This is a genomic window from Streptomyces sp. NPDC028910, from assembly GCF_055564955.1.
This window is the reverse complement of the sequence record NZ_JBVHVF010000023.1, coordinates 1-110,293: the sequence shown is the minus strand read 5'-3', so window position 1 is coordinate 110,293 and position 110,293 is coordinate 1. Positions and strand designations below refer to the sequence as shown.

Sequence of the window (110,293 nt, the reverse complement as noted above, 5' to 3'; positions counted from 1 at the left end):
CTCCTCGGTGAGCCGCAGATGCGCCATCCGTACGTGCCGCTCGCCGTCCACCGGCGCTGCCTCCAGGTCCGCCAGCGCATGCCGCATCAGCGCATCCGGCCTCCCTCGCCGGATCCGGCAGCACGATCGCGCGCGCGGCCATTGCGTAGTACCGCTCGGTGACCCCCCGGACCTTCCGCGTTCGTACCGCCCGAGCCCTTGACTCGCGTCGACCCGGAGCGGATCGCCGTCGGCGGCCACAGCGCCGGCGTCGGGACTACGTCGCCGACCTCGCCGTACGCCGCCCCCGCTCGGGCCGCCGATCTGTCCGGCCCGCCTTGCCCGTTGGAGTGCGGGCGATCGACCTTGAAGACGAGGCCCTCGCCGAGCTGGAGACGATCGTGGGCTTCGACGACGACCTGACCGGCGAGGCCACCCGGGGCGCCAACACACCACACCCAAACGGTCCCGGCCCGGCAGCGCTGACGCGTCGCCCCGGACCGCGCCGCCGTCAAGCTCGGGTCGGCCTCACCGACGGACACCTGCCGGATCAGCCACTTCTCCGTCTACCCGGGACGCGGCGCCTGAGCCGGGCCCGAACCCCCTGACGATCAGCCACCCGGCCAGCCCCAGCTCCCAGGCGAACACCGGGAGCGCGGCGGCCGCCCCCGCCACGGAGAGCTGCGTGTAGGCCCCGAACATCACGGCGACGGCCGAGGCACAGATCAGCGGCCCGCCGACCAGCCCGAGCACGGCGATGAAGCGCGGCACGAGCCGCGCGCGGTACGCCAGGTACGCAAGCAGAACGGTGTTCAGGCCGAGGGCGATGTTGGGCCCGAGCAGGAACGTCCAGTCGTGCACGGCCGCCAGCGCGACGTCGGCGCCGTCCGCCGCCCCGGCGTCCCGCCGCAGGGTGACGAGCGCCAGGACGGCGACGATCCCGAGGGCGATGACGGCCGCCTCCAGTAACCGCCCGAAGGCGTACCCGAGCGCGAGCCCCTCGCCGTGGCGCCGCAGGACGGGGAACAGCGCCGCCCCGGTACCGGCCACCGCCACCACCAGCACCACCTCGCAGAGCACCCCGATCAGCGCCCGCGTGTCGGCGCCCTGCGCGAGCCGGCCGTCCGCCGCGCCCAGCAGGGGGCGGTACAGGACCGCCCCGGCTATCGCGGCGGCCTCGGTCAGCAGGAACAGCGACCCGGCGGCCACCGCGGTTCTCCGGTCCGGACTCATCTTCTCGGCACCCCTCGCTCGTGGTGTACACCGTACACCTGGCAGGGAGCATAGGTGTACGGCGTACACTCGTCAAGGAGAGGGCGCTGTCGAGGAGGGAAGGGGCCCAACCGGAATGACCCGGCAGGAAGCCACGCACACGCAACGGATCCCCCTGAACAGGGACCGCGTCCTGCGCACGGCCGTCGCGCTCGCCGACGCCACCGGCATCGACGCGCTCAGCATGCGCAGGCTCGCGCAGGAGCTGGACGTCGTACCGATGGCCCTCTACAAGCACGTGGCCAACAAGGAGGAGCTGCTCGATGGCATGGCCGATGCCGTCGTCGGCGAGATCGACCCGCCGGCCGCGGGCCCCGACTGGCAGCGCGTGGTCCGCGGGCGGATCCTCTCGGCCCGACGTGTCCTGCTGCGCCACCCCTGGGCGGCCCGGGTCATCGAGTCGCGGACCGGACCCACCCCGGCCGTGCTGGCGTACCTGGACTCGATGGCCGGGAGCTTCCGGGACGGCGGCCTCTCCGCCGACCTCACGCACCACGTCATGCACGCGATGGGCAGCCGCCTGCTCGGCTTCAGCCAGGAACTGTTCGACACCTCGGGCCCCTCCGGCCCGCCGGACCCCGGGCTGGCGGCGCGCTACCCGCACATCGCGGAACTGGCCGCGACGGCCGCGCACGACGGGGGCTCCACGGTCGGTGGCGGCTGCGACGACCAGTTCGAATTCGAATTCGCCCTGGACCTCCTCCTGGACGGCTTCGAAAGCCTCCGCCGCCGGGGCTGGACGTCCGCGCGGAAGGCGTAGGCGCGGGCGGGGAGGGATCCAGCCGAGCCGGGTCAGTGGTTGCGCGCGGGCCCGCGTGCGCTCGGCGCCGTTCCCACGCGAATCCGGCAACACTCAGCTCCGGGGCCGCCCGACGATCCCGCAGAGCAGGTACGTCCCATGCGCGCGGCCACCCGTAACGCAGGTGTCCTCACCGGCCTGACCCTTGCGCTGGGTGGCGTGGCCCCGGCGAACCTTCCCGGTCACAGCACTAGGTACTCGGAAGGGGCGGTCTGAGTACGTGCGCCCATGCGGACGCTGCGGGTCGGGCGGTGCAATGGGGTCATGAACGCGACTCCACCCCTGACACCTCCGGCCGCGCGGCCCCTGGCCCCGCCGTGGTGGCTGGCCCCGGCCCTGTGCACCGTGGTGGCGGTACTGGGCGGTGCGTGGGGCTACCGCTCCTCCCCGATCGTCCACGGCACAGCGTGGCTCACCCTGCCGTACGCCGTTCCGCTGGCCCTGGTGGCGGCCTCCTGGCGATCGTCCCTCCGCCCGCACACCCGGACCCTCGGCCTGGCCCTCGGCGGGATCGGTGCCTTCGCCTCCCTGATCTGCGCGCACGTGACCACCGTGTTGCTCTATACGGTGGCCTTCGTGCTGTGGGCCTTCCAGGGCGGCGGCTGAGGCCTCCCCGACCGGACCGGACCGCGGGATCTGTCGTACGGGGCAGCGGCAGCCCCAAACGCGGGCCCTGGTGGGCTCACACGGGTGGTGATGTCGTGCCCCTCGGGGAGGTCCTTGTTCTTGTACCGGTGCGTGTCGTAGCGGGACGCGTTCCACACTGCGCCCTGCCGCACGACTGCGCCCCTGGGGTCCGTGACCTGCCACAGGGCGACAGCCGAGTAGCCGTCGGCCTCCTGGTCGACGACCTGGAACCAGTCGCCCGTCTTATGAAGCGGGCGATGGTCCGGTGGCTGTTGTCTCCGGTGTACCTGCATCGAGGGCACCGCCTGGGTCAGCCGCGAATATTGATTGCCGCCGCTGCCGAGGTTGCAGTTCGGGCCCGGGATGACGACCGCTTCCCTTGACCTCGACTCCGGCTACCCCTCCGCCGAGCTGATCGTGGGCGTGAAGAAGAGGGCTGGGGTGATCAGGGCGACGCCGAAGCGCTCGCCCCAAGCACGCCGGCGCCGGATGCGACCGCACCGCCTTCACCATTGACTGGGACGAGCGGCAGGCCACCTGCCCGCGCGGAAACACCGGCACCTGGCGGAGCCCCGCCAGCCAGCGCGGCACCAAGACGATCGTCTCGCTGCAACCCCCGCGATCGGCAAGAAGCTCTCGACCAGGCCCGAGACCAGCAGACCGACGAGCAGTGGCGCGCCAAGTACACCGCCGCCGCGCTGGTGTCGAGGGAACCATCCACCAGGCGTCGCGGTCACCGGCATGAGACGCCCGCTACCGCGGCCTGCGAAAGACCCACCTCGAGCACCTCTTCGCCGCTGTCGCGCTCACCTGATCCGCCTCGACGCCTGGTGGAGCGGGCATCCTTGGGACCGCATCCGCGTCAGCCACCGTCACACGGCATCATGCAGGCATGATCACCATTCATCTGAAGTACGAGGTCGACGCTGACAAGCTCGAGGATTTCGAAGAATACGGTCGCCGCTGGGTCCGGCTCGTCAACCGTTTCGGTGGGACGCACCACGGCTACTTCCTGCCGAGTGAGGGCGACAGCGACATCGCCTACGCCCTCTTCTCCTTTCCCAGCCTGGCCGCGTACGAGCAGTACCGCACGGACAGCATGTCGGACCCGGAGTGTCAGGAAGCGTTCGAACTTGCTCGTGAGACCCGCTGCATCAAGCGGTACGAGCGCCGCTTCCTCCGGCCGCTCGAGGGCCTGTCCTAGGGCGCCGGAAGGTGCGTGGTGCGACCCTGCCGCGCGGCTGTGCGCAGCGCTGCGATGACGGCCGTGGTCGTCGGGTTCGCGGTCTCGGTGTGACGCGTCGCGGCGAACAGCAGGCGCAGGATCGGGCGATCCTCGATCGGCGCCGTGCGGATTCCGGGTGTGCCCGGGTCGATGGCCGTTCGGGGGACGAGCGCGGTGGCGAGGCCGGCCCGTGCGAGGCTGAGCTGGGCGGCGGTGTCGGCGGTGATGTAGCGCGTCGTGGGTGTGAAGCCGGCCTGGTGGCAGGCGTGCAGGATGGCCTGTCCGCAGTCCGTGGTCGGCGGCGGCACGGCGAGGTCGTGCGTGGCGAGTTCCCGTAGGGCGACGGGCCGCTCGTCGGCTTCGCCGGCCGCGGTGACGACGAGCAGCGGATCGTCGAGCAGCGGCGAGACCTCGATGCCCCGCGGTGCGGTGTCGGGCAGGTGGTGATACCGCTGTCCCAGCACCACATCGACGGTGCCGAGGGTGAGTTCCCGCAGTTGTGCCTGGTCGGTGAAGAGGCAGGTCACGGTGAGCTGCGGGTGCTGTGAGCCCAGTGCGGTCAGCGCGGGGGCCACGATCCTGGCGACGGTCGACGGCAGCGCGGCCAGCGTCGCGGTGGCGCCGACCGTGCCCTTGACCGCCGCGAGGGCGCTCTCGGCTTCCTCCATGGCGGCGAGGATCCGGTCGGCGTGTTCGAGGAGCACCCGGCCCGCCTCGGTCAGTGCCACGGTTCGCCCGTCGGGGCGCAGCAGATCGATTCCCATGTCGTGCCGCAGCGCGGACAACTGCTGGGACACGGCACCGGCGGACAGCGCCAGTGACTGGGCGGCCGCCGCGATGGAGCCTCGGGCGGCGACGGTCTTGAGCATGTACAGACGGCGGATATCCAGCATGACTCGATAGATTACCTAAAGCGTCGCATGAGAAATCATCCCCTTGACCTATTGAGTCATGGTGAGCGACCTTCTCCGCATGGAGATCTTCGACTGCATCACCGCGGTTGCCCGGCCCATCCACGATTTCGGTGACGAGTTCATGTCCGATGAGGCGACCGCCGCCGTCGGTCTGCGTGCCGGGTTTCCCCCGGGGCGCGGCTTCTACTGCCGTGGACGGTTCGGGGTGCTCGGCGAGGCACCGGCCTCGGTGGTCCAAGCGGTACAGGGCTTCCTCGGCCCCCACCTGGTTACCGCGGGCTGGCGGGCGGGACGGTCCGTGATGCCGGCGGAGGAAGCCGCTGCCTGCTATGCACAGGCCGTCCGGACCTGGGGGCACGCCCACATCCCCGCCGGCGTCGACGTGGAGCACTTCAACCGCTTGGCACAGCATCTGATCGACGCCGCCGACGCCGACGCACTGCCTCTGTTTGCCGGCTGGCGCGCGCAACCCGGCCCCGGCAACGACCCGGTCGGTGCGGCCATGCAGCGCATACACGTCCTGCGGGAACACCGTGGCGCCTGCCATCTGGCGGCGGTACGCCTGTGCGGGCTGAGCGCCCGAGCGGCCATGATCATCAACCTCGGCGTCGAGCAGGCAACCCGCTACGGCTGGCAAGAGCCACATCCCGTTGCCACAACCCTGATCCCTCGATGGCAGCGGGCCGAGCAGCTCACCGATGAGCTGCAGGCGCCGCTCTACGCCACACTGACCGACCGGCAACGTACCGAGTTCGCCCAGCTCGTCAACGCGTTGACCGCCTCCCCGACCCCGTGACCGGACGTCGAGAACACCAACAAGTGCACGAGTCCCAGCCGGTCGTGACCACCGGAGCAGCAGACCAAAGACAGCGATCCGCTGCTTGAACTCGCGGTTGACGTAGGGCTGTCACGAAGCGTGATCCATTCCAGATACCGCAGGACGTTCTCCTAGCGGTCCGGGTGGCGCACCGCGGATCGAGGAGACCCGAGGAGACGGCGAGGTCGTACCAGTCCTCATGGAGCCGGTCGACCAGCCGTGGGGTGTCGTACCGGTGGGAGAAGCCGCCGGCCATGTCCTCGGCACGGTATCCGGCGACGAACGGCATCGTGCCGACCGGCACGGCGTCCGGGATCACCTCAAGGCCGGCCCGCCGCAGCGGCCGGTGCACCTTACCGGTCGCGTGCCTGGGTACCCATCGGTCACTGTTGTAGCAGGGTCAAAGCGCCAAGAAGCCCCCGGCCCGTCGTCTCCCCGTTCCCCGACCTCCCGGATCAGGCCGCCAAGCACCCCTCGGAGAGGGCTGTCACTCCGCCAGGGGAGCCGATTCAGGTCACTGCCGGAATGCCTGCTGAGCGTTCCGCTCGACAGGTCGAAGGGTGGTAGCGATGGACGCACCGGTGCCAGCGCTCAGCGAGGGGCCCGAGGACCCGTTCGCACTGCACAGCGCGGCCTCGGCGGTTCTGGACGACCATGGCAGGGTCGTCGGCTGGAGCGAGCGCGCACAGGCGATGCTCGGCTACCCGCCCCGGGAGGCGCTCGGCCGAGCGGCGGTCGACTTCCTCGTCGACGCCCGCGACCGCGAGGCGGTCGAGGACGCGGTGGCCGCATGCGAGGACGACCGGGGCTGGTACGGCGTCCTGCCCGTCCTGCACCGCGGTGGCCGGCGGGTGGAGCTGGGCATCCGCGCCCGCGCCGTCACCCGCGCCGACTCCAGCCACGAGTGGTTCCACGAGTGGTTCCTCGTCGCCGCGCCGGCCGAGGAGGTGGTCCGGTGGGAGACGGACCGGTCGGTCCTGGACGGCCTGTTCCGGCGCTCCCCGATCGGTCTGTCCGTCCACGCCCCCGACCTGAGCATCCTCCGGGTCAACCGGGCGGTGGCCCGGTTCGCGCAGCTTCCCGTGGCGGAAGTCCGGGGCCGTCGCACCGGCGACTTCCTGATCGGTCCCGACGTGGAGACCATCGAGAGGCGGCTGCGACGGGTGCTGGAGACGGGCGAGCCGCTGATCTTCACGGAGCAGCCCTGTCGCCTGAGGAGCGACCCCGGCCACGAGCGGGTGGTGTCCGTCTCGGCGTTCCGGATGGAGGACCCCTCCGGCGGGATCCTCGGAGTCACCCAATTGGTGGAGGACGTCACCGACCGATACCGGGCTCGCCGGCGGCTGTCCCTGCTCAGCCAGGCGAGCTTCCGCATCGGGACCACTCTGGACCTCACCCAGACCACCCGGGAACTGGCCGACATCGCCGTCCCCGACCTCGCCGACGCCGTCTCCGTCGACCTGCTCGAGCCGGTGGCGCGTGGCGAGGAACCCGCCGAGGAGACGATCGGAATCGTCCGCAGAATGGCCGTCCACTCGGTGATGGCACAAGCGCTGGAGGTGATGTTCCCCGCCGGAGACGTCTTCGCCTTCGACCCTCGGACCCCTCAGGCCCGGTGCCTCGCCGAGCGACAGCCCATCCTCGAAGCGGTGCTGACGAGCAGCCCCGGCTGGCACTTCCAGGATCCTGAGCGCGCGGAGCGCGCCCTCGCCCTGGGCGCTCACTCACTGATCGTCGTACCTCTGACCGCCCGCGGTCGGCTCCTCGGCCTGCTCAGCCTGTGGCGGGCCATGCGGCCCGAACCGTTCGAGGAGGACGACCTCACGCTCGCCGAGGAGTTCGCCGCGCGCGCCGCCGTCTGCATCGACAATGCCCGTCGCTACACCCAGCAGCACCGGGCGGCGCTGACCTTGCAGCGCAGCCTGCTGCCGCGCGAACTACCCGAACACAGCGCGGTCGAGGTCGCCCACCGCTACCTGCCGGCCGATCCCGCCACCGGCGTCGGCGGCGACTGGTTCGACGTCATCCCGCTCTCCGGGGCCCGGGTCGCCCTCGTCGTCGGCGATGTCGTCGGCCACGGACTGCACGCCGCGGCCACCATGGGCCGCTTGCGTACGGCAGTGCACACCCTGGCCGGCCTCGACTACGCGCCGGACGAGGTCCTCTCCCACCTGGACGACCTGGTCAACCGCCTGGCGGATGAGCAGGAGCCGGCCGCCGCAGGCTCGCAGGGCCAGCAGATCGTCGGCGCGACCTGCCTCTACGCGGTCTACGATCCCATCTCCCGGCGCTGCACCCTCGCCCGCGCGGGCCACCTGCCGCCCGCAGTGGTGACCCCCGACGGCCAGGTGAGCCTGCCCGACCTCCCCATGGGGCCGCCGCTGGGCCTGGGCGGACTGCCCTTCGAGTCCGCGGAACTGGAACTAGCCGAGGGCAGCCTGCTGGCGCTCTACACAGACGGACTCGTCGAGGCCCGTGGCCGGGACTTCGACGAGGGGCTGCGGCTGCTACGGGCAGCGCTGTCCCGGCCCGGCCGACCACTGGAGGAGACCTGCACGGCCGTACAGGACGCTCTGCTGCCCGAGCGCCCACGTGACGACGTCGCGCTGCTCCTCGCCCGCACCCGCGTGCTGGCACCGGAGAGGTTCGCCTCCTGGGAACTGCCCTCGGAGCCGGCCGCCGCCGCCCAGGCACGGGAACTGACGGTGGCCACCCTGACCAAGTGGGGCTTGGAGGACATGCTCTTCACCGCCGAACTGGTCGTCAGCGAGCTGGTCACCAACGCCTACCGGTACGGCGGCGGAACGCCGGTGACCCTGCGGCTCATCCTGGACCGCGGCCTGATCTGCGAGGTCTCCGACAGCAGTAGCACCGCCCCGCACCTGCGGCGGGCGCGCACCACCGACGAGGGCGGGCGCGGTCTCTTCCTGGTGGCCCAGCTCACCGAACGCTGGGGCACTCGCTACATGCGGGACAGCAAGACCGTCTGGACAGAGCTGCCCCTGCTCACCGCTCCGAGAGACGCTCCGCGGCTGCCCTAACCGGTCTACGGCTCCGGCCGGCCCGCCCCGGCCGTGGCTGCTCCGGCCGCCCCCGCCGCCCCCGCCGCCCGCAGGATCCGGGCGATGCCCTCGAAGCCCCGGCGGGCGGCGTGCTCGTACGGGGTCACCCCGTCGTGGTCGGCCAGTACGGGGTCGGCGCCCGCCGCGAGCAGCGTCGCGACGACCTCCTCGTGGCGCGGGCCGCCGTCGCCGAGGATCACCGCCTCCAGCAGGGCGGTCCAGCCGAGCCGGTTGACGTGGTCGACGTCGATGTCCGTCTCGTCGAGCACCGCGCGTACGTACGCCGTGTGCCCGCGCTCGGCGGCCGGGATGAGGGAGGTCCCGCCGAAGCGGTTGAGCTGCTTCAGGTCGGGACCTGCGGGCAGCAGCAGGCGCATCATCCGCACGCTGCCGGTGACGCCGGTGACCAGCCAGGGGCTGTCCTGCCGGGAGTCCGGGGCGTTCGGGTCGGCTCCGGCGGCGAACAACAGCTCGGCCACGGCCACGTGGTCGCCGAGCGCGGCGAGCAGCAGCGGCGTGCGCGACTGTTCGTCGCGGGCCGAGGTGGCCGCGCCGGCGGCGAGCGCCTGGCTCACCGCCGCCGCGTCGCCGCGGCGGGCCCCGTCGAGGAGCAGTCGGTCGTGCGCGTTCATGGTGTCCCTCTCGGCTCCCGGGCGGGGAGGGCCGCGTACGCCCTCCCGCTCCCCCGGTCCATCGTCGCCGTGGCCGGACCCCGGGCCGGTCCGACCGGTGGCCGCAGCCCACGGGCGGTTCGCAGGACCCCCGGGTCGACCGATCGGCCGATGCGGGCGCCGCGCGCTGACGGCCGGTGCGGGGCAGGGCCCGGTCAGGCCGGATCAGGCCGGATCAGGCGGGGTCAGGCCGGATCAGGCGGGGTCAGGCCTCGTACTCCGTGAGGTCGATGCTGTGCAGCTGAAGGAGGTGGCCGTACCTGGGGTCGGTGGTGTCACGCTCCAGCACCATGCCCAGCTTGCGGATCACGTTCTCGGAATCGTCGTTGCCCGCCCGGTTGATGGCGATGACGCGGTCCAGGCCGCGGTCCTGGAGGGCGAACTCCAAGGTGGCCTGGGCGGCCTCGGAGGCGTAGCCCTGGCCCCAGAACTGGCGGCCGAGCCGCCAGCTGATCTCGACGTCCGGCAGCGCCTCCGGCAGGTACTCGGGGACCGAGAGGCCGACGACGCCGATCAGCTCCCCGGAGCCCAGGAGCTCGACGGCGAAGAGCCCGAAGCCCTCCTCGTCCCACTCCTCCTCCCAGCGCTCGATGTCCTCGGCGGTCTGGTCCAGGTCGCGGGTGGAGCCGTCGCCGATCCAGCGCATCACCTCCGGGTCGGCGTTGATCTCCGACAGGGGGACGAGGTCGTCGTCGGTCCAGCGGCGGAGGAGGAGTCGGGGGGTACGGATCTCGGTCATGCCCCACATCCTGCCGAAAGTCGGCGGACCAGCGGTAATCGGCCATTGCGACCGCCTTCCGCATTCGTTGCCGTCACCGTGGGAAGGTTTCCGCGGCTCGCCCCGGGCCTGCGCGGTCCGGCGGGAACCACGACCGAGGAGTGTCCCTGCCATGCCCGTCGATCTCTCGGACGAGAGCCAGTACGACCGCACGCGCCTGCGGCAGTGGGCGCGCGGCCGCGCCCGCTCCGCCGGAGTGGACCGTCGTGACCTGCTCAAGCTGTTCGCGGCCGGCGCCGCCGCCGGCTCGTTGGGTCTGGCCGCCGGCGGTACCGCCTCGGCCTCCGCGGCGACCGGCCCATCCGTCGCCGCCGACACCCCCCGCACCGTGAAGCCGCTGCCGCCCGAGCTGTTCACCGTCCGCGGCACGAACGCGGAGACCAACTTCGCGGCCCTGCGCGGCACGGGCCCGCTCACCCCGGTCGACCGGTTCTTCGTGCGCAACCACACCTCAACCCCGCGCGTCGATGCCGGCGCATGGCGGCTGAGGGTGTGGGGCGACGGGCTCGCGGGCGGGCCGGTGGAGTTCTCGTACGAGCGGCTGCGGGCCCTGCAGGCGGTCGAGCGGACGCTGTTCATCGAGTGCGCGGGCAACGGCCGGAGCTTCTACGTCACGCAGCAGGGCCAGCCGGTCGCCGGCACCGCGTGGACCCTGGGCGCGGTCGGTGTCGCGCGCTGGCGCGGCGCGCGGCTGTCGGACGTCCTGCGGCTGGCGGGCGTGACCCGAGGCGCCGTCGACGTCCTGCCGCGCGGGCTGGACGACGAGGTGGTCGCGAACGGGGTGAACCTGGGCCGGGTGCGGCGCCCGCTGCCCGTCGCCAAGGCGCTGGACGACGTCCTGCTGGCCTACGAGATGAACGGGGAGCCGCTGCCGCCCGACCACGGCGGCCCGGTCCGGCTCGTCGTACCGGAGTGGACCGGCATCTCCTCGATCAAGTGGGTCGGGGACATCGAGGTGAGCGAGGAGCCGCTGTACTCGCCGTGGAACACCGACATGTACCGGATGTTCGGGCCCCAGTACCCGGTGGAAGGCGGTCCCGCGGTGACCCGCCAGACCCTCAAGAGCGCGTTCGAGCTGGAGCTGGGGGCCACCGTTCCCGTGCACCGGACCCGGCTGCTGACCGGCCGTTCCTGGTCGGGGTCGGCCACCGTCACCGGGGTGGAGGTCAGCACCGACGGCGGCCTCCACTGGCGGCGGGCCCGGCTGCACGACGCCCCGCGTCGGGGCAGCTGGGTGCGCTGGTCGCTGCCGTGGACCCCGCGGGTGACGGGTGCGACCTCGCTGCTGGCCCGGGCGACCGACGCCACCGGGCGGACGCAGCCCGAGACGTCGGTCCACAACACGCAGGGCTATCTCTTCGACGCGGTCGTGCGCCACCCGGTCACGGTGGTCTGAACAGCGACTCATGGGGCTCACGGGGTGTGGAAGCGGACCTCCGGCGCGTCGGAGGACGGGCCGTCCAGGAGGGGCTGGGGCCTGCCCTTGAGGTGCTGGTCGAAGAAGGCTCCGGCGTAGCGCCGGGTCAGTTCGACGGAGCGGGCGCCGGGCAGCGGGGCCTCGGGGTCGCTCAGGCCCAGCTGTTCGCCGATGGCCGGGAAGTCGGAGAAGCTGAAGTGGCCGGAGCCGGCGAAGGTGATCCAGCGCTTCCAGCCGTCGAGGCGCGGCCAGTCGCGGTCCCAGGTCGGATTGCCCCCGGGGCCCCGGTGCTGCGCGCCGAGCAGCATGAAGGGGCGCCCGCCGAGCCCGGTCCCGGGGACCGGCGTCGCGAGTCCGCCGTCCATGTTGATGCCGGCACGGACCCTCGGATCGGCCGCCATCGCGGCGGCGGCCGAGGCGCCGCCGATAGAGTGGCCCGCCATGGCGATGCGGCTCTGGTCGATGAGGCCTGCGTGCCGCCAGGCCGGGTCGCGTCCGGTGAGGCGGTCCAGGAGGAAGGACACGTCGCGGGCGCGGTTGTCGCTGACCGCCCCCATGCCCCCCGCTCCGGGGGCCTTCTCGCAGGCCAGGCACTCCAGCACGCGGCCGCCGGGGAAGGCGGTCCCCACGCTCTCGTACGCGTGGTCGACGGAGGCGACGACGTAGCCGCGCGAGGCCAGGTCCTCGGCGAGCGCGGTGAGGGTGGCGCGGTGGACGGTGAAGCCCGGGGAGAGGACGATCAGCGGATACCTGCCCGCCACGGGCCGGGCGCCGGACCGGGCATGGGTCGCGGCGCCGGCCAGGGTCTCGACCGGGATCGCCTGGTCCAGCTTCCGGTCGACCAGCAGCAGCCGGGCCTCCTCACGGGTGAGGTAGGGCGCCGTGCGGCCGGTGTCGCGGCGCGCCGGATAGCGCATGGTGACCATCAACTCCCGCGGACCGGACCCGGCCCAGGGGTCGGTGCGGCTGTGGTCGACCAGGTGCAGGTCTTCACGCCCGACCGGGAAACGGCCGGTGGGGCGCGGGAGTTCCACCTCCGCGCGGCGGCTCTCGGTCACGGCGGTCACGGACGGGGACTCGGCCGCGACCGAGGTGCCGGCGGCGGCGAGCGGGAGCGGAAGGATGAGCGCGAGTAAGGCGGCTGAGGCGGCTGCTCTGCGTCGGTACATGAAGACGACGCTATGGGAAGCGCCATGGCGGATCGTCATCTCACAGGAGGAGCCGGGAATCCGACCCGAGGAGGGTCCCGCCTCCCTCTCAGGTCGCGCTCCCCTCCGGGACGCTGATCGCGTCGAGCTTGCCCCGCAGGTACGCGTGCGAGTCGACGGGGTCGTGCACCACCCGGCCGACCGGGGCGGGCAGGGACTCCACCCGGGTGTGCGGGTCGCATTCGTAGAAGTAGACGAGTGAGATCAGTTCCTCGGCCGGGGTGTCGGCGGGCGGGGGCAGCACGCGGTGCCGGCCCGCGCGCCAGCGGTCGCCCGTCCAGCGGGCCATCAGGTCGCCGATGTTCACGGTGAGCGCCGCCGGGTCGTAGGGCGCGTCCTGCCAGCCGTCCGCGTCGGTGTGGATCTGGAGCCCGCCCGCGCCCGGCTCCCGGTCGAGGACCGTGACCGTGCCGAAGTCGGTGTGCGCCCCGATGCGGAACTGGCCGGGCAGCGGCGGGCCGACGACCTCGGTGCCCGGGTACCAGTTGAGGTTGAAGCCCCAGGTGGGGTGTGAGGTGTGGCGCGTGAAGTGGTCCTCGGCGAGTCCGAGCGCGGTGGCCAGGAGTTCCAGCAGTTCGTCGGAGAGGGCTCGCATGAGCCCCAGGTACTCGGTCACCAGCGGCCGCAGCGCCGGCACCTCGGCCGGCCAGGCGTTGGGCCGGAACCACTCGGCGTCCACGGAGGGGATACCGGTGGGGTCCTCCGCCGCGCAGGACCAGGACTCCTTGAGGTCGGGCGGCGAGGCGGCCCCCTCCGCGTAACTGTTCGCCTCGGCCCCGGGGCCGAGCCAGCCCCGGCCGCCGACCTTGACGGCGTACGGCTCTTTCACGGCGGCCGGCAGCCGGAAGAACTCGCGCGCCGCCTCCCGGATCCGCGCGGGCAGCGCGGGGTCCACACCGTGCCCGCTCACGAGCAGGAATCCGGCCGCGCGCAGGGCCTCGTCCACGCGGGCGGCCGTACGGGCCCGTGCCCGCGGTTCGGCGGACCGCCACGGTCCGAGATCGATCACGGGAACCTGGAAACCGACCATGGGAGACCTGCCTTCCGAGGCTGCGAGGGGGGCGTCCCTGGTGCGCCCGTGGGGCATCCGTGGGGCATCCGTGACCGAGGCTATCGCCACCCGCCACCGGGCGGGATCGATACGGAGCGTGCGTATCGGCCACTTTGTGTACGTACTCGCCGCCGTCGATCGCGAAGATCGTCGCGAAAAGTACCAGAATGAGACGGAGGGGCTCACGAGGGACGGAGCGAGCGGTGGAGATTTCGACGAGGGAGGTCTTCGGGGCACCGTGCTGGGTGAGCCTGATGGCCCGCGACCTCGAGACGACCCAGCGTTTCTACGGCGCGGTGGCAGGCTGGACCTTCAGACCGGCCCGCCTCGGCGACGCCTTTTCGGTGGCGGAACTGGACGGTGTCCCGGTGGCGGGTATCGGAGCGCTGGCCGGGGATCTGGGCGTCGCCGTGGCCTGGACCCCATACTTCGCCGTCGACGACGCCGATGTGGCGGTGGACCGCATCCGGGAGCGGACCGGCACGATCGCGGTCGGTCCGGTCTCCTTCGAATCCGGCGGTCGCGGGGCGCTCGTCGCCGACCCCGACGGTGCGGTCTTCGGGATCTGGGAGGGCGACGTGGCCGCGGACTGGCGGGTGGGCAAGGGGCCGGCGCCGGCCTGGCTGGAACTGCGCACCAGGAACGCGCTCGACGCGGCGATGTTCTACGGCGCGGTGCTGGAGTGGGCCACCGGCCGCCCCGGCTGCTGCGAGGTCGCGTACGAGGAGGACCAGGTCGTCCTGCGGCAGGACGGCGAGCCCGTCGCCCGCCTCAACAGCGGCCCGGTCGAGATCGCGTCCTACTCACCGCACACCCGGCCCCGCTGGCACGTCCACTTCCGCGTGCCGGAGCTCCAGCCGGCGGTCGAGGCCGCGGTCGCGCTCGGCGGGCGCACCGTTTCGGACATCACCTCGAACGCCGAGGAGCGGTGGGTGACGCTCCGCGACCCGGACGGGGCCCTGTTCACCCTCACCACCGCCCTCGGAGCGGACACGGGCACGGACAGGGACAGGGACAGGGACACGGGCACGGACAGGGACTGAGCCCGGGGCGGGTCAGCCCAGCGCGGCCAGGACCCGGTCCGGCGTGAGGGGCAGTTCGCGCAGACGGTGCCCGGTGGCGTGGCAGACGGCGTTGCCGATGGCGGCGGCCACCCCCACGATGCCGATCTCGCCGATGCCCTTGCCGCCCACCGGGTTCAGGTGTTCGTCGTGCTCCTCGATCCAGTGCGCCTCGACCTCGAGCACGTCGGCGTGCGCGGGCAGGTGGTAGGCGGCCAGGTCGCTCTCCGCGAAGTCTCCGTAGGCCGGATCGACGGAGCTGTGCTCCGTCAGTGCCATGCCGAGGCCCATGATCATGCCGCCGACGAACTGTGACCGGGCCGTCTTCGGGTTCAGGATGCGCCCGGCCGCGTACACGCCGAGCAGGCGGCGTACGCGGACCTCGCCCGTGACCGTGTCGACCTGTGCCTCGGCGAAGTGCGCGCCGAAGGCGTGCCGGGCGTACGGGGACCTCTGCTGGGCCGACCGTGTGGTGTCGGCGGACGCGGACAGCCCCTCGGGCGGCAGCGGCCCCTCGTGGCCGGCCAGGACGCCGGCCAGGGCGGTGCAGGCCTCGTGGACCGCCCAGCCCCAGGAGGCGGTGCCCGAGGAGCCGCCGGCGAGGGGGGCGGCGGGCAGGCCGGTGTGGCCGATGGTCACCGTCACGGACGCGAGCGGCACGCCCAGCGCGTCGGCGGCCACCTGGGCGAGGACGGTACGGGCGCCGGTGCCGAGGTCGGTGGCGTCGAGCTCGACGAGGTGGCTGCCGTCGGGCCGGGCGTGGGCCCGGGCGGTGGAGGGCACGGTCCAGACGGGGTAGGTGGCGGCGGCCACGCCCACGCCGCGGAGCAAGGGCCCGTCACGGCGCGGCGTGCGCAGGGCGGCCCAGCCGAACCGGTCCGCGCCCTCGCGCAGGCATTCCACGAGGTGGCGGCTGCTGAAGGGGCGGCCGCTGTCCGGTTCGCTCGTGGGCTCGTTGCGGATCCGCAACTCGATGGGGTCCATGCCGAGCGCGTCGGCCAGTTCGTCCATGGCCGATTCCAGGGCGTACATGCCGGGGGTCTCCCCGGGGGCGCGCATCCAGGAGGGGGTGGGCACGTCGAGGGCGACGACGCGGTGGGTGGTGCGGCTGTCGGGCACGGCGTACATGACCCGGCCCGGTACGGCCGCCGATTCGACGAACTCCGTGACGCGGGAGGTGTGGGTGGTGACGGTGTGCGTGTAGGCGGTGAGGGTGCCGTCGCGGCGCGCGCCCAGCGCGATCCGCTGCAGGGTGGGCGCCCGGTGCCCGACCGTGCTGGGCATGTGGCGCCGGGGCAGGACCAGCTTGACGGGGCGTCCGGTGTGCCGGGCGGCCATGACCGCCAGGACGACGTGGGGGCGCGGGGTGCCCTTGCAGCCGAAGCCGCCGCCGACGTGTTCGGAGACGACGGTGACGTGGTCCTCGGGCAGGTGGAAGAGGGAGGCCAGGACCGTCCGGACGGTTCCCGCGCCTTGGCTGGAGTCGTACACGGTCAGCCGGCCCTGCGCGGAGTCCCAGACGGCGGTGGCCGCGTGCGGCTCCATGGGGTGGTTGTGCAGGGGCGGCACGGTGTAGGCGCAGTCGATCCGCACGGGGGCGGCGGCGAGCGCCGCGTCCGGGTCGCCGCGCTCCCGGTGGCCGGGGAACCCGTTGGCCTCCTCCGGTGTGTGGGCGCCGGGGTGGTCTTCGCGCAGGACCGAGTCGTGCGGTTCGGTCGCGTACTCGACCCGTACCGCTTCGGCGGCGGCGCGCGCGCCCTCCGGGGTGTCGGCGATCGCCAGGGCCACGTACCAGCCGCGGTGCGGGACGGCGGTGTCCTGGAGCACCTGGAGGGTGGCGTCGTCCGACGGACCCAGGCGCGGTGCGTCGTACGGAGTGAGGACGCCCAGTACGCCGGGCAGTTCCAGGGCGGCGGAGGTCACCACGGCGGTGACGCGGCCGCGCGGTACGGCGGCGGGGACGGGCCAGGCGTAGGCGCAGCCGGGCGGGGTGTGGTCGGCGGCGTAGCGTGCGGCGCCCGTGAGCTTGTCCGGGCCCTCCGCGCGGACGGTGGGGGTACCGAGTGCGGGGTGCGGGGGCATGGGCTGCTCCTCTACGGGGGTGCGGCGGATCTCTACGGGGTCCGGCGGGCGAGTGCGCCGAGCGCGTCGCAGGCGAGGTTGCGGGCGAGCACGACCTTGTAGGCGTTGTCGCGCAGGGGCCGGGCCTGGGCCAGCTCCGCCTCGACCGCCTGCCGGAAGGAGTCGGGCGTCGGCGCGGCCCCGGTCAGCGCACGTTCGGCCGTGGTGGCCCGCCAGGGCCGGTGGGCGAGCCCGCCGAAGGCGAGGGCGACCCGCCGTACGAGGCCCGCGTCGGCATCGACGTCGAGGACCACGGCGACCGAGGCCAGGGCGAAGGCGTACGAGGCCCGGTCGCGGGCCTTTCGGTACAGGGAGACGGCGCCGGGGGCGGCGGCGGGCACGAGCACCGCGGTGACGATCTCGCCGCCGCGGAGGACGGTGTCCTGCTCGGGCCGGTCGCCTGGCAGGCGGTGGAAGGCGGTGGCCGCGACGGTCCGGGTGCCCTCGGGGCCGTACAGCTCGACGTCGGCGTCGAGCGCCGCGAGGGCCACGGCCAGGTCCGAGGGGTGGGTGGCGATGCAGTGCGGCGAGTGCCCGAGCACGGCGTGATCGCGGTGGATGCCGTCCCGGGCGGCGCAGCCGGTGCCCGGCTCGCGCTTGTTGCAGGCCTTGGTGACGTCCTGGAAGTACGAACAGCGGGTGCGCTGGAGGAGGTTGCCGCCGGTGGTGGCGATGTTGCGCAGCTGGGCCGACGCCCCGGCGAGCAGGGCCTGGGCGAGGGCGGGGTGACGGGCGCGTACGAGGGGGTGCGCGGCCACGTCGCTGTGGCGGGCCGTGGCTCCGATGCGCAGTGCGCCGCCGGGGAGCTCCTCGATGGCGTCGAGCGGGAGCCGGGAGACGTCGACGAGCGTGCCGGGGGTCTCGACGCCGAGTTTCATGAGGTCCACGAGGTTGGTGCCGCCGCCGAGATAGCGGGAGTCGGGGTGGGCGGCGTAGGCCTCGGTCGCCTCCTGGAGGCTGGTGGGCCGGACGTAGCCGAAGGGCTTCATGCGACCACGCTCGCCGGGTCCGCCGGGTCCGCCGGGTCCGGCGGACCCGCTGCGGCCGACACGTCCACCACTGCTTGGAGGATGGACGGGTAGGCGCCGCACCGGCAGAGGTTGCCGCTGAGCCGTTCCCTGATCTCCTCCGCGGTCAGCGGTACCGGGCCGGGCTCGGCGAGGGCTTCGGCGGGGGTGACGGCCGAGGGATGACCGGCCACGGCTTCCGCGACGGCTCCGACGGCGGAGCAGAGCTGGCCGGATGTGCAGAAGCCGCACTGGAAGGCGTCCCGTTCGAGGAAGGCCCGCTGGAGCGGATGCGGGCCGCCGCCCGGCACGGTGGCGGCGAGGCCCTCCACCGTGGTGACCTCCGCGCCGTCCTGGGCGACCGCGAGCAGCAGGCAGCTGTTGGCCCGCCGCCCGTCGAGGAACACGGTGCAGGCGCCGCACTGGCCGTGGTCGCAGCCCTTCTTCGCACCGGTGAGGTCCAGGTGGTCCCGGAGGGCGTCGAGGAGGGTGACACGGTGGTCCAGCCGCAGTGCGCGGTCCGCGCCGTTGACGCGGAGCGTGATGGGGGTGCGGGTGCGGGTGTCGGCGGCGGTGTCCTGTGCGGGATCGTTTCGGCTCACCCCCACAGGTTCTCCGAACGTCCGCGCTCCGGCATCCGCGGACGGCCATTCGCGGACGGCCGTGCGCAGTGGCCATCCGCCGGGGTCATCCGCCGAGGTCATCCGCCAAGGTCATCCGCCGCGGCCATGAGCGGAGGTCATCCGCCGGGGCCATCCGCGCAAGTCATCCCCGGCGGATCACACTCGGTGACGGTTCGAGATGCGGCGGAGCGGCAGTGCTGGTTCGCTGAATCCGCCCGCTCTCCCCCAAGATCCAAGGAGTGATCATGAGCGTTTCAGGCGAGTCCCGCGGTCGGTCCCAGCAGATGCGCGCGAAGGCGCAGGAGCTGCAGGACGCGGCCGAGCGTTCCACCGATCCGGAGGAGCGCACCCGGCTGCAGGAGAAGGCCCGCCGTCTCCGGGAGCAGAGCGAGGCGGAGAGGGGCATGGACGACAAGGGCATGGACCCCATGTAGCGCTCCTCTCCCCCGTACACCGGCCGGTGGCCGCCGCGATCCCCCGTCGCCGCGGACACCGGCCGGTGCGGTCTCGGGCCGGATGAGGAACGGCTACCGCACGCGCGGGATGTGCTGCGTGACGCAGTGGACGCCGCCACCACCCCAGGCCAGGGTGCGCGCCGTCCTGCCGACCACCTCCCGGTCCGGGAAGAGCGACCGGAACTGGGCGAGGGCCGCGGCGTCCGCCGGTTCGCCGGCGAGGGGCACGACGACGCTGCCGGCGGTCAGGTAGTAGTTCGTGTAGCTGAAGGTCTCCACCGTCAGCCCCTGGTGGCGGAAGTGCGGCTGGTGCTGCAGCTCCACCACCTGGAAGGGCCGGCCGCAGGCATCGGTCGCGGCATCGAGAACCGCCTTGTTCGCGGCCATCCGGGCGTGGTTGGGGGCGGCGGGATCGGGCTGGGTGTGGAGCAGGATCCTGCCGGGGCCGAGGTAGGCGGCGACGAGGTCGACGTGTCCGTTGGTGATGTCGTCGCCGTGGAGTCCGTACGGCAGCCACACGACCTTGCTCGCTCCGTACGAGGCGAGCAGCGCGGCCTCGATCTGACCGCGGCTCATGCCGGGGTTGCGGTTGGGGTGGAGCAGGCATTCCTCGGTGGTGACGAGGGTGCCCTGTCCGTCGGTGATGACGGCGCCGCCTTCCAGGACCATGGAGACCGGCTGGCGGGTGTCGCCCAGGTGCGCGCACACGCCGACGGGGAGGAGGTCGTCCTTGTCGTACGGGTACTTCCCACCCCACCCGTTGAACCCGAAGTCGAGGCCGGCCCGCTGCGTCCTTCCGGCGTTCACCACGAAGACGGGTCCGGTGTCCCGGGTCCAGCAGTCGTTGACCGGGTACTCGATGACGGTCACCGCGCTGCCGCACTGGTCCCGCGCCTCCTGCGCGGTGCCCGGCGAGGCGACCATGATCACCGGCTCGAAACGGGCGATCTCCCGGGCGATGCCGGCCGTCTCGGCCTGGACGTCGGCGAGGAGTCCGCCCCACCCGATCGTCCTGTCCCAGGGCCAGGCCATCACGCACCCGGCGTGCGGCTCCCATTCGGCCGGGGCGTGGAGCGGGTCCGCGCCCTCGGAGGCGAAGGCCGGCCGGCCGAGCAGCGGAAGCCCGGCGGCGGAGAGGGCCACAGCCGTGAGGGCGGCCGTGCCGAAGCCGCGGCGCGTCATGCGGGGGCGGCGCATTGGTGTCAGGTCCATGCCATTACTCCTTCAGTGCGATGCGGATGCCGAATCAAAGGGGGGCGGGGTGAGCGTCGGGCTCAGAGCCGGTCGGCGGCGAGCACGCCTTCGTCCCCTCCCGCGCTCTCCTCACGCGCCTGCGGCTGCGCTTGCGCATGCGGCTGCGACTGCGACTGCGCGTGGGCTGCCCGCAGCGTGCGCTGCGGCTTCTTGACCAGCAGGTAGACCAGCCCTGCGGTGATCACCGCGCCGGTGCCCAGGAGGCCGGCCCACACCTGGTACCAGGGGGCTCCCGGCGGGGCGAGGATGGCCCGCGGCCAGCACACGTTGACGACTTCGAAGGCCGTCCAGAGCACGGCCAGCACATTGAGGAACGTGCCCTTGCGCCCCAGCCGGATATGACCGGAGGGGACCCAGGACCCGCGCAGGCGGGCGATCAGCGCGGCCAGGCTGACGAGGAAGAACGGCAGGAAGGTGGCCGCGGTGCCGAAGGCGATCAGACTGCCGATGGCCGTGGCGTTCAGACCGAGCAGCAGGCCGGTACAGCTGACGAGCGTGGAGGCGATCAGTCCGCCGATGGGGGCCTGGCGCCGGTTGACCTTGCGCACCTGCCGGGAGAAGGGGAACACGCCGTCGCGCGCCAGCGAGTACACCCCGCGGGCGGCGCCGCCCTGCGAGGCCATGGCGCAGGCCAGGAATCCGACCAGGACCACGGCCACGAACGGCTTGTCGGACCACGAGCCGAACGCGGTGATGACGGCGGTGGTCACCGGGTCGAGGTCCTCGCCCGCGACGACGGCCTGGGGTGAGGGGTGGGCGAGGGCGACCGCGATCGCGTTGAGGATGACCACCAGGCCGACGCTGAGCAGCGCCCACCACATGGCGCGTGGCACCCGGCGGCCGGCGTCCTTGGTCTCCTCGGCGGTCGAGACGCAGGCGTCGAATCCGATGAACCCCCAGCCGGCGACGGCCAGGACGGCGAGGAACGCCATCGCGGTCGATCCCCCGGACAGTTCCTCGGCGCCGAGGGTCTCGGTGAACAGCGCGAATCCGTGCTCGCGGAAGAAGAGCAGCAGCGCGAAGCCGACCAGTACGGAGGCGACGGCCTCGGCGGCGATGCCCAGCGAGACGAACCAGCTCAGCATCCGGATGCCGTAGGCGTTGACCAGCATGCAGGCCAGCAGGATCCCGGCCGCCACCGCGACCATCGAGCCCGGCGAAGGGGTGGCGCCGACGAGGGCGAAGACCCAGGGCGCCGCCAGGTACGCGACGGTGGTGTTGCCGAACATGACGGCGAACTGCCACACCCAGCCGCTCATCCAGCCGAAGGACGGGCCGAGCAGGCGCCGGCCCCACTGGTAGGGGCCGCCGGCCAGGGGCCACTGCGAGGCCAGCTCGGAGTAGACGTTCACCACCAGGCACTGGCCGAGCAGCACGATCGGCAGCGCCCATACCCATGCGGGCCCCGCGATCATCGTGCCGACCATGGAGACCGCGTACAGCGCGACGACGGGCGAGACGACGGCGAAGCCCATGGCGATGTTCCCGAGGATGCCGAGGCTGCGGTTCAGCTCCTGGGTGTAACCCAGATCGGTCAGGCGGGCCGCGTCCGCGTCCCGTACTGCGCCCGTATCGGGGACGGCGGGGGGAAGGTCTGGCATGGGCACCTCTCACGGCGGGGAACGCGCCGGGGCAGCCGACACGTCCCGGAGCTAAACCTAACGTTGTTAGGTTGCGGGGATTGCGGGGACCTTAACCCGGCTCGAACCCCTTGGGAAGCCCCTCCCTACGGGTAACCTGGCGGCCGATGACGAGGGGGATCACACCGTGGGCCGACCGAACCAGCCGCTGCTCAGCCGCGGGATCATCGCGCGCGCGGCCCTCGAACTCCTCGACGAGGAGGGGCCCCAGGCCCTGAAGATGCGCACGCTCGCCGACCGCCTCGGGGTCAAAGGGGCATCCCTCTATCACCACGTCGCGTCCAAGGAGGACGTCCTCGACGCGGTCTCGGAACTGATCAACGAGGAGATCGATCTGAGCCCGCTCGACGAGCCGGACTGGCGGGAGGGCATCGCCGCGTACGCGCGCGGCTACCGCCGCGTCTACCTGCGCCACCCCAACGCGATCGCGCCAGCGGCCCGGCGCCGGGTCGAGGCGGACCGGGCCCTGCGCGGCTACGACGCGCTGCTCGCCGCCCTGGTCCGGGCGGGCTGCACCCCGGCGCGCGCAGCCGAGGCCGCCGCCGCCATCGACTACCTGGTCCTGGGCTCCGCGCTGGAGACCTTCACCGCGGGATTCACCCGCCCCGCCGAGGACTACCGACCGGACTACCCCGCTCTCGCCGAGTCCCTCACCCGGGCCGCTGCCACCGGCGACGGCCTCGCCGCGCTCGACGACCGGGGCTTCGAGCTGGGACTCGGCCTCGTCCTCGACGGCCTCGCCGCGCAGCGGCCCGCCGGACAGCGGCCCGCCGGGCATGCGGGGGCCGCGCCCGGGTAACCGCGTGGGGGAGACGTCCGGCACGCGTTCCGGCGCGTACGAGTCCTGGAGCCGCGCCGGCCAGAGCGGAAGGGCCGATCCCCATGGGCGGCGAAGTGGCACGCGAGGGCAGCCGGGCCGCGTCCCGGGGCGGTGCGGCCCGAGAGGTGACGGCCCGGAGCGGCCTGGTGGCACGCGGGGTGCTGTACGTACTCGTCGGCGTGCTAGCGGTCCGTGTGGCGTCCGGCGGCGGTGGCCCGGAGGCGGACCGCGAGGGCGCGCTGGCGGAGCTCGCGGAGAAGCCCTTCGGTGCTTTCCTCGTGTGGGCCGTCGGGATCGGACTCGTCTGCATGATGCTGTGGCGGCTGTCGGAGGCCGTGTTCGGCGCGGCCGGCCCTGACGGCGACAAGGCCTCCAGACGGCTCGCGTCGGCGGCCCGGGCCGTGTTCTACGCGGTCGTGGCGTTCTCGGTACTGTCCTTCGCGGCCGGATCCGGTGGCGGGCGGTCCAGCGATGAGCAGTCGCGCGACGTGACGTCGAAGGTGCTGGACCTGCCCGGCGGCCCGTGGTGGGTGGGTGCGGCGGGGGCGGCGATCGCCGTCGCGGGCGTGGTGATCGCGGTACAGGCGGCCCGGCGTACGTTCCGCAAGCACCTGGCCCTGGACCGGGTGCCGGAGGGCGTCCGCAAGGCGGTCGAGTTCCTGGGCGTCACCGGCGGCGTGGCGCGCGGCGCCGTCTTCACGGCGGGCGGCGCCTTCATCGTCTACGCCGCGGTGCGCTACGACCCGGCGAAGGCGCGGGGCATCGACGACACCCTTCGGGCGTTCACCGAGACCCCGGCGGGACCCTGGCTCCTCGTGGTGGTCGCCGCCGGGCTCATACTGTTCGGGCTGTTCTGCTGGGCGATGGCCTGCTGGCGCCGGGTCTGAGCGGCGCCGGGCGTGAGGAGCGCCGCGGTACCGAACGTCAGCCCTGCTCCGCGCTGGACAGAGCGTTGGTGACCAGTCGTGTGGCGTAGTCGCGGTCGCCTGTGAGCCGGTTGATGTGCTCCGCGAGCAGGAAGGCGGTGGCTTCCAGGGGGTTCATCTCGTCCTTGGTCCAGTCCCCGTACTGCTTGCGCCACAGGTTGGGGCTCAGGCCGGTACCTGCCGCGATGACCATGCCGGCCATGGTGGGGATGGTCTCGGGGCGGACGCTTCGGGGCATCGTCCGCATCGTGGCCACGAGGTCGGGCACCACGTACTCGAAGACGTCCTTGTCGTGTTCCTCGTACGCCTTCCGCAGCCACGTCATGAACATGTAGATGAGCGTGCACGCGCCGTCGAGCAGGTCATGGGCTCCCCTGGGCCCCAGGGACGCGATGAACTGGTCCGTCAACACCCGCTGCTCGGGGTCGACCTCGGTCTTGCCGTCGTAGACCGCTTTGAGTCGAGAGTCGATCACCATGAGCGCCCCACCCACATCGCCGGCCGGAGCGTACTGGGGGTCGTAGAACGATGTCACTGGATCCTCCCGGGTACCTGCGGCATGCGGCGCCGCATGTCCGTACGGTAGGCCTGCCGATCAGGCGGGGTACGGCAAATCCCGAGGAAGGCTTCCGACGAAGACGGGCTTGAGGTGCTTCTCGGGCAGGGCGTCGGGGAGTTGCTCCCAGTCGAGGACGTGGGAGACGACCCGTTCGGGTGCGACGGCGCCGGATGCGGCGAGGTCGAGGGCGTCGGGGATGTGGCTGCGGACGTTGTCGCGGGCGATGCGGAGGGTGACGCCGGTGAGGTACATGTCGAGGAGCGGCAGTTCGCCGGGGCGGAAGTGGTTGCCGGCCGATTCGCAGATGCCTTCGGGCGCGAGGGACTTGACGGCGAGGGTGAGCTGGTCGACGCGGCCGGTGGCCTCGACGGCCAGGTCGAAGCCGTGCCGGACCGGCTCGATCGCCTCGGCGGTGCGGGCGCCGAAGCCCTCGGCGAGCTTGCGGTGCTCGGGGTCGGGGTCGACGTAGAGGACGTCGGAGGCGCCGAGGGCGCGGGCGATGTCGCAGACGTACAGGCCGATGCTGCCCCGGGCCACGACCAGCACCCGGGCGCCGGGCCGGGCCTTCAGGTGGGGCGCGACCAGGCGCCAGGACAGCGACCAGTTGTCGCTGGCCGAGGCCATCGCGACCGGGTCGAGGCCGGCCGGCAGCGGGACCAGCATGGCGTCCGCGTAGGGAACGCGTACCAGGTCGGAGAAGAGGCCGCCCCAGCTGCCGCCGATCGGCGCGCCGTACATCGCCATGTGCGGGACCGAGGTGCAGTGGGCAGTGAGCCCGGTGCGGCAGTGGTGGCAGGTGCCGCAGCTGATGGACCAGGGCACGACGACGAGGTCACCCGGAGCCACGCTGGTCACGTCGTCGCCGACGTCGGTGACGCGGGCGACGCACTCGTGCCCGAGGGCGAACGGCGGATCGATGCTGTACGGAATGTGCGGCTGCCGCCGCGTGGCATGCCCGGCCAGGATCGCGGAGTCCACGTCGCAGGAGGTCGCGGCGACCGGCGCGACGATCGCTTCCCCGGCGGACCGCACCTGGGGTTCGGGCGCCTCGCGCCACTCGACGGTGTGCCGTGCGACGTACGTCAGCTCACGCATCGGCCTGCTCCTTGTCCTGCCGCGCCAGGGAGACCAGGTCGGCATGGCGGATGACGGACCTGCCCGCGCCCCAGGTTCCGTCGGGCTGCTCGTGTACGAGCACCCACACCCGCAGCGCGTCGTCCGGAGCGAGGCCGGCGGCCGTCAGTACCGTCTTCGTCGCGTCCTGGACCAGGCCGGCCTTGCGCCGCTCGGACAGCGCCCCCTCCGGGACCGTCACCTCCACGAGAAGGCGGGGAGCGTCGTCCTCGGCCGTGGTCTGGGCGCCTTCGGGCAGCTCGACGAGGTGGGTCCACGCCTGGGCACGGAAGAAGGCGGCGTCGGGAGCCCCCTCCCAGCGCAGCAGCACGGCCGCGAGGTCGCGCTGAACGGTGGTGCGGCCCTCCTCGGTGAGGGCACCGGCAGGCACGGTCAAGCGGATCATGGGCATGGCAGCTCCTATGACGATCGTTATAATCCTCGGTCACGGTAGACTATGACGGCCGTTATAGCCAGAGGGGAGTGAACGGGTGACCAAGAGCAGTACGCCGTCGCGCGAGCGGATCGTGGCCGGCGCCGCCGACATGATCAGCCGGCGTGGCCTGAGCGCCACGAGCATCCGGGAGATGGCCAAGCACGCCAAGGCGCCGCTCGGCTCGACGTACCACTACTTCCCCGAGGGCAAGCAGCAACTGGCCACGGAGGCCGTCCGATTCACGGGTGAGTGGGTGGCCCGCAGTCTGCGCAAGGAACTGGAGGCGGGCCCGGCCGCAGGGCTGCGGGCGTTCCTCGCCCTGTGGCGGAAGATCGTCGTCGAGAGCGACTTCCACGCCGGCTGCCCCGTCCTGGCGGTGGCCATCGAGGAGCCGCCGGCCGGCGAGATCCCGCCCGCCCTGGCCGCCGCGGCCGAGGTCTTCGAGCAGTGGGAGACCCTGCTGGCCGCCTCCTTGCGGGCACACGGCGCCGAAGCCGAGCAGGCCGCGCAGCTCGCGACGCTCGTCGTCGCCGCCGTCGAGGGCACGGTGGCCATGTGCCGCGCCAAGCGCAGCACCCAGCCCCTCGATCACGCCGCCGAACAACTCCAGGCCCTCATCGCCAGCGCCACGCGGAACTGACCGGCTGCGACGCCTTCATCCGGTCCACGCCGGGGCGGCCGCCGCACCGGCAGGGTCGCGGGAGATCTTCTGGCGGGCGGCGCGGAGGGCGGTGGTCGCGCACGGGGCTCGCCGGATCCGGTATGGCGCCCGTAGGGGCGGAGTGTGCTGGTGGTGACCTGCGCGCGGACGCGGTAGTCCCGCTTGAAGCGGCGAGCCGGCCGACCCGGCCGTCATGGGCACCACGGGCGTCACGGGCACCGAGCGAGTGGGCCCTTGCAGTCGATGCCGCGCAGGCGGACGACGCAGACGTTGACGCGCGCAGACCGGCGCGACCGTGCCCACGCCGCCGGTGCGTCCACCCCTCATCGGCCGGGTGGACGCAGGCGGCTGGGATCACGCGCCGAGTGCGGCGCGCCCTTGCGCTGGAACCGTCAGGCGTGGACCTTATCCAGGCGGCCGGGCTCGCAGCCAACGACGCGACCATGGCGATCCTCGCGAGCGCCTGACCCGCCGGTGCAGGCCTCCACACATGAAAGCCGTCCCGGTGGCACGGGGAGGCCAGCGGGACGGCTTCATTCACTTGGCGAGGGACGGCCATCCCGTTGGCCATGGAGAACCGGCATCAGCTGGTGCGGTCGTCGCCGTCCGCGATGCCGTACAGCTCTCGTTCATAGCCGAGTTGGTGGAGAACCCGGGCCGCTTGGGTCCTGGTCCGAAGCGAGCTTGCGCATCTCCCGCCGACGTTCCCGCTGCTGCTGGGCGTGTTCCCGTATGCTTACGCGCCGTTCATTCGGCGACGTCGACGTGGAAGTTCTCGGCGGGCTGGTCTGCCTTGTCCTCCTTTGGCAGACCAAGGTCACCGCACTGGTTGGCGGGCGCTGACAACGGCACGGCCACCAACAGCGCCTGGACGATTCCGCCGGAACGGTCCATGCTGCCCATCGTGCGGTGGCCGGACGCGTTCGAGCAGGTGTTGTCGTGGGCGCTGTTCCCGGCGCCGATCACCGTGGTCGCCGATACCGGGCCGGCCCCGGCCCCCGCCGCGAGGACCACCCCAGACATCACGAGCGCCACACGTCGGCCTCTGGCGTCGAACAGCATCGCGCTCCAGCTCCTCGATTCGAAGGACTTCCACGCCAAGCCAACGAGAGAAACGGTGGGTGGTCACCTGATCCGCCCACGTCTGCGAGTCGGCGCTCGAAGCTCTGATGGCGCTTCTCTGCCGAGAAATCGACCGGGCCGCCGCTCGGCCCACCGCGGGGAGGTGAGGGGCTCTCGCGCAGGGGTGCGGGTGACCGCCGTTGAGCCAGCGAACGAGTAGCTCGTCCTCCCCCGCGAGGTGCGGCTCCACGTACGCCGCGACCAGCAGTGCCCGCCCACCCGCGACCACACCCTCGCCGAGCGGTCGAAGAACCACCGGTCCCCGCCGGCACCTACTGCGGGCAGATCACGCAGGCGTACAGGTCGGGCCGCGTCAGCCGACCGGCGGCAGGTCCTGCAGGGCCGGGTGCGGCGCGATGCCGTGCTGGACGTCGGTCGCGAGGGTGCGGGCCTGGGCTCCGTCGCCCTGGTAGGACGGATAGTCCGTGTAGCCGGCCTGTCCTCCGCCGTAGAACGTGGCCGGATCGGCCTCGGCCAGGGGCAGGTTCTCCCGGTAGCGGCGGACCAGATCCGGGTTGGCCAGGAACGGTGTGCCGAAGGCGACCAGGTCGGCGTGCCCGGTGTGTACCGCTGCCTGGGCGCGCGCGAGGTCGTAGCCGTTGTTGGCGATGAACGCACCGGCGAACCTGTTCCGCAGCGCGCGGTAGTCGAGGGAGGCGGTCTTCGTCATCATGTCGCCCTCCAGGACATGCGCGTACGCCAGACCGCGCGGACTCAGCTGCCCCAGGAAGTACTCGAAGTGGCCTTGCGGATCGGAGTCCGACATCGAGTTGAAGCTGTTCTCCGGCGTCAGGCGCACCCCCACCCGCTCGGCGGGCCACTGGGTGCACACGGCGTCGAGGACCTCGTTCAGCAAGCGCATGCGGTTGGCCGCGCTGCCGCCGTACGCATCGCTGCGGTGGTTGGTCCCGTCGCGCAGGAACTGGTCGATCAGGTAGCCGTTGCCGCCGTGGACCTCGATGCCGTCGAAGCCCGCCTGCCCGGCCAGCTCGGCGGCGCGGCGGAACTGGGTGACGATTCCCGGCAGCTCGCCGAGTTCGAGCGCGCGGGGAGTCACGAAGTCCTGCGGCCCGGCGTACGTGACGGCCTGGCCAGCGGGTGCGAGCGCGGAGGGGGCGACAGGCGCCTGCCCGTCCAGCAGGCTCGGATGGGAGACGCGGCCACAGTGCTGCAGCTGGACGAAGATGCGGCCGCCTCCCTCGTGGACCGCGTCGGTCAGGCGCCGCCAGCTCGCCGCGTGGGCGTCGGTGTGAAGGCCGGGGGTGAAGGGGTAGCCCACTCCCTGGGACGAGATGGTGGTGGACTCCGCGATGATCAGGCCCGCGGTGGCGCGCTGCTGGTAGTGGGCGGCCATCAGCGGGGGAACGCATCCGTCCGCCTGGGCTCGGTTGCGGGTCATCGGCGCCATCACCATCCGGTTGGCGAGTGTGAGGCCGCCCAGGTCGAACGGCGCGAACAAGTCGAGGGGCATGCGGAGCTCCAGCGTTGCGGCGAAGATCGTAGGACAGTCGTCCTAGAGCGCCGTCACGCTAGGTCGCCCGCAGCAGCGGTGTCAACGGCTTGACGACCTAGGACAGTTGACCTACGTTGTGGGCTCTAGGTCGGCTGTCCTACGACGGAAGGGGATCACCGTGACTGCAGTGGCGACCCGTGAACAGATCGTGGCGGCGGCCGACAGGCTCTTCTACCGCCACGGTTACGAGCACACCTCGTTCGCGGACATCGCCGGAGCCGTCGGACTGTCGCGGGGCAACTTCTACTACCACTTCAAGTCCAAGGACGCGATCCTGGACGCGGTGATCGACGCCCGCCTGGCCGACACCCGCCGGATGCTGGAGCAGTGGGAGGCCGAGGCACCCACCCCGGCCGGCCGCATCATGCGGTACGTCGAGATCGTGCTGACCAACCGCGCCGACATCCAGAACTACGGCTGCCCCGTGGGCACCTTGACCACGGAGCTGGCCAAGCTGGAGCACGCCATGCTCGGCCAGGCCGGCCGCCTGTTCGCCCTGTTCCGGACCTGGCTCCGCGAGCAGTTCGCGGTGCTCGGGCCAGCTGAGCAGGCCGACGAGCTGGCGATGCACGTGCTCGCCTTCAGCCAGGGCGTCGCCGTCATGGCCAGCGCCTTCCGCGACGAGGCGTTCATCCAGCGCGAAGTCGACCGGATGCGCGACTGGCTGCACACCTACGAGAAATGAGAGAGCGCATGTTCGTGGTCCTGCTTCGGTTCTCCGACAACAAGGCCGCCGCCGGCCAGCAGATGGCCGGCCATCAGGAGTGGATCAAGCGCGGCCTGGACGACGGGGTCTTCTTGCTGGTCGGCAGCATCCAGCCGGGCCTGGGCGGCGCGGTCCTCGCCCACAACACCTCGCCCGAGGAGCTGTACAAGCGCGTCGACGACGATCCGTTCGTCGCCCAGGACGTCGTCACGGCGGAAATCATCGAGATCGCGCCCGGGATGGCGGACGAGCGGCTGAGCTTCCTGCTGTGACGGCGCTCTTCCTCGGCCCCGACGGCGCGCCGCGCTGCCTGTGGAGCGGAGCCGCCGCGGAGTTCCTCGCCTACACGACACCGACCAGTCCGGGCTCAGCTGGCGCACGATCCTGGCCGAGCGCGAGAACTTCCGCACCGCCTTCGCGGGCTTCGAGATCCCGGCCGTCGCCCGATTCGACCAGCGCGACGTCGAGCGCCTCCTGGGTGACGCGGACATCGTGCGGCACCGCGGGCCGGCCGCCGGGCGTGGTCGTGTCCAGGCGCTCGTGCAGCGAGCAGAAGCCGACCTCGCGGCGCCGGAGCTCACCGACCATGTTCACCAGGTCCTTGAGCGAGTGGCCGTAGCGGTCAAGCGCGGGCACCACCAGGGTGTCGCCGGACTGCAGGAAGGCGTGGCACGCCTTGAGTTCTGGGCGCAGGTCGTCCTCACCGGACTTCTTGTCGGCGAGGATGCGCCGGCACCCCGCCGCCGTGAGGACGTCGTCGCCGGCCAAACAGCCAACCGCAGGCGGCTGGGCAGCCGTGGCGGCCGCCCAGCCGGCCTTCGATCGCGTGGCTGCGTAGGGCTGGTATGGGCAAGCGCGAGGATCCGAGCGTGCCCGAAGGGCCGCTTCGCCAGTGTGTGCTGTACCGGACCCTCCGCGGAGACGCCCACGGGCTGCACCACGTGGTGCCGCTACAGGCGCTCCCGTAACTCGCTGACCAAGCCGATCGCGCGGCCTGGTCACTCGTTACGGCAAGACCGCCACCATGTCACCTAGTGCTGTGACCCGGTGAACCTTTCCGGTCACAGCACTAGAGACGGACCGTCCAGTCGACGGTGGAGCGCAGCGTACGGATGACCTTCGGGTCGCGCACCGACGGCGTGCGGTCCTCGGCCGTGACCGACAGTCGGTGCGTGCGGAGGTCGAACAGCCACAGCTCCGCGACCGACACCTCGGTGCGCCCCTCGAAGCGCTTGAGCTCCCTGCCGTCGAGGTACCAGCGGACCACCAGTTGCCGGCCGTCCGCCCCGGCTAGCCTCGGTACGGCCGCCTTCGCCGTGTGGCGCGCCCGCAGGGTGCGGTCGGTCGGGGTGAGCGGGGTGGCGATGCGCGCGTGCTGGTAGAACCCGGCGATCATCGACTCGACGCCGGGCAGGTTGAAGGGCTTGCCCAGCACCCGCATGAGCGAGTTGTCGGTGGGCCGGTACAGCCCGGTCACGAAGTAGTTGCCGCCCTCGTACGCGCCGACCGCGCCGCCGTCGGGTGACTCCTCGCCGAGCCAGCGGTACCACTTGGCCCGCTGCGCGGCCATCCGGTCGGCGGGCAGGGCGGAGCTGTTGGATTCGGCCGGTTCGGGGCCGGTGTACTTCTCGTAGTCCGGGACGCCCGGGTAGAAGTACTCGTCGGCGAGCTTGCCCAGCGAGTGGCCGGTCTCGTGGATGGCGACCTGGCCGGACTTCGCATGGCCCGCCGAGGCCGTCGATATCCCCTCGTAACCGAGGGTGGCGCTGGGCTCGTTGTATCCCGCTCCGCCGTACTTGGCGCTGTTGGCCAGGACGATCACCAGGTCGGCCTCCGGCGCCTTCGCCACGTACGAGTCGACCTTGGGCTGGTCGATGCAGAGCAGCCGCTCGATGTCCCCGCACCAGAAGTACGAGCCGAGGGCGGTGTCGCGGACGGTGGCCCGGTCGGGGTCGCCGGAGACTCCGGAGTCGCGGGAGACCGCGTCGACCGTCCAGACGTTGAAGAGGTTCCGGTACGTGGTGTACGGCTCGACGGCCGTCACCTCGGCCCATTTCTGCTCGGCGTCGGTGTGGAACCGCGCCAGCTCCTCGGCGGTGTAGCCGTCACCGATGAAGACGACGTCGAGGCGGTCGGCGGTGGGGCCGTTGTCGATCATCTTGGTGACCTCGCCGTCGGCCGCCCGTTCGGCCTCGGAGAGCCGGCCCGCGCTCTTCGAGGGGCTGCCGGCGGCCGGCACCCGGGCATGGCCGGATCCGGCGTCGCCGCCGTGCTCCGGGCCCGGTATCTCCACCTCGACCCGGGTCCCGGCCGGCGGCGCGCCGACCGTACCGACCGCGCCGGCGGGCCCGGCCGCCGCCAGCGCGGCGGTCGCGCAGACCATCGCGATGGCCGCACGCAGCGCGGTACGGATGGCCGGACGTCTGACTAGACGTCTGACTGGACGCATGAAGTCCTCCCCCTGGAAAGGAAGTTAAGCGGCTTGATAAGCACACTGAAGCGGTTGCTTAAACTAGGTGGCGCACGAGGCGTGCGCAATGGCCTGTTCCCCCTGAATACTGGGGAGTTCGAGCAACCAGGGGGATTCCATGGACGAACCGGCCCGGATCGGCCGCAGGGTTCAGCGCATGCGCAGTGAACTCGGCCTAACGCAGAGACAGTTGGCGGATCCCGCCTACACCTCGGCCTATATCTCCACCCTGGAGTCGGGCAAGGTCCGCCCCTCCGAGACCGCCCTGCGCTTCCTCGCCGCACGCCTGGGCACCTCGTACGAGGAGCTGGCCACCGGCCGCCCCGCCCACCTGGCCACCGAGCTGCGGCTCGCCCTCACCGACGCCCAGCAGACGCTCGCCACGGGCGCGGCCGACGAGGCAGCCGTGCGCTACCGGCGACTGCTCGCCGAGGCGGAGGAACTCGGGCTCGTCCCCGAGCAGGCGGAGGCGCGGCTCGGGCTCGGCGAATGCGCGCTGGAGTCCGGCGAACTGCCGGACGCGATCGGCCACTTCGAGGCGGCCGAGCGCCTCCTGGCCGACGAGCCGCTACCCCGCCGCGCCCGGCCGATCCGCGGCCGCGCCGTCGCGCACCTGCTCGCCGGCGAGCTGCGCTACGCCTGCTATCTCCTCGAATCCACCATCGACGAGCTGGGCGCGTGCGGGCTGGCCGATCCCGATGCGCTGGTACTGCTCCACGCCGCGGTCATCGGGCCGTACATCGACATGGGCGCCCACGCCCGCGCCGCCCGCGCCGCCGAGCTCGCGCTGGCGCTGGCTCCGCAGGTCAGCGACCCGGCGTTGGTGGCGGGCATGCACCGGCAGGTGGCCCGGACCTTCCTCGCCGAGGGGCGGGTGGCGGACGCCGACGCCTCCCTCGCCAAGGCCCAGGCGATATACGGCCAGTTGCGGTTGCGGACCGACCTGGCGCACTGCCACTGGATGCGCGGGTACGTACAGGCGCAGAACGGTGAACTCACCTCGGCCGAGAAGGAGTTGCGCACGGCCCGGGACATGCTGTCGGCCCGGCGCGCCGGTCTCTACACGGCCCAGGTGGAGGTCGAGCTGGCCGACGTACTGCGGCGGCTCGGCCGGCACGAGGAAGCCGCCGGGCTGCTCTCGGCCCTGCTGGAACTGGGGGACAGCCACGGCGCCGTGCACGCGGGCGGCGCGCACCGGCTCCTCGGCCTGATGGCCGAGGAGCGCGGTGAGACCGAGGCCGCCGAGGAGCACTACGTCCAGGCGCTGGCGCTGCTGGAGCGCAGCGGGGCGACGGGCGACCTCGCCGATCTGTGCCGGCTGCTGGGTGACCTGCTGCGGCGGACGGGCCGGGTGGAGGCGGCCATGGACGCGTACCGCACGGGCCTGGGCCACCGGGCGGCGCCGGGCACCACCACCCTGGGCCCCGCGCCCGCCGCGCCCGTGTTCCCGCCCGCCCCGGTCAGTGGTTCTCGGTCGGGCGCAGGTCCCGCGGAATGAGCGCCCAGGTCGTGGCCGCCGCGGCGACCGCGAGGCCGCCGGCCATGAGGAACGCCGGGGTGATCGCCAGCGTGTAGGCGTGCGAGGCGGTGTCGAGGAGCGCCTGGCCGACGGCGCCGCCCAGCCGCTCGGCGGTGTGGGCGGCTTCGCCTACGGAGCCGCGTACCGCCTCGGCGGCCGGACCGTCCAGGTCGAGGGCGGGGAGGTTCCCGCGGTAGAGGGCCGCGGCGGTGGAGCCGAGGACGGCGACGCCCATGGCCGAGCCGAGCTCGTAGCAGGTCTCCTCGATGGCGGCGGCGCTGGAGACCTCGGCCGCGGGCGCGGCGGAGACCAGGGTCACCGAGGCCACGGTGGTCGCGATGCCGGCGCCCAGGCCCATCACGGTCAGGGCGGCCGCGAACGCCGGGTAGCCGAGGTCGGTGAACTGCTGGAAGGTCCAGGGCAGGGCCATGCCGACGGCCAGGACGACCAGTCCGGCGCCGAGCACGTGGCGGATGGCGAAGCGCTGCATCAGCGAGGGCGCCACCATCGAGGCGGCGATCAGCGCGAGCGGGGCCGGGAGGAGCCGCAGTCCGGCCTCCAGCGGGGTGTAGCCCTCGCCGTACTGGAACCACTGGGTGACCAGGAACAGGATCGCGCCCATGCCCACCATGGGCAGGAAGATCGCGGTGGCCGCGACGCTGAAGGCGGGCTCGGCGAAGAGCCGCACCTGCAGCAGCGGGTTGTCCAGGCGCAGCTGGCGGCGTACGAAGACGGTCAGCAGGACGGCGGCGACGAGGAGCAGGGCCCAGGGCAGCGGGTCGGCGATGCCGCTCTTGCCGAGCTGCTTGATGCCGCCCGCGAGGGCGAGCATGCCGACGACGGACTGGCCGACGCCCCACCAGTCCCACCTGCCGGCGCTGCGCGGGGAGCGCGATTCGGGCAGGTAGCGCAGGCCGGCCGCGACGATGACGGCGGCGACGGGGAGGTTGAGGAGGAAGGCGGAGTGCCAGCCGTAGTCCTGGACCAGGAGCCCGCCGACGACCGGTCCGAAGGCCATGCCGCCGCCGAAGACGGCCGCCCAGACCGCGAGCGCGAAGGCGCGCTCCTTGGCGTCGGTGAAGACGGTGCGCAGGATCGACACGGTGGACGGCATGATGGCCGCGCCGCCGATGCCGAGCAGGGCGCGGGCCGCGATCACGTGCCAGGCCTCGGTCGAGAACACGGCTATGAGCGAGGCCAGCGAGAAGATGCCGAAGCCCGCCATGAGCAGCCGTTTGCGCCCCCAGCGGTCACCGAGCGCACCGGCGGTGACCAGCAGGCCGGACAGGGCGAGCGCGTAGACGTCGATGATCCACAGCTGCTGCACGGCGCCCGGCTGAAGGTCGCCGACGAGGGAGGGGAAGGCCACGTTGAGGATCGTGGTGTCCATGGATATGAGCAGGAGGCTGCCGGAGAGGATCGCCAGGACGATCCACCTGCGGGGGTCCAGCGCGGGGGTGGGCATGAGGTTCCGTTCAGGGTCTGTGCGCGGTGGAGGGCGGATCAGGGTGCGGGAGTCCCGGCGGGGGGCCGCTGCGCGGGCCGCGTCCCGCCGAGGAAGGACGTCAGGACGAGGTGGCCGATCTGGCGGGGGGCGAGGTGGCCGTCGCGCACGCCTTCGGCGGCCGCGTCCAGCAGGCCCCAGAGCGAGTACCAGATCCAGTACGGCGGCAGGTCCGCGCGCAGCCGCCCCAGCCGCTGGCCCAGGGCGAGGAAGGCCAGGGCCCGCTGGTCCTGCCGGTCGACGCCGGCCCGGAACTCCGGATCCGCGAGCACGGTGGCATCCCGCGAGGTGAAGCCGTAGAGGTGCGCGGCGGGCATCAGGGCGAGGACCAGTTCCTCGAGTGCGGCGTCGAAGGCGGCCCCGTCGGCGTTCTGGGCCAGGTCGAGCGGGGCCAGGCACCCGTCGACCACCTCGATCGCCCGGACGGCGACGGCCTTCAGCAGGGCTTCCCGGGTCGCGTAACGACGGCTGAGCGTGGCGCGGCTGGTCCCGATGCCGGCGGCGATCTGCACCATCGAGGCGCTGTGGTCGCCGGCGAGGACGCGCGCGGCGCCGTCCAGCAGTTCTTCTTCCCGCACCATGGTGAGCCTCCTTCGCCTCGAACGATACAAGATTGTCTCACGCGAGGCAAAACCGACCCACTGCGGCGCCCCACCGGCCTGGGACAGGGCTCGGCTATTGGTAATGGAAACCATTGCCATATACTGCTGTCATGGCACGCAACGAAGTACGCCCGATCGTCAAGCTCCGCTCCACCGCAGGCACCGGTTACACCTACGTCACCCGCAAGAACCGGCGGAACGACCCCGACCGGATGGTGCTGCGCAAGTTCGACCCGGTGGTCCGCCGCCACGTCGACTTCCGCGAAGAGCGCTGATCCGCCCCACCGCCACGCCCCGAAGGACATCGCCATGAAGCCCGGAATCCACCCCGCCTACGGCCCCGTCGTCTTCCGCGACAAGGCCGCCGACTTCGCCTTCCTGACCCGCTCGACCGCCACCAGCGAGAAGACGGTGGAGTGGGAGGACGGCAATACCTACCCCGTCATCGACGTCGAGATCTCCTCGCAGAGCCACCCCTTCTACACCGGCACCGCCCGCGTCCTGGACACCGCCGGCCGCGTCGAGCGCTTCCAGCGCCGGTACGGGAGCAAGCCGTGACCCTGCCCGTCGTCATCGTCGGCGGGCTCCACTCCGACGCCCGCCGGAGCGCGGTGCGGGAACTGCTGGCCACCGTGCCCGGCAGTGTCGCCCTGCACCACGACCTCTCCACCGCGGCCGAGGGCACCGTACGGCGCCTGGTGCGCGACGCCTCGGGCGAGTTGTCCCGGGACGAGACCCCGCTCGTCAACGACTGCGCCTGCTGCGCGCTGCGCGAGGACCTCGTCCCGGAACTGGTCCGGCTGGCCGACAGCGGCATGACCCGGCTGGCCGTCGTCGAACTGTGGGACTCCGTCGAGCCGCGCGCGATGGCCGAGGTGGTCGACGCCCACGGCGGCGACGCGCTGGAGCTCACCAATGTGATCACCGCCGTCGACCCCGCCCTCGTCCTGCCGTACCTCGCCAACGGGGACGACCTGGCCGAGGCGGGGCTCGCCGCGGCCGCCGCCGACCAGCGGACCGTCGGTGACACCTGGGCGCGGCAGCTGGAGTACGCCCCTGTCCTCGCGCTCGTCGACAGCGCGGACGCGGACGACGAGGACCGTGCGCTGCTGGCCCAGCTCCACCCGACCGCTCGCCGGGTGGACACCGGGTCCGGTGAGCTGGCGCGGCTCGCCTTCGCCGGATTCGACACGGAGGCGGCGGCCGCCGCCCAGCATCCGGCCTGTGCGCTCCTGCCCCAGGAGGCGGACGAGGCCGGAGTGGCCACTCTCGTCTGGCACCGCCACCGCCCCTTCCACCCGGAGCGGCTCTACCAGGCGCTGGAGGACCTCGCCTGCGCGGCCGCCCGCAGCCGGGGCCGCTTCTGGCTCGCCGACCGTCCCGACACCCTGCTGGCCTGGGACGCCGCGGGCGGCGCGCTCTGCGTGGAGAACAGCGGGCCGTGGCTGGCGTCGCTCCCGGACGCCGCGTGGGAGATGGTCCCTCCCGTCCGCAGGGCGGCCGCCGCCCTGGGCTGGCATCCCGAGCACGGCGACTGCTGCCAGCACCTGGTCTTCACCTCGCCCGGCCTCGACCGCGAGGGGCTGGCGCAGCTCCTGGAGTCGTGCCTGCTGACCGACGCCGAATTCGCCGCTGGGCGGGAGGCGTGGAAGCGCCTGCCGACCGCCTTCGGCGCCCTCCTCGATCCCGTCTCGTAACCAAGGAATCCGCATGGCTCGCCGTACCGACGCCCGTAAGCCCGTCAAGGCCCGTCCCAACCCGCTGGACGCCGCCAAGATCACGCACATCGACTACAAGGACACCGATCTGCTGCGGAAGTTCATCTCCGACCGCGGCAAGATCCGCAGCCGCCGCGTCACGCGGGTCAGCGCCCAGCAGCAGCGCCGGCTCGCCGCGGCGATCAAGAACGCCCGCGAGATGGCCCTGCTGCCCTACGCGGCGCGGTGAGCGGATCCCGGCGGTGCGGCCGGGGCCGGGCCGCACCGCCGGCGTCCGTGCCTGAGCCGCCGGGCAAGCCTTATTCGCCGGCGGTACGGGCGCGGGCCCCCGAGCGGGTGCGGCCCGCGGTCTGGGCACGCTGCGGGTGGCGGCGTACGTACTCGTGCTCCAGCTCGTTCATCCGCTTCGTGTGGGTGACCAGGGCGTCGTCGGACCCGTGCAACAGGGTCTCGTGGCGCGTGCGGTGGATGGCCTCCAGCTCCTTGAGCAGCCGGCCTTCCTCCAGATCCCGCGCCGACGGGCCGCTGTCGTGCTCGGTCATGGCACCTGCACCTCCTCCGCCGGGCGGGCGGGACGCACGTGGCCTTCGTTCCCGGCCACTCCATCATCCTCCGCGCCGCGTCCTACGTCCTCGTCAGCCGCCGAGTCCCTGACGTTCGCCGTGGACGGTCGCCCCGCGGAAGGCGTCCGGGATTAGTAGACAGTGTCTACTCGCCCTGGTAGACAGGGGCCATGGACCAGGAGAGCCCGCTTCGGGAGCGGCTGATCGACATCGGCGTGGAGCTCGTCACGAGCGAGGACAGCGGCGCCCTGGGGCTGCGGGAGATCGCCCGCCGGGCGGGCGTCTCGCACGGGGCGCCCCGCCGGTACTTCCCCACCCACCACTCCCTGCTGTCGGCGATCGCCCGGCGCGGCTTCGCGGATCTCGGCGCGCGGTTCGCGGCCGCGGCGGCCGGGGCGGGGTCCCCGTCCGAGTCCCCGTCCCCGTCCCCGTCCCCGCGGGAGCAGGTACGGGCGCTGGGGCGCGCGTACGTCGGCTATGCGCTGGAGCACCGCGGGATGTTCGAGCTGATGTTCCGCCACGACCTGCTGGACAGCGCGGATCGAGGGCCCTCGGAGGGGCCGCCGTTGCGGGAGTCGACGCTCCCCCTGTTCGAACTCCTCGTCGCGCTGGTCTCCCGCTGCGGGGCCGCCGAGCCCGCCGTCACCGCCGCCGCGCTCTGGGCCAACCTGCACGGCGTGGTCCAGTTGTGGCGGTGGGGCAGTCTGCCGCTGGTCCTCGGCGACGACGGGGCCGCCCGGACCGACCGGGCCGACGGCGTCGACGCCGTCGAACGGCTCGTCGACGCCGCCGTCGACGCGCACCTCGGCCCGGTCCGCGCGTGAGGCGGCGGATCTCACTCCTCGTCAGCGTGTCCGGCGCCGTGATCGTCGCTCTGGACGGCACCGTGCTGACCGTGGCGCAGCCGAGTCTGCGGCGCGACCTCGGGGCGAGCGTGGCGCAGGTCCAGTGGACCAGCACCGCCTACCTGCTCGCGGTGGCCGCCTTCCTGGTCGTCGCCGGGCGGCTCGGCGACCGGTACGGACACCCCCGGCTGCTCTTCGTCGGGGTGCTCGGCTTCGCCGCGGCCTCGGCCGGCATCGTGTACGCCCCCGGCGTGGGCTGGGTGATCGCCCTGCGGGCCGCGCAGGGCGTGTTCGGCGCACTGCTCCAGCCCGCGACGCTGGCGCTGCTGAGGCTGGCGTACCCGCCCGACCGGCTCTCCACGCCGGTCGCCGTGCGGACCGGCGCGATCGGGGTGGCCGCGGCGGCCGGACCGCTGTTGGGGGGCGTGCTGGTCGCGCAGTGCGGCTGGCGGGCCGTCTTCGTGGTCAATGTGCCGGTCGCCCTGGTGATCGCCGCGCTGACGCTGGCCGTACGGGCGCCCGCGCCGCCGCGTACGGAGCGCGGGCGGCTGGAGCTCACCGGTGCGGCCCTGCTGGCGACGGCCCTCGCGGTGTTCGTGCACGCGCTGGTCGGCGTACCGGCCTACGGGTGGACCGCCGCGCCGACGGTGCTCGGCTTCGGCGCCGCCGCCGGGCTCGCGGCCCTGTTCGTACGCCGCGAACGGCGGGCCGCGCTGCCGCTCGTTCCGCCGGCCGTGGCCCGGACGACAGCGGTGACGGCCTCGATGGCACTGCTGCTGGTCGTCTCCGCGGGCATGTTCGGGGCGCTGTTCACGGCCACCTTCCGGCTCCAGGACGTCCAGGGGCTGGACCCGCTCGCCACCGGCCTGCGCGTGCTGCCGCTGACCGCGCTGATGGTCGCGGGGGCGCCGGTGGCGGGCCTGGCGCTGCGCCGGTACGGGCCGCGACGGACCGCGCTCACCGGTACGGGGCTGGTGGTCGCCGGGATCGCGGGGCTGGGCTCCGCGTCCGGGGTGGCCTTCGCGGTGCTGGGCGCCGGCTTCACCACCGTCATGGTCACGGCCACCGGGGCCGTGGTGGGCGAGGCCCCGGCGGGGTACGCCGGGGTGGTCGGCGGGCTCAAGCAGACGGCCATGAACGTTGGTCCGGCCCTCGGGATCGCGGTCGCCGCGGGCGCCGGGGCGCAGGGCCCGTCGCTGGTGGCCCTGGCCGCGCTGGCCGCCGTAGGGCTGGTGGCGGCGTCACTGCTGCCCGGCGGCGCGCGCCCGGCAGCTGCGGGCGACCTCCTCGGCGAAGACGAGGGCCGGCGGGGCGAGGGCGGCCCAGCGGCGGACCGCCCAGCCGACCGCGAGGGGCGGCAGGGCGGGGATGGGCACGAGGCGCAGCGGGCCGTCGGCGCCGGGGACCCGCCAGCCGGGCAGCGCGGGCACGACGGCGTGTCCCAGGCCTAGTTCGGAAAGCAACAGGGCGGTGTCCCAGTCGGCCACGCTGGTGTCGGAGCGTACGCGGATGCCGGACTCGGCGAAGGCGGCGTCGAGGTGGGCGCGGGAGGCCGAATTCTCCGGCAGCCGGATGTGGCGGATACCGGCGAGGTCGGCGGGGTCGATGCGGGGGCGGGCGGCGAGGGGGTCGTCGGCGCCGACCGCGAGCACCCAGGGCAGTTCCATGACGGGGCGCTGTTCGATGCCGCGGACCGGGCCGCCGATGGTGATCCAGGCGAGGTCGAGGTCGTCGGCGGCGAGGGCGTCGAAGCAGCTGCGGCTGGAGTTCTCGGTCTGGAACTCCAAGGTCACCTCCGGGTGGCGGCGGCGGAAGGTGACCACGGCCTCGGACATGAAGTGCCGCACGGTCGTGGCGCCGGTGGTGACGCGCACCGAGCCGCCCCCTCCCCGTACGAGGTCGTCCACACGGCGCAGGGCGCCGTCGAGACCGGCGATGCCGTCGGCCGCGGCCGCTTGGAGGACGCGGCCGGCCTCGGTGGGGACGACTCCGCGGGCGTGGCGCTCCAGGAGGCTCGCGCCGGTCTGCTTCTCCAGGCGGCGGACGTGCTGGCTGACGGCGGACTGGGTGCAGCCGAGGTCGCGGGCGACGGCGCTGAGGCTGCCGGCGCGACAGACGGCCACGAACACACGGAGATCGTCGAGGGTCATGGGGCCCAAGCTATCGCTTCGAGGCGGAGAGGAAAGCGGAGGATTGACTTGGGTGTTGGGTGGGATCAAGATCGGTGCAGGGCCCGGGCGGCAACCCGGTCCCAGCCTTCGCCACGGGGTCCGGACCCCTGGTGCGGGCGGGGACGGGTGCCGACCCACCACCACGATCAGGAGGCACGCCGGTGTCGGATCGCGCCGTCGCATGGTTGCGGGAGCTCGGTGCGGAGGATCTCGCCCATCCGGGTGGGACCCTCCTCGCGCACCTGGAACGCGTAGAGGCGCTGCTGGGGTCTTGGGGTGCGCGGCCGGCGCTCCGGCGGGCGGGTCTGTGCCACGCGTTCTACGGGACGGACGGATTCGGCACCGCCCTGCTGCCGCTCGCCCGGCGGGCCGAACTGGCGGCGGTGGTCGGCGGGGAGGCCGAGGGGATCGTGTACCTCTACGCCGCCTGCGACCGGGCGGCGTCGTATCCGACGCTCGCCCTTGAGGAGGCGGCCTTCCGGGACCGGTTCACCGGCCGTGTCCACTCCCCCGCCGTGGAGCTGCGACGGGACCTCGCCGAGCTGTCGGCGGCCAACGAGCTCGACCTCGCGCGGATCGATCCCGGCTTCCGTCGGGCGTGGGGAAGCGAACTCCTCGCCCTGTTCGGCCGGTTCCGGGGTCTGCTGAGCGAGCCGGCCTGGCGGGAGTGCCAGGCCGTGCTCGGCGACCGGCCGATCAGGGGGTGAAGGTCCAGCGCTGGGCCGGGGTGTTGTGGAGCGGGGCCGGGCGGCCGGTGAGGGTGATCTCGGCGGCGCTGGTCCAGGGGCCGCGGTCGCCGGCCTCGGTCAGGGCTTTGAGGCGGAGGTAACGGCCGGTCTTCGGGGAGAGGGCGGCGCTCTGGGCGGCCGCGGTGTCGGCGAAGGTGCCGGCGGCGACCGGTGGGCCCCAGTCGGCGGTGGTGTCGGAGACGTAGACCTCGTAGCCGCCGATCCGGCCGTTGACGCCGCCGTCCTGGCGGGGCAGGTAGCCGAGGCCGTTCACGGCGTAGCGGGCGCCGAGGTCGATCTGGATCTCGTGCGGGAGCGGGGCGGGCTTCGCGGAGGACCAGGCGGTGTGCCACAGCGTGGCCGGATTCCCGTCGAAGGCGTTGGCGGCGGCGCCGTTCTCGCGGGCGGTCTCCTGGCTGTCGGTGTGGACCAGGGACCAGGCCGCCTGGGAGATCGGGGCGGCGGAGGGCAGCGCTGCGGCTGCGGGAACGCTGGTGCCGGTGGCCGCGACGGTGAAGGCACCCGACGTGGAACCGGTCTTGACCCAGAGCACTCCGGACCGGTCCGCCGGGTCGAAGAACCAGCCTGACGTGGCGGATTCGTAGGCGGCCTTGGAGGTCAGGCGCGCCGCGGGTGCCCCGTCCACCGTGAGGGCGGTGGGGGCGGAGGCCACGTGGAGGCTGAACTCGTAGTCCCGGGAGGCCGGTTTGCCGGCGTAGCTGCCGGTGGGGGCGCCCACGGCGACGGTGACCGTGCCGGAGCCGGTCGTCGGGGCGGTGACGTCGACCTGCTGGCGGGCGTAGGCGCCGGACTGGTGGGCGCGGGTGCGGCCGTCGTCCTCGTAGAGGCTGAAGGAGGAGGTGCCGCGCGGGTGGATGTCGTAGGTGAGGGTGGAGACGGGCTTCTCCCCGGTGTAGTTCATCTGCGGCCACATCGGCACGATGCCGCCGCCCTTCACGAAGAGCGGCAGGGTGTCGAGGGGTGCCTGATATCCGCTCAGCCAGCCCGGGCCCGCGTACGTCCGGCCGGTCCAGTAGTCCGTCCAGGTCCCGGCGGGGAGGTAGATGCCGTCCCGGACCGAGGTGTCGGAGACCACGGGCGCGACGAGGAGGGAGTCGCCGGCCATGAACTGGCCGCTGGTGAGGTTTCCGCGGGCCACCGGGTCGTCGGGGTACTCCAGGACCATGGCGCGGGTGCTGGGTACGCCGGTCTCGTGGGCGACGCGGCTCATCGTGTAGAGGTAGGGCATCAGCCGCATCTTGAGCTGGAGGTACTTGCGGTTGATGGAGAGGTACGGCTCGGCGAAGCGCCAGGGCTGCTTGTCCTGGTAGCCGGCGGAGGGGTTGGTGGCGCCCCAGCCGGACATGGTCATGAAGGCCGGGGTGAAGGCCTTCCACTGGAGGTCGCGGGTGTACGTCCTGGGACTGCCGCCGAAGATCCCGTCGATGTCGCCGGCGGCGTAGTTGAGGCCGGAGAGGCCCGCGCCGGTGATGGCGGGGACGTGCCAGCGCATGTCGTCCCAGGTGCCGTGGGTGTCGCCGGTCCAGACGACGGCGTTGCGCTGGGTGCCGGCCCATCCGTCGACCGTCCAGACGAAGCGGCGGGCGTCGGAGTTCTTCTCGATGCCGTCGACGGCCTGCCGCACTCCGTCGAAGGCGTACTTGTAGCCGCTGCCGATCCACGCCACGTCGGTCTTCACTCCCCGACTGCCGGCCGTGCCCACCTCGTCGGCGATGGAGCCGAGGCCGGTGGAGGTCCAGAGGCCGGTCTGGAAGCCCTTGGCCCTCAGGGCGTCCACCGTCGACTTGAGGGGCGCGGTGTAGCCGCAGCCGTAGCCGTCGTTGGGCAGGAACCAGCCCGAGGGCATGTCGGCGGCGCGGGCGTCGGCCGCGTAGCCGACGACGTCGGGGGTGGTCTGGTGGCGCGCCCGGTTGTGGTCACCCTGGTAGTCGGGGTTGGAGGCGTTGAAACAGTCGGCGTTGCCGAGCTCGAAGCCCCACATCGGCGCCATGAACGGCTTTCCGCTCACATCGGTGTAGGCGTCGAGCACGGATTTGAGGGAGTCGCCGGTGAAGTACCAGGCGTCGAAGCGCTTCTCGTCGTGGGTGAGGGTGGTGGGGGCGTTGAAGCCGTAGGAGCCGGGGGCCCAGGTGTTGCGCATGACGCCGTAGCCGTTGGTGGACATGTAGAAGGGGGCGGGGCTGGCGTTGTCGTTCTCGCGCCACTTGTTGTCGACGGCGATCGGGACGGTCTTGCCGCGGAGCGCCCATTCGCCCAGGCGCAGGCCGGTGCCGTAGAACTGCTCGTCCGCGCCCCGGGCCAGGTACTGGGTGGTCCGGGTGCCGGTCCAGCTCGTGGGCCGGGTCTCCTGCCAGACGGGGGTGGTGTTGTCGGCGCGGTAGACGGAGAACTGGAGGGGTGACTTGTTGACCCGGATGGAGAGGGCTCCGGTGGTGATCCGGTAGTAGGCGCCGGCGTCGGAGTAGCTCGTGGCCACGGAGCCGAAGTCGGTGGTGGTGGCGAGGTCGGAGCCGGCCGGGTCGTAGGTGAAGGCCCCGTCGGGCGAGAGCCAGAGGCGGAAGATGTCGGCGCGGGCGACGACCACGCGGGCCTTGGCTCCGCCGGAGGCCGTGACGGTGAAGGTGTTCCCGGACTGGGTGAAACCCGTGACGTTGCCCGCCGTGGCCGTGGCCCCGGCGGGGGCCGCGTTGGCCGGCGCGGCGAGCGGTCCGGCGACGGCGAGCCCGGCGACGGCGATGGCGGCGGCGAGCAGGGCGGCGGCCGGGCTGCGCCGGCGCCGACGCGCGGCGCGCGCCCGCCCGCCCGATAAGCCCCGGATCCGGCCTGGTTGACCTTGCCGGCCCGGCTGACCTCGATGGCCTTGGCGCGCTTGCCGGCCCTGGCTCCTGCGGATGCTGGGCAGTCTCATGGGGCAGCTCCTCGTGCGGTCCGGATCACGAACACAGCTCCTTGGCATGCTCCCGGCAAGATAGCGCCCCGACGCCTCTCAATGAAAGATGATGCTCGAAGCCGCGTTGCACCACGCATCTTTGAACATCGCTCAGCCGCTTGGCGAGGGGGATGGTGACGTCATCGGCCGGGGCCGGGTGATGACCGCGTTCGCGGATAGCCTCAGGTGCGCAGGCATGTGTGTGCCTGTGGCGGCGGCAGGGCATCGCGGCCGCCGTGCATCGGCTCCTGATATCGGATCAGGCCGCGGAGCGGATCACGCTGACGACGCGGCCGGGGGTGGGGTGACCGCCAGGATCGGCGGGGCCGGGGAGGACCAGTGGTGGCCGCAGGGGGTGAAGAGCAGGACCACCGGGCGGCCCGGGCGCTGGCGCCAGGAGATGCGGTCCGGTGCGGCGTTGCACACCGGACAGCAGGGCAGCGGGCCGGGATCCGGCGGGCACTCGGGGGCGGCCGCGAGCGGCGTGGAGTGCGGATCGCGCATGGAGGCTCCCTGGTCGTGCGGTTGGGCTCATCGCACTGTGCCATGGACGGGACCCTGTCCGCACGGGCGAATCATCCAGTGTTTTGGCTGGTCAGAGGTGTGGTCACCAGGAGGATTCCGGTCCTCTTGCGGGCACTTGGTGATCAACCGCTCCCACAACCGGCCTCCACCAGGCCCGATTCGTAGGCCGCGATCACCGCCTGCGCGCGGTCGCGGACGCCCAGCTTGCCGAAGATGCCGGTGATGTGGTTCTTGACCGTGGAGACACTGATGTCCAGGTCCTGGGCGATCTCGGCGTTGCCCCGGCCGGTGGCCATGAGCCGCCAGATCTCCAGCTCGCGCGGGGTGAGTTCGGCCGGGGTGTCGCCCGCCCACGCGCGCGGCCGGACGGGGGTCCGTACGTAGGTGGAGATGAGCCGGGTGAGCAGCCGCGGCGCGACGGCCGCCTCGCCGGTGTGGACGGTGCGGACCGCGGCGATCAGCTCCTCCGGAGAGATGTCCTTCGGCAGGAATCCGTACGCGCCGGCGCGCAGGGCGGCGACCACGTACTCGTCCATGTCGAAGGTGCTGAGGGCCAGGACACGGGTCTCGGGGAGCGTCCGCGCGAGTTCCTCGGTGGCCTGGACCCCGTCGAGGACCGGCATCCGGATGTCCATGACGACCACGTCGGGCCGTACCTGCCGGGCGAGGGCGACGGCCCGGGCCCCGTCCTCGGCCTCGCCGACGACCTCGACCTCCGGGTCGGGGGCCAGGATCAGGGCCAGGCCCCTGCGCACCAGCGGCTGGTCGTCGGCGATGAGCACACGGATCATCGGTGCCGTTCCTCTCTCTCGCCCTCTCCCGGGACCGGGAGACGGGCCGCCACCCGGAAGCCGCCGCCGTCGAGTGCGGCGGCCTCCAGGGTTCCGCCCTGCAGGGCGACACGCTCGTGCATACCGATCAGACCGTACCCGGAGCGTTGCGGGGGCCGGGTGGCCGGTGTCCGCGCGCCCGCCCCGTCGTCGCGCACCTCCACGGTCACCTCGTCCCGTCGGTACGTGAGCCGTACGTGGGCCCGCGCGCGCCCCGCGTGCTTGCGGGTGTTGGTCAGGGCCTCCTGCACGATCCGGAAGACGGTCAGGCCGACGCTCGGCGGCAACGGGCGGACCGGCCCGTCCACGGTGAACTCGGTCTCCGTCCCGGCCAGCCGGGACTCGGTGATGATGCGGTCGAGGTCGCCGGCCCCGGGCTGCGGTGCCGGCGGGGTGTGTTCCGGCTCCTCCCCGGCCCGCAGCACGTCCAGGAGTTGGCGCATCTCGCGCAGCGCCATCCGCCCGGAGCCCTCCAGGGTGACCAGTGCCTCCCGGGCCACCTCCGGATCGTGCGCCAGGTTGGCCCGCGCTCCGCCGGCCATCAGCTGCATGGTGGTGATGTGGTGGGCGACGATGTCGTGCAGCTCGCGGGCGATCCGGCGGCGTTCCTCGGCCACCGCCCGGTCGGCGAGCAGCGTCCGGTGGGCCTCGGCCTCCCGCTGCCGGCGGTTCACCACCCCGGCCGCGCCGATGGTGATGACCATGCCGATCGCGTTCCCGGCCAGACCCCACCAGCCGAACGGCAGGGGCCAGCCGCTCTGGCCGGCGGAGATGAGCGGTACCGCCGCGACCGCCGTCACCGCGACCACGGCGGGGCGACTGAACCGGGCCACCGAGTACACGGCGACCATCAGGGTGACGGTGAAGTGCGGGGACAGCGGAGTGGTCAGGTTGAGCACCACTCCGAAGGCCAGTACGGCGGCGAGGACCGCCACCGGACGAAGGCGTCGGGCGACCAGGAGCAGTGCCGAGACCAGCAGGACGACGGCCGCGGTGACGCTGAGGGACCCGCCCTCGGTCTGGGCCCCGAGGGAGAAGCCGACGAGGTCGGTGGCGCCGGCCGCCACCGCCACGAGCGCGTCGTTGCGCGTCCACACCGACCGGTCGGCGCCCCGGTCGGAGCCTTGGCCCGCGCCCCGGTCGGAGCCCTGCTCCGCGCCGCCGTCCGCGCTCCGGCGCACGCTCCGGTCGGCCTCCGACTCCGCGCCGCTCCTTTCGACGCCCGCACCCACGCCCCCACCCACACCCACACCCACACCCACACGCATGCTGCCGGTCCTCCCCCGTCGGCCGCCCTCCCGGCAGGTGCCGGGCTCGCGCGGCCGACCTCTCCGGTGATCCATTCTGGCACCGGCCACGTCGCGTACCACCAGTCCCTGGAGGGGTCCGGTACCAGGACTCCGGTCCTGGTCCGCGCCGGCGTCCGGACCCTGGTCCCGGCGCACGGCTCCTCCCCTGCCCCGACGTCTTGCCCGCTCCTCCCTGATGGTCTGGAGTCCGGCCGGGAAACCCGGCCGGCACCGCACAGACCGGAGGAGACAAGTGATCCGCGCCCTGACCCGATTCTCGACGCGAAGTCCGTGGAAGGTCATCGCCCTGTGGGCGGTCCTGGGTATCGCGGCGGCCCTGGTGGGACAGGCGTTCCTCTTCCGCGCCACTCAGCCCGGCAACGGCGGGTTCCTGCCCGCGCACTACGACTCGGCAGCCGCGCTGGAGATCGCGGAAGAGCGGTTCGGGGTGAAGCCGGACGCCAACCTCCTGACCCTGCTGGTGGCCCGGTCGGACGACGCGCCGCTCAGCCCCGCCGACGAGCAGCGCATCGACGTGCAGGCCGCGCTGCTGTCCCAGCGGCGGATCGCCATGCCCAGGACCGAGGACACGCCGCCCTTCGCGCAGGACCACTCGCAAGTCCCCCGGGTCAGCCCGGCCATGACGGCGCCCGACCGTTCCTTCCGGCTGCTGTCCGTCGAACTGACCGGAAACGCGGCCGATCCCGGGGTGCAGGACACCTACCGGGCCTTCCGGGACTCCGCACGGGACGGGTTCGCCGCGGAAGGGCTGCGCACCGGCTTCACCGGCGGTATCGCCGACCGGGTGGACACGGCGGACGCCGAGAAGACCAGGTCGACGGTGGTCGGCGCGGTCATGCTCGGTGTGATCGTCCTGCTGCACGTGCTGGTCTTCCGCAGCTTCCTGGCGGCCCTGCTCCCGCTGCTCGCCGTCTCCGTCATCGGCGGCGCCGCGGCCGGCGTCGTGGTCGGCGCGGCGCTGCTGACCGGCACCGGCCTGGCCGATTCCACACCGGGGTTGATCAATGTCGTGCTGGTGGGCATCGGCATCGACTACTTCCTCTTCCTCCTCTTCCGCTTCCGCGAGCAGCTGCGCGAGCACCCCCACCAGTCCGGGCGCGAAGCGGCCGCCGAGGTCGCCGGGCGGGTGGGTACGGCCATCACCTCCGCCGCGCTGACCATCGTCGCCGCGTTCGCCACGCTCGGGGTCGCCTCCTTCGGCCAGTTCCGGGTGCTCGGGCCGGCCATCGCGCTGGCCGTACTGGTGATGCTGCTGGGCAGCCTGACCCTCATGCCGGCCCTGCTGGCGGTCACCGGGCGCAGGATGTTCTGGCCCTCCCGGGCCCTGAGGCGCGAGCCCCGCGCGGGCTCCGCCGTCCGGCTGGGCGACCGGGTGGCGCGGCGGCCGCTGACGCTGGTCCTGGCCTCGGTGGCGCTGCTCGGCGCGCTGGCCGCCGGGGTCGTGGGGATGCGCATGGACTACGGGCAGGGGAGCGCGGGCGGGGAGCGTACCGCGGCGATCGCCACCGCCGCCGAGATCTCCCGCGCCCTGCCGGCCGGGGTGTCGGACCCGACCAGCGTCTTCGTCGCCGCCTCGGACGGCGGCACACTCACCGCCGAACGCCTCGGCGGGCTCTCCCGGGCGCTCGCGGGGGTGGGCGGCGTGGGTCAGGTCGCGGACACCGTACTGAGCGAGGACCGGCGGGCGGCGCGGATCGACCTGTTCCTGACGGCCGACCCGCAGCGGAAGGAGGCGCGCGACCTGGTGACCGGCCCGGTCAGGGCCGCGGTCGCGGCTCACGCGCCCGCCGGTACGGAGGCGCACGTGGGCGGCACACCGGCGCTCTTCGCCGACATCTCGGCCGCCGTGGACAAGGATCTGAAGGTGGTCTTCCCGGTGGCGGCGGTGCTGATCGCGCTGATCCTGCTCGCGCTGCTGCGCAGTCTGCTGGCGCCGGTGATCCTGCTCGCCGCCGTCGGGCTCGGCTTCGCCGCCACCCTCGGTGCCTCGACCCTGGTGTTCCAGCACGCCCTGGACCGGCCGGGGGTGGACTTCACGCTGCCGCTGGTGCTGTTCCTGTTCGTGGTCGCGCTGGGCACCGACTACAACATCCTGATGAGCGACCGGATCCGGGAGGAGATGGAGCGGCCGGGTCCGGCCCGGGCGGCGGTGGGCCGCGCCGTACGGCACACGGCCCCCGCCATCGCCACGGCGGGCCTGGTGCTGGCCGCGTCCTTCGGGAGCCTGGCCGTCACGCCCGCCCCGTCCACCCAGCAGATCGGCTTCGCGACGGCCCTCGGGATCCTGCTCTCCGCCTTCGTCCTGTCGATCGTGCTGGTGCCCGCGCTGGCCGCCCTCCTGGGCCGGTCCACGTGGTGGCCGGTCCGCCCGCGCCGCTCCGGTACGGCCGCGGGCCCGGACGACGGTACGGCCGCGGGCCCGGACGACGGTACGGCCGCGGGCCCGGACGACGGTACGGCCGCGGGCCCGGACGCCGGTGCGGACGGCGGTCCGGACGCCGGTCCGGCGCAAGCCGCGGAGCGCGCCCTCGCCCGCTGAGCCGGCGCGGACACAGGAAGGCGCCGGCGCGCGAAGGACCGTACGACGTCCCGCGCGCGCCGGCGCCTCCCCCGTCAGGCCAGCTTGTCGATCTCGGGGTGGTCCTGGAGCCAGGCGCGGACCGCCTCCTGCTCCTTGCCCTTCCCGGTGTCCTGGATCTTCGCCTCCAGGCTGGTCAGCTGCTCCTCGGTGAGCTTGAACGAGCTGAGCCAGCGGGCCACTTCGGGCTCGTCGGCGGCGAAGCCCTTGCGGGACAGGGTGTGGATCCCGTCGCCCTTGCCCCAGACCCCCTTCGGGTCCTCCAGCTTGGTCAGCTCGTACGAGGAGTAGGCCCAGTGCGGCGACCACAACACGACGGCCACGGGCTCCTTGCGCTCGTAGGCCCTCTTGAGCTCGGCGAGCATGCCGGGGGTGGAGCCGTCGACCACCTGGTACTCCGTGTCCAGGCCGTACTCCTTCAGCACCTTCTCCTTGAGCGCGCCCATCACGCCCGCACTGGGCTCGATGCCGATGATCCGGCCCTTGAACTGACCGGACTTGCCCTTCAGGTCGGCGAGCGAGCGCACGTCCTTGACGTACGAGGGCACGGTCAGCTCCAGCGAGGTGGGGCCGTACCAGGAGCCGAGGTCCTCCAGGTCCTTCCCGTACTTCTCCCAGTACTGCGCCTGGGTGACGGGCAGCCACGCGTCGGTCTGGAAGTCGAGCCGCCCGCCCGCGAGGCCGGTGAAGAGGGCGCCCAGTTCCAGCTGCTTCGCGTCGACCTTGAAGCCGCGCCGCTCCAGGAGCTCCTTCCAGAGGAAGGTGGAGGCGATGCCCTCGTCCCACGGGATGTAGCCGACGGAGAGGGTGCGGCCCTTGCCCACGTTGGCGGCGCCGGCCGGCCCGTCCGGCGCGGAGGCGCCGCCGAAGGCGTTCAGGCCGCCGGCGACGAGGGCCAGTACGACGGCCCCTGTGACGGCGTGGACGGGCTGCGGGCGGTGGTTCCACACCTTGGCGGCGCCGGTTGCGGCGGAGCGCGCCGTGGCGAGGGCGCGCCGGCCCAGCGGGGAGACCTGGCGGCCCAGCGCCCCGGTCATCCGGTCGAGGTACATGGCGAGGATGACGATGGAGATGCCCGCCTCGAAGCCGAGGCCGATGTCGACACTGCCGATGGCCCGGTAGACGGCGCCACCGAGTCCGCCGCCGCCGACCATGCCGGCGATGACGACCATGGACAGGCCGAGCATGATGACCTGGTTGACGCCGGCCATGATGGTGGGCAGGGCCAGCGGCAGCTGGACGCGGACGAGCGTGTTGCGCGGGGTGGTGCCGAAGGCGTTGGCGGCCTCGACCAGTTCCGCGTCGACCTGGCGGATGCCCAGCTCGGTCATCCGGACGCCCGGCGGCAGCGAGAAGATGATCGTCGCGATGATGCCGGGGACCACTCCCACCCCGAAGAAGATGATGCCGGGAATGAGGTAGACCATGGCGGGCATGGTCTGCATGAAGTCGAGGACCGGCCGCAGGACGGCGCTCACCCGGTCGGACCGGGAGGCCCAGATGCCGAGCGGGATCGCGAACACCAGCGTGACGAGGGTGGCGACCAGGACCAGGGACAGCGTGGACATGGCGTCGGCCCACAGGCCGACGGAGTCGACGAGCGCGAGGCCGGCGAAGGCGAGCAGGCCCGCGAGCAGGCCGCGCAGCCACCAGGCGGCGACGGCGAGGATGCCCGCGAACAGCAGCGGGGCGGGCGCGGCGAGAACGGCCACGATGCCGTCGTAGAGGCCGGTGACGATCGCGCTGACGGCGTCGAACAGCCAGGACAGGTGGCGCTGGAGGAAATCGACTCCGCTGTCGACCCAGGCTCCGAGGTGCAGGCGGGGCATCAGGCGGCCACCTCCGTGCAGGCCATCGGGGGCCGGTGTTCGTCGCCGATGAAGGCGATCAGCCGGTCCTGCGGTACGGAGCCCACGACGGCGCCGTCCGCGCCGGTGACGGTGACCGGGTGCGGGACGCGGGCGCTGATGGCGCACAGGTCGGCGAGCGCGGTGTCGGCGGTGACCGTCGGGCAGGCGCAGGCGCCCGTGCCCGTGCCCGTGGCCGTGCCCGCGGGGCCCTGGTCCATGACGGCGTCGGCTGTCAGTACGCGCGAGCGGTCGACGTCATGGATGAAGGAGGCGACGTACTCGTCGGCGGGGCGGACGAGGATGTCCTCGGCCGTGCCCTGCTGGACGACGCGGCCGTCGCGCATGACGGCGATGCCGTCGCCGAGGCGCATGGCCTCGTTGAGGTCGTGGGTGATGAAGACGATGGTCTTCTTGAGGCGTCGCTGGATCTCCAGCAGCTGGTCCTGCATGTCGCGGCGGATCAACGGGTCCAGAGCGCTGAAGGACTCGTCCATCAGCAGGAGGTCGGCGTCGGTGGCCAGGGCCCGGGCGAGGCCGACGCGCTGCTGCATACCGCCGGAGAGCTCGTCGGGCCAGGACGTCTCCCAGCCTTCGAGCCCGCACAGGGCCAGAGCCTCGGCGGCGCGCCGCTCGCGCTCGGCGCGGGGCACGCCCTGCACCTCGAGACCGTAGCCGGCGTTCTCCAGGACGTTGCGGTGCGGGAAGAGCGCGAAGTGCTGGAAGACCATGGATATCCGTGTGGACCGTACGCGGCGCAGGTCCTGGGCGCTGAGCGCGGTGAGGTCCTGGCCGCCGAAGCGGATGCGTCCCGCGGTGGGCTCCAGCAGTCCGTTCAGCATGCGCAGCAGCGTGGACTTGCCGGATCCCGACAGACCCATGACGACGAAAATCTGGCCCGGCTCGACCTCGAAGGAGACGTCGATCACTGCGGCCGTGGTGCCTTCGGCGCGCAACTCGTCGCGGCCGGTGCCGCCTTCGAGCGCGCGGACGGCGTCGCCGGGTCGCCTTCCGAACACCTTGTAGACGTGCTCGGCTTGGAGCGTGGACACATATACCTCGCGGGTCGTACCGGGTACGGCGCGCGCCGGGCGGGCCGGCGGGCCGTGGAGCGGGACGGGATCTGCCCGCGTGCGCCTCGCCTCCGGCGCGATCGGCCGGAGTGCATGGTTCCGCTCCAGCACCGCCGATTCCCGGCATTCACCTGAGCAAACGCAGAGGTGATCCACCTCACGTTGTGGGCTCGGGGCGCCGGTCCGTGGATGCCGCGCCATGGGCGGGGTGACCGCGGGCGGGTACGCGCCTCCCTTGGACCGGAGTTGGAAGCGGGGGCGCGGCGCCGGGTCGGGCCGCCGGGCCCGGCGCCGCCGCCCGCAGGTGTGGCCGGGCCCACAGCAGGGATCCGGCCGCCTGGGCGGGGGCTCGACCCGGGACCCGGGCCAGGGCCCGGGCCGAGGGCACGCTTACGTGAGGCGGAAGCTAGGTGATGCGGAAGCCGGTGGCCGCGTGGTCCCGGCGGTCGCGGTGGAAGGTCAGCCGGTCCCAGGTGGGGAAGGCCAGATCGGTGACGGCGAGCAGCCGGCCGGAGGTGTCATGCAGGGTGCGGCGCACGGTCAGGCCGCAGGTCGGGGAGGCGGCCGGAGGGTGGCTGGTGCGGGTCATGGTGATGGTCTCGGCGACCCTGCCGCCCGCCGCTGCCCGGTCGAGCCAGCGGTGCAGGGGGGTCAGGTCCTCGTCGCGGACCGCCGCCGCCCGGTTGCGCAGGCCCGCCAGCTCGGGGCTCCGCGCGACGACGCCCGGGCTGAGGTACGTGACGGCGTGCCGGAGGGTCTCCCCGGCCGGGCCGCGTTCGCGGTGGTGATGGACCAGGGTGCGCTCCCCGCCCGCCATGCCGAGCAGCGCGGCGAGCGAGGGCGGGACGGTGACCAGCGTCAGCCAGCTCTGGGTGAGGGCGGGCGCGGGGGACGCGGACGTGACGACCACCGGCTCGGCCGCGGTGGGGACGGCTGCGGTGGGGGATGACTGCGGCGGGACCACCGCGGTGGGGACGACCGCGGCCGCGATGGCGGGGCGGGTCCCTCGGCGGCCGGTGACGACGAGGCCGTCCTCGCGCAGGTGCTGGAGGGCGGCCCTGATGGTCTGCCGGTTGACCTGGTAACGGGCGGCCAGGCTGCGTTCCGAGGGCAGTCTGCCGCCGGGGGTGTGCGCGGCGAGGTCGAGATCGCGGCGCAGCGCTGCGGCGATCCGCTGGTACTTGGGCATGGCGGCCGGGCCGCCGCCCCGCGAAGGGGAGGGCATGGCTTCTCCTCTGACGGGTGGTCAAGGACTGCGCGGTCTGCCCGACCAACCTAGCATTGGTCTATACCTCTGGGTGCGGGGTATCGGGGCACACGGTCCACCTTGGCCGGTTCCGTACCCACGTCTCGCACGGCCTACGCCCGGAGCGGGTTCGGCAGGGGCAGGTAGCGTGCGTCCGCGCCGTCCGCCCGCGTCCAGCGCAGCAGCAGGTTGGTCTTGGCCGGCAGGGCCGGGGCGGCGAGCAGCTCCGCGATCTCGGGGAGCCCGCGGTCGGCCTCGTAGCGCAGGAACTCCTCCCGTGCGGCCGGCCACAAGAGCGGCGAGACGTCCGGATTCCGTCCGGCCAGCGCGCCCGCGATCTCCGCCAGGTTGTTGACCACCAGGCAGTAGACCAGGCGCTGCCAGGCGGCCGCGCGCGACAGGTCCGGCAGGAGCTTGACCCCCTCCGCGTCCCGGAAGAGGGCCTGCACGGGCATGCCCAACGCGTCGACGGAGATCAGGGTGTTCTGGAGGTGGGCCTCCAGCACGATGCCGTGCCGGGCGAACAGTTCCAGCACCGGTGGCACGACCTGACGCAGGTACGCCCGCCACCAGCCGGCCGGATCGGCGGTGCCGGCGGCCGGCGGGCTCCCGTCGCAGCCCTCGGCGAGCGCGGCGGCCAGCAGCGGCGTGGCCCCGGGCACCGTGTGCGCGTGCAGGCCGTCGCGGACCAGGACGGCGAGCTCCTCGAAGGCGAAGGCGGCGGTGCGGTAGCCGCGGTCGGCGAGCCAGGCCGCGTCCGAGCCCGTCCGGCGCAGCGCGGCGAAACCGGTCCGGACGGCCGCGTCGGTGCGGCCCAGTCTGAGCAGGTCGTGCCGCCACAGCCGGCGCACGTCGTTGGTGATCCGGACGTCGAGGCTGAACTTCACGAAGAGGTCGGCCGCCGGTTGCGGTACGTACAGCGTCCGGATCGAGGCGGTGGGCCAGACCGGCCGCCGGCCCTCCCCGAGCCGCAGCAGCCGCCCGTCGGCGAAGGCCTCGCGTACCGCGGCCCGCTCGCCCACCAGGTCGAGCTGCCAGGGGTGGGCGGGCAGCAGCCGGTAACCGGCGGGAGCGCGCGGCCCGCCGAGGCGGTCGGCGAGCGAGTCGATCGCGTCGCAGGCGGCCGGGCCGCCCTCCTCGGCGGTCTGGTCCTCGCGCACCCCGAGGAAGACCAGCGGGAACCGGGCGTGGGCCTCCGGCGCGTACGGCAGCCAGCTCCCCGCCGGGGCCCCGCCCCGGGCCTTGGGGGCGGGGTGGTGCGGATGGCCCATCACCAGGGACTGCTCGGAGAGGAGGTACGGGTCCGCCGGCGGCTCGGCCGCGGCGCGCGCGGCCAGCAGCGCGGCGATCGCGTCCCGGCTGTCGGTGATCTCGACCGGCAGCTCGTCGTTGGGGACGCCGGTGAACCGGCCCAGCTCGTCGGAGACGAGTTTGACCAGTTCGGTGTGGCTGAGCGGGTGCCAGCCGTCCGCCGTGCGCAGTTCGGGGCGTACGGGCCGGCGTCCGCCGCGCACCCGGAGCAGCCGCCCGCTACCGCGCAGCCGGTGGACGGCCGCACCCGCGTCCGCGTCGTGCCGTTCGGCGGGCCCGGCGGGCGCGACGGGCGCGACGGGCGCGACGGGCGCGACGGGCTCGGCCGCCTCCCGGAGCAGGCAGTTCAGGAGCGGCGTGGCGGCGTAGACGTCGGCGGCGGCGTTGAGGTCCACTGATTCCATTCGGTCCATCCGGTCCATCCGGTGGGCCGGGGGTTCGCAGTGCGTAACCACCAGCCGTGATCGTCGGTATCCGCAATGATTACTTGATCATCCCGCACAGCGATATTCCGATGTCGGAGCCCCAGCATGCACTTTGCCTCCTCCCCGGCCGAAGAGGCCCTCGCCGCCGAACTGGCCGGTGTTCGCCCCTCGCTGGGGCCCGCCTACACCGCCGCCCTGAGCGGTGCCCGGGCGGCCGTGCTGACCCGGCTGTGGCGGGCGCTGGCCTTCGAACCGCTGGAGTGGGTCGTGGGCCGGGAGCGCGGGACCGACGGCCTGGCGCTGCGGCTGGCCGGGGGCGGCCGGCTGGAGGGCCCGCTGCCGGATCCGTACGCGACCGGGCCGTACGTGAGCGAGCTGCTGCTCGACGGCCGGCCCCACCGGCAGGCCGCGCGGCTCGTGACGGCGCTCGGCGTGCCGCACGGGGAGGACTTCGCGGCCGAGCTGGACGCCAGTACCGCCTCCCTCGCGCTCTCCCGGGCCGGTCAGCCGCCCGCCGGGGCGCAGTGCGCCGCGCGGAGCACCTGGGAGTGGGAACAGCGGGTGGTCGACGGGCATCCGTACCACCCGAACTGCCGTTCCCGTCCCGGTTTCACGGCCGCCGAGCAGCTGGCGTACGCGCCCGAGCACCGGCCGGTGGTGGAGCTCGGGCTGGTCGCCGTACGGGCCGAGGAGTGCCTGGTCACCGGCGACTGGCCGGCCGGGCTGCGGGAGCAGGGGAAGATCCTGGTCCCGGTGCATCCGTGGCAGGCGGCGCACGTACTCAAGCACGAGCGGGTGCGGCCCGGTTCCGCGGCGCACCCGCTGATGGCCCTGCGCACCCTGGCGTCCGCGGACGGCGGCGCGCACGTGAAGACCGCCCTGAGCGCCCGGCTGACCTCCTCCGTACGGGACATCTCCGTGTACTCCATCGAGACGGCCGCAGCCGTCTCCGCCTTCGCCCAGGGCCTGTCCGAGCGGCTCGACGGCCGACTGCACGTCACCCGCACCCTGGGCGCGGCGACCGCCCACAGCCCGGACCTGGCGGCGGTGCTGCGCGAACCGCCGGAGGTGTACGCGGACGCCGCCGCCGGCGAGCGGGTGCTCCCGGTGGCGGCCCTGGCCACCTTCGCGCCGGCCCGCTCGGCGGCCTGGCGCGCCGATTTCGCCCGCCTCGCGCTCTCGGTGTGCCTGCGGGTGCTGGAGCTCGGGGTGGCCCTGGAGGCCCACGGCCAGAACCTCCTCGTCGTCCTCTCCCCCACCGGCGCGCCGCTGCGGCTGGTCTACCGCGACCTCGCCGACATCCGGATCAGCCCGGCCCGGCTCGTCCGGCACGGTCTGCCGGTGCCGCCCCTGTCCGGCAGGCTGATCACCGACGACGTGACCGTCCTGCGGCGCAAGCTGTTCGGGTCCCTGCTGACGGGGGCGCTCGGCGCCACGGCGGGCTCGGCGGGGGCCTTCGCGGAGGCCCTCGCCGAGGCGGCCTCCTTGCCGGCCACCGCCGACACCGAGGCGCTGCTGACCGAGCCGCTGCCCACCAAGGCGCTGACCCTGATGCGGCTGAGCCCCGGTGTCCCGGGGGATCAGTGGGCGGAACTGCCCAATCCGCTGGCCGGAGGGTGAGCCGTAGCGCCGGGCGGGCTACTGTCCAGGGGCATGACAGATTCCTCGTACCTGAGCTCCGTACGGGCGTCCTACGACAGCGTCGCCGTCGACTACGCGCGGCTCGTCGGCTCGGAACTGGCCGGGAAGCCGCTGGACCGGGCCATGCTGGCCGCGTTCGCCGAGTACGTCCGCGGCGACGAGGGCGGCGGCGGCCGGGCGGTCGCGGACCTGGGCTGCGGTCCGGGCCGGGTGACGGCGCATCTGGACGGGCTCGGCGTACGGGCCTTCGGCGTCGACCTGTCCCCGGCGATGGTGGCGGTGGCCCGGCGGACGTATCCGGGGCTGCGGTTCGAGGTGGGGTCGATGGCCGCGCTGGACGTGGCCGACGGGGTGCTCGGCGGGGTCCTGGCCTGGTACTCCACCGTGCACGCCCCGCCCTCGGAACTGCCGCCGGTGTTCGCGGAGTTCGCCCGGGTGCTGGCCCCCGGCGGCCACGTCCTGATCGCCTTCGAGGCGGGCGACGAGCTGATCCGGCTGGATCACGCGTACGGGCATCCGGTGGCCCTCGACGTGTACTGGACACCGCCCGATCTGATCGCGGGCCTGCTGGCGGGGGCCGGACTGGCCGAGGTGGCCCGCCTGGTCCGCGAGCCGGACGTCCACGAGAGGTCTCCGCAGGGCTTCCTGCTGGCCCGCAAGGCATAGCGCTCCGCGGTGCACAGCGCTCCGCGGGGCGGTAAATACGACGAGTGGAACCGTTTCGGCAATGAGCCGTTCGGGGGTCAACCGGGTGTGCGTGGGACCCGCCTTCCCGGCGATCGGCCCGGGCGGTGGCAGGAAGGAGGTATGAGCCTCCATCGCCGCCAAGTCCTGGGCAGCGCGGCCGCGACCGTCCTGGCCACCGTCGGCGCGGCGGCCCGGGGCCCGGATGACGGTGCGCTGGCCCGCGGGATCGACGGGCGGGTGGTGCTCCCCGGGGGTCTGCGGCGGCGCGGTGAACCGGCTCGCGGCCGGCGACACCGCCTTCGTGCACCGCGACAGCGCCTTCCTCGCCCAGTACCTCGCCTATGGCCCGAGTCCGCCCCGGCCGCCGAGGTGGCCCGGCACCAGGTCTGGTTCGACGGGCTCTGGCAGGACCTGCGCCCCTGGGCGAGCGGCCGCTCCTACCAGAACTACATCGACCCGAAGCTCACCGGCTGGCGCGAGGCCTACTACGGCCCGAACCTCGCCCGCCTGCAAGAGGTACGGCGGGCCTACGACCCGGACCGCCTCTTCCGTTTCCCCCAGGCCGTTTAGGCGGTGTCCGTGTCCCCTAGGAGCTCCCGCATGCGACGTACATTGACGATGGCCGCGGTGGCGGCCGCCCTGCTGGTGCCCGGAGGGCCGCTGCCCGTGGCCGAGGCGGGGAACGCCGCCCCGGTGGCCGCCGGCCGCTGGTCCGTCCACGAGGCGGAGTCCTTCTGGACCGCCGAACGGATGGCCTCCGCCGTCCCGCTGCCCCTCGTGACACCGGCGCCCCCCGCACCGCCCGAACCGATCCCGGCCGCCTCCCCGTCCGGCCCGGCCCCCGTCCGCGCCCCCGCGCGTCCGGTCCTCCCCCGGCTGCCGGCCACCGACCCCGGCATCGGGCAGAACTTCGACGGCACCCCGGTCGTCGGCCGGATGTTCCTCGTCAAGGGCGGCGGGACCTACTTCTGCACCGCGAGCGTGGTCGCCTCCCCCGGCCGCAACCTCGTGCTCAGCGCGGCGCACTGCCTGCTCGGCGCCGACACCCGGCAGGTGGCCTTCGTACCGCGCTACACGCGCGCGAATCCGCAGCCGTACGGCATGTTCCCGGTCCTGAAGGGCGCGGACGGGCGCTCCAAGATCTGGATCGACCCGCGCTACCGGTCGCAGGGCGTCGACCGCGCGGCCACCCTCGACGTGGCCTTCGCCCAGGTGGGGCCGGACGCCCGCGGCTTCCCGGTGCAGGACGTGGTCGGCGGGAACCGGCTGGTCACCGGCGCCGGTTACGCGCACGCGCGGGTCTCGCTGATCGGCTATCCGGCATCCGCCGCCCGTCCCCGCCTGTGCGTGAACCGGACTACGAAGTTCACCAGCACCGACAAGCGGATCCCGGGATCCTTCCTGCGCATCCGCTGCACCGGCTATCCCGGCGGGACCAGCGGCGGCCCGTTCCTGGTCCGCTACGACGGGCGCAAGGGCACCGGTGACGTGGTCGGGGTCATCGGCGGCTGGAAGACGGGCGGGGACACGGCCGACACCTCGTACAGCTCTTACTTCGGCACGGCCGTCAGGAAGTTGTACGAGAAGGCGGTTGCCGGGGCAAAGGCGCGCTGAGCGCCCGCACCCAGCGGGTCCGGCGCGGGTTGCCGACCGTACGCGGGGCGGCCGGGAGACCGTCGCCGACCGACACCTCGGCGGAGGCGAGGCCGAGCCGGCGGCGCAGCTCGGCGAGGGCGGCGTGGACGGGCGCGAGGACGACCTCGGCGCCCGGGTCGATGGACGCGAGGGCGTGCGCGGTGGTCTCGATCGCCTCGGCGGCGTCCTCGGCCGCGGTCCGGCTCCACCCTCCGGGCGCGCCGATCCCCCAGGGCGCGATGGTGTCGTAGAGGTGGCAGGCGGCATCGGCCACGGCGTCGGCCCGTTCCCCGACGCCCGGCGCCGCGATGGTCGGCAGTTCCATGCCGGGTCAACGAGCCGATCGGCCCCGGGGGTACGAGCGGATGCGCGCGGGGCGAGCAGTTCCCGTACGCGTCGCCGGGCCCCGACCCGCGCGGGGACCCGGCGCTACGTAAATGAAACTCAGTGCTCGCAGAGGGAGAATTCTCGTTCGTAGAGCTGCTCGTTGTGTTCGTCGACGAAGAACTTGCGTTCCCGCATGAGTTGTTCGCGGTAGTGCTTGGCCTGTTCTAGCGTCATGGTCGAAGTGTCGGACCATGGTTGTTGCGGTGGCACATCGGATGTCGAGACGATCTTTTCGGACGGGTCGACCAGGAAGAACGCGAGAATTTTGCGATATCCCGGGCGGGTGGGGTCCGTGAGGCGGAATGAGCCGACGCGGTGTTGCAGGATGTTCGGAAACGCCAGGCAGCGGCCCGCTGGGGTCGGTGTCGATCCCAGCGTCTGGTTCAGTGCGTCTTCGTTCTCCAGGCCGTAGACCTCGCGCAGGCCGTTGTCGTCGTTCTGTTCGTAGTCCGGGTCGTCGAGTGCCGCCCGGAAACTCAGCCGACTTTCGGTGATGTTCTCGCTGTCCCAGTAGTAGATCCCGGTCGAAACAATCCGCTCGTTCAGCATCCCCTCGACATGCCAGGAACCGCCGGGGTACTCGGGCTTGTCCGGGGTGAGATGAATAGTGGCCAGCTTGACGATGACCTGGAGACGGCGGCCGCGCAGGTCGACTCGGGCGGATTCATCGGGCAACTCGGGCGGGGTGAAGGCCGGGGCATCCGGGATGACCGGACGGCGGTTTTCCCACCAGTCGTCCTGGGCCGCTTCCCATGCACGGCGGGCTTCTGCGTAAGCCTCACCATCACTATAGGAGGATTTGTCCGGATACTCCGGCTCCGAGTCGTACCACCCGTAAGGATCGGCCTCGATCCGCAGGGGCCGCGGATGGCGCAGATCGGTGAGCACGTTCTCCAGCAGCGGGCGAAAGCGCGCGAACAAGTCCGGCAAAACGGAGGCTAGTTCCCGATGAGTCTCGGGGTGGACGTTGTTGACGTACGAGCGGAAGGCGACATCGCCGTCGTCACTGACGTCGACGTCCGTGGGTAGCCACTGGAATTTCTCCGAGAACTCGTACTTCGAGTAGCGGTCCGTCGGATTCTGCCAAGCCCGCTCGGGCGCACCGCTGACGTCTCTCACCAGGCAGAACAGTGAGGGATGAACCAGATCCAGTACTTGGCCGTCGGATCCGGGATGCCAGTCGTGTTCTGTTTCGGGGACCTGTTCCAGAACCCGAACCGCCTCGCGCAGCCGGGATCTGAGCTTGTCGTCGACCAGCGTGTCCGACTGCCACACCCCGTCGACGGCGGACACCTCGACGCCGGTTCGTCCGTCCCGCAGCGCGGCGTAATGCGGGAGTTCGGCGAGCACGTAACGAATCTGCGCTTCGGTGAGGCCTTGGCCGACCGCTTCTTGCGTCCACCTGGCGACGATGTCGGCATCGTTCATCTTGTCGAACCACCCCGGCTTCGCCCGAATGTGCGCGCTGCACTGCATCATCTGGAGTTCCCGCAGCGTTCGGGGTGTCGCGAAAGATATGGAACGGGAAGCATGAAAGGGCAGCGGGAAAGCAGACAGGCCGGTCAATTCTCTTGGTCCCTACTGTCGGTGTGCAGTGGCGGGAAGGATACTTCAGCAGACTGACACCACAGCCGCGGTCCCCGTCATCGCCGGCCCGGGAGCCAGGGCGTCGGCGTAGTCGCGCGAGGTTCGCGACCGGCGGACATGGGAAACGCAGTACCAGATGGTCATGGCTCTCGGAGCCTGCGATCATCGGCCGGCGGTCCCGTTCCTGAGCGATCTGGCTCAGCGACCCCTGGATGGCACGATGGTGTACGTCGCCCTTGGCGACTCGATCGTGCGCCTGCGCGGCGCCGAAGAGGGAACCTGTCGGCGGCACCACTCGCCGGAATTCGAGGTCGTGCACGGTCAGGCGGCGAGCAGTCCGAGGGTGACGGCGCCGCGCGATAGCGATGATGCGTTCATACGGCGACAGTCTGCAGCCACAGGGGCAGCAGGAGCAGGGACACCAGGGAACTCTTGATCACTATCGACGCGGAGAGGTCGACGCCCACGGCGTAGCGCTGGGCGAAGATGAACAGGTTCTGCGGGGTCGGCATCGCGGCGATCAGGACGAGGTACGCCAGCCACTCGCCCCGCACCCCGAAGAGCATCCCGCACACCGCCCAGGTCAGCAGCGGGAACGCCAGGCACTTGAAGGCTATGAGGGCCAGCTCCTCGCGCGTGGTGCCCCGCAGGTCGAGGCCGAGGCCGCCGAGGTGGAGCCCGAGGGCGAACAGGGCCACCGGGGAGGCGCTGTCCCCGACGAAGGCGGCTCCGTCCAGGACCACGGCCGGGACTCGTACGGACAGCAGGTTGAGCAGGATCCCGGCGTTGCAGGCGAGGACCAGCGGGGTGACGAGGGAGGCGCTGACGGCGCGCGAGAGGCGCCGGCCCGGGCCGCCCGCGACGGGCCCCGCGCGGCCCAGTTCCATGAGGGAGATGACGACCAGGGACAGCACGCAGACCTGGAACAGCAGGATCGGGAAGATCGGCGCCGCCGTCCCGAACACGGTGATGAAGACGGGGACCGCGAAATAGGCGGTGTTCACCTGCACGCCCGCCACCACCCGCAACGCCACGTCGCGGGGCTCCCGCAGGCCGTGGGCGACCGCCACCGCGGCCACCGCCGCCACCGCGAGGGCCGCCGCCGCGGCATAGCCGCCGATCGCCCGCCAGTTGAACAGGACCGCGAGGTCGCTGGCGTAGATGTTGCCGAAGAGGTAGCAGGGGACGGCGAAGAGGAAGGCGTAGTCGGAGAAGACCTTGGATGCCTCGGCCGGGACGATCTTGCGGCGCGCGAGCAGCACCCCGCCGCCGAAGGCCAGCAGTACCGGCACCAGTTTCTCGAGTGCGGCTGCCCCACCCATGCGTTCGGCTCCCCCGTGATCGACCGGCGAGCAGCCTACGCGTTCCCCCTCCCGGGCCCGACTGCGCATAGGCTGGTCCGATCATGAGCGACAAAGCCCGTACCCGGCTGCGCGGCCGGACCCGTGAACGCATCCGCACCCCTTCGGCCGGTGCCCGGGTGCCGGGCGCGCTGGCGCAGCTCGCCGTGGTGCTGCGCACGCCCGCCCGGGCGGCGCAGCCCTTGTTCGCGCAGGCGCCCAAGGCCTGGCAGCGGGGCCTGCCGTACGCCGTCGTCGGCATCTTTGTCGTGACGCTGCTGCCGGTGACCATCGCGGTGCTGGCCAACGACTACGGGGCGGCAGGTGGCTGGTCGGGTGCGCTCGGGGTGGCGCAGACCGTACCGCTGCTCCTCGCGGTGACCCGGCCGCTGCCGGCCTGGGGCACCGTCCTATTCGCGGACACCTTCGGCGCGGTGTTGCTGATCCACGCCGACAAGGTGGCCGGACACGCCTGGCCGTGGCCGCCGATGACCATCGTCGGCTACCTGGTGCTGATGGGCTGCCTGGGGCTGCGCGAGTCCATCCGGACGCTGGTCGGGGTGTGGCTGGTGACCGGCGCGGTCGGTGCGGTGCTGGGCTTCTTCCAGCCGGCGGGCGCGATGAACACCGCTGCCCTGCTCTTCGTGCTGGGCGGGGTCATGCTGGTGCTGACGGGCGCGCTGCGCGGTCTGGGCGACGCGCAGCAGCGGATCGCCGAGCAGGAGAGCATCAGCGAGGCGGAGCGCACCCGGCGGACCCTGCTGGAGGAACGGGCCCGGATCGCCCGTGAGTTGCACGACGTGGTGGCCCACCACATGTCGGTGATCACCGTGCAGGCCGATTCGGCGCCGTACCGGCTGCCGGGCATGCCGGAGCCGGTACGGGAGGAGTTCGCGGCGATCGCGGCCGGCGCGCGGGAGTCGCTGGGCGAGATGCGGCGGCTGTTGACCGTGCTGCGCGGTGACGGGGCGGGCGGGGCGGACGGGGCCGGCAGGGCGGACGGCGCCGGCGGTGAGCGGACCCCGCAGCCGGGGATCGACCGGCTCCAGCAGCTGGTGGAGGCGACCGTACGGGCCGGGCAGCCGGTGGAGCTGTCCCTGGCGGCCGGGGCGGCCGGAGCGGCGCCGCCGGCGGTGGACCTGTCGGCGTACCGGATCGTGCAGGAGGCCCTGGCCAACGTGGTGCGGCACGCGCCGGGCGCGCCCACCCGGGTCTCGGTGACGGCCGGCGAGGAGGAGATCCTGGTGCTCGTGGTCAACGGTCCGGCCCGCGATGCCGTGGTGCCGCTGGAGAGTTCGGGCACGGGGCATGGTCTGGTGGGAATGCGCGAGCGCGTACGGTTGACCGGCGGGACGCTGGACACCGGTCCGCTGCCCGACGGGGGCTTCCGGGTCGCCGCCCGTCTGCCCTTGAATGACCCGGCCGAGGACGCCAGTTGACCATCCGTGTGATCATCGTCGACGACCAAGCCATGGTGCGGGCGGGGTTCGCCGCACTGCTGTCGGCGCAGGCCGACATCGATGTGGTGGGCGAGGCCCCGGACGGGCGGCAGGGGGTGCGGGTGTCCCGGTCCACGCACCCCGATGTGGTGCTGATGGACGTGCGGATGCCGGAGATGGACGGGCTCACGGCGGCCCGGGAGATCCTCGATCCCCCGCCCGGGGTGGTGCACCGGCCGAAGGTGCTGATGCTGACCACCTTCGACATCGACGACTACGTATACGAGGCGCTGCGCGCCGGTGCCTCCGGCTTCCTGCTCAAGGACGCCCCGCCGGCCGATCTGATCGCGGCGGTACGGGTCGTGGCTTCGGGCGAGGCGCTGCTGGCGCCCTCGGTGACCCGGCGGCTGATCGCGGACTTCGTCCAGCAGCGGCCGGCGCCGCGCAAGGACCCGGCGCTGCGGCGCAGCGGCCTCACCCCGCGGGAGACCGAGGTACTGGAACTCATCGCGCGCGGGCTGTCGAACCAGGAGATCGCGGGTCATCTGGTGCTGGCGGAGCAGACGGTGAAGACGCACATCGGGCGGGTGCTGGCCAAACTGGACCTGCGGGACCGGGCACAGGCGGTGATCTTCGCCTACGAGGCGGGGCTGGTGCGGCCGGGCGACTCCGGCTGAGATCCGCCCGCTCGCCCGCCCGCCCTCGCCCGCGCCCCCGTCTTCCGGGGTCGGTGGGGAACGGAGCGCGCGGCAGGGACGGGGAAGCAACCCGGGACGGGGAAGCAACCCGGGACGGGGAAGCAGCCCGTCTCCTCCACCCCCTACCCGGGTATGACATCCGACCTGGCTCCCCAGTCCGACGTAGCCGCGGGTACTTCCTTCTTACCTTCCTCCTCGTCACGAGGAGAGGAGAAGGGGCATGCGCCGCTTCGGAAGGACGCTGGTCATGGCCGCGCTGGCGGCGGCCGTCGTCGCGGGAACCGCGGGATGGGCCTCGGGCGAGGGTCAGGCGGCGGTCACCGGGCCGCCACCGGGCACGGCCGCGTGGCGGGCCGATACGGCGTACGGCCGGTCGCTGCCCGATCCCGCGACCGCGCCGCCGCACGAGGTGGCCCGGTTCTTCGCCGGGCTGGACGATGCCGCGCGCCGGGAGCTCGTACGGTCCCACCCGCTGGTGGTGGGCAACCTGGAGGGCGCGCCGCTCGCCCTGCGGTACGAGGCCAACCGGATCGCCCTGGCCGCCACCGGTGAGGCCCGGTACGCCTCCCTCGCCGCGCCGGACCGGCAGATCCTGGCCTTCGATCCGCGGGGCCGGGGCCAGGTGGCCGAGGTGTTCGGGGACTTGGCGCGGGCGCGGCACGTCTCGGTGATCGTGCCGGGATCGGACAACGACGCAGCCGGCTACGACGCCCGGCGCACACCGCACACCGGCCCGGCCGGGATGGCCCGTGCGCTGCGCGCGGCGACCGGCGGGTCCACGGCCGTCGTCGCGTGGATCGGTTACACCACCCCCGTCGGCGTCGGCATGGACGCGGCCGACGGCCGGCTGGCCACGGCGGGGGCGGCCCGGCTGGCCCGCTTCACCGCGGGACTCGACGCGGTCGGCGCGCCCGACCCGGTGCTGTTCTGCCACAGCTACGGCTCGGTGGTCTGCGGGCTGGCGGCCCGGCACACGGACGCCACCGACATCGTGGCCTTCGGCTCCCCCGGGATGCGCGCCGGCACCGCGGCCGCGCTGCGCACCGGCGCCCGCGTCTGGGCGGCCCGGGGCCCCTCCGACTGGATCGCGGACGTCCCGAACGTCGAGTTCGCCGGGATCGGCCACGGGGCCGACCCCACCTCCGCGGCCTTCGGCGCCCGCCGGGTGCCCGCCGCCGACGTGCGGGGCCACACCGGCTACTTCACACCCGGCACCCAGTCACTGGCGGCCTTCGCCGCGATCGCCGGGGGAGAGCTCCGATGAGTACGCTCACGATGCTGCGCGCCGGCGCCGAGCGGATCGACCGGCAGACCCCCGCCCACCGCGACCGGGCGATCGACGGGCTGCGCGCCCTGGCGCTGCTGGCCGTGCCGACCGGTCACTGGCTGCTCGGCGGCTTCACGCTCGATTCCGGCGGCGGCCTGCACAACGCCAGCCCGCTGTCCGCCTTCGGCGGGCTGGCACCGGCCAGCTGGGTGCTGCAGATGCTCGGCATCTTCTTCCTGGTGGGCGGGTACGCCTCGGCGCTCTCCTACCGGCGCCGCACCGGGTCGGCGGGCGCCTGGCTGAAGGGCCGGATCGTCCCCGGCCGGTCCTCGGGGTGACCGCGGTGTGGGCGCTGGCCGTGCCCGTGCTGTACGCGGCCGGGGTGCCGGAGGCCTCGCTGCGGACCGGGGCGACGCTGGTGATCCAGCCGCTGTGGTTCGTCGGGGTGTACGTGGTGGTCACCGCGCTGACCCCGTACTGTGTGCGGGCGGCGCGCCGCCTCGGGGGCTGGGCGGCGGCCCCGCTGCTCGGTTCGGTCGCCTTGGTGGACTTCCTGCGCTACGGGCCGCTCGCCGATTCCGTACCGTCCTGGCTGTCCCTGGTGAACGTCCTGCCGGGCTGGCTGTTCGCGTACCAGCTGGGGGTCTCCTGGGGCGAGCGGCGGATCGGGCGGCGGGGCGCCTGGCTGCTGCTGGCCGGCGGGACGCTGCTGTTCGCGGCGCTGCTGGCGGTCTTCCACTATCCGGCGTCGATGGTGGGCGTACCGGGTGCGGCGCGGACCAACTCGCACCCGCCGTCGCTGCTCGTGCTGGCCCTGGCCTCGGCACAGTCGGGCGCGGCGATGCTGCTGCGCGGCCGGCTGGCGGGGCTGCTGGCCCGGCCGGCCCTGTGGGCTCCGGTGGTCGTGATCAACCTGTGCGCGATGACGATCCTGTGCTGGCACCAGACGGCCATGCTGGCCGCGGCCGTGCCCGGGTCGTTCGTGGGCGAGCTGGCCGGGCTGACGACGGCGCCGGACAGCCCGGGCTGGATCGCGGCGCGGCTGGCGTGGATGCCGGTGTTCGCGGCGCTATTGGTGGGCATCGCGCGGTACGCGAGGCGGTTCGAGGGTCCGCCGGAGGAGGGCCGCGGGGCGACCGCGGTACGCCGGACCGCGGCGGGCCTGCTGGCGGCGGGCTTCGCGGTGTTCGCGCTGGGCCTCGCCTAGTGGTGCTTTGTCAGGCGGTGTCCGGCGGGCGCCGGAGTACGGCGAGAGCGCCGCTCCCTCGGAGGAGCGGCGCTCTCGTTAGGTACGGGTGCTCCGCTTCAGGCGATCGAGGCGGCGACGATCGCGGCCACGGCGAGGTTGCAGGAGGAGGAGACCCAGACCGCCGGGTGGGGCTGGGGGTCGACGACGATGGCGCCGAGCTTGCCCGGGGTCACCAGGTCGAGCACCAGGAAGGCCACCGCCATCAGGACCAGGCCGAGCACACCGAAGGCCGCGGTCGACAGCAGGCCCTTGCCGAAGTCCTCGTAGGTCGTCCAGATCGAGGTGAAGACGATGCCGCCGATGCCGAGGAGCGCGGAGCTGAGGAAGAGGGCCGCGTTGCGGTTGCGCTCCTCCCAGATCTGCTTCGGGAGCTTCCCGGGCGTCAGCACGTCCACGAGGACGATGCCGAGGATCAGCAGGACCAGGCCCAGGGCGCCGTAGGCGCTGGTGCGGCCAAGTCCGTTGATGATGTCGCTCATTGAGAAGCCTGTCTCCGCGTGGGTGGGAAAGTATGTGCCGTGGGGAGGCCGAATCTATCGCACGGCCTTGCGGCGGACCATGGGGAGGTCGGCAGATGGCAAAGGTCAGGGCGGCGCGGGCGGCCGAAGCGGAGGCCCTGACCGGGCTGGTGATGCGGTCCAAGGCGCATTGGGGGTACGACGCGGGGTTCCTGGCCGCGTGCGCGGAGGAACTGCGGATCCGGGCCGGCGACGTGACGGCACGCCGCATCGTGGTCGCCGAGGACGAGCAGGGTGCGGTGCTCGGGCTCGCCTCCCTGGAGGGCACTCCCCCGCTGGCGGCCCTGGGGCTGCTCTTCGTGGAGCCGTCGGCCATCGGGCAGGGCGTGGGGCGGCTGCTGTACCGGGACGTGCTGCGCCGGGCCGTGGAACTGGGGGTGCGCAGGCTGGTGATCGACTCCGATCCGCACGCGGCCGGGTTCTACCGGGCGATGGGGGCCGTGGCCGTGCGGGAGGCGGGCGCGGTGCCCGCCCCGGTCGGGGCCGCCGGCGGCACCGACCCGTCGGCCCTCGTACGGTTCGAGGCGGCTCCCGTCCCGCTCGCCGACTGGGCCCGGGCGTGGACCGGGGGCGGGCGGGCCGTGCACCTGGGCAATGTCGCCGAGTTCAACGCGCAGTTCGCCGACGCCTCCCTGGACCGCGAGCAGTTGGCGGCGCACCACTACGCCTGCCTGGCCGCCTTCTACAGCCCGTACCCGGCTGCTCTCGTGCTGCCCCGGGCGGTGCCGAAGGGCTGGACCGAGCTGGTCTGCCGCCAACTGGGCTGGGCCGGGGTCGAGGTGTACGACGGCCTGGTGGAACGGGACCCGGGGCTCCTCGATGCCGTACGGGCCCGGCCGGCGCTGGCCGCGCTGCTGACGGGGGCCGGGCTGCCGCTCGTACCGTGGGGGCGCACCCGGCCGTTCGCGCGGCTGGCGGGCCGGCCGTGGCGGGCCGGGGAGCTGCGCTACGAGTCGAAGTCCGCGGCGCACGCGCTGTTCGGGCGGATCCTGGCGCAGGGCGGGCATCCCGGGATCGTGCTCCCCGCGCAGTGGCGGGCCACCAGTCGGTGGGCGGCGGTGCGGCTGCTGGCGGCCCGGGCCAAGGCGGGCGAGAGCACTGTTCTGAAATCGGAGCACGGTGTCGGGGGTTCGGGCACCACGGTGGTCACCGCCGGAGAGGTCCGGGCCGCGGGCGGGGCCCGTGCCGTGCTGCGCCGGCTGCCGCGCGGGCCGCTGCTGGTGGAGGAGTACGTCAGCGGTCCGGCGCGGGACGGCGCCCCGCGGGATCTGACGTACGACGGCTTCGTGGACGACGCGGGCCGGGTGCACGAGGTGGGCGGAGCGGTCATGGACGTGACGGACGGCTGCTACCGCGGTGCCACCGTGGGGCCGGGGGTGGTGCCCGCGTGGGCGGAGGAACCCCTCGCCGCCTTCGGTGCGGCGGTGGGCCGGGAGCTGGCGGCGTCCGGCTACCGGGGCTGGTTCGACGTGGACTTCGTCGCCGACGCGGCGGGCCGGCTCGCGCCGACCGAGACGAACCTGCGGCTGACGGGACCGTCCGTCGCCTTCATGGTGGCGGCCCGGCTCGACGTGCTGCGGGGCGCGGGGCACCTCGTACGCATCGCCGACCGGGTGGAGCTGGGCGCGCGGCTGCCCGAGGCGCAGTGGGAGGAGCTGTGCGAGGGCCTGGCCCAGGGCTGCGCGGAGCTCGGGGCGGTGTTCGTCCCCGCGATCCCGACGGGGGCCTTCGAGCCCGCGCCGTGGCTGGGTGTGCTGGTGGCCGCGCACAGCAGGGAGGTGCTGGACGCGGCCGAGTCGCTGGTGCGGACGGGGGCCCTGGCGGTCGGAGCGATGTTCGGCCCACCCGAGCCGGAGCCGGGGCCGGGGCCGGGGCCGGGGCCGGGGTCCGGGCCCGGGCCGGTCAGTCGTCGAAGTCGAAGGGATCCGACGGTTTGCTGACGACGTAGGCGGCGACGATGAGGCCCGCGATCATCAGGGGGATGTTGAAGGTGTAGACGAGCGCGGCTTGACGCGGCCAGTCCTGTTTGGCGGCCAGCCGGTAGAGGTTGTCCTGCGGCCACCACGCCAACAGCAGGTAGGCCACGGCCAGATGGGCGGCCGCGGTGAGGGTGTGGCCACGGCGGTGGCGCCGCATCCAGGCGCGGCCGCCGAACAGGAAGACCACCCCGACGCCGAAGGCGAAGCACTCGACCACGTAGAGGACGAAGAACAGGAACGCCCAGGGCTGCGGGACGCCGCCGAGATCGGTCGATCCCGGCCAGAGGAACTGCGTGAGGATCAGGGCGATGAAGCCCAGGCCGATTCCCCCGCAGCCGCCCGCGCAGGAGGCCGGGAACTCGCCTCCGTCCGCGGCGGCCCCGTACTTGGCGGACTTGCTCCCGCCGGGCCGCGCCGCCATGGCGGGCAGGATGGGCAGCGGCAGGGCGGCCCGGTCCTCCTGGCCCGCCCGATTCCGGGGCAGGGTGCGCAGCCGGATCACGGTGCGCGGGTATTCCTCTCTGGGCACCTTCCCGGCCAGGTGGTCGCGCAGTTCCTCGATGTCCGGCAGGACGACGCCCCCGGGCGGCGACGCCTCGCCGCCGGCCGGCGGGGCGGCGTACGCGACGAGCCGCCGCGGGCCGCGGAGGCTGTCGACCCCCTTCACGATCACCGCGCCGACGCCCGGGTGGCTTCGGATCGCGGACTCGACGGGGTACGGGTCGACGGAGCGGCCGCCGGGCAGGGTGATCCGGTCCCGGATCCGGCCGCCGAACTCCAGCAGCCCGTCCGGGCGGAGCACGCCGAGGTCTCCGGTGGGAATCGCGTCGCCGCCTCCGGGCGGGGCGAGGCATATCTCCCCGTCGCGGACGTGGACCTGCCAGCCGGGGAAGGGGGTGCCGAGCAGGGAGGTCTGCTCCACGTCGTCGAGCGGGCCACGCAGCTGCGGGAGTTCGAAGTGGGCGCCGACTCCGGCCGTCTCGGTGAGGCCGTACGCGTTGAGCACCCGTACGCCCGGCCGCAGCCGTGCGTGCAGGGCGTCCAGCTCGTCAGCGTAGAGACGGTCTCCGGTGACCGTGACCAGCCGCAACGACCCGGTGTTCGGGGCCGGTTCACGACGCGGGCGCGGGACGGGGACGGGGGGCTCCGCGTCGCGGAGCAGCAGTGCGCCGGCACCGGCCGGATCGGTGTGCAGGACGGTGACCCGCTCGGTCCCGATCGCCGCCCGGACGTCCTCGGGCGTCCAGGGCGAGGTCGGCGCGAGGACGAGGGCGCCGCCGGAGCACAGGGCCCGGGTCCAGCCCGCGGCGAAGGCGGTCACGTCCGTCCCGGCGGTGATCAGGTGCCGGTCCCCGGGGGTCAGCCGGGCCACCTCGGCCCAGCCCTCGTACGCGGTGAGGAGCAGGGCGTGCCCGACGGTGACGGCGCGCGGCTCGGCTCCCCCTCCCCCTCCCCCGGTGAACAGGGCCGCCGCGGCGTGGCCGGGTGCCGGGGCGCCCGGCGGCCCGGCGGGCCGTCCGGCGATCGCGGCGGCCTCCGCGCCGAGCCGGATCACCCGCAGCCCGCTGCCGTTGTCGAGGGCGGCGTGGTGGGCGGCGTGGGTGACCAGGACGAAGGGCTCTGCGGTCGCGAGCTGCCGCTGCCCGTGGCGCGGGGTCTCGACGTCGATGACGGTGTAGGAGCCGCCGGCCTTGAGGGCGGCGAGCAGGGCGACGACCAGGTCGGCCTGCCGGGCGGTGCCGATGGCGACGAGGCCGCCGGGCGGCAGGCCGGAGGCGAGCAGATGGTGCGCCAGCCGGTTGGCGCGCGTGTCGAGTTCCCCGTAGGTCAGGCTCTCGGGGCCGGCGATGAGGGCGCGGGCGTCGGGAGTGTCCCGGGCCCACTGCTCGAAGCGGTGCAGGACGGTGTCGGTGGTGCTCTTGCCGAAGCGTACGGACTCGGATCCCTGCGTCATGGACCGATGATGCCACCGGGCACCGACAACGGGCGGCCGGTTCGCGCAGGCGAAAATCCGTCGTACAGCGGGCAGTTGACGACTCCTGCGGGCGGTCCGGCACCCAAACCTTGACCTCGAGTTTGGTTGAGGTCCTAGCGTTCGGGTCATGGACATGGAAGTCACCGCTTGGACCTCTCTGCACAGTGCGTTGAACGCCCAGCAGGACCGTCGCCCCCTTTCCCGGGCCGGCCTGCGCCGCGTCGCCGCCTTCGCCCGCCCGCACCGCCGCGGGCTCACCCTCTTCCTCCTGCTGAGCGTGGTGACCGCGCTGCTGGCGGTGGCCACCCCGGTGCTCGCCAGCCGGGTCGTCACCGCCATCGTGGACGGCGGCGACAGCGGTGCGGTCACCCGGCTCGCCCTGCTCATCGCGCTGATCGCGGTCGCCGAGGCCGGGTTGGGGCTGCTGACCCGCCGGCTCTCCGCCACGCTCGGCGAAGGGCTGATCCTGGATCTGCGGGCGGCGGTCTTCGACCACGTGCAGCGGATGCCGGTCGCCTTCTTCACCCGGACCAGGACGGGGGCCCTGGTCAGCCGCCTGAACAACGACGTGATCGGCGCCCAGCGGGCCTTCAGCAACACCCTGTCGGGGGTGGTCGCCAACACCGTGACCCTGCTTCTGACCCTCACCGTAATGCTCAGCATCTCCTGGCAGATCACCCTGCTGGCGCTGGTGCTGCTGCCCGTGTTCGTGCTGCCGGCCCGCCGGATGGGAGCGCGGATGGCGGCGATGCAGCGGGAGGCCTCGGCGCTGAACGCCGCGATGGGCACCCAGATGACCGAGCGGTTCTCCGCGCCCGGCGCGACGCTGGTCAAGCTGTTCGGGCGGCCCGCCGACGAGTCCGCGGAGTTCGCGGCCCGGGCGGCGCGGGTGCGGGACATCGGGATCCGGACGGCGATGGCCCAGTCGGCCTTCATCACGGCGCTCACCCTGGTCTCGGCCCTGGCCCTCGCGCTCGTCTACGGGCTCGGCGGGTGCGCGGTTCCCTGGACGCCGGTTCCGTCGTCGCCCTCGCCCTGCTCCTGACCCGGCTGTACGCCCCGCTGACCGCGCTCGCCGGCGCCCGCGTCGAGGTGATGAGCGCGATGGTGAGCTTCGAGCGGGTCTTCGAGATCCTCGATCTGAAGCCGCTCATCGCGCAGAAGCCGGACGCCCGCCGGGTGCCGGAGGGCCCGGTGGCCGTGGAGTTCGACCGGGTCTCCTTCGGCTACCCCGCCGCCGAGAAGGTCTCGCTCGCCTCCCTGGAGGAGGTTGCCACCCTCGACGCCCGGGGCGGCACGCAGGTGCTGCACGAGGTGTCCTTCCGCGCCGAGCCGGGCCAGGTGATCGCCCTGGTCGGCTCCTCCGGCGCCGGCAAGTCGACCATCGCGCAGCTGCTGCCGCGGCTGTACGACGCCGACGCTGGCGCGGTCCGCCTCGGCGGGGTCGACGTACGGGACCTCACCGCCGACTCGATCCGCGAGACGCTCGGCATGGTCACCCAGGACGGGCACCTCTTCCACGAGTCGGTACGGTCCAACCTGCTGCTGGCCCGGCCGGAGGCCTCCGAGGAGGAGGTCTGGGAGGCCCTGCGCCGCTCCCGCCTGGACGGCCTCGTCGCCTCACTGCCCGACGGGCTGGACACGGTGGTCGGCGAGCGCGGCTACCGGCTGTCGGGCGGGGAGCGGCAGCGGCTGACCATCGCGCGGCTGCTGCTGGCCCGGCAGCGGGTGGTGATCCTGGACGAGGCCACCGCGCACCTGGACTCCACCTCGGAGGCGGCGGTGCAGGAGGCGCTGGGCGAGGCCCTGGCGGGCCGGACCGCGGTGGTCATCGCGCACCGGCTGTCGACCGTACAGGCGGCGGATCTGATCCTGGTGGTGGAGGACGGCCGGATCGTGGAACGGGGCACGCACACCGAGCTGCTGGCGGCGGGCGGCCGGTACGAGGAGTTGTACCGCACCCAGTTCGCGGCGGGGGACACGCCTGCCGACGTGGCATCGGGCGGTGCGGCACCGGTGCCGGGAGCATGATGCCGTGATGGACATCAAACTGGAACTGGTCGCCGTCCCCGTCACCGATGTCGACCGGGCCAAGGCCTTCTACGAGAAGATCGGCTTCAACGCCGACCACGACGTCACCGTCAGCGAGGACATCCGCTTCGTGCAGCTGACGCCGCCGGGGTCGGCCTGCTCGATCGCGATCGGCAAGGGCCTGACCCGGATGACCCCGGGGTCGCTGGACAACATGCAGGTCGTCGTCACCGACATCGAGGAGGCGTACGAGGACCTGCGCGGCCGGGGGGTCGAGGTGACGGAGATCCAGGACCTGCCCTGGGGCTCCTTCGTCTACTTCTCCGACCCGGACGGCAACGGCTGGGCGGTTCAGCAGACCACGCCGCGCGGCGGCCGCTGATCCGTGGCCGGTCCGCGCCGCGGGTTGACCTTCAAGCGGGATGAAAGTCGACCATTGCGGTCATGGACGGCACACCTGAACCTGAATCACCCGAACCTGAATTGATGAGCATCAGCGCGTTCGCCCGGCGGGTCGGGCTCGCGCCCAGTGCCCTGCGCTTCTACGACGACTGCCGCGTGCTGCTGCCCGCGCACGTGGACGGGGCCACCGGCTACCGCTTCTACTCCCCCGCGCAGGAGCCCCGGGCCGCGCTCCTGCGCGGTCTGCGCGAGACGGGGCTGGCGCTGGCGGACGTGGTCGTCGTGCTCGACGGACCGCCGGAGCGGGCCCGGGAGGTACTGGAGCGGCACCGGGCGGCGGCCCGGGAGCGCGGCCGGGCCGCCGACGCGGCGATCCGGGCGGTGCTCGGGGGGCTGCCGGGCGCTGCGGCGGTCACCGAGTTCACCCTCGGCGGGGCCGAACTGGCGAGCGCGGCCCGGCAGGTGGCGCCGGCCGCGGGGAGCGATCCCGCGTACCCCGTACTGGGCAGCGTGCTCGTGGAGTTCGAGGAGGACGAGGTCCGCTTCGTGGCCACCGACCGCTACCGGCTCTCGCTGCGCACCCTGCGGCCCGCCGCCGTGACCGGGCCGCGGGGGCGGGTGCTGATCGACGCGGACGCCCTGGTGGGGCTCGGCGCGTGGGCGGCCCGGGCCGCCGAGGTGACCCTCGTCGCGGGCTCGGCAGGGACCCCGCTCGTGGTCCGGCACCCGGGCGGCCGCCGCGAGGTGGCGGTGAGCGCCGGGGAGTACCCCGCCTACCGGGACGCGCTCGCCGCGATGACCCCGCCCGGGCACCGGGTGGTCGTGGACCGGGCCGCGCTGCTCGCCGCCCTCGACGCCTGCGGGGACGCCCCGGCGGTCGCCGTCGAACTGGGCCGCGACCGGCTGCTGGTGGCGGACACCGCCCTGCCCGCCCTGCGCGCGGAGGCCGAGCCCGTACGGATCGGCTTCGATCCGGCGGTGCTCGCGCCGGCCCTGGAGGCGAGCGTCGGGCCGGACGTCCTCCTGGAGGTCTCCGCGCCGTCCCGGCCGGTCCTGGTCCGCTCCGCCGACCAGGGCACCTTCACCACCCTGGTGATGCCGGTCGCCCTGCCCGCGCACCGCCCCTGAAAGGGACGCGGGGAGCTGACCTCAGGGGCTCAGCTCCCCGCGGCGGCGGCGTGGTGGTGGTCGAGTTCCCATGCGTGGTGCTTGAACTCGTGGCGGAAGTCGGCGTGGTCCTCCCACTGGCGGGCGATGCCGCGCAGCACGTCCCAGTTGTGCTCCACCGACTGGTCGATGACGCGGCGCATGGCCGGCTCGGCCGATTCCCGCTTCTCGATGAGGCCCTTGATGGCGGACGCCTCCAGGACGGAGTTGCGCAGGGCGCGCAGCGCACGGGAGGTGTCGTCCATCCCGAAGCCGTACTCACTGCCCGTCTCCGCGTCGAACAGCGGGGTGAGCCGCGCCTCGATGAAAGCGGTGATCCGCTCGAAGTGCTGCACGTCCATCGGGGGCTCCCTCTCCTGCCGGACCATCACGTGTGTCCGGCGTCTCCAGTGCTTCTGCCGTTCACCGCCATTATCCAGCTTCCTGGTGATCTATTTTTTGGTGATCGCCGTGAGGAAGGAATGTGAGACGGGTGGACGAGGGTTCATGGCTGACGGAGCGTTTCGAAGAGCACCGATCTCATCTCAGAGCAGTGTCATACCGGATGCTCGGCTCACTCACGGAGGCCGATGACGCCGTCCAGGAAGCGTGGCTGCGCCTGAACCGCTCCGACACCAGCGACGTCGAGAACCTCGGCGGATGGCTGACCACGGTCGTGTCGCGGGTGTGCCTGAACATGCTGCGCTCGCGGGAGTCCCGGCGCGAGGACTCCATGGAGACGTATCCCACCGACCCGGCGGTCAGCCGCGAGGACGCCGTCGACCCCGAGGAGGAGGCCCTGCTGGCCGACTCGGTCGGGCTGGCACTGCTGGTGGTGCTCGACACGCTGGCACCGGCCGAGCGGCTCGCGTTCGTGCTGCACGACCTGTTCGCCGTGCCCTTCGACGAGATCGCCCCGATGATCGAGAAGTCCCCCGCCGCGACCCGCCAGCTCGCCAGCCGCGCGCGCCGCCGGGTCAAGGGCGCCCCGCTGGTGCCCGAAGCCGATCTGTCCCGTCAACGCCGCGTCGTGGACGCCTTCCTGGCCGCCACCCGCGGCGGGAGCTTCGACGCGCTGGTCGCGCTGCTCCATCCCGATGTGGTGCTCCGGGCCGACAAGGCCGTCGTACCCAGCCCCGCCCCCCTCCTCATCAGCGGCGCCGTCACCGTCGCCAAGGGCGCGATGGCCGCCATGCAGCGGGCGCGGTCCACGCAGCCGGCCCTGGTCAACGGCATGGCCGGCCTGGCGATGGCCCCGCTGGGACGGCTGTTCCTGGTGCTCGGCTTCACGATCGACGACGGCCTCATCACCGAGATCGACATCGTCGCGGAACCGGAGCGCCTCGGAAAGCTCGACCTCGCCGTGCTCGACGCCTGACGGCCGGCGGCGGGGTCGGGGGCCTGGAACATCACCGCGTGTTCGGTGCGGCCGGTCAGGACCTCGTGGAGCCCCGGTCCAGGACTGCCTTCGGTGGTCATGCTTCAGTGGTGCCGCACGGACCGATGCCGACGAGGACAGCGAGGTAGGCGTGAGCACCCAGCGCGTCATTGTGGTGATGGGCGTGGCCGGCACGGGCAAGACGACCGTGGGCCGGCTGCTCGCGGAGGCGCTGGGCGTTCCGTACGCCGAAGGCGACACGTTCCATCCGGCGGCCAATGTCGCCAAGATGTCGGCCGGCACCCCGCTGGACGACGCGGACCGGCGGCCGTGGCTGGACGCCATCGGCGCATGGATCCGCCAGCGCGCCGGGCTGCGCGGCGGCGTGGTGGCCGCATCGTCGCTCAAGCGCGCTTATCGCGACCGGCTGCGCGCCGCCGCCCCCGGGGCCGTCTTCGTCCACCTCACCGGTGAGCGCTCGCTGATCGAGAAGCGGATGGCGGCCCGCAAGGGCCACTTCATGCCCACCACCCTGCTGGACTCGCAGTTCGCCACGCTGGAACCGCTCCAGGACGACGAACTCGGCGTCGTCGTCGACGTGTCCGGCTCCCCCGAGGACATCACCGAACGGGTGCTGACCGCCCTGCGCCGGCTCCGCACACCCGAGGACTGAGGACACGTCACCGTGACCGGTCTCAGCGACTGATGGTCGGCTCGCTGGTCAAGGCCCGGGTCGCTGGTCCTGTAGCTGGGCGGCGGCGAGGTCGAGGTCGTCGGCCGCCGTCGCGCAGCGGGACGCGAGGATCTCGACCTCGGCGCGCAGGGCGCCCGCCTCCGGGCCGCGCCAGCCGGGCGTGGCGGCCGCCCCGCGCAGCCGGACCGCGTGCGTGCGCAGTGCGGCGGCATGCCCGCTCAGGCCGCGGTCGGGCGGCCGGGGCGCCGGGCGGGGCGTCGCCCGGGGCACCGGCCGCGGCGGTCGGCCCGTGACACCTCGTCGGACGGGACCGTGGGCGGGCGTACCCCCCGTCCGGGGCCGTTCGGGCTGACCGGGGCCGCGGTCGCAGAAGGCCCAGACGGCGGCTCCGAGCCCGAGGAACGGCTCGGCGGTCTGGGCCCGGCCGGTGGCGACCTGCCAGCCGGCGTGGTCGTTGAAGGGGTTCGCGTCGGTCAGGGCGTTCCAGGCGAGGATGTCGGCGAAGGACGGGGCCAGCAGGGAGAAAGCGTGCTGGGCGCCCTGCTCGCGCATGAGGGCGCGGAACAGGCGGACGGCCTCGGCCTGTCGGCCCGCCCCCACGGCCCGCAGCACCGCCGCCGCGCCGGGGTCCTCCAGGAGTTCGGGACGAGCCGCGCTCGCGGCCCGGATCCGGGCCCTGAGTCCGCAGACGGCGATGCTGATCGCGAGGCTCTCCCGGCTCGCCAGGACTCCGGCGAGCCGTCCGGCCCTGGCCACGCCCCGGCCGCGCGGGGCCCAGCCCAGGCCCGCCGGGTCGGTGAGGGTACGCAGCAGAGTGCGCCAGCCGAGCCGGATGCGGCCTCCCCGGGCCAGGGCGGCCGCGGGCAGGCGCGGGCCGAAGGCCAGGGCGGAGGCGTAGCGGGCGGCCTCGCCGACCGCGTCGGCTGCCTCGGCAAGGGCGCGGCACGGGGCGTCGAGCAGGTCGACGTCCGGGGCGGTGGACGCGGAGGTCGCGGCGTCGGGCATGGGTTCCTCGTGGGGTTCGGCAGGGGGCAGTGGTCAGGGGGCAGTGGTCAGCGGCGGGAGGCCGTCGGCCGGAGGCGCCGTCAGCGGCGGATGAGGGTGAGCCGGATGCCTTGCGGGTCGAGCGTCGCCGGCAGCGGCCCGACCGGGTCCAGGACCGGCCGGGCGCCCCGGACCCGGTGACCCCGCAGCACCTCGGCGCAGAGCGCGGCCGTGATCATCAAGCCGAGCTGGCCGCCGGGGCAGCGGCCGCCCCCGTGGCTGAAGGGCGCCATCCGGATGTCCTGGTCCGCGCCCGGGTTCTTCCACCGGCCTGGCACGAACACGTGCGCGGCCGGCACCCGTTCGGGGTCGCGCTGATGGAACGCGGCGGGCAGCAGCACCGAGGTGCCGGCCGGGTAACGCACGCCCCGCCATTCGGTTTCGGCGCGGGTGACGCGGATCAGGTCGGGCACCACCGGGTACAGGCGCAGGGACTCCCGGACGCAGGCTCTCAGCCTGGGCAGTTCACCCCGGGCCGCGCCGCCGGCGGCCTCGGCGGCCGCTTCGGCGGCGGCCGCGTGCTGCTCGGCGGGGTGCGCCCCAAGCAGGAGCAGGGTGCGCAGCAGCGTGTCCGGGACGGCGTCCATGGCCAGCAGCCAGTGCTGGGCCTGGCCTACGGGGTCGAGGGTGCCGGTGGGGTCGGCGTGGCGGGCGGCCCGCCCGACGAGGGTGGCGGCGTCGGCGTGGCGGGCGTAGTCCTGGATGCGGGCGCGGACCTTGTCGTCCACGGAGCGGGCGGCGCGCATCCGGCCGCCGCGCAGGCCCTTGCCTTCGGCGCGCAGCTGGCTGAGCCACCCGCTGAGCTCCTCGTCCGCGGCGGCCGCGGCGCCGAGCACGATCCGCCGGGCGGCCCGGTGCACGGCGTGCCGGGCGCGGGCGAGTTCGAGGGTGCGGGCGGCGGTCAGGTGCCGGGCCTCCTCGGCGACGGCCGCCAGGAAAGGTCCGCACGAAGGGTGCACGGGCCGGCCCGCTGCCAGCACCTCGGCGCTGATCTGCCGCTGCTCCGTGCGGAGTTCGCCGCGGGAGCAGCCGGTGCCGGCGGGCTCCGCCGCGCTCAGGCCGCGGCACTTCTCCGGTGGGTCGGCCGCGAGGACGCTGAGGGGTTCGGCGTAGAACCGGCGCAGGTCCTGCGGGTCGAGCAGCACGAGGACGGGCTTTCCGGACCGGGTGCGCAGGAGGGCGGGCGCGTCCCCGTGGCGCGCGCGCAGGGCGCGCAGCGCGGCGGCTGACGCGCGCACCGCGCCCGGGCGACGCAGGGGGCGCGGGCCGGCGAGGCCGCGCAGGAAGGCCCCGAGGGTGGCGAAGGCGGTGCTTTCGGTGGCGGCGGCCGCGTGCCGGAACGATTCCTTTACGGATGTCCGCCGGTCGGGGGCTTCCGCGCCGAGCCCCCGCACGGGCGGCCCGTGGTCCGCGAGCGGCGCCTCCCCTCGGGGCGACCGACCGACTCGCTCGGTGCGGCGGCGGGCGCCGGGCGCCCCGGCCACCGGGACGGTGCCCGGGGCGGACCGCACCGGCCTTCCGGTCCGCTCCGCGAGGGCCCGTACCCGGGCCCTGAGCCCGTCGAGGACGACCCCCTGGACCGTACGCATCCGTGTACCTCCGCAGCGGAACGACAACGCTCGGCGACATCGGCATCACCGTACGTCCCACCTGGGGACCGCGCGCCCCGAGGACTACGCCAGTGGGTCCAGCCCGGCCAGCAGGGCAGGCGGGGGGAACACGGCCTCGCGGAAGGCGGTGCGCAGGGGGCGGTGGTCGGTGGTCGGGAGGAGGACCGCCCAGCGGTGGTGGCGGGGGGAGACCCACAGGGCCGGGCCGCCGTCCTGGGGGGCGTGGTGGGTCCAGACGCCGTGCGGGGCGGGATGCCAGAGCAGGCCGCGGGCGGGGGTGAGTTCGCCGGTGCGGATGCGGAGGGACTCGGTGGTCCAGGCGCGGGTGATGCCCGGCCCCGACGGTCCGTGCGGGTCCGCCGGAGAGAGCAGGTGGCGCAGGAAGCGGACGAGGTCGGCGAGGGGCGCGCGGAGGGTGCCGTCGGCGAACCGGGTGCGGGTCATGCCCAGGGGGTGCCACACGCGGGTGGCCGCGAGATCGGCGAGCGGGCTGCCGGAGAGGTGTTCGGCGAGGCGGGTGAGGGCGGCGGTCCCGTCGGCCTGGGTGAGCAGGTGGTGGGCGGTGGTCCCGCCGGGGGTGTCGGCGGCGGCCGCGTCCCCGTAGGCGGTGAGCGGGGTGTGCAGCTTCAGCGCGCCCTCGTCGACGAGGCTCCCGATGGCCGGCCAGAGCGCGAGGACGGCGGTGAGGCCGCCAACGTCGAGGCCGGCGCCCGCGCTGTCTCCGGCTTCTCCGGCGCGTCCGGCTTGTCCGGTGTTTCCGGCGTCTCCGTTGCTTCCGGCTTCTCCGGCGTGTCCGATGTTTCCGGCGTCTCCGGCGTCTCCGGCGTCTGCGCCGTCCGAGCCCGCCTGGAGGCCTTCGGGGCCGCCGATGGCCCACACCGCCCCGGGGTCGGCGGACTCGACGAGGGTCCGGACGGCCTCGGCCTGGTCGCTCAAGAGCGTCATGGTCGCTCACGTTAACGAGCCGGACGCCGGCCTCCCGGCGCGTCGCGGCGGAGTCGGCGCTCCCCCACCCGAATGCCGGGAGCCGCACGTGCCGAACGGGAGGGGCGGGGCCCGCAGGCGCCCCGCCCCCCGTCCGACTGTCAGGCCCGCTCGGCTAGCTCTTGTCCGGGCGGTCGGTCACCCGCAGGGTGTTCAGCAGGGGCTTGCCGAATCCGGTGTGCGTGACGAAGCGGACGTTGAGGATCCCGTCCGTGACCGTGACCGTGTACGTCCGGGTCAGGGCCTTGTACGTGCCCGCCTCCAGGGAGATGTCGAGGGAGGGCAGGACCTGCGTGCCTTCGGCCAGGACGTCGAAGACGCGCTTGTTCGGCTTGGTGGAGGAGAGCTCCGCGAAGCCGAGCTCCACCGTGTAGGTGCCGTTCGGCACGTTGTCGAAGCGGTACTCGTACATGCCCTCGCGGGCGTTGCGGAACAGCCGCTGCTCGTCCGTACCGGCGATGGTGCGCCCGGTGGACTGTACGGAGCCGCTGCCCTGGTAGCCGTAGGAGCCGGCGGTGTACTTGCGGTCAGGGGACCAGGCGTCACCCAGGCTGTCCGTGCTCGCGTAGCCGGAGCCCGCGTCCAGGGCGACCTGGTAGCGCGGGACGACGAGCTTGACGGGGACCGTGAGGACCGGGGTCCTGCCGCTCGCTGACGTGATGTTCAGGTTCGCGGTCAGGACTGACCCCGGGGTCAGTCCCGCCGTGTCCACCGAAAGGGTGAGCGGGACCTTCCCGCCCGTGGGCAGGTCCCCGACCGCCGGTGCGGCCGTCAGCCAGGCCGCGTCCTCGGACACCGTGAACGCCGTGCCGAGGCCCGGGTTGGTCAGGTCCAGGGTCCGCGTCCGCTGCTGGTCCGCGGGGAGTACGACCTCCACGGACGGCTTGGACGCCGTCACCTTGCCGGTGCGCAGGGAAAGGCTCACCGTCGTGACGTCGGCGGCCCGCACGTCCACCGTCGCCGTGGCGGACTCGTACTGCGGCGCCGCCAGGGAGAGGGCCTTCACACCCGACGGGCTCTGGACGACGTATCCGCCGTCCGCCGCCGTGGTCGCCGACACCGCCGAGTCGCCCGTGCCGACGGTCACCGTGGCGCCCGCGACGCCGTTGCCGTCGTTGGCGTCGAGCACCCGGCCCGCCACCACACCGCTCTTGGTGGTCCGGAAGGCGATGGACAGGCCGTCCGTGATGATCGCCGTGTTGAAGGAGTACCTGAAGGCGTCGGTTCCGGTCGCGTTCTCCACGCCGACCGTGGCCGTCGAGCCGCCCTTGATTCCGGAGCCGCCGGTGCCCTTGTAGGAGTACGAGACGGTGCCGTCCTCGCCGATCGCCGCCGAGAAGGAGAACTTCTGGGTCTGCGCCGACCAGTGGGCCACCTCGCGCCACTCGATCACGTAACTCCGGTGCGGGGCGGTGCCGGTGACGGCGGTGAAGACGCCGGAGCCACTGCCCGCCGCGCCGACGACCAGGTCGTCCCAGAAGGGGTACAGGGCCGCGTTGGGCGTGGCCGTGCTCGGGATGTCCCCGTTGATGTCCCCGGTGTGGTTGCCGCCGAAGCTGACCGTGCCGTTGGTCCCGATCCAGGCCTGGCCGTACGTCTTCCCGTACAGCGGCAGCGGGAAGGGCAGGTCGACGCGTTCGGTGGTGTTGTCGCCGGTGAGGGCGAGCTGCCGGCTCCCCGCGACGTACGGGCGGTCGCCGGCGGTGGCGCAGGCGTAGCCGTAGCCGTCGGTGCGCTCGGGCAGGTTCACCGCGACCGTGGTGTCGCCGGCCACGGTGACCTTCGCCGTGCCGCCGGTGACACAGCGGGAGGCGTGGGTGGCGTTCACGTCGTAGGTGCCGTGCGGCAGGACGACCTCGAAGCGGCCCTGCGCGTCGGCGGTCGCGGTCACCGGGGTGTCCGCGACCGTGACGGAGGCGCCCGCGACCGGCCCGGCGGCCGAGGAGACGGTGCCGGTGAGCTTGCCGGAGGCCGCCTGGGTCAGGGTGAAGTCGCCGGTGGCGGTGGCGTTCTCGGTCACCGTGGCCGTCGCGGTCTGCTGCCCGTAGCCGAACTTGGCGGCGGTCAGGGTGTATTCACCGACCGACAGGGAGGGGAAGGCGTAGCTGCCGTCGGCCGCCGTGGTCGTCGTGCGGTCGATCGGCCCGTCGGCGGTGACCTTCACGCCCGCGAGCGGCTCGCCGCCGGAGCGGACCGTACCGCCGAGTGCGCCGATCGACCCGCGCGGGGCGGCGTTCACGGCGGCGAGGGCGTCGAGCCTGCCCTCGCCGAAGACGTTGTTGTCGGCGGCGCTGCCACCGCACTGGCTGCTGTCGGTGTCCTGGGCGGTGCCGTCCAGGAGCGACTCGGTCTGCGCGACGTCGCCCTCGAGGGCGGGCGCGGCGGACCAGAGCAGGGCCACGGCGGCCGCGGTGTGCGGTGAGGCCATGGAGGTGCCGGAGAAGGCCTCGTACCCGCCGCCGGGGACGGAGGAGCGGACGTTCACGCCTGGGGCGGCGATGTTCGGCTTGATGGTGCCGCCGGGGCCCGCGCCGCGCGCGGAGAACGACGCGATCGCGTTGTTGATGTCGAAGGCGCCGGAGCTGTAGGAGCTCGCGTAGTCGCCGGGTGAGCCGCTGGTGTTGCAACTGGGGCCGGAGTTGCCGTTGGAGAAGGCGGGGAAGATTCCGGCGGCCCGCCAGGTGTCGACGACCTGCTGGTACCAGGCGTCGCCGCCCGGGCCGCCCCAGGAGTTGTTGACGATGTGCGGGGCGAGGTCGGGGCGCGGGTTCTGGCCGTTCAGATCGGTCGGAGCGACGATCCACTGGCCTGCGGCGAGCAGGGAGGCCTCGGAGCAGGAGTTGGACTCGCAGCCCTTGGCGGCGATCCACCGGGCGCCCGGGGCCACGCCGATCTTGTTTGCGCCGCCGTCGTCGCCGACCATGGTGCCCATCGTGTGGGTGCCGTGGTCGTTGTTGTCGCACGGGGCCGCGGTGGCGCAGACGCCCGCCGGGTCGAACCAGTTGTAGGCGTGGTCGTAGGAGCCGTCCGCGTTCTTGCCGCGGTACTGGTTGTTCACGGCCGGGTGGGTGTGGTCCACGCCGCTGTCGATGTTGGCGACGACGATGCCCTCGCCGCGCACGCCGAGCTGGTCCCACACCTGCGGGGCCTTGATCCGGTCGATGTTCCACTCGACGGCGTCGGCGGCGGTCCGCTCCCGCTCGCCCTCGGCGGGCTTGGGCAGCTCGACCTTGTCGTCGGCGTCGATCCGGGCGACCTCGGGGCGCTGCGCGAGGGTCCCGGCGAGCTTCTCGCTGCCGACGACGCGCACGGCGTTCACGATCCAGTACGAGGTGTACTCGGCCTTCGCGCCTTCCAGGGCCTTGACGACCTCGGCCTGGCTGCGCGCGGCATGGTCCTTCTTGGCCCGCATGACCGTCTCGGCCTTGGCGGCGCGGGTCTGCTGCTTCCCGGCCGCGGTGAGGTCGGCGGCGCTGTCGAGGTAGACCCAGAAGACGGCCTTGGCGGAATCGTCGAGCTGGGCGCGGAGCCTGGGCTCGACCTTGCGCTCGGCAGCGCTCGGGGTGGGGCCGCCGGTTCGAGGGTCCGCCGTCGGTGCGGCCGCGGCGATGCCCGCGCCGGCCGGAAGGAGCAGGAGCGAGGTGAGGGCGGCGAGCGCCGTGCGTAAGGACCGTGAAGGCCGTGATAGCCGTGAAGGCCGTGAGAGCCGTGAAGGCCGTGATGACCGCTTGGTGCGTGGGGCCACGTGGTGTCTCCTCGTACGCCGTGTGCGGGTTGTGCGGGAAGGGTGTGCGTGACGTGCGCGGGTCATGGTGAGGGAGGGGTCATGTCCATTACAAGAGGGCCTAATGAGCCGGCCCCACGGCCCGCCCGGTGGCCCTTCCCGGCCACGCGAGCCAGCCTGAAGGCATGACCGCGTCCCCGGATCCGCCCCCTGAGCCGCCCCCCGAGCCGCGTCCCCACACGCCCGCCGAGCCGCTTCCCAAGACGCCCGCCGAGCCGCTTCCCAAGACGCCCGCCGAGCCGCGTCCCCAGCCGCCCGCCGAACCGCCGTCCGAACCGCCCACCGCCGGTGTCCCGCTGGCGTCCGCGCGCGGCCGGTGGATCCTGCTGACCACGGTGCTCGGGTCGAGCATGGCCCTGCTGGACTCGACCGTGGTGAACGTGGCGCTCCCGCGCATCGGGCGGGATCTCGATGCCGATCTGGCAGTGCTCCAGTGGACGGTGAACGCCTATCTGCTGACCCTGGCCGGACTGATCCTGGTCGGCGGGGCACTGAGCGACCGCTTCGGGCGGCGCCGCATCTTCGTGCTGGGTGTGGTGTGGTTCGCGGTGGGATCGCTGCTGTGCGGCATCGCGCCGAACGCCGGGGTACTGGTGGCCGCCCGGGCCCTGCAGGGCGTGGGCGGGGCGCTGCTGACCCCCGGGTCCCTCGCCCTGATCCAGGGTTCGATCCGCGGCGAGGACCGGGGCCGGGCGGTGGGCCTGTGGTCGGGACTGGGCGGGGTGGGCGCGGCGGTGGGGCCGTTCCTCGGCGGCTGGCTGGTGGACGGGCCGGGCTGGCGGTGGGTGTTCCTGCTGAACGTGCCGCTGGCCGCGCTGTGCGTGCCGGTGGCGCTGCGGCACGTACCGGAATCGCGGGATCCGCAGGCGCACGGACGGTTCGACGTGGCCGGGGCGGTGATCGGCGCGAGCTCCCTGGGGCTGATCACCTACGCGCTGATCGAAGCCCGGTCGGGAACGGCGGCGGTGATCGGCGCGGGGGTGGGAGGGCTCCTGCTGGGCGTCGCCTTCGTCTACGTCGAGCGGCGGCGGGCCTATCCGATGGTGCCGCCGGACATCTTCGGCTCCCGGCAGTTCACAGCTGTCAACCTCGTCACCCTGTTCGTGTACGCGGCCTTCGGCGGGTTCTTCTTCCTCGTCGTGCTCCAGCTCCAGGTGGTGGCCGGGTACTCCGCGCTGGGCGCCGGGGCCGCGATGCTGCCCACGACGGTGCTGATGCTGCTGCTGTCGGCCCGCTCGGGGGAACTCGGGGAGCGGATCGGGCCGCGCATCCCGCTCACGGTGGGCCCGCTGCTGTGCGCGGCGGGGAACCTGCTGATGCTGCGGGTGGGGCCGGGGGCCTCGTACGTACGGGACGTGCTGCCCGCGATGCTGGTGATGGGCATGGGCCTGGTGGTCCTGGTGGCTCCGCTGACGGCGACCGTGCTGGCCTCGGTGGACCCCGGCCGGGCGGGGCTGGCCAGCGGCATCAACAACGCCGCGGCGCGCGTCGCGGGACTGCTCGCGGTGGCGGCGCTGCCGCTGCTGGCCGGCATGGGGCCGGAGTCGTACCTCTCGGCAGCGCAGTTCGACGCCGCTTTCGGGCGGGCCATGCCCTGGTGCGCGGGCGCGCTCGTGGTCGGCGCCGCCGTGGCCTGGGCGACCGTACGCTCCCCCGCGCCCGAGGCGTGCCACCCGCAGTGCCACACGCATTGCGCGGTGGCCGCTCCGCCGCTGGAACCGCCACGTGAGGCGCGGCCAGCTTGACTGAAAATTCAGTCAGTGCCACAGTTCCGATGCGGTCCGATGACCCCCCCCGCCTTCGGAGGTTCGCATGAATCCAAGCCGCAGAACGGTCCTGCGCTCGGCGGGCGCCGGAGCCGCCGGCCTGGCCCTCGGCAGCCCCACGGCGCAGCGCGCCGAGGCCGCCCCCACCCGCCGGATGACCGTGCCGCCCGACGACGTACGGCACGTGCGCACCTGGATGGCCTGGCCCTCCAGCCGCGCCGTCTGGGGCCGCGACCTCCCCGGGGTGCAGCAGGACATCGCCCTGATCGCCCGCACGGTCGCCCGCTATGAGCCGGTGCTGATGTGCGCCGCGGACGGGGGCGCGGCGGCCACCGCCCGGGCCCGCTGCGGTTCCAGCGTCACCGTCCTCTCCACGCTCCCCGTCGACGACCTCTGGATGCGGGACACGGGCGCCGTCTTCCGCCGCGACGGCGCGGGGTCCATGGACTCGATCGGCCTGAACTTCAACGGCTGGGGCGGCAAGCAGACGCACCGCAAGGACGCCGAGGTGGCCCGGCGGCTCGCGGCACGCGAGTCCCTGTCGTTCACCGCCACCGACTTCGTGGGCGAGGGCGGCGCGGTGGAGACCGACGGCGACGGCACCTTGATGGCCACCGAGAGCAGCCTGGTCAACAGGAACCGCAACCCCGGTCTGAGCCGGGCCGAGGTCGAGGCCCGGGTGCTGGCCGCCTACGGCGCGGACAAGATGATCTGGGCCCCCGGCGTCAAGGGAGAGGACATCACCGACGACCACATCGACGTCACCTCCCGGTTCGTCCGGCCCGGGGTGGTGATGGTCCAGGTGCCGCCCGCCGACCGCACCGACATCTGGGCGAAGGACGCCCGCGAGCAGCTCGCCGTCCTCTCCGCCGCCACCGACGCCCGGGGTCGCCGGCTCCGGGTCATCCGGGTCGACGGACCGCGGACCACGCGCTCCGACAGCTCCGGCTTCGTCGACTCCTACCTGAACTTTCACCTCGTCAACGGAGCGGTGATCACCGCGGGGTTCGGGGACGAGGACAGGGACGCGGCAGCCGCGCGGGCGCTGGCCGGTGCCTTCCCCGGGCGCACCGTCGTCCAGCTCGACGTGGACCGCCTGATGGGCGGCGGCGGGGGCATCCACTGCTCGACGATGCAGCAGCCGGCGCCCGGCTGATCCCCGTGTGCTGGAGCGCGACGGCCGATCTGACGGCGGGCACGGTCATCACCGCCGCAGGACTCGTGTGCGTGGTACGGGTGGTGCGTGCGCGGCGGACCCGCGATCTTCCCGTCGCCGCACTGCCGCTGCTGCTGGGCGCGCACCAGCTGGTGGAGGCCGCCGTCTGGGACGCGGGCGATGGCTGCTCCCCGGCCGCCACGGCCTGGGCGGTGATCGCCCTGCCCCTGCTGCCGGTCTGGGTGCCGGTCGGGATCCTGCTCGCGGCCGCGCCCGGGGAGCGGCGCCGGCTGTGGGGGCCGGTGGCCGTGGGCCTGGTCACCGCCGCGGTGCTCTCGTACTGCCTCGCGACCCGGCCGGTGACCGCCGAGATCCGGGGCCACACCATCGGCTACGGCGTGAATGTTCCGTGGATGCCGCTGGTGCTGACGGGCTATCTGTTCGCCACGCTCGGCGCCCTGCTGCTCGCCGCGGACCGGTGGCTGCGCACGCTCGGCGCCGTGCTGGCCGCCGGGGCACTGGCCTGCTCAGCGCTGTGGCGGCTGGAATTCGCCTCCACCTGGTGCGCCTTCGCCGCGGTCGCGTCCGTGCTGGTACTGGGCTGGGTCGGGTCCCGGGACGCGGCCCCGCTGTCGCGTGATCGACCGAAAGTTACCTAGACGTATCTAGTGACTTCACAAGCGGGCGGCAGTAGAACTCGTTCCCATTCCGCCGAGAGTGAGGAACGTCACATGGGTGACAGAACCCTGCCCGGTAAAGGCTCCAACGGAATTTCGCGTCGCGGATTCATTGGTGGAACGAGTTCTCTTCTTGGGGCCGTGGCCCTGGCGGGTCACCTCACACCGGCTCAGGCGGCCGCCGCGCCCGGCCCCATAGGCGACGGCGCCCGCGTACCGGTCCTGGTCATCGGCACGGGCTACGGCGGCTCCGTCGCAGCCCTGCGGCTCGCGCAGGCGGGCGTGGACGTGCAGATGATCGAGATGGGCATGTCCTGGGACACCCCGGGCCCGGACGGCAAGATCTTCCCGAAGGTGACCAGCCCCGACTACCGGTCGTTCTGGCTCCGCACCAGGACCAAGGCGCCGCTCAGCAACTTCCTCGGCTTTCCGATCGACAAGGACGTCCCCAAGTACACGGGGATCCTGGACGCCGAGGACTTCGCCGGCATCACGGTCTACCAGGGCCGCGGTGTCGGCGGCGGATCGCTGGTCAACGGCGGCATGGCGGTCACGCCCAGGCGCGCGAACTTCGGCGCCGTCCTCCCGTCGGTCAACGCCGACGAGATGTACGACACCTACTACCCGAGGGCCAACGCCGGGCTCGGGGTGGGCATGGTGGACCCGGCCTGGTTCGACACCGCCGAGTGCTACCAGTTCTCCCGGGTCGGCCGCAAGCACGCCCAGCGTTCCGGCTTCGCCTGGACCTTCGTGCCCGACGTGTACGACTGGGACTACATGAAGCGGGAGGCCGCCGGAACCGCCACCAGGTCGGCCCTGGCCGGGGAGATCCTCTACGGCAACAACCACGGCAAGAAGTCGCTCGTCCAGACCTACCTCGCCCGGGCCCTGGCCACGGGCCGGGTCGCCATCTCGCCGCTGCACAAGGTCACTTCCGTCTCCCCCGCCGCTGCCGGCGGCTATACGGTCACCATCGACCAGATCAACACCACCGGCGACACCGTGGCCACCAAGACCGTGACCGCGGACCGGGTGTTCTTCGCGGCCGGCAGCGTCGGCACGAGCAAGCTCCTGGTCAAGCTGAAGGCCACCGGCGCGCTGGCGAACCTCGACAACGAGGTCGGCAAGGGCTGGGGGGAGAACGGCAACGTCATGTGCGGCCGCGCCAACCACATGTGGGACCCGACCGGCAAGCTCCAGTCGACCATTCCGTGCTCCGGCATCGACAACTGGGACGCGGGCGGTGCCTTCGCCGAGGTCGCACCGCTCCCCACCGGGATCGAGACGTACGCCTCCTTCTACCTGTCGATCACGAAGAACCCGAACCGCGCCGAGTTCACCTGGAACGCCGCGACGGGCACCGCCGACCTGAACTGGCAGACGGCCTGGAAGCAGCCGTCCATCACCATGGCCAGGACCATCTTCGACAAGATCAACTCGAAGGAGGGCACGATCTACCGCACCGACCTCTTCGGCGGCAACAAGATCTGGAACGACACCCTCACCTACCACCCGCTCGGCGGCGCGGTCCTGAACAGAGCCACCGACAACTACGGTCGCCTGCACGGCTACACCGGCCTGTACGTGATCGACGGCGCGCTGATCCCCGGCAACGCCAGCGTGAACCCGTTCGTCACCATCACGGCGCTCGCGGAACGGAACATCGAGAAGATCATCGCCACCGACCTGTAGTCCTCCCGCCCACGCGGGCCGGAGCCGGGGCCGACCGGACGCACCGAGCGGCCCCGGACCCCATGTCCGGCGTCAGTGACCGGGCAGCACGCAGACGCTGTCGAGCCCGAGCACGTGGTTGAGCCGGCCGAAGGCCAGCCAGGAGCCGATGCTCATCGTCAGCTCCACGATCTCGAGCTGGCTGTAGTGCGCGGTCATCCGGTCCCAGAACTCCTCGTCGAGGCCGTGGTGATCGAGGGTGTACCGCTCGGCGTACTCCGCCGCCAGCCGGGTGCGCTCGTCGAAGGCATCGGTGGTGCGCCATTCGGTGACCGCCTCGGAGAACTCCTCCTCGACCTTCTGCCCGTCCCGCTCGGTGCGCCAGTCGAGGCAGAAGACGCAGCCGTTGATCTGCGCGACGCGCAGCCGGGCCGCCTCGAACTCGCGCAGGCCCAGGGTGGTGTGGGCGTACACCGCCAGGGAGAAGTTCGCGGCGGCCATCCCGATGCCGGGGACCATGTCGCCCCACACGTACTCGATCGGGTGCTGCCCTTCCGGGACGTCGATCCTCATGACTGTTTCCTTCCGAGTCTGCCGGTGGCGGGGCGCAGCGGGATGTCGAGGGCGTCGTAGAGTCCGGGCGGCGCCTCGGTGAGCCAGTCGATGGCGCTGACGAGACGGCCGACCGCGGTGGCGTTGCCGCCCGCCGAGCGGTTCTCGCCCTCGTCGGTGGCCTCGATGGTGACCTCGATGCGGGGGCGGCCCTCGATGACGACCCGGTGGGCGCCGTCGCCGCCGTCGGGCGGCATGGGCCAGTCCGGTGCGCACGAGGCGTGGATGCGGGTGACGTGTTCGATGACGATGCGTGGCTCGCCCTCGACGATGCCCTGCACCTCGAAGCGGATCGCCCCCTGGGTGCCGGCCTCGAACTCGCCCATGGTCCTGGTGACCACCGTGGTGTCGAGCGGGCGGCGCTCCGACGTCTCGCGGATCTCGTCGAGTTCGACTCCGAGGGCCCGCGCCATCATCCGTATCTGCCCGCCCCACACCATGGTCGGGATCGAGGGCATGAGCATCATCGGCTGGTGGTCCATGGGACGGCCCATGCCCACGAGGTCGCGGACGGAGTCCGGCTGGTCGTAGGTGGAGTAGTCGAAGATCTCCTGGCAGCGAATAGCGTCGATGGTGGTGCCGAGTCCGCTGAGCAGCAGCGGGAGCACGTCGTTGCCCCAGCCGGGGTCGACCCCGGAGGCGAAGAGCGAACCGCCGCCCGCCGCGATGGCGGCGAGCACCGGGTCACGGAACTCCGGCGGGGCGCTGCGGTGGTCGTAGAGCGGGTACAGGGCGGGGCTGACGACGACCGCGCCGGACCGGATCGCCCGGGTGATGTCCGCGAGCGCCTCGTCGGGCCGGACGTCCCCGGACGCGGCGTAGACCACGGCCCGGGGGCGGGCGGCCAGTACGGCTTCGATGTCGTCGGTGGCCTCGACCCCCAACGGGCGGCCCACCGCGCCCAGTTCGCCCGCGTCGCGGCCGACCTTGGCCGGATCGTGCACGATGACCGCGCTGAGCCGCAGCGCGGGATGGGCCTCGACGGCGCGGATGGCCAGACGGCCGACGTTGCCGGTACCCCAGACAACCGTGGAAATCATGCGCGGAGGGTAGCCACCGGCCCCGCACCTTTCCAGAGTCGTGCGGCCCGGAGTCGTGCGGCCCGGAGTCGTCCGCCCCGGGCCGTCATTGGTTCCGGGCGCCCAGGACGAAGAGGAGGTAGACGAAGAAGGCGAAGAGGTGGCCGACGAACAAGTAGGCGATCAGCCTGATCACCAGACCGCGCGGGAACCTGGACTCGATGCGTGCCCGTACGGTCACGGGGTCCTCTCCTCGGGACATGGGTACGGCTCCCTCACTATCGGTGGTGCGTGGTCGTGGTGGCGCCGCCGAGGCACAGCCCGGCGAGGCTGCTCTGCAGCAGGGTGTGGACGAACAGCAGGTCGGCTCCGCCCGAGGAGGCCGCTGCGATCCGGTGCGGGGTGAGCGAGTCGAAGTGCGCGCTGTCCCCCGGCTCCAGCAGGTACTCGGCCTCCCCCAGGTGCAGCCGCAGCCGCCCGCCGAGCACGTACAGCCACTCCTCTCCGGGGTGTACGCGGACCAGCTCACCCTGGCTGCGGCCGTCCGGGACGTGCACGCGCAGCGCCTGCATCCCGCGCCCGGAGCCGCCCGCCCGCCAGTACGTCCACCCGTCGGCCTCGCGGGCGCCCGGACCCCCGGCCCGTACGATGGGATCGGCGACGGCGGGCGTCTCGCCGAGCAGTTCGGAGACCGTCGTACCGTACGTGCGGGCGAGCCCGAGCAGGAGCGGCAGCGAGGGCTGGCGCCGGCCGGTCTCCAGGCGGGACAGGTGGGCGGGCGAGAGCCGGGCCCGTGCGGCGGCGGCCTCCAGGGTGAGACCGGCGCGGCGGCGCAGTTCGCGCAGTTGCGGGGCCACTGCGGGCAGTTCGTCGGCCGCGTCTTCGGAGCCGGGTGCAGGACCGGGTGTCATGCCCCGATTCGAGCCAGAGCCTTGCCTTTCTGGCAATCCGGCTTGCCTCTAAGGCAAATCCACGGAGGGAGCGCGCGGCATGAGCCCGGAGCGACGGCACGTCGTCAGGGAAGGCCACCTCGTCCATCGCGGGGCGCGGCTGGTCTTCGACGACGCGGGCTCGGGGCCGCCGGCCGTGTACGCGCACGGCGGCTTCGTCAGCCAGTGCGTCGAGGACCGGATGGGACTCTTCGACTGGGCGCCGGTGCTGGACGCGGGGCGCCGCCTGGTCCGCTACGACGCGCGGGCACACGGCAGGTCCACCGGCGGGGCCTCGGACACCGACTACACCTACCCTGCCCTCGCCGACGATCTGCTGGCCCTGCTGGACCATCTGGGTGCCGCCGGGCCCTTCGACGCCATGGGGGCCTCGATGGGGTGCGGCACCGTACTGCACGCGGCGGTACGCGCGCCGGAGCGGTTCTCCCGGCTGGTCCTGCTCATCCCCCCGACGGCGTGGACGACGCGGGAGGCGCACGCCCGGGCCAACCGGAGTTCGGCCGAGACGGTCGAGAGGGAGGGGCTGGACGCCTGGCTCGCCCAGCGGCGGCAGCAGCCCCCTCCTGCGGTGGTGTCCGACGTTCCGCAGTTCCCTCCGACGCCCCCGGAGCGGGTCCTGCCGGCCGTGCTGTGCGGCCTGGCCCGCTCCGACCTGCCACCACCCGCCGAGATAGCGGAACTGCGCCTGCCGGCCTTGATCCTGGCCTGGGTGGACGATCCCGGGCACCCCCTGTCCACCGCGCGGACGCTGGCCGGCGCACTGCCCGGGGCGGACCTGCACGTGTCGAGGACGCGCGCGGACGTCCGTACCTGGGGTGAACGCATCGCGGAGTTCCTGGTTGCCGCGCACCGACGGGGGTAGGCGCGCTCCGACGCACGGCCGCCCGGGAGGAGGAACACGTTGTCCGGCAAGGATGAGCGGGAACGCAGAGTGGTCCTGGTACGGCACGCGAAGGCCGTACCGAAGGACGTGGCCGAGGACTTCGACCGCGCGCTGTCCGACCGGGGGCGTCGCGACGCGCCCAAGACCGGCCGGTGGCTCGGCGCGTCCGGAGTCGGGGTCGACCTGGCCCTGTGTTCCCCGGCGCGGCGCACCCGGGAGACGTGGCAGCTGATGATGGCGCAACTGGGGCACGCGCCTTCGACCGTGTACGAGGAGAGGCTCTACAACACCGGTCCGGAGGAACTGCTGAGCGTCCTCACCGAAACGGACGACGGCGTCGGCGGTCTGGTGGTGATCGGGCACAACAACGGCATTCACGAACTGGCGAAAGCTCTGTGCGGGGGCGGGCCGGAGCCCCTGGTACACCGGCTCCACGAGGGCTTTCCGACCTCCGCGGTCGTCGTCCTGGACCTCGCCGGTCGCTGGCAGGCCCTGGCCCCCGGCGGTGGACGTGTAACGGCCTTCTGGGCCCCTGGCGACGACCTCGCGTAGTGACTGCGGGCGCGGTGGCTGATGTGGTTCCGGGTCCGGCGGGTGTGGTGCTGGGCTCCGGGCTCCCGCGGCGGTCTCAGAGGTGGCTCCTGCTGCCGCCCGGTTCGGCCAGCCGCCGGTGCAGGGCCGCCTTCGCCCGCTCGGGCAGGGCATGCACGGCCAGCTCCTGGGCGCGTTTGGGCAGCGAGCCCGCCACCACCTGTGCGCGACCGGACGCCATGGCCTCGTACCCCTGCCGGGCCACCCGCGCGGGGTCGTCCTTCCGCGACCGGCCGAGCCGGGTGCTGAGCAGGCCCGCCCGGACGAAGAAGAGGGTGTCCGTGGGCCCCGGCATCAGCACGGTGACCGTGACGCCGGTGCCTTGGAGTTCGGCGCGCAACGCCAGGCCGAAGGAACGCAGGAACGCCTTGGAGGCGTTGTAGACCGCGTTGAAGGGTCCCGGAATCTCCGCCGCGACGGAGGAGGTGATCAGGAGCCGCCCCGCGCCCTGCGCGGTCAGGTCCTCCAGCAGCCGCCGTGCCAGGTGGACCGTCGAGCCGATGTTGAGGTCGACCACGCGGGTCAGATCGGCGAGGTCGGTGTCCAGGAAGGCCCCGCCACGGCCGATCCCGGCGTTGAGCACCACGGCACTGACCGGCCGCCGCAGGGCCCGGACCTCCCGGACCAGGGTCTCGGACCCCGCGTACGTGGCGAGGTCCACCTGGACCGCCCGTACCTCCACGGCGTGGACCTCCAGCCGGGCGGCCGCGGCGTGGACGGCGTGCTCCTCGGCGACGATGATCAGATCGTGGCCGTGCACCGCGAGCTCCCGGGCCAGCTCGAAGCCGATCCCGCTGGAGGCGCCGGTGACGACGGCCAACGGACGCGAGGCGTTCATACGCGGCGCCTACCCCGGCCCGGATCGCCTACGCACCGGGCCGGGGCCTCCCCGTCCCGGTGGGGCGTCGGGGTGGCGTCAGGACTCCTTGCCGCGGCCGCTCATCATGTCGCGCAGGCGGTCGACGAAGCCCACGCCCGGCGCGAGGAGCTTGTTGGCGGGCGGCGTGTCCGGGGCGGCGGGGTGCGGGCGGGTCGGAGCCGTCTTCTTGGCGGTCCGGATCTTGTCGCCCAGCTCGCCGAGCATCTGCGGGGTGCACGCGGCACGCAGTTGCGGGAAGAGGTTGTCCTCCTCGTCGGCGACGTGCTCGCGGATCTCGGCCATCAGCCTCATCATGAGGGTGTCGAAGCGGGGGTCGTCGGCGTCACAGCCCTCCAGCTCCTTCATGGTGCGCTCGGCCGTCGCGTGGTCCTGGATCTCCTTGTCGGCCAGGGCGTCGCCGTTGGGCAGCTCCTTGCGTACGGCGGGGTACAGATAGGACTCCTCCGCGACGGAGTGCCGGACCAGCTCCATGATCACCTGGTCGGCGTGGTGCTTCCTGCGGGCGTCCCCGGAGGGCAGCGCCTCGATCTTTCCGAAGATGTCTTCCACTTCCCGGTGGTCGGTGGTCAGCTCTGCGATGACGTCGCCGCCATGTCCCATCGCGTTTCTCCTCGATCAGTGGTGTCGCCTGGCTCCCCCGGCCACACCACTGAAATCCATGACCGGGGACACGCCCGGGATTTGCGTAGGCCAGCGTGTCGGTCCCTGACGGTCCCTGTCGGTCCCCGTCGGTCCCTGTCGGCCTCTTCCGGCCTCTTCCGGCCTGTGGTCCACGCCACCCTGGCAACCCGTCCACATCCATTCCAATAAGGGTGATACCGCCGTTAAGGTGATGTTCCGTTCCCCGCACCGCCCTGGAGGGCTGCCGTGCCCACCGAACTCTCCTTGTCCCCGCTCATAGCGGCGACGGCGCACTGGCTCACCCGCGCGTACCCCTCCGGGCAGGGCGCCCTCGAACGCAGCCTCGCCGAGGCCCAGTCGCGCCAGGCCGTCACGCTCGCGGCGTGGCTCCGCTATCCGACGGACCTCGACGTCCAGCTGGTGGCGCTGACCGGCCCCGGCGGCTCGGGCAGGCTCGACTGGATCACCGGGTCTGACACCGCCGCCGAGACGCCTGACGGGGACCAGCAGGACCACGCGTGGCGCACCTGGGTGGACGAGGTCGTCGCCAGCTGGGCCGCGTGCCTGCTGAGCGTGCCCGCCCTCGCCGCAGCGGCGGCGCACGCCGTGAGCGGCACGGACCACGTGGGCACCCTGCCCGTCTCCTTCCGCCGGCTGACCGAGCCCGCACCCGAGGAACAGCGGGCGGCCATGCTGCTGCGCCATCCGGACCTGCTCGCGCCGATAGCCGAGCTCCACCACGCACAGCTCCTGGACCGGCTCGCGGCCTGAGGCCCCCTTCGGGTGAGGTCCGGGCCCGCGCCCGCACCGTTCCGGGCCCGCTCGCGGATCATGCCGGGCCCTCGCCGCCCGGCACGACACCTCCCAGTACGGTCTCCACCGTGTCCGCCTGCTCCGCGGGCTTGTCCGGGCGGTGCCTGAGCACCCGTGCGAAGCGCAGGGCCACCCCGGCCGGGTAGCGCGGGGAGCGCTGCAGCCCGTCGTAGGCGATCTCCACCACCAGCTCGGGCCGCACCCGCACGGTGAAGCCGTCGTCCGAGGTCGCGAGGGCGCGCAGCGCCCCGGTCTGCCAGCGCAGCATCTCGTCGGTGAGCCCCTTGAAGGTCTTGCCGAGCATGGCGTACGTGCCGTCGGCGGCCCGCGCCCCCAGGTGCAGGTTCGACAGCAGTCCGGTGCGCCGCCCGTGGCCCCATTCGGCGGCGAGGACCACCAGGTCCAGGGTGTGCACCGGTTTCACCTTGAGCCAGTTCCTGCCACGCCGGCCGGCCGCGTAGACCGAGTCCAGGGCCTTGACCATGACTCCCTCGTGGCCGCGGCGCAGGCTCTCGGCCCAGAACGCGTCGGCCTCGGCGGCCTGTGCCAGTGGGTCCCGCACGACGAGGCGGCGGACCCGGGCACTCTCGGGCACGAGGGCGGCGAGGACCTCGTACCGCTCGCGGACCGGCAGGTCAAGGAGGACGTCGTCGCCGGCGGCCAGGACGTCGAAGAAGCAGGGGACGACCGGGAGCGTGTGCCGGGCGGCCGCGACGTCGAGCCGGGAGCCGACGCGGCTCGCGATCTCCTGGAAGGGGACCGGGCGGCCGTCCGGCCCCTGCCCGATGACCTCCCCGTCGAGGATGAATCGTTCCCCCGGCAGCGACCGGGCCAGTTCCGCGACCTCCGGGAGCCGTTCGGTGATCTCGTCCAGGGAGCGCGTGTAGACCCGTACGTCGTCCCCCTCGCGGTGGACCTGCACGCGGATCCCGTCGAGCTTCTCCTCCACCGCGCACGGCCCGAGCACGGACAGCGCCTCGGCGACCGACTTGGCGGTGGCGGCCAGCATGGGCTGGACGGGCTGTCCGACGCGCAGGGTGACGGCGCGCAGCGCCTGCGCCCCGTCGGCCAGTACCGCCGCGGCCACCCGGGGCAGCGAGCCGTCCAGCATCACCGCCCGGCGCAGTTCGGCGGCCGGTACCCCGGCGGCCGCCGCCACGCCCTCCAGGGCCACCGCGTCGAGCGCGCCCTGGCGTACCTCGCCGGAGAGCAGGCTGCGCAGGAACGCCTGCTCGGCCTCGGTGGCCGCGCCCAGCAGGGTGTCGACGATCCGGCGCCGCCGGGCCCCGGCCCCGGCGCCCGCGACGGCGGCGAGTTCGCTCACCGCCGTGTCGACGTCGCGGACGGTCAGGGTGGGCTCGCGCGCCGGTTCGGTCCGCTGGCCGAGGGTGCGCCAGCCGATGCCCGGACGGCCCTGCGGGAGGCGTCCGGCGAGGTAGGAGATGACCAGGCCGGCCTCCTCGGGGGGCGCGGCGGCGAAGAGCTCCGCGAGCAGGGCGGTCTTGCGGGACCGGGCGGGGGTCTCGGCGACCTCCCGGGACACGCGCGCGACCTCGGCCAGCAGCATGCGGCCATCCTCCCGCCGGGAGACGTACGGCGCAGGTCGGGCGCGTGTACCGCGGCTGCGGTACGGGCCGGCCGCGGCCTAGTCCCTGAGAAGGTCGGGAGTTACGCCTGTGGGTGCTCGGAGGCCGGGTACGGGGCCTTTAGGGTGCCCGTATGAAGCTCCGAATGCTCCGGCGCCGCCGAGACCGCTTCCTCGCGGGCGCCGCCGCGCTCGCCGTCGTGGCGGGCGCCGGGACGTGGACGGCCGCGTCCGCGGCCGGCGACGCGCCGGCCGTGCACCGCCAGGACCAGGTCCTGAACATGCCCGGCGCCGGGATCGACACCTCGTACTTCACGGCGGGCGGCGGGGAGAGCGGGGGGCGCGGCGGCGAGCGGAAACGTCCCGCTGTGCTCCTCGGGCACGGTTTCGGCGGCAGCAAGAACGATGTCCGCGAGCAGGCCGAGCAGCTGGCCCGCGACGGGTACGCCGTCCTGACCTGGTCGGCGCGCGGCTTCGGCCGCTCCGGCGGCCGGATCGGGCTGAACGACCCCGAGCACGAGGTCAAGGACGTCTCCCGGCTCATCGACTGGCTCGCGGCCCGGCCCGAGGTGCGGCTCGACGCGGACGGCGATCCGCGCGTCGGCATGTCCGGGGCGTCCTACGGCGGGGCGGTCTCGCTGCTCGCCGCCGGGTACGACCAGCGGGTGGACGCGATCGCCCCGCAGATCACGTACTGGAATCTCGCGGACTCCCTCTTCCCCAACGGCGTCTTCAAGAAGCTCTGGTCCGGCATCTTCTTCACCACCGGCTCGTCCGGCGGGATGCAGCAGGCCCGGCCGGGGCAGCAGCAGGATCCGTCGGCCGCCCCCGGCTGCGGGCGGTTCCAGCCCGAGCTCTGCGCGATGTACGAACGCGTCGCCGTGGCCGGGAAGCCCGACCCCGAGGCCCGCGCCCTGCTGGAGCGGCGCAGCCCGTCGGCCGTTGGCGACAAGATCAAGGTGCCGACCCTCATCGTGCAGGGCCAGGAGGACTCCCTCTTCCCGCTGGACCAGGCCGACGCCATGGCCACGGCCGTCGCGGCCAACGGCGCGCCCGTCTCCGTGGACTGGGCGGCCGGCGGGCACGACGGCGGCATGCGGGAGGCCGACCGGATCGAGGCCCGGGTGGCCGCCTGGTTCGACCGCCATCTCAAGGCGGACGAGGGCGCGGACACCGGCCCGGCGTTCCGGGTCTCGCGCTCCGGAGGCATCGACTCCACCGACGGCGAGGTCACGCTGCGCGGCGCGAGCGGCGACCGCTACCCCGGGCTGGCCTCCGGCCCGCGGGAGTTCGCCCTGGCGGGAAGGGAGCAGAGTTTCGCCAATCCGGCGGGCGGCGCACCCCCCTCCTTGTCCTCGCTGCCCGGCATCGGCGGGCAGCTCGCCGCTTTCGGGGCCGGGCTCTCGCTGGACTTCCCCGGGCAGAACGCCCGGTTCGAGTCGGCGCCGCTGGTCGAGGACGTACGGATCACCGGGGCCCCGACCATCACCCTGAAGGTGAGGTCGACGGCTGCGGACGGTTCGGCCGTTCTGTTCGGCAAGGTGTACGACGTGGGCCCGGACGGGCAGCAGCAGGTGCTGCCCGGCCAGCTGGTCGCCCCGGTGCTGGTGGAGAACGCGCAGCAGGGGACGAGCGTGCGGCTGAGGCTGCCCGCGATCGACCACGCCGTCCCCGCCGGGCACCGGCTGCGGCTGGTGGTCGCCGCGACCGATCTCGGCTACGCGACTCCGGCCGCGCCGGCCACCTACACGGTCGCGGTGGAGGGCCCGCTGGCCGTGCCCGTCGCGGCAGGGGTTCGGACCGCGGCGGCGGGGCTGCCCGCCTGGACGTGGTGGCTGCCGCTGGGCGCGGCGGCGCTGGCCGCGGCGCTGCTCGGCATCCGCCGGAGCGGCCGGGGGGCCGCGGGGGCACGGGCGGGTGGGGCGCAGCCGCAGGCCGCGCTGGCCGACGTACCGCTGGAGATCACGGGACTGACCAAGCGGTACGCGAAGGCGCAGGACCGCTACGCGGTGCGGGACCTGTCGTTCCGGGTGGAGAAGGGGCAGGTGCTGGGACTCCTCGGGCCCAACGGCGCCGGGAAGACCACCACGCTACGGATGCTGATGGGGCTGATCTCGCCCGATGCCGGGGAGATCCGGGTGTTCGGGCACGCGGTGCGGGCCGGGGCGCCGGTGCTGTCGCGGGTCGGGGCCTTCGTGGAGGGTGCCGGATTCCTGCCGCACCTGACGGGCCGCGCCAATCTGGAGCTGTACTGGCAGGCCACCGGCCGTCCGGCCGAGGACTCGCACATGGACGAGGCTCTGGAGATCGCGGGGCTCGGCGACGCGCTGGAGCGCGCGGTGCGCACGTACTCGCAGGGCATGCGCCAGCGGCTCGCGATCGCTCAGGCCATGCTCGGCATGCCGGACCTGCTGATCCTCGACGAGCCGACGAACGGTCTGGACCCGCCGCAGATCCGGGAGATGCGGGACGTGATGATCCGCTACGCCGCCGGCGGGCGGACGGTCATCGTCTCCAGCCACCTGCTGTCGGAGGTGGAACAGTCCTGTACGCACCTGGTGGTCATGGACCGCGGGCAGCGGGTGGCGGCGGGCGAGGTCGCCGAGATCACCGGTGGCGGGGACACCCTGCTGGTGACGCTGGCGGAGCCGGTGGACGCGGTGGGCGTCGAGAAGGTGGCGGCGCTGGAAGGAGTGGGCTCCGTGGTGGCCGCCGACGACGGGCTCCTCGTACGGCTCGAAGGCGCGACCGCCGCCGGGCTGATCGCCGAACTCGTACGGCTGGAGGTGCCGGTGACCGGAGTGGGGCCGCACCGGCGACTGGAGGACGCGTTCCTCACCCTGATCGGAGGTGCGGCGTGAGGACGGCGACGAAGGCGCAGGAGGTGCGGGAGGTGCGGGAGGTGCAGCAGGTGCAGGAGGTGGCTCCGGGCTACCGGGCGAGCCGTACGCTGCCGCTGCGCGTGGAGGCGCTGCGGCAGTGGCGCCGGCGGCGGACGCTGGTGATGGGCGGGGTGCTGGCCGCGCTGCCCTTCATCCTGATCATCGCGTTCGCGGTGGGCGGCGGGCCCGGCAGCAGGAGCGGCGGAGACGGCCGGATCACCCTCATCGACACGGCGACGGCCTCGGGCGCGAACTTCGCCGCGACCTGTCTGTTCGTCTCGGCGGGTTTCCTGCTGGTGGTGCCGGTGGCGCTGTTCTGCGGGGACACCGTGGCCTCGGAGGCGAGCTGGTCCTCGCTGCGCTATCTGCTGGCCTCGCCGGTACCGCGGGCGCGGCTGCTGTGGAGCAAGCTCGTGGTGGCGCTGGGCTTCAGTCTGGCGGCGATGGTGCTGCTCCCGGTGGTGGCGCTGGCGGCGGGCACGGCCACGTACGGGTGGGGGCCGCTGAAGCTCCCGGCGGGCGGAGCCCTGGCGGCCGGGGACACGGTGCCGCGGCTAGCGCTGGCGGTGGCCTTCGTCTTCGTGTCGCAGCTGGTGACGGCGGGTCTGGCGTTCTGGCTGTCCACGCGGACGGATGCGCCGCTGGGCGCGGTGGGCGGGGCGGTCGGGCTGACGATCGTGGGCAACGTGCTGGACGCGGTGACCGCGCTCGGATCGTGGCGCGAGTTCCTGCCGGCGCACTGGCAGTTCGCGTGGGCGGACGCCTTGCAGCCGCAGCTGGAGTGGGGCGGGATGATCAAGGGGACGGTGGTGTCGGTGTCGTACGCGCTGGTGCTGTTCGCCCTCGCCTTCCGGGGGTTCTCCCGCAAGGACATCACCTCCTGAGCCCGCCATCGGGCGTTCGGCGTCGGACGCCCGAGGGGCGGAGGTCGGGGCGGAGGTCGGGGCGGAGGTCGGGGCGGAGGTCGGTTAATCCCTTGGGGGCCCGCCTCCGCTGTCCCTAGAGTGCGGTCGTGGAGATCACTTACCGGCGTGTTGTCGCTTCCGATACCGAGGACCTGGTCGACTTCCTGACCGGAGAGGCATGGCCGTTCCACGGGACGGCCGTGGTCGACCGGGAACAGGCTCTTCGATGGGTCGCGGACGGCCTCTACGACAGCGACGAGAACAGGGCCTTCTGGATCACCGCGGGTCACGACAGGCTCGGGCTGATCCGCCTGATGGACCTGGGCGACGACACCCCGCTGTTCGACCTGCGGATCCGGTCCCGGTACCGGGGCCTGGGCCTCGGCGCCCAAGCCCTGACCTGGCTGACGCGGTACCTGTTCACCGAGTTCCCCGGGATCCGGCGGATCGAGGGCAACACGCGGCAGGACAACGTACCGATGCGCCGCACCTTCCAGCGGTGCGGGTACGTCAAGGAGGCGCACCACCGGGACGCTTGGCCTGCGGCCGAGGGGACGGTCCACGACGCGGTCGGCTACGCGATGCTCCGCCGGGACTGGCTCACCGGCACGGCGACGGCCCCCGACTGGAACGACGAGCACATGCTGGGTCCCGGTCACAACGGCTGAGCACGGCCCGGGGCCGCGCTCAGCCCGGTACGCGCACGGTCGACAGCCTGGAAGTCGTCGAGCCGTGCGCGTGGTGCGGCGGCCGACCCGCCCGTTACGCGGGAACGTTCGGGGCGATCGCCTCGATCTCGGCGAGGAGCTCCGCCTCCAGCGGGCGGTCGGCGACGGCCGCGTTGGCGCGTACCTGCTCGGCGGAGGTGGCTCCCGCGATGACGGAGGCACACCCGGGCTGGGCGCAGAGCCAGCCGATGGCGAGTTCGAGGACGCTGCGGTCGTGCTTCTCGGCGAGCGCGGCCAGCGCTTCGACCACGTCGAGGCGCTCCTCGGTGAGGTACGCGTCGCGGCCTTCGAGGCGGGAGCCGGCCGGGACGGGCGCACCCCGGCGGATCTTGCCGGTGAGCAGGCCGTTGGCGAGCGGGTAGTACGGGAGCACGCCGACGCCGTAGTGCCGGGCCGCCGGGACCAGCTCGCGCTCGGCCGACCGCTCCAGCAGCGACCACTCGTTCTGCGCCGATACGAAGGGTGCCGCGCCCGTCTCGCGGGCCACGTGGGCGGCCTCGGCGAGCTGCCAGCCGGTGAGGTTGGAGTGGCCGATGTAGCGGACCTTGCCCTCGGCGACGAGCTCGGTGAGCGCGGCCAGGGTCTCGGCGATGGGGGTGGCCGGGTCGGGGCTGTGCAGCTGGAAGAGGTCGATGTGGTCGGTGTCCAGGCGGCGCAGGGACTCCTCGACGGCCCGCCGGATGTAGGCGCGGCTGCCGAGCGATCCGGCGGCGGGCCCGTACTTCATGTCCACGCCGTCGTAGCCGAACTTGGTGGCGAGGACGACCTGGTCCCGGCGGCCCTTGAGGGCCTGCCCGAGGTGGATCTCGGAGCCTCCGGCGCCACCGTAGATGTCGGCGGTGTCCAGGAGGGTGATGCCCGCGTCCAGGGCGGCGTCGACGACGGCGCGGGTGGCCTGGGCGTCGAGTCGGCCGCCGAAGTTGTTGCAGCCGAGGCCGACGGCGGAGACCTGTAGACCTGAACTGCCCAGGGGGAGATAGCGCATGCGTTTTCGTTCCTCCGACTCGACGGGTACATGATCAACCAAGGGGCAGTGTAGGCGGGCCGGTTGGGCGGCGGTACGGCATTCCCGCGGCACGGGGTGAGTGCCGCCGCGCAGGCGAAGACGGTGGCGGCGGCGCATGCGTCAGAGGATGCGGGTGGCGCCGGGCGACGGGGCCGCCGTCGTGATGTGGGGTGGCTTGAAGCCCGCCCGGAGGAAGGCCTCCGTCACCGCCCGCGTCACCGCCTGCTCGGCGTCCGCGTCGATCAGGGCCAGGGCGGAGCCGCCGAAGCCGCCGCCCGTCATCCGGGAGCCGTACGCGCCCGCCGCGTCCGCCGTGGCCACTGCCAGGTCGAGCTCCGGGCAGGAGACCTCGTAGTCGTCGCGCAGCGAGACGTGGCCCTCGGTGAGCAGCGGGCCCGCTGCGCGCAGCCGCCCGGCGCGCAGCAACTCCTCGATGCGCAGGACCCGTTCGTTCTCGGTCACGACGTGCCGGACCCGCTTGCGCCGCACCGGGTCGTCCAGGCGGGCCAGCGCCCCCTCGAGCCCCTCGTACGGGAGGTCGCGCAGTGCCGGTACGCCGAGGGCCTCGGCCGCCCGGTGGCAGGAGGCCCGGCGCTGGGCGTAGGCGCCGTCGGCCAGGGCGTGCTTGACGCGGGTGTCGATGACGAGGAGGCGCAGGCCGGCCGCCGCGCAGTCGAAGGGGATGTGGCCCTGTTCGAGGCTGCGGGTGTCCAGGTGGAGGGCGTGCCCGTCGGTCGCGCACGCCGAGGCCATCTGGTCCATGACCCCGCAGGGGACGCCGACGTACGCGTTCTCGGCGCGCCGGGCGAGCGCGGCCAGTTCGGGGCGGGTGAGCGGGAGCCCGTACAGGTCGGTCAGCGCCAGCGCGGTGGCCACCTCCAAGGCGGCGGAGGAGGACAGGCCGGCGCCGGTCGGCACGTCGGACCGTACGTGCAGATCGGCGCCCCTGACCGGAAGGTCAGCATCCAGCAGGGCCCATACGACCCCCGCCGGGTACGCGGCCCAGCTCGCGGTGCCCTGCGGGGGGCGGGCCGGATCGAGGTCGGCGAGGTCGAGGGTCACCACCCCGGAGGGGAAGTCGGCGGAGTGGAGCCTGAGGATCCCGTCAGTGCGCGGGGCGGCGGCCACCTCGGTGCGCTGCGGAAGGGCGAAGGGCAGGGCGAAGCCGTCGTTGTAGTCGGTGTGTTCGCCGATCAGATTGACCCGGCCCGGGGCCGCCCAGACCCCCTCGGGCGGGTACCCGTACAGCTGCTGGAAGTCCTGCGCCGTCCCGTTCACGTGCTCGCCACCTCCCGCAGGCGTGCGGCCGCGTCCTCGGGCCGGACGTCGTTCATGTACGCCTCCATCCCGGACTCGGTCCCGGCGAGGTACTTCAGCTTGTCCGCGGTCCGCCGGACCGTGAAGAGCTCCAGGTGGAGCGCGAAGTCCTCGCGGCCGTCGACGGTCGGGGCCTGGTGCCAGGCGGAGATGTACGGGGTCGGCTCGGGCCGGTCGAAGAGCCGGTCGAAGCGGCGCAGCAGTTCCAGGTACACCCGGGGGAACTCGGCGCGGGCCGCGTCGCCGAGGGCGGGCAGGTCGGGGACCCGGTGGCGCGGATAGAGGTGCACCTCGTACGGCCAGCGCGCCGCGTAGGGCACGAAGGCGGTCCAGTGCTCGCCTTCGAGGACGATCCGGGTGCCTTCGGCGCGCTCGGCGGCCAGCACCTCCTCGAAGAGGTTGGCTCCGGTGCGGGCGCGGTGGGCGGCGACGGTGGCGAGCATCCGGGTGGTGCGCGGGGTGATGAAGGGGAAGGCGTAGATCTGGCCGTGCGGATGCGCGAGGGTCACGCCGATCTCGGTGCCCCGGTTCTCGAAGCAGTAGACCTGGCGCACTCCCTCGCGGGCGGAGAGTTCGGCGGTGCGGTCTGTCCAGGCGGCCAGGACGAGCGCGGCGCGCTCCTCGTCGAGCTCGGCGAAGGAGGTCCGGTGGTCGGGGGTGAAACAGATGACCTCGCAGCGGCCGGTGTCGCCGGCGAGGGAGGGGAAACGGTTCTCGAAGACCGCCACCTCGTAGTGGGGGGCCGGGATCTCGCTCGCGCGCCCCTCGGTGGAGGGACACAGCGGGCAGGCGTCGGCGGGCGGATGGTAGGTGCGGCCCTGCCGGTGGGAGGCGATCACGACGCGGTCGCCGAGCAGTGGATCGCGGCGCACCTCGGAGGTGGTCGCGGTGGCCGGCGCGTCGAGCGGGCGGGTGTCGGGGAAGGCGCGGGACGCGCCGTCGCCGCCGTCGCCGGTGCCGCTGGCGTCGTAGTAGAGGATCTCGCGGCCGTCGGCGAGGCGGGCGCTCGTTCGCTTCACGTGAGGCACTTCTCTCACTGGAGGGTGACGACCGTGGTGCGGCCGAGGTCGGGCTGGTCGCGCAGCGGCAGTTCGGTGCCGGGGCGCTCCAGTTCGAGAACAATGATCTCGTTCTCGCCGCCGTGCCACAGGGGGCCGGGAGCGTAGAGGGTGCGCTGCGGGCCGCGCGGGGTGTCGTAGTGGCCCAGGAGGAAGCCGTTCAGCCAGACGAGGCCGGTCCCCCAGCCGGACATGTCGGGGAAGGCGTCGGCCGGCCCGTGCGCGAGTGCGTGGGTGAAGCGGTGGAAGGCCGGCCGCCCTGCCCCGGCGACGCGCTGCTGGGCGGTCCGGTCCGGTGCGGGGGCTTCGGCGCGTTCCTCGGACCAGTCGAGTCCGGTCAGGTCGGTGAGCGGCAGCGGCCGGATCTCCCACTCGAACAGCTGCTGGTGCCCGTGGCGTACGCCGCGCCAGATGCCCTTGCGGTCGTCGAGGAGCGGCCCGTAGTTGACCCGTCCCTGGGCCCGGACGAGTACGTCGAGGACCACTCCCGCCTCGCCGACCGGCAGGTCGAGGCCCTCGTCGGGGGCGTTGCGGTCGAGGATGCCGAGGAGCGTCCCGTCGGCGAAGACGTACGCGCGGTCGCCGAGGCCGTCGATCTTGACGGGCATGGCGGGCCGCGGGCCGGTGATGGTGGTGCGGTAGTGGATCAGGCCGTGGCTCTGTCCGAGCCGCTCCATCGGCTCGGGGGCGGGGCGCCGTACCGGGGGGCCGCTGAGGAGGTCGAGGCGGTCGAGCAGCTCGACGGTGCCCGCGGGGGTGGCGAGGGCCGGGGTGATCCGGGGCGGCGGCTCGGGCAGCGGGCCGTCGGGGAGCGGCACGTACCGGCCGATGACCTCGCGGAACGCATGGAATTTGGGTGTCAGTTCGCCGGCCTCGCCGATGGGCGCGTCGTAGTCGTAGCTGGTGACGGTGGGCTCGTAGCCGGGTTCACCGGGGCGGGACCCGGTGTGGTTGGCGCCGGCCCAGAAGCCGAAGTTGGTGCCCCCGTGGGCCATGTAGAGGTTGACGGAGGCGCCGGTGGCGAGGAGTTCGTCGAGGGACGCGGCCGCGTCCTCGACGGCGCGCACGTGGTGGTCCTCGCCCCAGTGGTCGAACCAGCCGATCCAGAACTCCATCGCGGCGAGCGGGCCGGTCCGCTGGTAGCGGCGCAGGGCGTCCAAGCGTTCGGCGGGCCGGGCGCCGAAGGTGGCGGTGGCGAGCCGGCCGGGGACCATGCCGCCCTGGAGCATGGCGTCCTCGGGCCCGTCGGCGGTGAACAGCAGGCAGTCCACGCCGCGTTCGACGAGGGCCTGCTCCACGTGGGCGCGGTAGCGGGTGTCGTTGCCGTACGAGCCGTACTCGTTCTCGATCTGTACGGCGACCACCGGGCCGCCGCGGCTCGCGAGCAGCGGCAGCAGCTCGGGGACGACCAGGTCGAACCAGCCGTCCACCTCGGCCTCGAAGCGCGGGTCCGAGCAGCGCAGGTGGAGGCCGTCGACGGCGAGGAGGCGGGCGGGCAGGCCGCCGAAGTCCCATTCGGCGCAGATGTACGGGCCGGGGCGGACGATGGCGTCGAGGCCGAGGTCCTGGGCGATGCTCAGGAAGCGGCCGAGGTCGCGCCAGCCCGTGAAGTCGGCCTTGCCGGGGGCGGTCTCGTGGAAGTTCCAGGGGACGTAGGTGTCCACGGTGTTCGCACCCAGGGCGCGAAGGCGTTTCAGCCGGTCCTCCCACAGGTCCGGGTGGATCCGGAAGTAGTGCAGGGCCCCGGAGACGATGCGGTGGGGGCGCTCCGCGCGCCGGAATCCGTCCTGGTCGTGCGTGAGCATGCGCTGACTCCCGAGTGAGGTCGAGATGCCGCGAAGTACGGCCGCAGCCGAATATATGAACGCACCGACCGCGCCGTCAATGACAAGCTGATCGGTTTCGATCGAAACGATCGAAACGATTCTCTATGATGGCGCTGACGGGGAGGAGCACGTGCACCGTCACCATCACTCGCCGGCCGCAGGGGGACCCTTTGAGACCACACGTGAACCAGCGCCAGGCGCGGGTGCTCGAGCTCGTCCGGGCACGCGGCAGCGTGCGCGTGGCGGACCTGGCCCAGGAGCTCGGCGTCTCACCCGTCACCCTGCGGCGGGACATCGAGGCGATGGCGGCGCGGGGCGAGATCCAGCGGATGCACGGAGGGATCAGCCGGGCGGAGCCGGCGCGGGCTCAGGCCATCGGCCAGGCGGGTCGGGCGGCGGCTCCTACCGCCTCCGCGGCTTCCGGCGGCGCCGGGACCGCCGGCGAGGGGCTGGTGGTCGGCATGGTGGTGCCGACGACCGAGTACTACTACGCCGATGTCGTGCGCGGGGCCCGCGAGGCGGTCGAGGCCCGGGGCGCGCGGCTGACCGTGGGCCTGACGCGGTACCTGCCGGGCGAGGACCGGACGCAGGCGGACCGCTTGCTGTCCACGGGGGCGCACGGGCTGCTGCTCACACCGAACTGGGAGGCCGGATCGCCCGGGCCCGGGGAGGGAGCGTGGACTGCGGAACTCCCGGTTCCGACCGTACTGGTGGAACGCTGGGCACCGCCGGGTCATCCGGCGGCGACGCTGGACCGGGTGGCCTCCGACCACGCGCACGGCGCGGCCCGGGCGGTGCAGCACCTGGCGGGGCTCGGGCACCGGCGGATCGCGCTCGCCAGCCGGACGACCCCGACCACGGCCCGGCTGCGGGCCGGGTACGAGGCCGCCGTGGCCGCGCTCGGGCTGGAACCGGCGCCGCCGTGGCCGCCGACCGGTCCGGGCCCGCTCTCGGACGCCGACCTGTTCGCCCGGACCCTGGACTACCTGTGCGGGGCGGTGACGGCGGGGGTGACCGCCGCCCTGATCCACAGCGACACCGACGCGATCATGCTGATCCCACGGCTCCAGGCGCGGGGGGTGCGGGTGCCCGAGGACCTGGCGGTGATCACCTACGACGACGAGGTGGCCGGCATGGCCGACGTACCGCTGTCGGCGGTGGCCCCGGCCAAGCGCGAGGTGGGCGCACGGGCGGCGGACCTGCTGCTGGACCGGCTGGCGGGCGGCGGCCCGGAAGACATGCCCCGGCAGCACCTGGAACTGCTCCCGCGCCTGACGATCCGTTCGTGAGGGGCGGCCGGGACGGCCCGGTTGAACTGATCGCTTCGATCGGAGTCCGGGCCCGTAGCCCGGGCGGCTCCCGCCGCCGTGCGGAGGGCGGGGCGGACTGCTCGACTGGAGGCGTCCCCCGCCCCTGACCTACGGGAGCAGCACCATGGCCATCATCGTCATCCTCGAACTGCCGGGCGTCACCAAGGAGCAGTACCAGGCCAACCACGCGAACGTCCACGCGGCGCCGTGGTGGCCGGTGGAGGGCTTCATCTCCCACGCGGGCGCCCCGGCGAACGGCGGCTGGCTCGTGGTCGACCTGTGGGAGTCGAGGGAGGCTCTCGCGGCGTTCATGGAGAAGTCGGCGACGATCTTCGAGGAAGGCGGCATGCCGAAGGCCGAGCCGAAGATCTACGAAGCGGTGAACGTGGACATCGGCTAGTGCTGTGACCGGAAGGGTTTGCCGGGTCGCGGCGTCCGGTGCATGGGGTCTCCCCAGGCCCGAAGGGCCGAGGGGAAGCATCGCAAGGCGGAGGACCGCGGCTCGTACTG

The 110,293-nt window shown here is 73.2% G+C and carries 95 protein-coding genes and 6 pseudogenes (1 of these 101 cut by a window edge); 49 read left to right on the top strand and 52 right to left on the bottom strand.

Going from position 1 to position 110,293, the window contains the following annotated elements:
- Both ACZ4TV_RS25550 and ACZ4TV_RS25545 read right to left on the bottom strand, forming a co-directional pair.
- A pseudogene (locus ACZ4TV_RS25550) lies at window positions 1-190 on the bottom strand (transcriptional regulator); its annotated part reaches 144 nt to the left of the window's first position; the annotation flags it as partial.
- Between the two features lie 317 nt (window positions 191-507).
- Window positions 508-1,212, bottom strand: a complete 705-nt coding sequence (locus tag ACZ4TV_RS25545) for a DUF4386 domain-containing protein (protein WP_468137208.1) — start codon at window positions 1,210-1,212, stop codon at window positions 508-510.
- Between the two features lie 115 nt (window positions 1,213-1,327).
- Here ACZ4TV_RS25545 and ACZ4TV_RS25540 point away from each other — a divergent pair, with 115 nt between their 5' ends.
- From ACZ4TV_RS25540 to ACZ4TV_RS25530, 3 genes are all read left to right on the top strand, one after another.
- Window positions 1,328-2,011, top strand: coding sequence for a TetR/AcrR family transcriptional regulator C-terminal domain-containing protein (locus ACZ4TV_RS25540; RefSeq protein ID WP_468137207.1), 684 nt, complete (start codon window positions 1,328-1,330; stop codon window positions 2,009-2,011).
- Window positions 2,012-2,314: 303 nt separating this feature from the next.
- Window positions 2,315-2,656 carry a hypothetical protein gene (locus ACZ4TV_RS25535; RefSeq protein ID WP_468137206.1) on the top strand — a complete coding sequence of 114 codons (342 nt, stop codon included), beginning with the start codon at window positions 2,315-2,317 and terminating at the stop codon, window positions 2,654-2,656.
- 913 nt (window positions 2,657-3,569) lie between these two features.
- Window positions 3,570-3,881 carry an NIPSNAP family protein gene (locus tag ACZ4TV_RS25530; RefSeq protein ID WP_468137205.1) on the top strand — a complete coding sequence of 104 codons (312 nt, stop codon included), beginning with the start codon at window positions 3,570-3,572 and terminating at the stop codon, window positions 3,879-3,881.
- Here the strand turns inward: ACZ4TV_RS25530 and ACZ4TV_RS25525 are convergent.
- The gene (locus ACZ4TV_RS25525; protein ID WP_468137204.1) at window positions 3,878-4,795 is read right to left on the bottom strand and encodes a LysR substrate-binding domain-containing protein; all 918 of its coding nucleotides are present in this window, start codon (window positions 4,793-4,795) and stop codon (window positions 3,878-3,880) included. The two genes, ACZ4TV_RS25530 and ACZ4TV_RS25525, sit on opposite strands and share 4 nt — an antisense overlap.
- A 79-nt stretch (window positions 4,796-4,874) precedes the next feature.
- Between ACZ4TV_RS25525 and ACZ4TV_RS25520 the strand changes: the two genes are divergently transcribed.
- Both ACZ4TV_RS25520 and ACZ4TV_RS25515 read left to right on the top strand, forming a co-directional pair.
- Entirely contained in the window at window positions 4,875-5,612 is a 738-nt protein-coding gene (locus ACZ4TV_RS25520; protein ID WP_468137202.1) for an SCO6745 family protein, read from the top strand.
- Window positions 5,613-6,202: 590 nt separating this feature from the next.
- The gene (locus tag ACZ4TV_RS25515) at window positions 6,203-8,674 is read left to right on the top strand and encodes a SpoIIE family protein phosphatase (protein WP_468137201.1); all 2,472 of its coding nucleotides are present in this window, start codon (window positions 6,203-6,205) and stop codon (window positions 8,672-8,674) included.
- 5 nt (window positions 8,675-8,679) lie between these two features.
- Here the strand turns inward: ACZ4TV_RS25515 and ACZ4TV_RS25510 are convergent, their stop codons facing one another.
- Window positions 8,680-9,327: an ankyrin repeat domain-containing protein gene (locus ACZ4TV_RS25510; RefSeq protein WP_468137200.1), complete on the bottom strand. Its 648-nt coding sequence runs from the start codon at window positions 9,325-9,327 to the stop codon at window positions 8,680-8,682.
- 244 nt (window positions 9,328-9,571) lie between these two features.
- Complete coding sequence (locus tag ACZ4TV_RS25505) at window positions 9,572-10,105, bottom strand: GNAT family N-acetyltransferase (RefSeq protein ID WP_468137199.1); 534 nt, start codon at window positions 10,103-10,105, stop codon at window positions 9,572-9,574.
- A gap of 151 nt (window positions 10,106-10,256) precedes the next feature.
- Here ACZ4TV_RS25505 and ACZ4TV_RS25500 point away from each other — a divergent pair, with 151 nt between their 5' ends.
- Window positions 10,257-11,540: a sulfite oxidase gene (locus ACZ4TV_RS25500; RefSeq protein ID WP_468137198.1), complete on the top strand. Its 1,284-nt coding sequence runs from the start codon at window positions 10,257-10,259 to the stop codon at window positions 11,538-11,540.
- A 17-nt stretch (window positions 11,541-11,557) separates the two neighbouring features.
- Here the strand turns inward: ACZ4TV_RS25500 and ACZ4TV_RS25495 are convergent, their stop codons facing one another.
- Window positions 11,558-12,730 (bottom strand): alpha/beta hydrolase family protein, encoded by a 1,173-nt coding sequence (locus ACZ4TV_RS25495; protein WP_468137197.1) that lies wholly within the window; start codon window positions 12,728-12,730, stop codon window positions 11,558-11,560.
- Window positions 12,731-12,818: 88 nt separating this feature from the next.
- On the bottom strand, window positions 12,819-13,799 hold the full coding sequence (locus ACZ4TV_RS25490) for an isopenicillin N synthase family dioxygenase (protein WP_468137196.1): 981 nt from the start codon (window positions 13,797-13,799) through the stop codon (window positions 12,819-12,821).
- A gap of 275 nt (window positions 13,800-14,074) precedes the next feature.
- On the opposite strand from ACZ4TV_RS25490, the gene ACZ4TV_RS25485 reads away from it, so the two are divergent.
- Window positions 14,075-14,863, top strand: coding sequence for a VOC family protein (locus ACZ4TV_RS25485; protein WP_468137195.1), 789 nt, complete (start codon window positions 14,075-14,077; stop codon window positions 14,861-14,863).
- Window positions 14,864-14,875: 12 nt separating this feature from the next.
- Here ACZ4TV_RS25485 and ACZ4TV_RS25480 read toward each other — a convergent pair whose 3' ends face one another.
- The 3 genes from ACZ4TV_RS25480 to ACZ4TV_RS25470 are packed head-to-tail and all read right to left on the bottom strand — an operon-like array spanning window position 14,876 to window position 18,611.
- The gene (locus ACZ4TV_RS25480; protein ID WP_468137194.1) at window positions 14,876-16,963 is read right to left on the bottom strand and encodes a xanthine dehydrogenase family protein molybdopterin-binding subunit; all 2,088 of its coding nucleotides are present in this window, start codon (window positions 16,961-16,963) and stop codon (window positions 14,876-14,878) included.
- Window positions 16,964-16,995: 32 nt separating this feature from the next.
- On the bottom strand, window positions 16,996-17,991 hold the full coding sequence (locus ACZ4TV_RS25475; RefSeq protein WP_468137193.1) for an FAD binding domain-containing protein: 996 nt from the start codon (window positions 17,989-17,991) through the stop codon (window positions 16,996-16,998).
- Window positions 17,988-18,611, bottom strand: a complete 624-nt coding sequence (locus ACZ4TV_RS25470) for a (2Fe-2S)-binding protein (protein WP_468137191.1) — start codon at window positions 18,609-18,611, stop codon at window positions 17,988-17,990. The genes ACZ4TV_RS25475 and ACZ4TV_RS25470 overlap by 4 nt, the downstream gene beginning before the upstream one ends.
- A gap of 266 nt (window positions 18,612-18,877) precedes the next feature.
- Here ACZ4TV_RS25470 and ACZ4TV_RS25465 point away from each other — a divergent pair, with 266 nt between their 5' ends.
- Window positions 18,878-19,066: a DUF6381 family protein gene (locus ACZ4TV_RS25465; protein WP_468137190.1), complete on the top strand. Its 189-nt coding sequence runs from the start codon at window positions 18,878-18,880 to the stop codon at window positions 19,064-19,066.
- A 93-nt stretch (window positions 19,067-19,159) separates the two neighbouring features.
- On the opposite strand, the gene ACZ4TV_RS25460 is transcribed toward ACZ4TV_RS25465, so the two are convergent.
- A complete protein-coding gene (locus tag ACZ4TV_RS25460) occupies window positions 19,160-20,299 on the bottom strand; it encodes an agmatine deiminase family protein (protein ID WP_468137189.1) in 1,140 nt (379 codons plus the stop codon).
- Between the two features lie 62 nt (window positions 20,300-20,361).
- A complete protein-coding gene (locus ACZ4TV_RS25455; protein WP_468137188.1) occupies window positions 20,362-21,942 on the bottom strand; it encodes an APC family permease in 1,581 nt (526 codons plus the stop codon).
- A 166-nt stretch (window positions 21,943-22,108) separates the two neighbouring features.
- Here ACZ4TV_RS25455 and ACZ4TV_RS25450 point away from each other — a divergent pair, with 166 nt between their 5' ends.
- Both ACZ4TV_RS25450 and ACZ4TV_RS25445 read left to right on the top strand, forming a co-directional pair.
- Window positions 22,109-22,780, top strand: coding sequence for a TetR/AcrR family transcriptional regulator (locus ACZ4TV_RS25450; protein WP_468137187.1), 672 nt, complete (start codon window positions 22,109-22,111; stop codon window positions 22,778-22,780).
- An 83-nt stretch (window positions 22,781-22,863) separates the two neighbouring features.
- On the top strand, window positions 22,864-23,688 hold the full coding sequence (locus tag ACZ4TV_RS25445) for a DUF1206 domain-containing protein (RefSeq protein WP_468137185.1): 825 nt from the start codon (window positions 22,864-22,866) through the stop codon (window positions 23,686-23,688).
- A 37-nt stretch (window positions 23,689-23,725) separates the two neighbouring features.
- On the opposite strand, the gene ACZ4TV_RS25440 is transcribed toward ACZ4TV_RS25445, so the two are convergent.
- From ACZ4TV_RS25440 to ACZ4TV_RS25430, 3 genes are read right to left on the bottom strand one after another with little or no spacing between them, the layout of a single operon-like run.
- Window positions 23,726-24,262: a hypothetical protein gene (locus tag ACZ4TV_RS25440; protein ID WP_468137184.1), complete on the bottom strand. Its 537-nt coding sequence runs from the start codon at window positions 24,260-24,262 to the stop codon at window positions 23,726-23,728.
- 60 nt (window positions 24,263-24,322) lie between these two features.
- Window positions 24,323-25,381 carry a zinc-dependent alcohol dehydrogenase gene (locus tag ACZ4TV_RS25435; RefSeq protein WP_468137183.1) on the bottom strand — a complete coding sequence of 353 codons (1,059 nt, stop codon included), beginning with the start codon at window positions 25,379-25,381 and terminating at the stop codon, window positions 24,323-24,325.
- A complete protein-coding gene (locus ACZ4TV_RS25430) occupies window positions 25,374-25,811 on the bottom strand; it encodes a tautomerase family protein (RefSeq protein ID WP_468137182.1) in 438 nt (145 codons plus the stop codon). The genes ACZ4TV_RS25435 and ACZ4TV_RS25430 overlap by 8 nt, the downstream gene beginning before the upstream one ends.
- Before the next feature lie 79 nt (window positions 25,812-25,890).
- Between ACZ4TV_RS25430 and ACZ4TV_RS25425 the strand changes: the two genes are divergently transcribed.
- The gene (locus ACZ4TV_RS25425) at window positions 25,891-26,475 is read left to right on the top strand and encodes a TetR/AcrR family transcriptional regulator (protein WP_468137181.1); all 585 of its coding nucleotides are present in this window, start codon (window positions 25,891-25,893) and stop codon (window positions 26,473-26,475) included.
- Between the two features lie 768 nt (window positions 26,476-27,243).
- Here the strand turns inward: ACZ4TV_RS25425 and ACZ4TV_RS25420 are convergent.
- Complete coding sequence (locus ACZ4TV_RS25420; RefSeq protein ID WP_468137180.1) at window positions 27,244-27,558, bottom strand: hypothetical protein; 315 nt, start codon at window positions 27,556-27,558, stop codon at window positions 27,244-27,246.
- A gap of 373 nt (window positions 27,559-27,931) precedes the next feature.
- Window positions 27,932-29,089: an alkene reductase gene (locus ACZ4TV_RS25415; RefSeq protein ID WP_468137179.1), complete on the bottom strand. Its 1,158-nt coding sequence runs from the start codon at window positions 29,087-29,089 to the stop codon at window positions 27,932-27,934.
- Window positions 29,090-29,249: 160 nt separating this feature from the next.
- On the opposite strand from ACZ4TV_RS25415, the gene ACZ4TV_RS25410 reads away from it, so the two are divergent.
- The 3 genes and pseudogenes from ACZ4TV_RS25410 to ACZ4TV_RS25400 all read left to right on the top strand — a co-directional run.
- The gene (locus tag ACZ4TV_RS25410; protein ID WP_468137177.1) at window positions 29,250-29,816 is read left to right on the top strand and encodes a TetR/AcrR family transcriptional regulator; all 567 of its coding nucleotides are present in this window, start codon (window positions 29,250-29,252) and stop codon (window positions 29,814-29,816) included.
- A complete protein-coding gene (locus ACZ4TV_RS25405; protein WP_468137176.1) occupies window positions 29,813-30,109 on the top strand; it encodes a YciI family protein in 297 nt (98 codons plus the stop codon). The genes ACZ4TV_RS25410 and ACZ4TV_RS25405 overlap by 4 nt, the downstream gene beginning before the upstream one ends.
- A gap of 40 nt (window positions 30,110-30,149) precedes the next feature.
- Window positions 30,150-30,353, top strand: a pseudogene (locus ACZ4TV_RS25400) (DNA-3-methyladenine glycosylase I); the annotation flags it as partial.
- 3 nt (window positions 30,354-30,356) lie between these two features.
- Here ACZ4TV_RS25400 and ACZ4TV_RS25395 read toward each other — a convergent pair.
- Both ACZ4TV_RS25395 and ACZ4TV_RS25390 read right to left on the bottom strand, forming a co-directional pair.
- Window positions 30,357-30,839: pseudogene (locus ACZ4TV_RS25395) on the bottom strand (recombinase family protein); the annotation flags it as partial.
- A gap of 67 nt (window positions 30,840-30,906) precedes the next feature.
- The gene (locus ACZ4TV_RS25390; protein WP_468137175.1) at window positions 30,907-32,286 is read right to left on the bottom strand and encodes a M64 family metallopeptidase; all 1,380 of its coding nucleotides are present in this window, start codon (window positions 32,284-32,286) and stop codon (window positions 30,907-30,909) included.
- Between the two features lie 139 nt (window positions 32,287-32,425).
- Here ACZ4TV_RS25390 and ACZ4TV_RS25385 point away from each other — a divergent pair, with 139 nt between their 5' ends.
- Window positions 32,426-33,805 carry a helix-turn-helix domain-containing protein gene (locus ACZ4TV_RS25385; RefSeq protein WP_468137173.1) on the top strand — a complete coding sequence of 460 codons (1,380 nt, stop codon included), beginning with the start codon at window positions 32,426-32,428 and terminating at the stop codon, window positions 33,803-33,805.
- Here ACZ4TV_RS25385 and ACZ4TV_RS25380 read toward each other — a convergent pair.
- Both ACZ4TV_RS25380 and ACZ4TV_RS25375 read right to left on the bottom strand, forming a co-directional pair.
- On the bottom strand, window positions 33,768-35,291 hold the full coding sequence (locus tag ACZ4TV_RS25380) for an MFS transporter (RefSeq protein WP_468137171.1): 1,524 nt from the start codon (window positions 35,289-35,291) through the stop codon (window positions 33,768-33,770). The two genes, ACZ4TV_RS25385 and ACZ4TV_RS25380, sit on opposite strands and share 38 nt — an antisense overlap.
- 38 nt (window positions 35,292-35,329) lie before the next feature.
- Window positions 35,330-35,911, bottom strand: a complete 582-nt coding sequence (locus ACZ4TV_RS25375) for a TetR/AcrR family transcriptional regulator (protein WP_468137169.1) — start codon at window positions 35,909-35,911, stop codon at window positions 35,330-35,332.
- A 131-nt stretch (window positions 35,912-36,042) separates the two neighbouring features.
- On the opposite strand from ACZ4TV_RS25375, the gene rpmG reads away from it, so the two are divergent.
- Genes rpmG through rpsR form a run of 4 tightly spaced genes read left to right on the top strand, consistent with a single transcriptional unit; the run spans window position 36,043 to window position 37,879 of the window.
- Complete coding sequence (gene rpmG / locus ACZ4TV_RS25370) at window positions 36,043-36,207, top strand: 50S ribosomal protein L33 (protein WP_030162346.1); 165 nt, start codon at window positions 36,043-36,045, stop codon at window positions 36,205-36,207.
- A 34-nt stretch (window positions 36,208-36,241) separates the two neighbouring features.
- The gene (locus ACZ4TV_RS25365) at window positions 36,242-36,490 is read left to right on the top strand and encodes a type B 50S ribosomal protein L31 (RefSeq protein ID WP_468137167.1); all 249 of its coding nucleotides are present in this window, start codon (window positions 36,242-36,244) and stop codon (window positions 36,488-36,490) included.
- Window positions 36,487-37,629 (top strand): CobW family GTP-binding protein, encoded by a 1,143-nt coding sequence (locus tag ACZ4TV_RS25360; RefSeq protein WP_468137166.1) that lies wholly within the window; start codon window positions 36,487-36,489, stop codon window positions 37,627-37,629. Before ACZ4TV_RS25365 ends, ACZ4TV_RS25360 begins: the two co-directional genes overlap by 4 nt.
- Before the next feature lie 13 nt (window positions 37,630-37,642).
- Window positions 37,643-37,879 carry a 30S ribosomal protein S18 gene (rpsR, locus tag ACZ4TV_RS25355; protein ID WP_468137165.1) on the top strand — a complete coding sequence of 79 codons (237 nt, stop codon included), beginning with the start codon at window positions 37,643-37,645 and terminating at the stop codon, window positions 37,877-37,879.
- A 70-nt stretch (window positions 37,880-37,949) separates the two neighbouring features.
- Here rpsR and ACZ4TV_RS25350 read toward each other — a convergent pair whose 3' ends face one another.
- Complete coding sequence (locus ACZ4TV_RS25350; RefSeq protein ID WP_468137164.1) at window positions 37,950-38,192, bottom strand: DUF6158 family protein; 243 nt, start codon at window positions 38,190-38,192, stop codon at window positions 37,950-37,952.
- 191 nt (window positions 38,193-38,383) lie between these two features.
- Between ACZ4TV_RS25350 and ACZ4TV_RS25345 the strand changes: the two genes are divergently transcribed.
- Together ACZ4TV_RS25345 and ACZ4TV_RS25340 are read left to right on the top strand one after the other, a co-directional pair.
- Entirely contained in the window at window positions 38,384-39,037 is a 654-nt protein-coding gene (locus ACZ4TV_RS25345; RefSeq protein ID WP_468137163.1) for a TetR/AcrR family transcriptional regulator, read from the top strand.
- A pseudogene (locus ACZ4TV_RS25340) lies at window positions 39,034-40,317 on the top strand (MFS transporter); the annotation flags it as partial. The gene ACZ4TV_RS25345 and the pseudogene ACZ4TV_RS25340, both read left to right, overlap by 4 nt.
- Here ACZ4TV_RS25340 and ACZ4TV_RS25335 read toward each other — a convergent pair.
- Window positions 40,300-41,208 carry a LysR family transcriptional regulator gene (locus tag ACZ4TV_RS25335; protein WP_468137162.1) on the bottom strand — a complete coding sequence of 303 codons (909 nt, stop codon included), beginning with the start codon at window positions 41,206-41,208 and terminating at the stop codon, window positions 40,300-40,302. The pseudogene ACZ4TV_RS25340 and the gene ACZ4TV_RS25335 overlap by 18 nt on opposite strands.
- A gap of 182 nt (window positions 41,209-41,390) precedes the next feature.
- Here ACZ4TV_RS25335 and ACZ4TV_RS25330 point away from each other — a divergent pair, with 182 nt between their 5' ends.
- Window positions 41,391-41,936, top strand: coding sequence for a DUF6817 domain-containing protein (locus tag ACZ4TV_RS25330; RefSeq protein WP_468137161.1), 546 nt, complete (start codon window positions 41,391-41,393; stop codon window positions 41,934-41,936).
- Here ACZ4TV_RS25330 and ACZ4TV_RS25325 read toward each other — a convergent pair.
- From ACZ4TV_RS25325 to ACZ4TV_RS25310, 4 genes are all read right to left on the bottom strand, one after another.
- Complete coding sequence (locus ACZ4TV_RS25325) at window positions 41,926-44,886, bottom strand: TIM-barrel domain-containing protein (protein ID WP_468137160.1); 2,961 nt, start codon at window positions 44,884-44,886, stop codon at window positions 41,926-41,928. The two genes, ACZ4TV_RS25330 and ACZ4TV_RS25325, sit on opposite strands and share 11 nt — an antisense overlap.
- A gap of 297 nt (window positions 44,887-45,183) precedes the next feature.
- Window positions 45,184-45,411 carry a hypothetical protein gene (locus ACZ4TV_RS25320; protein WP_468137159.1) on the bottom strand — a complete coding sequence of 76 codons (228 nt, stop codon included), beginning with the start codon at window positions 45,409-45,411 and terminating at the stop codon, window positions 45,184-45,186.
- Between the two features lie 143 nt (window positions 45,412-45,554).
- Entirely contained in the window at window positions 45,555-46,223 is a 669-nt protein-coding gene (locus tag ACZ4TV_RS25315; protein WP_468137158.1) for a response regulator, read from the bottom strand.
- Window positions 46,220-47,530, bottom strand: a complete 1,311-nt coding sequence (locus ACZ4TV_RS25310; protein WP_468137156.1) for a sensor histidine kinase — start codon at window positions 47,528-47,530, stop codon at window positions 46,220-46,222. The genes ACZ4TV_RS25315 and ACZ4TV_RS25310 overlap by 4 nt, the downstream gene beginning before the upstream one ends.
- 274 nt (window positions 47,531-47,804) lie before the next feature.
- On the opposite strand from ACZ4TV_RS25310, the gene ACZ4TV_RS25305 reads away from it, so the two are divergent.
- Window positions 47,805-50,111, top strand: coding sequence for an MMPL family transporter (locus ACZ4TV_RS25305; protein ID WP_468137155.1), 2,307 nt, complete (start codon window positions 47,805-47,807; stop codon window positions 50,109-50,111).
- Window positions 50,112-50,185: 74 nt separating this feature from the next.
- On the opposite strand, the gene ACZ4TV_RS25300 is transcribed toward ACZ4TV_RS25305, so the two are convergent.
- The 4 genes from ACZ4TV_RS25300 to ACZ4TV_RS25285 form a co-directional block, all read right to left on the bottom strand.
- Entirely contained in the window at window positions 50,186-51,979 is a 1,794-nt protein-coding gene (locus ACZ4TV_RS25300; RefSeq protein WP_468137154.1) for an ABC transporter permease/substrate binding protein, read from the bottom strand.
- Window positions 51,979-53,049: a quaternary amine ABC transporter ATP-binding protein gene (locus ACZ4TV_RS25295; protein ID WP_468137152.1), complete on the bottom strand. Its 1,071-nt coding sequence runs from the start codon at window positions 53,047-53,049 to the stop codon at window positions 51,979-51,981. The genes ACZ4TV_RS25300 and ACZ4TV_RS25295 overlap by 1 nt, the downstream gene beginning before the upstream one ends.
- A 427-nt stretch (window positions 53,050-53,476) precedes the next feature.
- Window positions 53,477-54,295 carry a GntR family transcriptional regulator gene (locus ACZ4TV_RS25290; protein WP_468137150.1) on the bottom strand — a complete coding sequence of 273 codons (819 nt, stop codon included), beginning with the start codon at window positions 54,293-54,295 and terminating at the stop codon, window positions 53,477-53,479.
- A gap of 134 nt (window positions 54,296-54,429) precedes the next feature.
- Window positions 54,430-56,049, bottom strand: coding sequence for an IucA/IucC family protein (locus ACZ4TV_RS25285; protein WP_468137217.1), 1,620 nt, complete (start codon window positions 56,047-56,049; stop codon window positions 54,430-54,432).
- Between the two features lie 108 nt (window positions 56,050-56,157).
- Between ACZ4TV_RS25285 and ACZ4TV_RS25280 the strand changes: the two genes are divergently transcribed.
- The 4 genes from ACZ4TV_RS25280 to ACZ4TV_RS25265 all read left to right on the top strand — a co-directional run bounded on the left by ACZ4TV_RS25280 (window position 56,158) and on the right by ACZ4TV_RS25265 (window position 59,994).
- Window positions 56,158-57,672 carry an IucA/IucC family protein gene (locus tag ACZ4TV_RS25280; RefSeq protein WP_468137148.1) on the top strand — a complete coding sequence of 505 codons (1,515 nt, stop codon included), beginning with the start codon at window positions 56,158-56,160 and terminating at the stop codon, window positions 57,670-57,672.
- 33 nt (window positions 57,673-57,705) lie between these two features.
- Window positions 57,706-58,359: a class I SAM-dependent DNA methyltransferase gene (locus tag ACZ4TV_RS25275; RefSeq protein WP_468137147.1), complete on the top strand. Its 654-nt coding sequence runs from the start codon at window positions 57,706-57,708 to the stop codon at window positions 58,357-58,359.
- Window positions 58,360-58,500: 141 nt separating this feature from the next.
- A complete protein-coding gene (locus tag ACZ4TV_RS25270; RefSeq protein ID WP_468137145.1) occupies window positions 58,501-58,950 on the top strand; it encodes a BBE domain-containing protein in 450 nt (149 codons plus the stop codon).
- 30 nt (window positions 58,951-58,980) lie between these two features.
- Complete coding sequence (locus tag ACZ4TV_RS25265) at window positions 58,981-59,994, top strand: trypsin-like peptidase domain-containing protein (RefSeq protein WP_468137143.1); 1,014 nt, start codon at window positions 58,981-58,983, stop codon at window positions 59,992-59,994.
- Here the strand turns inward: ACZ4TV_RS25265 and ACZ4TV_RS25260 are convergent.
- From ACZ4TV_RS25260 to ACZ4TV_RS25250, 3 genes are all read right to left on the bottom strand, one after another.
- On the bottom strand, window positions 59,948-60,340 hold the full coding sequence (locus tag ACZ4TV_RS25260; protein ID WP_468137142.1) for a hypothetical protein: 393 nt from the start codon (window positions 60,338-60,340) through the stop codon (window positions 59,948-59,950). The genes ACZ4TV_RS25265 and ACZ4TV_RS25260 overlap by 47 nt on opposite strands.
- Window positions 60,341-60,459: 119 nt before the next feature.
- On the bottom strand, window positions 60,460-61,968 hold the full coding sequence (locus ACZ4TV_RS25255) for a DUF4246 domain-containing protein (RefSeq protein ID WP_468137141.1): 1,509 nt from the start codon (window positions 61,966-61,968) through the stop codon (window positions 60,460-60,462).
- 395 nt (window positions 61,969-62,363) lie between these two features.
- Entirely contained in the window at window positions 62,364-63,311 is a 948-nt protein-coding gene (locus ACZ4TV_RS25250) for an AEC family transporter (RefSeq protein WP_468137140.1), read from the bottom strand.
- 83 nt (window positions 63,312-63,394) lie between these two features.
- Here ACZ4TV_RS25250 and ACZ4TV_RS25245 point away from each other — a divergent pair, with 83 nt between their 5' ends.
- The 4 genes and pseudogenes from ACZ4TV_RS25245 (at window position 63,395) to ACZ4TV_RS25230 (ending at window position 67,940) form a co-directional block, all read left to right on the top strand.
- Window positions 63,395-64,768: a sensor histidine kinase gene (locus tag ACZ4TV_RS25245; RefSeq protein WP_468137138.1), complete on the top strand. Its 1,374-nt coding sequence runs from the start codon at window positions 63,395-63,397 to the stop codon at window positions 64,766-64,768.
- A complete protein-coding gene (locus tag ACZ4TV_RS25240) occupies window positions 64,765-65,445 on the top strand; it encodes a response regulator (RefSeq protein ID WP_468137136.1) in 681 nt (226 codons plus the stop codon). Before ACZ4TV_RS25245 ends, ACZ4TV_RS25240 begins: the two co-directional genes overlap by 4 nt.
- 241 nt (window positions 65,446-65,686) lie before the next feature.
- Window positions 65,687-66,730: an alpha/beta hydrolase gene (locus ACZ4TV_RS25235; protein ID WP_468137135.1), complete on the top strand. Its 1,044-nt coding sequence runs from the start codon at window positions 65,687-65,689 to the stop codon at window positions 66,728-66,730.
- Window positions 66,727-67,940, top strand: a pseudogene (locus ACZ4TV_RS25230) (acyltransferase family protein). Before ACZ4TV_RS25235 ends, ACZ4TV_RS25230 begins: the two are co-directional and overlap by 4 nt.
- Window positions 67,941-68,038: 98 nt before the next feature.
- Here the strand turns inward: ACZ4TV_RS25230 and ACZ4TV_RS25225 are convergent.
- Window positions 68,039-68,461: a DUF350 domain-containing protein gene (locus ACZ4TV_RS25225; RefSeq protein ID WP_468137133.1), complete on the bottom strand. Its 423-nt coding sequence runs from the start codon at window positions 68,459-68,461 to the stop codon at window positions 68,039-68,041.
- Window positions 68,462-68,556: 95 nt separating this feature from the next.
- Between ACZ4TV_RS25225 and ACZ4TV_RS25220 the strand changes: the two genes are divergently transcribed.
- The gene (locus ACZ4TV_RS25220) at window positions 68,557-70,440 is read left to right on the top strand and encodes a GNAT family N-acetyltransferase (protein WP_468137132.1); all 1,884 of its coding nucleotides are present in this window, start codon (window positions 68,557-68,559) and stop codon (window positions 70,438-70,440) included.
- On the opposite strand, the gene ACZ4TV_RS25215 is transcribed toward ACZ4TV_RS25220, so the two are convergent.
- Window positions 70,403-72,433, bottom strand: coding sequence for an AMP-binding protein (locus ACZ4TV_RS25215; protein ID WP_468137130.1), 2,031 nt, complete (start codon window positions 72,431-72,433; stop codon window positions 70,403-70,405). The genes ACZ4TV_RS25220 and ACZ4TV_RS25215 overlap by 38 nt on opposite strands.
- A 148-nt stretch (window positions 72,434-72,581) precedes the next feature.
- Here ACZ4TV_RS25215 and ACZ4TV_RS25210 point away from each other — a divergent pair.
- The 3 genes and pseudogenes from ACZ4TV_RS25210 (at window position 72,582) to ACZ4TV_RS25200 (ending at window position 76,015) form a co-directional block, all read left to right on the top strand.
- Window positions 72,582-74,485 (top strand): annotated as a pseudogene (locus ACZ4TV_RS25210) (ABC transporter ATP-binding protein).
- A gap of 7 nt (window positions 74,486-74,492) precedes the next feature.
- Window positions 74,493-74,867: a VOC family protein gene (locus ACZ4TV_RS25205; protein WP_468137129.1), complete on the top strand. Its 375-nt coding sequence runs from the start codon at window positions 74,493-74,495 to the stop codon at window positions 74,865-74,867.
- A 104-nt stretch (window positions 74,868-74,971) separates the two neighbouring features.
- Window positions 74,972-76,015: a DNA polymerase III subunit beta family protein gene (locus ACZ4TV_RS25200; RefSeq protein WP_468137127.1), complete on the top strand. Its 1,044-nt coding sequence runs from the start codon at window positions 74,972-74,974 to the stop codon at window positions 76,013-76,015.
- Window positions 76,016-76,044: 29 nt separating this feature from the next.
- Here ACZ4TV_RS25200 and ACZ4TV_RS25195 read toward each other — a convergent pair whose 3' ends face one another.
- Complete coding sequence (locus tag ACZ4TV_RS25195) at window positions 76,045-76,395, bottom strand: hypothetical protein (protein WP_468137126.1); 351 nt, start codon at window positions 76,393-76,395, stop codon at window positions 76,045-76,047.
- Window positions 76,396-76,526: 131 nt separating this feature from the next.
- Between ACZ4TV_RS25195 and ACZ4TV_RS25190 the strand changes: the two genes are divergently transcribed.
- Window positions 76,527-77,411 carry a sigma-70 family RNA polymerase sigma factor gene (locus tag ACZ4TV_RS25190; protein ID WP_468137124.1) on the top strand — a complete coding sequence of 295 codons (885 nt, stop codon included), beginning with the start codon at window positions 76,527-76,529 and terminating at the stop codon, window positions 77,409-77,411.
- 151 nt (window positions 77,412-77,562) lie between these two features.
- A complete protein-coding gene (locus ACZ4TV_RS25185) occupies window positions 77,563-78,084 on the top strand; it encodes a gluconokinase (RefSeq protein WP_468137123.1) in 522 nt (173 codons plus the stop codon).
- Window positions 78,085-78,132: 48 nt separating this feature from the next.
- Here the strand turns inward: ACZ4TV_RS25185 and ACZ4TV_RS25180 are convergent, their stop codons facing one another.
- The 4 genes from ACZ4TV_RS25180 to ACZ4TV_RS25165 all read right to left on the bottom strand — a co-directional run bounded on the left by ACZ4TV_RS25180 (window position 78,133) and on the right by ACZ4TV_RS25165 (window position 85,488).
- Window positions 78,133-79,110: a hypothetical protein gene (locus tag ACZ4TV_RS25180; RefSeq protein ID WP_468137121.1), complete on the bottom strand. Its 978-nt coding sequence runs from the start codon at window positions 79,108-79,110 to the stop codon at window positions 78,133-78,135.
- 80 nt (window positions 79,111-79,190) lie between these two features.
- Window positions 79,191-80,738, bottom strand: a complete 1,548-nt coding sequence (locus tag ACZ4TV_RS25175; protein WP_468137119.1) for a cytochrome P450 — start codon at window positions 80,736-80,738, stop codon at window positions 79,191-79,193.
- 84 nt (window positions 80,739-80,822) lie between these two features.
- The gene (locus tag ACZ4TV_RS25170) at window positions 80,823-81,704 is read right to left on the bottom strand and encodes a serine hydrolase domain-containing protein (protein ID WP_468137117.1); all 882 of its coding nucleotides are present in this window, start codon (window positions 81,702-81,704) and stop codon (window positions 80,823-80,825) included.
- Window positions 81,705-81,858: 154 nt separating this feature from the next.
- On the bottom strand, window positions 81,859-85,488 hold the full coding sequence (locus tag ACZ4TV_RS25165) for a S8 family serine peptidase (RefSeq protein WP_468137116.1): 3,630 nt from the start codon (window positions 85,486-85,488) through the stop codon (window positions 81,859-81,861).
- A 164-nt stretch (window positions 85,489-85,652) separates the two neighbouring features.
- On the opposite strand from ACZ4TV_RS25165, the gene ACZ4TV_RS25160 reads away from it, so the two are divergent.
- From ACZ4TV_RS25160 to ACZ4TV_RS25145, 4 genes are all read left to right on the top strand, one after another.
- A complete protein-coding gene (locus ACZ4TV_RS25160; protein WP_468137115.1) occupies window positions 85,653-87,272 on the top strand; it encodes an MFS transporter in 1,620 nt (539 codons plus the stop codon).
- A gap of 67 nt (window positions 87,273-87,339) precedes the next feature.
- Window positions 87,340-88,449 carry an agmatine deiminase family protein gene (locus ACZ4TV_RS25155; protein ID WP_468137114.1) on the top strand — a complete coding sequence of 370 codons (1,110 nt, stop codon included), beginning with the start codon at window positions 87,340-87,342 and terminating at the stop codon, window positions 88,447-88,449.
- A gap of 5 nt (window positions 88,450-88,454) precedes the next feature.
- Window positions 88,455-89,108 (top strand): DUF6629 family protein, encoded by a 654-nt coding sequence (locus tag ACZ4TV_RS25150; RefSeq protein ID WP_468137113.1) that lies wholly within the window; start codon window positions 88,455-88,457, stop codon window positions 89,106-89,108.
- A 72-nt stretch (window positions 89,109-89,180) separates the two neighbouring features.
- Window positions 89,181-90,818, top strand: a complete 1,638-nt coding sequence (locus ACZ4TV_RS25145; protein ID WP_468137111.1) for a GMC oxidoreductase — start codon at window positions 89,181-89,183, stop codon at window positions 90,816-90,818.
- A 72-nt stretch (window positions 90,819-90,890) separates the two neighbouring features.
- Here the strand turns inward: ACZ4TV_RS25145 and ACZ4TV_RS25140 are convergent, their stop codons facing one another.
- From ACZ4TV_RS25140 to ACZ4TV_RS25125, 4 genes are all read right to left on the bottom strand, one after another.
- The gene (locus ACZ4TV_RS25140; RefSeq protein ID WP_468137110.1) at window positions 90,891-91,370 is read right to left on the bottom strand and encodes a carboxymuconolactone decarboxylase family protein; all 480 of its coding nucleotides are present in this window, start codon (window positions 91,368-91,370) and stop codon (window positions 90,891-90,893) included.
- On the bottom strand, window positions 91,367-92,449 hold the full coding sequence (locus ACZ4TV_RS25135; RefSeq protein WP_468137108.1) for an NAD(P)H-dependent amine dehydrogenase family protein: 1,083 nt from the start codon (window positions 92,447-92,449) through the stop codon (window positions 91,367-91,369). Before ACZ4TV_RS25135 ends, ACZ4TV_RS25140 begins: the two co-directional genes overlap by 4 nt.
- 85 nt (window positions 92,450-92,534) lie before the next feature.
- Window positions 92,535-92,690 carry a DUF6126 family protein gene (locus ACZ4TV_RS25130; RefSeq protein WP_468137107.1) on the bottom strand — a complete coding sequence of 52 codons (156 nt, stop codon included), beginning with the start codon at window positions 92,688-92,690 and terminating at the stop codon, window positions 92,535-92,537.
- 16 nt (window positions 92,691-92,706) lie between these two features.
- Window positions 92,707-93,339 carry a helix-turn-helix domain-containing protein gene (locus ACZ4TV_RS25125; protein ID WP_468137106.1) on the bottom strand — a complete coding sequence of 211 codons (633 nt, stop codon included), beginning with the start codon at window positions 93,337-93,339 and terminating at the stop codon, window positions 92,707-92,709.
- A gap of 79 nt (window positions 93,340-93,418) precedes the next feature.
- Here ACZ4TV_RS25125 and ACZ4TV_RS25120 point away from each other — a divergent pair, with 79 nt between their 5' ends.
- A complete protein-coding gene (locus tag ACZ4TV_RS25120; protein WP_468137105.1) occupies window positions 93,419-94,240 on the top strand; it encodes an alpha/beta fold hydrolase in 822 nt (273 codons plus the stop codon).
- Window positions 94,241-94,279: 39 nt separating this feature from the next.
- On the top strand, window positions 94,280-94,813 hold the full coding sequence (locus ACZ4TV_RS25115) for a SixA phosphatase family protein (RefSeq protein ID WP_468137103.1): 534 nt from the start codon (window positions 94,280-94,282) through the stop codon (window positions 94,811-94,813).
- Between the two features lie 76 nt (window positions 94,814-94,889).
- On the opposite strand, the gene ACZ4TV_RS25110 is transcribed toward ACZ4TV_RS25115, so the two are convergent.
- Entirely contained in the window at window positions 94,890-95,690 is an 801-nt protein-coding gene (locus ACZ4TV_RS25110; RefSeq protein ID WP_468137102.1) for an SDR family NAD(P)-dependent oxidoreductase, read from the bottom strand.
- 78 nt (window positions 95,691-95,768) lie between these two features.
- Window positions 95,769-96,332 carry a hemerythrin domain-containing protein gene (locus ACZ4TV_RS25105; protein ID WP_468137101.1) on the bottom strand — a complete coding sequence of 188 codons (564 nt, stop codon included), beginning with the start codon at window positions 96,330-96,332 and terminating at the stop codon, window positions 95,769-95,771.
- Window positions 96,333-96,599: 267 nt separating this feature from the next.
- Here ACZ4TV_RS25105 and ACZ4TV_RS25100 point away from each other — a divergent pair, with 267 nt between their 5' ends.
- Window positions 96,600-97,124 carry a hypothetical protein gene (locus ACZ4TV_RS25100; RefSeq protein WP_468137099.1) on the top strand — a complete coding sequence of 175 codons (525 nt, stop codon included), beginning with the start codon at window positions 96,600-96,602 and terminating at the stop codon, window positions 97,122-97,124.
- 58 nt (window positions 97,125-97,182) lie between these two features.
- Here ACZ4TV_RS25100 and ACZ4TV_RS25095 read toward each other — a convergent pair whose 3' ends face one another.
- On the bottom strand, window positions 97,183-98,733 hold the full coding sequence (locus ACZ4TV_RS25095) for an ATP-dependent DNA ligase (protein WP_468137098.1): 1,551 nt from the start codon (window positions 98,731-98,733) through the stop codon (window positions 97,183-97,185).
- Between the two features lie 152 nt (window positions 98,734-98,885).
- Here ACZ4TV_RS25095 and ACZ4TV_RS25090 point away from each other — a divergent pair, with 152 nt between their 5' ends.
- From ACZ4TV_RS25090 to ACZ4TV_RS25080, 3 genes are all read left to right on the top strand, one after another.
- A complete protein-coding gene (locus ACZ4TV_RS25090) occupies window positions 98,886-101,612 on the top strand; it encodes an alpha/beta fold hydrolase (protein WP_468137097.1) in 2,727 nt (908 codons plus the stop codon).
- Window positions 101,613-101,653: 41 nt separating this feature from the next.
- On the top strand, window positions 101,654-102,517 hold the full coding sequence (locus tag ACZ4TV_RS25085; RefSeq protein WP_468137216.1) for an ABC transporter permease: 864 nt from the start codon (window positions 101,654-101,656) through the stop codon (window positions 102,515-102,517).
- A gap of 128 nt (window positions 102,518-102,645) precedes the next feature.
- Window positions 102,646-103,206, top strand: coding sequence for a GNAT family N-acetyltransferase (locus ACZ4TV_RS25080; RefSeq protein ID WP_468137095.1), 561 nt, complete (start codon window positions 102,646-102,648; stop codon window positions 103,204-103,206).
- A 94-nt stretch (window positions 103,207-103,300) separates the two neighbouring features.
- Here the strand turns inward: ACZ4TV_RS25080 and ACZ4TV_RS25075 are convergent, their stop codons facing one another.
- The 4 genes from ACZ4TV_RS25075 to ACZ4TV_RS25060 all read right to left on the bottom strand — a co-directional run bounded on the left by ACZ4TV_RS25075 (window position 103,301) and on the right by ACZ4TV_RS25060 (window position 108,452).
- Entirely contained in the window at window positions 103,301-104,251 is a 951-nt protein-coding gene (locus ACZ4TV_RS25075) for an aldo/keto reductase (protein WP_468137093.1), read from the bottom strand.
- Between the two features lie 141 nt (window positions 104,252-104,392).
- On the bottom strand, window positions 104,393-105,550 hold the full coding sequence (gene galK, locus ACZ4TV_RS25070; protein ID WP_468137092.1) for a galactokinase: 1,158 nt from the start codon (window positions 105,548-105,550) through the stop codon (window positions 104,393-104,395).
- The gene (galT, locus tag ACZ4TV_RS25065; RefSeq protein ID WP_468137091.1) at window positions 105,547-106,608 is read right to left on the bottom strand and encodes a galactose-1-phosphate uridylyltransferase; all 1,062 of its coding nucleotides are present in this window, start codon (window positions 106,606-106,608) and stop codon (window positions 105,547-105,549) included. The genes galK and galT overlap by 4 nt, the downstream gene beginning before the upstream one ends.
- A gap of 14 nt (window positions 106,609-106,622) precedes the next feature.
- Window positions 106,623-108,452, bottom strand: coding sequence for a glycoside hydrolase family 35 protein (locus tag ACZ4TV_RS25060; RefSeq protein WP_468137090.1), 1,830 nt, complete (start codon window positions 108,450-108,452; stop codon window positions 106,623-106,625).
- Window positions 108,453-108,643: 191 nt separating this feature from the next.
- Between ACZ4TV_RS25060 and ACZ4TV_RS25055 the strand changes: the two genes are divergently transcribed.
- Both ACZ4TV_RS25055 and ACZ4TV_RS25050 read left to right on the top strand, forming a co-directional pair.
- Window positions 108,644-109,762 (top strand): LacI family DNA-binding transcriptional regulator, encoded by a 1,119-nt coding sequence (locus ACZ4TV_RS25055; protein WP_468137089.1) that lies wholly within the window; start codon window positions 108,644-108,646, stop codon window positions 109,760-109,762.
- Between the two features lie 145 nt (window positions 109,763-109,907).
- Window positions 109,908-110,183 (top strand): hypothetical protein, encoded by a 276-nt coding sequence (locus ACZ4TV_RS25050; protein ID WP_468137087.1) that lies wholly within the window; start codon window positions 109,908-109,910, stop codon window positions 110,181-110,183.
- Window positions 110,184-110,293: the final 110 nt, after the last annotated feature.

Excerpts from the sequence above, each read along its gene's own strand:
- ACZ4TV_RS25225 (WP_468137133.1), bottom strand. The coding sequence starts at position 68,461 with ATGAGCGACATCATCAACGGACTTGGCCGCACCAGCGCCTACGGCGCC.
- ACZ4TV_RS25480 (WP_468137194.1), bottom strand. The coding sequence starts at position 16,963 with ATGCCCCCGCACCCCGCACTCGGTACCCCCACCGTCCGCGCGGAGGGC.
- ACZ4TV_RS25525 (WP_468137204.1), bottom strand. The coding sequence starts at position 4,795 with ATGCTGGATATCCGCCGTCTGTACATGCTCAAGACCGTCGCCGCCCGA.
- ACZ4TV_RS25510 (WP_468137200.1), bottom strand. The coding sequence starts at position 9,327 with ATGAACGCGCACGACCGACTGCTCCTCGACGGGGCCCGCCGCGGCGAC.
- ACZ4TV_RS25060 (WP_468137090.1), bottom strand. The coding sequence starts at position 108,452 with ATGCTCACGCACGACCAGGACGGATTCCGGCGCGCGGAGCGCCCCCAC.
- ACZ4TV_RS25095 (WP_468137098.1), bottom strand. The coding sequence starts at position 98,733 with ATGCTGCTGGCCGAGGTCGCGCGCGTGTCCCGGGAGGTCGCCGAGACC.
- ACZ4TV_RS25460 (WP_468137189.1), bottom strand. The coding sequence starts at position 20,299 with ATGGACCTGACACCAATGCGCCGCCCCCGCATGACGCGCCGCGGCTTC.
- ACZ4TV_RS25135 (WP_468137108.1), bottom strand. The coding sequence starts at position 92,449 with ATGATTTCCACGGTTGTCTGGGGTACCGGCAACGTCGGCCGTCTGGCC.
- ACZ4TV_RS25485 (WP_468137195.1), top strand. The coding sequence starts at position 14,075 with ATGGCCCGCGACCTCGAGACGACCCAGCGTTTCTACGGCGCGGTGGCA.
- ACZ4TV_RS25215 (WP_468137130.1), bottom strand. The coding sequence starts at position 72,433 with ATGACGCAGGGATCCGAGTCCGTACGCTTCGGCAAGAGCACCACCGAC.
- ACZ4TV_RS25365 (WP_468137167.1), top strand. The coding sequence starts at position 36,242 with ATGAAGCCCGGAATCCACCCCGCCTACGGCCCCGTCGTCTTCCGCGAC.
- ACZ4TV_RS25175 (WP_468137119.1), bottom strand. The coding sequence starts at position 80,738 with ATGCGTACGGTCCAGGGGGTCGTCCTCGACGGGCTCAGGGCCCGGGTA.
- ACZ4TV_RS25125 (WP_468137106.1), bottom strand. The coding sequence starts at position 93,339 with ATGACACCCGGTCCTGCACCCGGCTCCGAAGACGCGGCCGACGAACTG.
- ACZ4TV_RS25490 (WP_468137196.1), bottom strand. The coding sequence starts at position 13,799 with ATGGTCGGTTTCCAGGTTCCCGTGATCGATCTCGGACCGTGGCGGTCC.
- ACZ4TV_RS25155 (WP_468137114.1), top strand. The coding sequence starts at position 87,340 with ATGAATCCAAGCCGCAGAACGGTCCTGCGCTCGGCGGGCGCCGGAGCC.
- ACZ4TV_RS25435 (WP_468137183.1), bottom strand. The coding sequence starts at position 25,381 with ATGCGTGAGCTGACGTACGTCGCACGGCACACCGTCGAGTGGCGCGAG.
- ACZ4TV_RS25195 (WP_468137126.1), bottom strand. The coding sequence starts at position 76,395 with ATGGACGTGCAGCACTTCGAGCGGATCACCGCTTTCATCGAGGCGCGG.
- ACZ4TV_RS25540 (WP_468137207.1), top strand. The coding sequence starts at position 1,328 with ATGACCCGGCAGGAAGCCACGCACACGCAACGGATCCCCCTGAACAGG.
- ACZ4TV_RS25250 (WP_468137140.1), bottom strand. The coding sequence starts at position 63,311 with ATGGGTGGGGCAGCCGCACTCGAGAAACTGGTGCCGGTACTGCTGGCC.
- ACZ4TV_RS25545 (WP_468137208.1), bottom strand. The coding sequence starts at position 1,212 with ATGAGTCCGGACCGGAGAACCGCGGTGGCCGCCGGGTCGCTGTTCCTG.
- ACZ4TV_RS25105 (WP_468137101.1), bottom strand. The coding sequence starts at position 96,332 with ATGGGACATGGCGGCGACGTCATCGCAGAGCTGACCACCGACCACCGG.
- ACZ4TV_RS25320 (WP_468137159.1), bottom strand. The coding sequence starts at position 45,411 with ATGCGCGATCCGCACTCCACGCCGCTCGCGGCCGCCCCCGAGTGCCCG.
- ACZ4TV_RS25505 (WP_468137199.1), bottom strand. The coding sequence starts at position 10,105 with ATGACCGAGATCCGTACCCCCCGACTCCTCCTCCGCCGCTGGACCGAC.
- ACZ4TV_RS25390 (WP_468137175.1), bottom strand. The coding sequence starts at position 32,286 with ATGCGTCCAGTCAGACGTCTAGTCAGACGTCCGGCCATCCGTACCGCG.
- rpsR (WP_468137165.1), top strand. The coding sequence starts at position 37,643 with ATGGCTCGCCGTACCGACGCCCGTAAGCCCGTCAAGGCCCGTCCCAAC.
- ACZ4TV_RS25475 (WP_468137193.1), bottom strand. The coding sequence starts at position 17,991 with ATGAAGCCCTTCGGCTACGTCCGGCCCACCAGCCTCCAGGAGGCGACC.
- ACZ4TV_RS25520 (WP_468137202.1), top strand. The coding sequence starts at position 4,875 with ATGGAGATCTTCGACTGCATCACCGCGGTTGCCCGGCCCATCCACGAT.
- ACZ4TV_RS25110 (WP_468137102.1), bottom strand. The coding sequence starts at position 95,690 with ATGAACGCCTCGCGTCCGTTGGCCGTCGTCACCGGCGCCTCCAGCGGG.
- ACZ4TV_RS25420 (WP_468137180.1), bottom strand. The coding sequence starts at position 27,558 with ATGCTGTTCGACGCCAGAGGCCGACGTGTGGCGCTCGTGATGTCTGGG.
- ACZ4TV_RS25455 (WP_468137188.1), bottom strand. The coding sequence starts at position 21,942 with ATGCCAGACCTTCCCCCCGCCGTCCCCGATACGGGCGCAGTACGGGAC.
- ACZ4TV_RS25430 (WP_468137182.1), bottom strand. The coding sequence starts at position 25,811 with ATGCCCATGATCCGCTTGACCGTGCCTGCCGGTGCCCTCACCGAGGAG.
- ACZ4TV_RS25530 (WP_468137205.1), top strand. The coding sequence starts at position 3,570 with ATGATCACCATTCATCTGAAGTACGAGGTCGACGCTGACAAGCTCGAG.
- ACZ4TV_RS25415 (WP_468137179.1), bottom strand. The coding sequence starts at position 29,089 with ATGCCCCTCGACTTGTTCGCGCCGTTCGACCTGGGCGGCCTCACACTC.
- ACZ4TV_RS25200 (WP_468137127.1), top strand. The coding sequence starts at position 74,972 with ATGAGCATCAGCGCGTTCGCCCGGCGGGTCGGGCTCGCGCCCAGTGCC.
- ACZ4TV_RS25280 (WP_468137148.1), top strand. The coding sequence starts at position 56,158 with ATGCACTTTGCCTCCTCCCCGGCCGAAGAGGCCCTCGCCGCCGAACTG.
- ACZ4TV_RS25315 (WP_468137158.1), bottom strand. The coding sequence starts at position 46,223 with ATGATCCGTGTGCTCATCGCCGACGACCAGCCGCTGGTGCGCAGGGGC.
- ACZ4TV_RS25445 (WP_468137185.1), top strand. The coding sequence starts at position 22,864 with ATGGGCGGCGAAGTGGCACGCGAGGGCAGCCGGGCCGCGTCCCGGGGC.
- ACZ4TV_RS25465 (WP_468137190.1), top strand. The coding sequence starts at position 18,878 with ATGAGCGTTTCAGGCGAGTCCCGCGGTCGGTCCCAGCAGATGCGCGCG.
- ACZ4TV_RS25140 (WP_468137110.1), bottom strand. The coding sequence starts at position 91,370 with ATGAGGATCGACGTCCCGGAAGGGCAGCACCCGATCGAGTACGTGTGG.
- ACZ4TV_RS25275 (WP_468137147.1), top strand. The coding sequence starts at position 57,706 with ATGACAGATTCCTCGTACCTGAGCTCCGTACGGGCGTCCTACGACAGC.
- ACZ4TV_RS25300 (WP_468137154.1), bottom strand. The coding sequence starts at position 51,979 with ATGCCCCGCCTGCACCTCGGAGCCTGGGTCGACAGCGGAGTCGATTTC.
- ACZ4TV_RS25290 (WP_468137150.1), bottom strand. The coding sequence starts at position 54,295 with ATGCCCTCCCCTTCGCGGGGCGGCGGCCCGGCCGCCATGCCCAAGTAC.
- ACZ4TV_RS25325 (WP_468137160.1), bottom strand. The coding sequence starts at position 44,886 with ATGAGACTGCCCAGCATCCGCAGGAGCCAGGGCCGGCAAGCGCGCCAA.
- ACZ4TV_RS25500 (WP_468137198.1), top strand. The coding sequence starts at position 10,257 with ATGCCCGTCGATCTCTCGGACGAGAGCCAGTACGACCGCACGCGCCTG.
- ACZ4TV_RS25495 (WP_468137197.1), bottom strand. The coding sequence starts at position 12,730 with ATGTACCGACGCAGAGCAGCCGCCTCAGCCGCCTTACTCGCGCTCATC.
- ACZ4TV_RS25335 (WP_468137162.1), bottom strand. The coding sequence starts at position 41,208 with ATGACCCTCGACGATCTCCGTGTGTTCGTGGCCGTCTGTCGCGCCGGC.
- ACZ4TV_RS25245 (WP_468137138.1), top strand. The coding sequence starts at position 63,395 with ATGAGCGACAAAGCCCGTACCCGGCTGCGCGGCCGGACCCGTGAACGC.
- ACZ4TV_RS25515 (WP_468137201.1), top strand. The coding sequence starts at position 6,203 with ATGGACGCACCGGTGCCAGCGCTCAGCGAGGGGCCCGAGGACCCGTTC.
- ACZ4TV_RS25075 (WP_468137093.1), bottom strand. The coding sequence starts at position 104,251 with ATGCGCTATCTCCCCCTGGGCAGTTCAGGTCTACAGGTCTCCGCCGTC.
- ACZ4TV_RS25220 (WP_468137132.1), top strand. The coding sequence starts at position 68,557 with ATGGCAAAGGTCAGGGCGGCGCGGGCGGCCGAAGCGGAGGCCCTGACC.
- ACZ4TV_RS25120 (WP_468137105.1), top strand. The coding sequence starts at position 93,419 with ATGAGCCCGGAGCGACGGCACGTCGTCAGGGAAGGCCACCTCGTCCAT.
- ACZ4TV_RS25260 (WP_468137142.1), bottom strand. The coding sequence starts at position 60,340 with ATGGAACTGCCGACCATCGCGGCGCCGGGCGTCGGGGAACGGGCCGAC.
- ACZ4TV_RS25345 (WP_468137163.1), top strand. The coding sequence starts at position 38,384 with ATGGACCAGGAGAGCCCGCTTCGGGAGCGGCTGATCGACATCGGCGTG.
- ACZ4TV_RS25090 (WP_468137097.1), top strand. The coding sequence starts at position 98,886 with ATGAAGCTCCGAATGCTCCGGCGCCGCCGAGACCGCTTCCTCGCGGGC.
- ACZ4TV_RS25375 (WP_468137169.1), bottom strand. The coding sequence starts at position 35,911 with ATGGTGCGGGAAGAAGAACTGCTGGACGGCGCCGCGCGCGTCCTCGCC.
- ACZ4TV_RS25050 (WP_468137087.1), top strand. The coding sequence starts at position 109,908 with ATGGCCATCATCGTCATCCTCGAACTGCCGGGCGTCACCAAGGAGCAG.
- ACZ4TV_RS25535 (WP_468137206.1), top strand. The coding sequence starts at position 2,315 with ATGAACGCGACTCCACCCCTGACACCTCCGGCCGCGCGGCCCCTGGCC.
- ACZ4TV_RS25350 (WP_468137164.1), bottom strand. The coding sequence starts at position 38,192 with ATGACCGAGCACGACAGCGGCCCGTCGGCGCGGGATCTGGAGGAAGGC.
- ACZ4TV_RS25285 (WP_468137217.1), bottom strand. The coding sequence starts at position 56,049 with ATGGACCGGATGGACCGAATGGAATCAGTGGACCTCAACGCCGCCGCC.
- ACZ4TV_RS25385 (WP_468137173.1), top strand. The coding sequence starts at position 32,426 with ATGGACGAACCGGCCCGGATCGGCCGCAGGGTTCAGCGCATGCGCAGT.
- ACZ4TV_RS25170 (WP_468137117.1), bottom strand. The coding sequence starts at position 81,704 with ATGACGCTCTTGAGCGACCAGGCCGAGGCCGTCCGGACCCTCGTCGAG.
- ACZ4TV_RS25310 (WP_468137156.1), bottom strand. The coding sequence starts at position 47,530 with ATGCGTGTGGGTGTGGGTGTGGGTGTGGGTGGGGGCGTGGGTGCGGGC.
- ACZ4TV_RS25180 (WP_468137121.1), bottom strand. The coding sequence starts at position 79,110 with ATGCCCGACGCCGCGACCTCCGCGTCCACCGCCCCGGACGTCGACCTG.
- ACZ4TV_RS25265 (WP_468137143.1), top strand. The coding sequence starts at position 58,981 with ATGCGACGTACATTGACGATGGCCGCGGTGGCGGCCGCCCTGCTGGTG.
- ACZ4TV_RS25160 (WP_468137115.1), top strand. The coding sequence starts at position 85,653 with ATGACCGCGTCCCCGGATCCGCCCCCTGAGCCGCCCCCCGAGCCGCGT.
- ACZ4TV_RS25270 (WP_468137145.1), top strand. The coding sequence starts at position 58,501 with ATGAGCCTCCATCGCCGCCAAGTCCTGGGCAGCGCGGCCGCGACCGTC.
- ACZ4TV_RS25205 (WP_468137129.1), top strand. The coding sequence starts at position 74,493 with ATGGACATCAAACTGGAACTGGTCGCCGTCCCCGTCACCGATGTCGAC.
- ACZ4TV_RS25145 (WP_468137111.1), top strand. The coding sequence starts at position 89,181 with ATGGGTGACAGAACCCTGCCCGGTAAAGGCTCCAACGGAATTTCGCGT.
- ACZ4TV_RS25130 (WP_468137107.1), bottom strand. The coding sequence starts at position 92,690 with ATGTCCCGAGGAGAGGACCCCGTGACCGTACGGGCACGCATCGAGTCC.
- ACZ4TV_RS25405 (WP_468137176.1), top strand. The coding sequence starts at position 29,813 with ATGAGAGAGCGCATGTTCGTGGTCCTGCTTCGGTTCTCCGACAACAAG.
- ACZ4TV_RS25380 (WP_468137171.1), bottom strand. The coding sequence starts at position 35,291 with ATGCCCACCCCCGCGCTGGACCCCCGCAGGTGGATCGTCCTGGCGATC.
- rpmG (WP_030162346.1), top strand. The coding sequence starts at position 36,043 with ATGGCACGCAACGAAGTACGCCCGATCGTCAAGCTCCGCTCCACCGCA.
- ACZ4TV_RS25235 (WP_468137135.1), top strand. The coding sequence starts at position 65,687 with ATGCGCCGCTTCGGAAGGACGCTGGTCATGGCCGCGCTGGCGGCGGCC.